Source organism: Undibacterium sp. FW305-107, assembly GCF_058788535.1.
This window is the reverse complement of sequence record NZ_JBYTAV010000005.1, coordinates 215,925-331,267: the sequence shown is the minus strand read 5'-3', so window position 1 is coordinate 331,267 and position 115,343 is coordinate 215,925. Positions and strand designations below refer to the sequence as shown.

Annotated in this window: 69 protein-coding genes (1 of these 69 only partly in view); 45 read left to right on the top strand and 24 right to left on the bottom strand. The window is 50.2% G+C overall.

Features of this window, described 5'->3' with window-relative positions; all coding sequences use genetic code 11:
- Both AC3WQT_RS13245 and AC3WQT_RS13240 read left to right on the top strand, forming a co-directional pair.
- Positions 1-1,921 carry the 3' portion of a 3-hydroxyacyl-CoA dehydrogenase NAD-binding domain-containing protein gene (locus tag AC3WQT_RS13245; protein WP_492704424.1) on the top strand. Its footprint begins 158 nt before the window's first position, so the window shows 1,921 of its 2,079 coding nt (coding positions 159-2,079); its start codon lies off the left edge, out of view; its stop codon occupies positions 1,919-1,921.
- Between the two features lie 227 nt (positions 1,922-2,148).
- A complete protein-coding gene (locus AC3WQT_RS13240; protein WP_492704423.1) occupies positions 2,149-3,750 on the top strand; it encodes an ABC-F family ATPase in 1,602 nt (533 codons plus the stop codon).
- A gap of 98 nt (positions 3,751-3,848) precedes the next feature.
- On the opposite strand, the gene AC3WQT_RS13235 is transcribed toward AC3WQT_RS13240, so the two are convergent.
- From AC3WQT_RS13235 to AC3WQT_RS13220, 4 genes are all read right to left on the bottom strand, one after another.
- The gene (locus AC3WQT_RS13235; RefSeq protein ID WP_492704422.1) at positions 3,849-4,400 is read right to left on the bottom strand and encodes a hypothetical protein; all 552 of its coding nucleotides are present in this window, start codon (positions 4,398-4,400) and stop codon (positions 3,849-3,851) included.
- Positions 4,401-4,510: 110 nt separating this feature from the next.
- The gene (locus AC3WQT_RS13230; protein ID WP_492704421.1) at positions 4,511-4,780 is read right to left on the bottom strand and encodes a hypothetical protein; all 270 of its coding nucleotides are present in this window, start codon (positions 4,778-4,780) and stop codon (positions 4,511-4,513) included.
- Positions 4,781-4,782: 2 nt separating this feature from the next.
- Positions 4,783-6,672 carry a ferrous iron transporter B gene (feoB, locus tag AC3WQT_RS13225; RefSeq protein ID WP_492704420.1) on the bottom strand — a complete coding sequence of 630 codons (1,890 nt, stop codon included), beginning with the start codon at positions 6,670-6,672 and terminating at the stop codon, positions 4,783-4,785.
- The gene (locus AC3WQT_RS13220; protein ID WP_492704419.1) at positions 6,672-6,983 is read right to left on the bottom strand and encodes a FeoA family protein; all 312 of its coding nucleotides are present in this window, start codon (positions 6,981-6,983) and stop codon (positions 6,672-6,674) included. Before AC3WQT_RS13220 ends, feoB begins: the two co-directional genes overlap by 1 nt.
- Positions 6,984-7,245: 262 nt before the next feature.
- Between AC3WQT_RS13220 and AC3WQT_RS13215 the strand changes: the two genes are divergently transcribed.
- The gene (locus tag AC3WQT_RS13215; RefSeq protein WP_492704418.1) at positions 7,246-8,211 is read left to right on the top strand and encodes a bifunctional helix-turn-helix transcriptional regulator/GNAT family N-acetyltransferase; all 966 of its coding nucleotides are present in this window, start codon (positions 7,246-7,248) and stop codon (positions 8,209-8,211) included.
- Positions 8,212-8,258: 47 nt separating this feature from the next.
- Here the strand turns inward: AC3WQT_RS13215 and AC3WQT_RS13210 are convergent, their stop codons facing one another.
- A complete protein-coding gene (locus tag AC3WQT_RS13210; RefSeq protein WP_492704417.1) occupies positions 8,259-8,756 on the bottom strand; it encodes a DUF1579 domain-containing protein in 498 nt (165 codons plus the stop codon).
- Between the two features lie 99 nt (positions 8,757-8,855).
- Between AC3WQT_RS13210 and AC3WQT_RS13205 the strand changes: the two genes are divergently transcribed.
- The 13 genes from AC3WQT_RS13205 (at position 8,856) to AC3WQT_RS13145 (ending at position 24,612) form a co-directional block, all read left to right on the top strand.
- Entirely contained in the window at positions 8,856-9,821 is a 966-nt protein-coding gene (locus tag AC3WQT_RS13205) for a helix-turn-helix transcriptional regulator (protein ID WP_492704416.1), read from the top strand.
- A 130-nt stretch (positions 9,822-9,951) separates the two neighbouring features.
- The gene (locus tag AC3WQT_RS13200; RefSeq protein ID WP_492704415.1) at positions 9,952-10,203 is read left to right on the top strand and encodes a hypothetical protein; all 252 of its coding nucleotides are present in this window, start codon (positions 9,952-9,954) and stop codon (positions 10,201-10,203) included.
- A 460-nt stretch (positions 10,204-10,663) separates the two neighbouring features.
- The gene (locus tag AC3WQT_RS13195) at positions 10,664-10,891 is read left to right on the top strand and encodes a hypothetical protein (protein ID WP_492704414.1); all 228 of its coding nucleotides are present in this window, start codon (positions 10,664-10,666) and stop codon (positions 10,889-10,891) included.
- Positions 10,892-11,070: 179 nt separating this feature from the next.
- Complete coding sequence (locus tag AC3WQT_RS13190) at positions 11,071-11,631, top strand: HNH endonuclease (protein WP_492704413.1); 561 nt, start codon at positions 11,071-11,073, stop codon at positions 11,629-11,631.
- 235 nt (positions 11,632-11,866) lie between these two features.
- Positions 11,867-13,084, top strand: coding sequence for an NO-inducible flavohemoprotein (hmpA, locus tag AC3WQT_RS13185; RefSeq protein ID WP_492704412.1), 1,218 nt, complete (start codon positions 11,867-11,869; stop codon positions 13,082-13,084).
- Positions 13,085-13,200: 116 nt separating this feature from the next.
- Complete coding sequence (locus tag AC3WQT_RS13180; RefSeq protein WP_492704411.1) at positions 13,201-13,668, top strand: RrF2 family transcriptional regulator; 468 nt, start codon at positions 13,201-13,203, stop codon at positions 13,666-13,668.
- Between the two features lie 262 nt (positions 13,669-13,930).
- Entirely contained in the window at positions 13,931-15,568 is a 1,638-nt protein-coding gene (locus AC3WQT_RS13175; protein WP_492704410.1) for a response regulator, read from the top strand.
- A gap of 64 nt (positions 15,569-15,632) precedes the next feature.
- A complete protein-coding gene (locus AC3WQT_RS13170) occupies positions 15,633-16,328 on the top strand; it encodes a methyltransferase (protein ID WP_492704409.1) in 696 nt (231 codons plus the stop codon).
- 59 nt (positions 16,329-16,387) lie between these two features.
- Positions 16,388-17,566 carry a sulfotransferase gene (locus AC3WQT_RS13165; protein ID WP_492704408.1) on the top strand — a complete coding sequence of 393 codons (1,179 nt, stop codon included), beginning with the start codon at positions 16,388-16,390 and terminating at the stop codon, positions 17,564-17,566.
- Entirely contained in the window at positions 17,563-18,378 is an 816-nt protein-coding gene (locus AC3WQT_RS13160; protein ID WP_492704407.1) for an arginase family protein, read from the top strand. Before AC3WQT_RS13165 ends, AC3WQT_RS13160 begins: the two co-directional genes overlap by 4 nt.
- A gap of 154 nt (positions 18,379-18,532) precedes the next feature.
- Positions 18,533-19,573 (top strand): ABC transporter substrate-binding protein, encoded by a 1,041-nt coding sequence (locus AC3WQT_RS13155; protein WP_492704406.1) that lies wholly within the window; start codon positions 18,533-18,535, stop codon positions 19,571-19,573.
- 9 nt (positions 19,574-19,582) lie between these two features.
- Positions 19,583-22,105, top strand: coding sequence for a response regulator (locus AC3WQT_RS13150; protein ID WP_492704405.1), 2,523 nt, complete (start codon positions 19,583-19,585; stop codon positions 22,103-22,105).
- A gap of 344 nt (positions 22,106-22,449) precedes the next feature.
- Entirely contained in the window at positions 22,450-24,612 is a 2,163-nt protein-coding gene (locus AC3WQT_RS13145) for a S46 family peptidase (protein WP_492704404.1), read from the top strand.
- A 71-nt stretch (positions 24,613-24,683) separates the two neighbouring features.
- Here AC3WQT_RS13145 and AC3WQT_RS13140 read toward each other — a convergent pair whose 3' ends face one another.
- From AC3WQT_RS13140 to AC3WQT_RS13130, 3 genes are read right to left on the bottom strand one after another with little or no spacing between them, the layout of a single operon-like run.
- Positions 24,684-25,073, bottom strand: a complete 390-nt coding sequence (locus tag AC3WQT_RS13140) for a nuclear transport factor 2-like protein (RefSeq protein WP_492704403.1) — start codon at positions 25,071-25,073, stop codon at positions 24,684-24,686.
- A gap of 27 nt (positions 25,074-25,100) precedes the next feature.
- On the bottom strand, positions 25,101-27,230 hold the full coding sequence (locus tag AC3WQT_RS13135) for an ATP-binding protein (RefSeq protein ID WP_492704402.1): 2,130 nt from the start codon (positions 27,228-27,230) through the stop codon (positions 25,101-25,103).
- A 35-nt stretch (positions 27,231-27,265) separates the two neighbouring features.
- The gene (locus tag AC3WQT_RS13130) at positions 27,266-28,183 is read right to left on the bottom strand and encodes a hypothetical protein (RefSeq protein WP_492704401.1); all 918 of its coding nucleotides are present in this window, start codon (positions 28,181-28,183) and stop codon (positions 27,266-27,268) included.
- A 925-nt stretch (positions 28,184-29,108) separates the two neighbouring features.
- Here AC3WQT_RS13130 and gspK point away from each other — a divergent pair.
- The 11 genes from gspK to AC3WQT_RS13075 all read left to right on the top strand — a co-directional run bounded on the left by gspK (position 29,109) and on the right by AC3WQT_RS13075 (position 47,653).
- A complete protein-coding gene (gene gspK, locus AC3WQT_RS13125) occupies positions 29,109-30,140 on the top strand; it encodes a type II secretion system minor pseudopilin GspK (protein ID WP_492704400.1) in 1,032 nt (343 codons plus the stop codon).
- Between the two features lie 131 nt (positions 30,141-30,271).
- Positions 30,272-31,120: a glycoside hydrolase family 12 protein gene (locus AC3WQT_RS13120; protein WP_492704399.1), complete on the top strand. Its 849-nt coding sequence runs from the start codon at positions 30,272-30,274 to the stop codon at positions 31,118-31,120.
- Between the two features lie 599 nt (positions 31,121-31,719).
- Positions 31,720-34,077 (top strand): GH92 family glycosyl hydrolase, encoded by a 2,358-nt coding sequence (locus tag AC3WQT_RS13115; RefSeq protein WP_492704398.1) that lies wholly within the window; start codon positions 31,720-31,722, stop codon positions 34,075-34,077.
- Between the two features lie 59 nt (positions 34,078-34,136).
- Positions 34,137-36,467 carry a GH92 family glycosyl hydrolase gene (locus AC3WQT_RS13110; RefSeq protein ID WP_492704397.1) on the top strand — a complete coding sequence of 777 codons (2,331 nt, stop codon included), beginning with the start codon at positions 34,137-34,139 and terminating at the stop codon, positions 36,465-36,467.
- A gap of 557 nt (positions 36,468-37,024) precedes the next feature.
- A complete protein-coding gene (locus AC3WQT_RS13105; RefSeq protein WP_492704396.1) occupies positions 37,025-37,489 on the top strand; it encodes a Fur family transcriptional regulator in 465 nt (154 codons plus the stop codon).
- A gap of 1,233 nt (positions 37,490-38,722) precedes the next feature.
- The gene (locus AC3WQT_RS13100; RefSeq protein WP_492704395.1) at positions 38,723-40,159 is read left to right on the top strand and encodes an MFS transporter; all 1,437 of its coding nucleotides are present in this window, start codon (positions 38,723-38,725) and stop codon (positions 40,157-40,159) included.
- A gap of 377 nt (positions 40,160-40,536) precedes the next feature.
- Positions 40,537-41,520 (top strand): LacI family DNA-binding transcriptional regulator, encoded by a 984-nt coding sequence (locus tag AC3WQT_RS13095; RefSeq protein WP_423004601.1) that lies wholly within the window; start codon positions 40,537-40,539, stop codon positions 41,518-41,520.
- Positions 41,521-41,589: 69 nt separating this feature from the next.
- Positions 41,590-42,819 carry an AGE family epimerase/isomerase gene (locus AC3WQT_RS13090; protein ID WP_492704394.1) on the top strand — a complete coding sequence of 410 codons (1,230 nt, stop codon included), beginning with the start codon at positions 41,590-41,592 and terminating at the stop codon, positions 42,817-42,819.
- Entirely contained in the window at positions 42,809-43,723 is a 915-nt protein-coding gene (locus AC3WQT_RS13085; protein WP_492704393.1) for a carbohydrate kinase family protein, read from the top strand. The genes AC3WQT_RS13090 and AC3WQT_RS13085 overlap by 11 nt, the downstream gene beginning before the upstream one ends.
- A gap of 59 nt (positions 43,724-43,782) precedes the next feature.
- Complete coding sequence (locus tag AC3WQT_RS13080) at positions 43,783-45,159, top strand: glycoside hydrolase family 47 protein (RefSeq protein ID WP_492704392.1); 1,377 nt, start codon at positions 43,783-43,785, stop codon at positions 45,157-45,159.
- Positions 45,160-45,220: 61 nt separating this feature from the next.
- The gene (locus AC3WQT_RS13075; protein ID WP_492704391.1) at positions 45,221-47,653 is read left to right on the top strand and encodes a GH92 family glycosyl hydrolase; all 2,433 of its coding nucleotides are present in this window, start codon (positions 45,221-45,223) and stop codon (positions 47,651-47,653) included.
- Positions 47,654-47,737: 84 nt separating this feature from the next.
- Here AC3WQT_RS13075 and AC3WQT_RS13070 read toward each other — a convergent pair whose 3' ends face one another.
- The 5 genes from AC3WQT_RS13070 to AC3WQT_RS13050 all read right to left on the bottom strand — a co-directional run bounded on the left by AC3WQT_RS13070 (position 47,738) and on the right by AC3WQT_RS13050 (position 56,594).
- On the bottom strand, positions 47,738-48,472 hold the full coding sequence (locus AC3WQT_RS13070; RefSeq protein WP_492704390.1) for a copper homeostasis protein CutC: 735 nt from the start codon (positions 48,470-48,472) through the stop codon (positions 47,738-47,740).
- A complete protein-coding gene (locus tag AC3WQT_RS13065) occupies positions 48,469-49,446 on the bottom strand; it encodes a glucokinase (protein ID WP_492704389.1) in 978 nt (325 codons plus the stop codon). Before AC3WQT_RS13065 ends, AC3WQT_RS13070 begins: the two co-directional genes overlap by 4 nt.
- Position 49,447: 1 nt before the next feature.
- Positions 49,448-51,892, bottom strand: coding sequence for a glycoside hydrolase family 31 protein (locus AC3WQT_RS13060; protein ID WP_492704388.1), 2,445 nt, complete (start codon positions 51,890-51,892; stop codon positions 49,448-49,450).
- Between the two features lie 11 nt (positions 51,893-51,903).
- Entirely contained in the window at positions 51,904-54,576 is a 2,673-nt protein-coding gene (locus tag AC3WQT_RS13055) for a beta-mannosidase (RefSeq protein ID WP_492704387.1), read from the bottom strand.
- 113 nt (positions 54,577-54,689) lie between these two features.
- Positions 54,690-56,594, bottom strand: a complete 1,905-nt coding sequence (locus AC3WQT_RS13050) for a beta-N-acetylhexosaminidase (RefSeq protein ID WP_492704386.1) — start codon at positions 56,592-56,594, stop codon at positions 54,690-54,692.
- Positions 56,595-57,467: 873 nt separating this feature from the next.
- Here AC3WQT_RS13050 and AC3WQT_RS13045 point away from each other — a divergent pair.
- Both AC3WQT_RS13045 and AC3WQT_RS13040 read left to right on the top strand, forming a co-directional pair.
- Positions 57,468-60,590 (top strand): TonB-dependent receptor, encoded by a 3,123-nt coding sequence (locus AC3WQT_RS13045; RefSeq protein WP_492704385.1) that lies wholly within the window; start codon positions 57,468-57,470, stop codon positions 60,588-60,590.
- Between the two features lie 107 nt (positions 60,591-60,697).
- On the top strand, positions 60,698-62,218 hold the full coding sequence (locus AC3WQT_RS13040) for a tryptophan halogenase family protein (RefSeq protein ID WP_492704384.1): 1,521 nt from the start codon (positions 60,698-60,700) through the stop codon (positions 62,216-62,218).
- A gap of 315 nt (positions 62,219-62,533) precedes the next feature.
- Here AC3WQT_RS13040 and AC3WQT_RS13035 read toward each other — a convergent pair whose 3' ends face one another.
- The 5 genes from AC3WQT_RS13035 to AC3WQT_RS13015 are packed head-to-tail and all read right to left on the bottom strand — an operon-like array spanning position 62,534 to position 85,843.
- Positions 62,534-63,241: a 4'-phosphopantetheinyl transferase family protein gene (locus AC3WQT_RS13035; protein WP_492704383.1), complete on the bottom strand. Its 708-nt coding sequence runs from the start codon at positions 63,239-63,241 to the stop codon at positions 62,534-62,536.
- On the bottom strand, positions 63,232-64,941 hold the full coding sequence (locus tag AC3WQT_RS13030) for a thioesterase domain-containing protein (RefSeq protein ID WP_492704382.1): 1,710 nt from the start codon (positions 64,939-64,941) through the stop codon (positions 63,232-63,234). Before AC3WQT_RS13030 ends, AC3WQT_RS13035 begins: the two co-directional genes overlap by 10 nt.
- The gene (locus AC3WQT_RS13025; protein ID WP_492704381.1) at positions 64,938-66,086 is read right to left on the bottom strand and encodes a Gfo/Idh/MocA family oxidoreductase; all 1,149 of its coding nucleotides are present in this window, start codon (positions 66,084-66,086) and stop codon (positions 64,938-64,940) included. The genes AC3WQT_RS13030 and AC3WQT_RS13025 overlap by 4 nt, the downstream gene beginning before the upstream one ends.
- Positions 66,079-73,062, bottom strand: a complete 6,984-nt coding sequence (locus AC3WQT_RS13020) for a beta-ketoacyl synthase N-terminal-like domain-containing protein (RefSeq protein ID WP_492704380.1) — start codon at positions 73,060-73,062, stop codon at positions 66,079-66,081. Before AC3WQT_RS13020 ends, AC3WQT_RS13025 begins: the two co-directional genes overlap by 8 nt.
- Before the next feature lie 52 nt (positions 73,063-73,114).
- Positions 73,115-85,843: an amino acid adenylation domain-containing protein gene (locus AC3WQT_RS13015; protein WP_492704379.1), complete on the bottom strand. Its 12,729-nt coding sequence runs from the start codon at positions 85,841-85,843 to the stop codon at positions 73,115-73,117.
- A gap of 208 nt (positions 85,844-86,051) precedes the next feature.
- Here AC3WQT_RS13015 and AC3WQT_RS13010 point away from each other — a divergent pair, with 208 nt between their 5' ends.
- Genes AC3WQT_RS13010 through AC3WQT_RS12985 form a run of 6 tightly spaced genes read left to right on the top strand, consistent with a single transcriptional unit; the run spans position 86,052 to position 95,874 of the window.
- A complete protein-coding gene (locus AC3WQT_RS13010) occupies positions 86,052-88,103 on the top strand; it encodes a TonB-dependent receptor (RefSeq protein WP_492704378.1) in 2,052 nt (683 codons plus the stop codon).
- Entirely contained in the window at positions 88,100-89,404 is a 1,305-nt protein-coding gene (locus tag AC3WQT_RS13005; RefSeq protein WP_492704377.1) for an MFS transporter, read from the top strand. The genes AC3WQT_RS13010 and AC3WQT_RS13005 overlap by 4 nt, the downstream gene beginning before the upstream one ends.
- Positions 89,401-91,059 carry a thioesterase domain-containing protein gene (locus AC3WQT_RS13000; RefSeq protein WP_492704376.1) on the top strand — a complete coding sequence of 553 codons (1,659 nt, stop codon included), beginning with the start codon at positions 89,401-89,403 and terminating at the stop codon, positions 91,057-91,059. The genes AC3WQT_RS13005 and AC3WQT_RS13000 overlap by 4 nt, the downstream gene beginning before the upstream one ends.
- Positions 91,056-92,249 carry an FAD-dependent monooxygenase gene (locus AC3WQT_RS12995; RefSeq protein WP_492704375.1) on the top strand — a complete coding sequence of 398 codons (1,194 nt, stop codon included), beginning with the start codon at positions 91,056-91,058 and terminating at the stop codon, positions 92,247-92,249. The genes AC3WQT_RS13000 and AC3WQT_RS12995 overlap by 4 nt, the downstream gene beginning before the upstream one ends.
- A complete protein-coding gene (locus tag AC3WQT_RS12990; protein WP_492704374.1) occupies positions 92,246-94,117 on the top strand; it encodes an ABC transporter ATP-binding protein in 1,872 nt (623 codons plus the stop codon). The genes AC3WQT_RS12995 and AC3WQT_RS12990 overlap by 4 nt, the downstream gene beginning before the upstream one ends.
- Entirely contained in the window at positions 94,117-95,874 is a 1,758-nt protein-coding gene (locus AC3WQT_RS12985) for an ABC transporter ATP-binding protein (protein ID WP_492704373.1), read from the top strand. Before AC3WQT_RS12990 ends, AC3WQT_RS12985 begins: the two co-directional genes overlap by 1 nt.
- A 16-nt stretch (positions 95,875-95,890) precedes the next feature.
- Here AC3WQT_RS12985 and AC3WQT_RS12980 read toward each other — a convergent pair whose 3' ends face one another.
- Positions 95,891-96,817, bottom strand: coding sequence for a helix-turn-helix domain-containing protein (locus AC3WQT_RS12980; protein WP_492704372.1), 927 nt, complete (start codon positions 96,815-96,817; stop codon positions 95,891-95,893).
- Between the two features lie 814 nt (positions 96,818-97,631).
- On the opposite strand from AC3WQT_RS12980, the gene AC3WQT_RS12975 reads away from it, so the two are divergent.
- Complete coding sequence (locus AC3WQT_RS12975) at positions 97,632-99,602, top strand: hybrid sensor histidine kinase/response regulator (RefSeq protein WP_492704371.1); 1,971 nt, start codon at positions 97,632-97,634, stop codon at positions 99,600-99,602.
- A 79-nt stretch (positions 99,603-99,681) separates the two neighbouring features.
- Here AC3WQT_RS12975 and AC3WQT_RS12970 read toward each other — a convergent pair whose 3' ends face one another.
- Together AC3WQT_RS12970 and AC3WQT_RS12965 are read right to left on the bottom strand one after the other, a co-directional pair.
- A complete protein-coding gene (locus tag AC3WQT_RS12970; protein WP_492704370.1) occupies positions 99,682-99,861 on the bottom strand; it encodes a hypothetical protein in 180 nt (59 codons plus the stop codon).
- Positions 99,862-100,020: 159 nt separating this feature from the next.
- Entirely contained in the window at positions 100,021-100,227 is a 207-nt protein-coding gene (locus AC3WQT_RS12965) for a hypothetical protein (protein WP_492704369.1), read from the bottom strand.
- 411 nt (positions 100,228-100,638) lie between these two features.
- Here AC3WQT_RS12965 and AC3WQT_RS12960 point away from each other — a divergent pair, with 411 nt between their 5' ends.
- The 3 genes from AC3WQT_RS12960 (at position 100,639) to AC3WQT_RS12950 (ending at position 104,029) form a co-directional block, all read left to right on the top strand.
- A complete protein-coding gene (locus AC3WQT_RS12960; RefSeq protein ID WP_492704368.1) occupies positions 100,639-101,055 on the top strand; it encodes a BON domain-containing protein in 417 nt (138 codons plus the stop codon).
- Positions 101,056-101,128: 73 nt separating this feature from the next.
- Entirely contained in the window at positions 101,129-101,647 is a 519-nt protein-coding gene (locus AC3WQT_RS12955) for a hypothetical protein (protein ID WP_492704367.1), read from the top strand.
- Positions 101,648-101,911: 264 nt separating this feature from the next.
- Positions 101,912-104,029 (top strand): catalase, encoded by a 2,118-nt coding sequence (locus AC3WQT_RS12950; protein ID WP_492704366.1) that lies wholly within the window; start codon positions 101,912-101,914, stop codon positions 104,027-104,029.
- 69 nt (positions 104,030-104,098) lie between these two features.
- Here the strand turns inward: AC3WQT_RS12950 and AC3WQT_RS12945 are convergent, their stop codons facing one another.
- Together AC3WQT_RS12945 and AC3WQT_RS12940 are read right to left on the bottom strand one after the other, a co-directional pair.
- Positions 104,099-105,364 (bottom strand): extracellular catalytic domain type 1 short-chain-length polyhydroxyalkanoate depolymerase, encoded by a 1,266-nt coding sequence (locus AC3WQT_RS12945; protein WP_492704365.1) that lies wholly within the window; start codon positions 105,362-105,364, stop codon positions 104,099-104,101.
- A gap of 42 nt (positions 105,365-105,406) precedes the next feature.
- Positions 105,407-105,820 carry a CopG family transcriptional regulator gene (locus AC3WQT_RS12940; RefSeq protein ID WP_186953755.1) on the bottom strand — a complete coding sequence of 138 codons (414 nt, stop codon included), beginning with the start codon at positions 105,818-105,820 and terminating at the stop codon, positions 105,407-105,409.
- Here AC3WQT_RS12940 and AC3WQT_RS12935 point away from each other — a divergent pair.
- The 5 genes from AC3WQT_RS12935 to AC3WQT_RS12915 all read left to right on the top strand — a co-directional run bounded on the left by AC3WQT_RS12935 (position 105,819) and on the right by AC3WQT_RS12915 (position 111,412).
- Positions 105,819-106,016: a hypothetical protein gene (locus AC3WQT_RS12935; protein WP_492704364.1), complete on the top strand. Its 198-nt coding sequence runs from the start codon at positions 105,819-105,821 to the stop codon at positions 106,014-106,016. The two genes, AC3WQT_RS12940 and AC3WQT_RS12935, sit on opposite strands and share 2 nt — an antisense overlap.
- 132 nt (positions 106,017-106,148) lie before the next feature.
- The gene (locus tag AC3WQT_RS12930; RefSeq protein ID WP_492704363.1) at positions 106,149-106,685 is read left to right on the top strand and encodes a hemerythrin domain-containing protein; all 537 of its coding nucleotides are present in this window, start codon (positions 106,149-106,151) and stop codon (positions 106,683-106,685) included.
- Between the two features lie 175 nt (positions 106,686-106,860).
- Positions 106,861-107,991 carry a mechanosensitive ion channel family protein gene (locus AC3WQT_RS12925; RefSeq protein ID WP_492704362.1) on the top strand — a complete coding sequence of 377 codons (1,131 nt, stop codon included), beginning with the start codon at positions 106,861-106,863 and terminating at the stop codon, positions 107,989-107,991.
- Positions 107,992-108,258: 267 nt separating this feature from the next.
- Complete coding sequence (locus AC3WQT_RS12920) at positions 108,259-110,625, top strand: hybrid sensor histidine kinase/response regulator (RefSeq protein WP_492704361.1); 2,367 nt, start codon at positions 108,259-108,261, stop codon at positions 110,623-110,625.
- A 367-nt stretch (positions 110,626-110,992) separates the two neighbouring features.
- Entirely contained in the window at positions 110,993-111,412 is a 420-nt protein-coding gene (locus AC3WQT_RS12915; protein WP_492704360.1) for a response regulator, read from the top strand.
- 189 nt (positions 111,413-111,601) lie between these two features.
- Here AC3WQT_RS12915 and AC3WQT_RS12910 read toward each other — a convergent pair whose 3' ends face one another.
- Positions 111,602-113,209: an ATP-binding response regulator gene (locus AC3WQT_RS12910; RefSeq protein WP_492704359.1), complete on the bottom strand. Its 1,608-nt coding sequence runs from the start codon at positions 113,207-113,209 to the stop codon at positions 111,602-111,604.
- Between the two features lie 320 nt (positions 113,210-113,529).
- Between AC3WQT_RS12910 and AC3WQT_RS12905 the strand changes: the two genes are divergently transcribed.
- On the top strand, positions 113,530-115,343 hold a 1,814-nt coding region (locus tag AC3WQT_RS12905), incomplete at its 3' end, for a HAMP domain-containing protein (RefSeq protein WP_492704358.1).

The following is a 115,343-nucleotide window of genomic DNA, read 5'->3' as shown; positions in this document are numbered from 1 at the left end:
TGGTAAAGCATTCTCCGGCGGTGCGGATATCAAAGAATTCAATTCTCCAAAAGCATCTGCAGAACCCAGCCTGCATACGCTGATCAATGTGGTCGAAGGGTCTGATAAGCCTGTCATCGCTGCTATTCATACTGTGTGCATGGGCGGTGGCCTGGAACTGGCTCTGGGTTGTAATTATCGCGTCGCGTCTAAAGGTGCGCAAATTGCCTTGCCTGAAGTTAAATTGGGCATCTTGCCTGGTGCTGGCGGCACACAACGCCTGCCGCGCGTGCTGGGCCTGGAAATGGCTTTGAATATGATTGTTTCCGGTACAGCAGTGCCATCAGAAAAACTGGCCAAGACAGCGATCTTCAATGAAGTGGTGGAAGGCGATGTGCTGGAAGCAGCACTCGCATTTGCAGCTAAAGTTGCTGATGTGCGCCCTTTGCCAAGAGTGCGTGATATCAAGATCGACTACCCGAACTATGAAGCTTATCTGCAATTCTCACGCAATACAGTGCGCGCCATGGCTGGCCCTTTCCCAGCGCCTTTGAAATGCGTGGAAGCAGTGGCAGCCGCAGTCACCAAGAAATTTGATGATGGCATCAAGTTTGAGCGTGAACTGTTTGTTGACCTGGTGCAAACTACAGAATCCAAAGCCTTGCGCCATGCCTTCTTTGGCGAGCGTGCGGCCAGCAAATTGCCGGATGTGCCTGAAGATACGCCAACTCGTCCTATCAAATCCGTTGCCGTTATCGGTGCCGGCACCATGGGTGGTGGTATTGCGATGAACTTTGCCAATGCTGGCATTGCTGTGCAAATACTGGAAATGAAGCAGGAAGCACTGGATAAAGGTCTGGCGACCATCCGCAAGAATTATGAAAACACGCTGAAAAAAGGCAAGCTGACTCAAGAGAAATTTGACCAGCGTGTAAGCCTGATTACAGGCACTTTGTCGTATGAAGAGATTGCCCAGGCAGATATTGTTATTGAAGCCGTGTTCGAAGATATGGGTGTCAAGGAACAAGTCTTCAAAAAACTCGATGAAGTCATGAAGAAGGGCGCAATCCTGGCGTCGAATACATCAACACTGGACGTCGACAAGATTGCTGACTTCACCAAGCGTCCTGAAGATGTTATTGGTACCCATTTCTTTAGCCCGGCAAATGTCATGAAATTGCTGGAAATCGTACGTGGTAAAAAAACTGCCAAAGACGTGCTGGCGACAGTGTTGGGCCTGTCCAAAAAAATCAAAAAAACTGGCGTGGTATCTGGCGTTTGCGATGGTTTCATCGGCAACCGCATGATAGAACAATATAGTCGTCAGGCAGGCTTCCTGCTGGAAGAGGGCTGCACACCGGAACAGGTTGATAAAGCCGTCGAAAAAATGGGCTTTGCCATGGGACCTTTCCGTATGGGTGATCTGGCCGGCAATGATATCGGCTGGTATATCCGCAAGCGCCGTTACGTAGAAAAACCACAGATCACGTATTCCAAAACAGCAGATTTGCTGTGCGAGCTGGGTCGTTTTGGACAAAAAACCGGTGCAGGCTGGTATGACTACAAACCGGGCGACCGCAAAGCTTATCCCTCAAGCATTGTGAATGACATGATCATCCAGCACTCTGCTGACCTGGGTATTACGCGCCGCAAGATTTCTGATCAGGAAATTGTCGAACGCCTGATATTTGCCCTGGTCAATGAAGCTGCCTACATCCTGGAAGAGGGCATAGCGACACGTGCGTCTGATATCGATATGGTGTATCTGACAGGCTATGGCTTCCCATTGCACACCGGTGGCCCTATGTTCTACGCAGATACCGTGGGCTTGCCGAATGTTGTCATGGCCATGGAGAAATATGCCAAAGGCCGCCATGGCGACGCCTGGAAACCAGCACCTTTGCTGGCAAAACTGGCTGCAGAAGGAAAAACTTTCAATTAAATAAACTTAATTGAAATTAATAAGTGGCTTGCCTGAGGAATTGATCTTCAGGTAAGCCATTTCCTATTGGTAAAGAAGTAATCTCATTAACAAAAACTGCCAGGACGCAGATTTCTGCCTTCCAAATCCCATAATTTCTCTATAAATCATGGGCTTGTCTGGAAGCCACCAAAAGCACAATGCTATAATGCACGGTTAATCCCCATCTTTATTGCAAAAGGTTTTCTGTGCTTTCTACCGCTAATATCACCATGCAGTTCGGCCCCAAGCCGCTGTTTGAAAATATCTCAGTCAAATTTGGCGAAGGTAACCGTTATGGCCTGATCGGTGCCAATGGCTGCGGCAAATCCACTTTCATGAAGATTCTTGGCGGTGACCTTGAGCAATCTTCAGGTACGGTCATGCTGGATCAGAATGAGCGTCTGGGTAAATTGCGCCAGGATCAGTTTGCTTTTGAGGACATGCGTGTGTTGGACGTGGTCATGATGGGCCACATAGAAATGTGGGCAGCAATGTCGGAGCGGGATGCGATTTATGCCAATCCTGAAGCAACTGACGACGACTACATGAAAGCGGCAGACCTGGAAGCCAAGTTTGCTGAATATGATGGTTACACTGCTGAGGCACGAGCCGGTGAATTATTGCTGGGTGTTGGCATACCAACTGATCAGCATCAGGGCGTCATGAGTGCGGTTGCACCAGGCTGGAAACTACGTGTCTTGCTGGCGCAGGCCTTGTTCTCCAACCCAGACATTTTGCTGCTTGATGAGCCGACGAATAATCTGGACATCAACACCATTCGCTGGCTGGAAGATATTCTGAACGAGCGCAATTCCACTATGATCATCATTTCGCATGATCGCCATTTCCTGAATCAGGTATGCACGCACATGGCCGATATGGATTACGGCACACTGAAAGTGTACCCAGGTAATTATGACGACTACATGCTGGCATCGTCACAGGCACGTGCGCAGCAAATGGCGAACAATGCCAAGGCCAAGGAAAAGGTCGCTGAGCTGCAAGACTTTGTCCGTCGCTTCTCTGCGAATAAATCCAAGGCGCGTCAGGCGACTTCACGTGCCAAGCAGATTGATAAAATCAAGATTGAAGATTTCAAGCCATCCAGTCGTCAAAATCCTTTCGTCCGTTTCGATGGCGAAAAGAAATTGCATCGCTTGGCTGTAGAGGTGCAATCCTTGAGCAAAGCTTATGACAAGCCATTGTTCAAGAATGTCGATTTGATGGTCGAAGCAGGTGAAAGAATTGCGATTATCGGTGCTAATGGTATCGGTAAAACCACCTTATTGCGCTGCATAGGTGGTGATGACATCACAGGTTTGCATGCTGATTACGGTACGGTCAAATGGGCAGAAAACGCCAATGTCGGTTATATGCCGCAAGATCCTACTGAAGAATTTGCATCTGATAAAAACCTGACTGACTGGATAGGTCAGTGGACACAAGAGGGTGATGATGATCAGGCGGTACGCTCCATCCTCGGTCGTCTGCTGTTTGGTGGTGATGACGTTAAAAAATCAGTCAAGGTTTTATCCGGCGGTGAAAAAGGTCGAATGATGTATGGCAAGCTGATGCTGGGTCGCCACAATGTCTTGTTGATGGATGAACCAACCAATCACATGGATATGGAATCCATTGAGTCGCTGAATATCGCGCTGGAAAAATATGCAGGCACTTTGATTTTCGTTTCGCATGACCGCGAATTCGTTTCGTCCTTGGCGACGCGTATATTGGAAATCAAGGAAAATAAAATCATCGACTTCCAGGGTACTTATGAAGAATACCTGAGCAGCCAAGGTATTGAATAAAAGAGTTGTGAGTAAAGAAAAAGCCAGGCTTGCCTGGCTTTTTTTACGTGCGCAAGCTGGGTGGCTGTTTAAATTTTACCTGGACAAGCGCTACTCAACTAAGCTTTACCGAGCAATAAATCAAGTCTGTCACTCAGGCTGCGAGCCATTTCTGGTCCCTTGGATTTTTGAACTGCTTCTACATATGCCTGTCGTAGTGCACGAAAATCGTCGATATTTGCGGCGCGTTCAACCTTGAGTTGCAGCCCATAACCACGCAAACCGATGGCGCTCTTGATGGTCTCATTATAAAAGTTGTACAGCGCCTGGAAACGCTCGGCATCTGTCATTGCAGGTGCAGGAGCTTCTGGCGATTTCGCTGCACCATTGGCAGCAGTTGCTGCTTCAGTTACTGGCGGAGGGGTAGATTCTGTCGGGGTGGGGGATGTGTCGACCTGAACAGCAATTTCAATAATGAATTCCTGTTCCAGCAGTTCTTGCAGATTTTGTTCTGTCAAACCCAGAGCTGCCACTTTTTTCATGATGTCAGCGGCGCTTTGCTTGCCGTCTATCATGACCAGTAAAGTACGCAATCTGGACGCCAGTTGATACTTTCTGGTGGTGATTTCTTCGCGGCCTTTTTCGGTCTTGTCGTAGATGCTTGCGTTCATATCCAGCTACGGCCTTTGCTTGTCTCAATATAGCAGAAATTGTTTCCACTTTATTCGAGGATACATCAATTCAGCCGGGCTGCCAATGAAATGCAGGCATAAGCCCGCTCTTATCTTTGATTGGATGCGTTACGGATTAGTTTCACAGTTTTTAATTCGGAGGACGTGGAGCAAGTGTTGTTTGATGAGGATGAGCAATTGCTGCAACCAGAACCACATCCTGTGGTTTGCCTGGCCACTTTGGCAAACAGGGGTGCCAGTACGGGGACGCGACTGGCACCAAATACGCTGATCTTTTCCTTGGTTGCGGCAGGCATCCATTTTAATAACAGATACCCGGATGCCAGTGCCAGAAGCAAAACTGCGATCAGGTTTTGCATGATTATCTCCCTAAGAAAAAGCTGGAAATATGATAGGTCAGGAAAGAGGCGCAATAGGCGAGGCCAAACAAATAAGCCGCCATGATGGCCGGGTAACGCAAGGTATTGGTCTCACGTTTGACAACGCTCAGGGTCGCCACGCATTGCGGGGCGAAAACATACCAGGCCAGCAGGGACAGGGCAGTTGGTATGCTCCATGAATGAGCGATCAGCGGCTCAAGTGAGCGGCTCAGTTCTTCACCAGATTGTGAGAGCGCATATACCGTACCTAGTGCGGCGACGGCAACTTCACGTGCTGCCAATCCAGGTACCAGGGCAATACAGATTTGCCAGTTGAAACCTATGGGGGCGAATATCACTTCAAGTGCACGGCCCAGATAACCGGCAATACTGTAATAAATCGGCGGCTGAGTCGCATTTTCTGGCGCACCAGGAAAGCTGCTGAGGAACCACAGCAAAATCATGAGAGACAGAATAATTGTGCCGACGCGGGTAGTGAAAATCTTGATTCTTTCCCATAAACCCAGTAGCAGGTTGCGTACATTGGGCCAGCGGTAGTCCGGCAATTCCAGCATCAATGCCTGTTGATGCACTTCGCTGCCCCATTTCTTTTTAAAGAAGTAGGCTACCAGCATGGCTGATACTATGCCACCCAGATACAGCAGGAACAATACCAGGCCCTGCAAATTCAGGATGCCTAATACGGCTTGATCGGGGATGAAGGCGGCAATGATCAGGGCATACACTGGCAGGCGCGCTGAGCAAGTCATCAAGGGGGCAATCATGATTGTCACCAGACGGTCACGCGGGTTTTGTATTGTCCTGGTTGCCATGATGCCGGGGATGGCGCAGGCAAAACTGGACAGCAGCGGAATAAAGGCGCGGCCAGACAAGCCGACTTTACCCATGACTCTGTCAAGTAAAAAGGCAGCGCGTGGCAAATAACCAGAGTCTTCCATGATCAGGATAAAGAAGAACAGGATCACGATCTGCGGCAAAAACACCAGCACACTGCCAGCGCCACCTATCACGCCCTTTACCAGCAGTCCTTGCAGTACGCCAGGTGCCAGCGCTGATTCGACTGCGCTTCCTGTTGCATCAATAGTCGACTTGATCAAGTCCATTGGTGCCTGCGCCCAGGCAAATACTGCCTGGAATACCAGAAACATCAGGGTGGCGAAAATGATGGGGCCAATAGCCGGGTGCAAAATCCAGCTATCCAGGCGATAACTCAAACTGGCGGCCCGCTCGCTGGCAGCGTCCGTATCCTGAGTAACACAGGCCTCGAGTACTGCATTGGCTTGTTGCTGCAAGCTCTCGGGGCTTTGTGCGGAAAGTGCATGAGGCGTTGTATTGCCATTTGGCTGCAGTGTTTGTGCCAGCGTCTCAAGTTCAGTCAGGAGGGCATCGATACCCTTGGGGTCGACTGCAACCGTCTCGACAACAGGAATATTCAGCGTACGGCTTAATGCGGCGATGTCGATATGGATATGACGCTTCTTGGCGATATCCATCATGTTCACTGCCAAGATCAATGGCTGACCAAGTGCAAGCAATTCAAACACCACGCGCAGGCCGCGTTTCAAATTGGTGGCATCGACTACGCACACCACGGCATCTGGCATGGTTTCATCAGTACGCTGGCCGGTGACGACTTCCTGGGTGATTTTTTCATCCGGTGTGATGGCATGCAGGCTGTAAGTACCTGGTAAATCCAGTACCTGCCATTGACGTCCTGCATCTGAGCGGAATTTGCCTTCTTTCCGTTCTATTGTGACACCTGCATAGTTTGCTACTTTTTGCCGTGCACCTGTCAATCGATTGAAAAGTGCAGTTTTTCCGCAGTTAGGGTTACCGACAAGAGCGATGAGCGGAGAAAACAATTCGTTCACTATGTTCCTACTTTTTCTGAATGAGTAACGCCGGGGACAACACCAATCAAGGCTGCTTCAAAATTTCGCAATGCAAAGGTCGACTGGCCTATCCTGACTGCCAGTGGTTCGCCACCAAAATACCCTTTGTGCAATACCTTTACCGCTTCGCCTTTGACAAAGCCTAGCTCTTTCAAGCGGCGGGTAATATTGAACAGGCTGTCGTCCTTCGCATCGCCTTGTTCTTGCACGTCTTCAACGACGCCAGAGTCACCGACTTTCATCAGATTCAATGTGGTAGAAATTGCTTGCTGTAATGGCAAACTGCTCATGGCGAAATTCCCGTGGCGAAGAAAAAATGTAACTCTAAATGATAATGAGAATATATATCAATACCGCTTATGTTTCAATCGCTATACAGTCAGAAATGACTGACTTTGCGATTCCTCAGGTCTTTGATGATTTTATTTTTCCTTTAGTAACAAATTTGCCGTTTTGTTAATTTTTGCATCATGCGGATGTTCAAAATAAACTCTTGCATAAAAGCTGTATTTTAAAATATAGTTGCATTATGCAACTATAAGTAAGCTGGCTATGAATACTGCTATCTCTCTACCCCACATCCAAGAAATCCGCGATGCATCGCGCAGGCTGGTACGTGAACTTGGCTTCATGAAGTCAACACTGGCTGGCACCAGTCTGCCTGCATCTGCTGTGCATGCCTTAATTGAGATTGGTGAGCATGGCGCACATAGTGCAACAGCACTTTGTGACGTGCTATGTCTGGAAAAGTCCAGTGTCAGTCGCATGGTGCGCAAGCTGATAGATGGTGGTGAACTGGTAGAAAACAGCAGTCAAAAAGATGGCAGGGAAAAGCAGCTTGCTCTGACATTAAAAGGTAAGCAGACCCTGGCTGCTATCAATCAGTTTGCGCAGATGCAGGTCAGCAGTGCGCTGGAAAATATTCCTGCGCCAGTTCATGACAAAATAGTACATGGCTTGACCATGTATGCAGATGCACTTGCGATTAGTCGCAAGGGGCCGTCGGTAGCTACCGTCCCTCACGCAAATATTCGATGCGGATATCACTCCGGTGTGCTTGGCCGTACCGTGGAAATGCATGCACGCTATTACGCGCGCGCTGCAGGATTCGGACAGTTCTTTGAAGCGAAAGTCGCCAGTGGCATGGCTGGTTTTGTCGGACGCCTGAATAATCCGGTGAATCAATTGTGGTTTGCAGTCAATGATGACAAAATCGTAGCTACCATTGCTATTGATGGTGAAGATCTGGGGAACAATATTGCTCATCTGCGTTGGTTCATTGTTGACGATGAATTGCGCGGTAGCGGTGTTGGCAGGCGTTTGCTCAGAGAAGCGATTTCATTCTGTGATCAACAGCAATTCAGCGAAATACAACTGTGGACCTTTAAAGGTCTGGATGCAGCACGCCGCCTGTATGAAGAAGCAGGTTTTGTGCTGCTTGAAGAGTTACCTGGCCGGCAATGGGGAGAAGAGGTCACAGAACAACGGTTTTCCCGCCCAACTCCAATAATGCTGTAAGCAACCATCAGCATGATCATGAGCGCATGGATGATCGGTAGGCAAGCCTAGTCTATTTTTTGAAAATTCATGATCCAATTGGTTTCCCAACTGATGCCTCCATCAACTGAGAATGCCTGTTCCCAGCGTGGTTGATTTGCGGCAGGCATGCTCCATAAAAAGCGCACGCGTATTTCTTGGCCAGCAAATGTATCGTCTGCATAAAATTCACCCACGCCATTCACAAACCGACCTTGCATAGGCACATCCAGGTGTGTGGGATAGCGGCCATCCAGCCACCAGATAGACCATATGCCTTTTTCTGCATCATATGAGCGCAAAGTCGTTGCACGATAGGCACCACCCGGCATTTCAAGCAAGTTGTCATCAATGTTGCCAGCGCCACCAAGAATTTTGCTGGCGGATGTACTGCCGTCAAATTCCAGCCACTCGTGACAACCGGCAAGTCTTTCCTTGAGACGGTGATGCTTTACCTGCCAATTGCCAATAAAAAAATCAAAGTCGTTGATACCTGCGGTTTGGGTAGTATTGATCGCTGAATTCATGTTCTCTCCTTGATAGGTTTGCTCCGGCTGAAGCAATAAACATGAGGATAAAGAATATATAGGGCATAATTTATCCTATTTTTTGACTAAACTTATTCCATGTCGCAGGCCTACCATCCCACCACTCGTGTCCTGGCTCTGCTGGAACTCTTGCAAAATCAAAGGCAGGTCAGCGGAGCTGATCTGGCGCAGATGCTGGAAATTGACCGGCGCAGTTTGCGTCGCTATATCGTCACGCTGGAAGAGATGGGAATACCTATCATGACTACGCGAGGGCGTTACGGTGGCTATTCCATCATGCCCGGTTTTAAATTGCCGCCGATGATGTTTAATGAGGAGGAGGGCTTCGCCATCTCCATTGCCCTGTCCGTCGCTCGTCAAATGAAGTTGTTGGATGCCGCGTCATCAATAGAAAGTGCACAGGCAAAATTACAAAGAATTTTGCCTGACAAGCTCAGGCAAAGATTGAAGGCAGCAGATGCAGCGATAGAACTCAATCTTCAATCGGCAATGGTACCGGCTGACAAGGAAATATTAGCCAGGCTAAGCCATGCAGTCGCCCACAAACAATCCATACACCTGCGATATCAAGGCGCAAATGATGCAGAGAGTGAACGGATGGTAGACGGCTATGGCCTGGCCTTTCATGCAGCATGTTGGTATTTCGTTGGTTTTTGTCATTTGCGGAAAGACATACGCAGTTTCAGGCTGGACAGGGTCGCTCAAGCAGATTTACAAACCCGGTATTTTGATAGTCCCGCCAATTTCAGTGTACTCAGTTATTTGCGTAGTGCCGTAGCGACTATTCCACGTGCCTATAGTGTGGAAGTGATGTTGAAAACAGATATGCAAAGAGCGCGCAGGCATCTGTCTGACACGATTGCCGTGTTGGAGCAGACTAAGGAGGGAGTGCTTCTGTATAACCAGTCCGAAGATTTAAACTGGTTTGCAAGGCAATTGGCCGCTTTGCCTTTTGATTTTGAAATCCGTAAGCCAGCACAATTGCAAACTGAGCTCAAGGAAGTGGCGAATCGTTTATTACGGGATTGCCTACCCAAAACCTGACGTAAACGTCACAGAAAATACAATTTCTTCTTTATATGAAGAAATTATTCTTTAAAAGGCTTGTTAATTAAAGAAAGCTATGACAAGATAATACGGTGAAAACTAAAAAAGCTTAGCAATTAACAAATCTATGAATACCCAAAACACTTATCAATCGCTGTATCAAACAATCTCAAGCCTCGCGGCGCGAGCTGGGCGGCTATTGGGCAAGTGGATGGAAGTACGTGGAGTTCATGATGTAGTTGTCGGCTTTGCTGCAAGGCCAGCTCCTGCACAGTTGACAGCCTGCGAAGCCACCACAGAATTTAGCGGTAAGGATGGCAGCTGGGAGTTGGTATTTCACAGAACCATCATGATGGACATTCGGGGTGTTAACCCTTGAAATCAGGAAGGCAGATGAAGCTGCTTCCTGATGAGAGCTGAAAAGCCCGGATGCCTGTAAAGCTCCGGGCTTTTTGCCTTTTATGGTTTTTAATTTGCGTTTTGATAGACGCGCTTTAGAAACCCAGTAGTAAAACCCGCCGTTTGGCGGTCGTGCCGGAAAACGCCGGATAACACGGGATTCTTTAACAATTCGGGAAGATGTATTGATAAATCCTTCTGCTATGCGTTCTGTACACATGGCGGGGAGGGGATATGCAGCGAATATCTTGAGATATTCGCTGCATGTTAAAAGTGACTTGAGACCAGGTCATTTTTAACATGCTGGCGCGCTTCATTTTGCGGTGAAGTCGATACTTTAAACATGGGTATATTTCTCAGGGATGAGACCAATATCCACGTCAGATTGCGGTATGTACTTTGTCATTTTATAAAAACAAGAAAAATAGAAAATTATGTTTATGATTTATTGGTCCATTCATATTGATGGACAAGAACTGGCATGCTCAAAAGAGTTTGCCAATGAATGTATGGCTGATGCCTTGCGATTCACTGAGTCTTTGCGTGTGGAACAGCGTCAGGGCGCAGCAATTCGCCATATCACCATGTCTTGTGAAAACCCGGATTCAGTTGGCCATGCAGGTGTTGCTGATGCCGGACCTGAATATTCATGGAAAAAACGTCGTTAGACGTGCATGGGGGTTAGTAATACGAATTAAATCAATCATGCCTTACAGCATCAGCAATTCGTGTCTACAATGAAAGAGCAGATTGTCGTTTTATTGGTGGCATGCTGGTGGTTTATGCAGCAAGTTTTATCAGTCCGTCTTCCCAAATTGGAAAAACATCCCATACAAACAGGTGATGTATGCAACAAATATTGGTTTTGGATATAGCTGGAGTGCCTTACGACTGGATAAGTCAGAACGATGCTGCGACTCAGTACGCCGCAAAAAAAGTGGCATGGGATATTGGTGATCAGGTCTTCATGCTGCGCGGTGGCTATAACAAGGATGGTGAACAATCCAGGATTTTCATCAAACCTATTATCTCCATACGCAATAGTGAACGCATGTCCAGGAACAGCCGTCACCAAATTCCTTTGGGTGATGGCAACAGGCTGCTATATGCAAGGGACAGGCATATCTGCGCATATTGTGGTGAGACCTTCCCTTATCAGGAACTGTCACGCGATCATATTTTGCCAACCTCACGTGGTGGAAAAGATGCTTGGGAAAACTGTGTGACTGCCTGTAAAGATTGTAATCATGCGAAAGGCAACAAGTTCGTGCATGACTTCAAACCTTTGATATATGTGCCGTATGCGCCTTGCCGTTTCGAACATTTCATTTTAAGTGGAAGAAATGTGATTGCTGATCAACTGGAGTATCTTTCAGCAAAATTGCCCAAGCATAGCCGCTTGTTATAGTGACGCAGGTATGAATCCCATGTGTATTAACGTGGATTCATACCTTTTTTAAATCCCGGATTTCATTTGATATTTTAATGATCTCATATTGCCAATATTAAGGTGTATTTACAATACATGTTAAATGGATTATGATGGCGCGGATCGTCGTTGAATTCCCTGGTTGTTTAAAGCTCTTCGTTGCTTCATTTGACTTTAAACATGTATTTATATTGCATCTATTGAATAAGTGTATATGTTAGACATTAATACGAGAAATCTAGTAAAAGCTACAGTCCCGGTATTGAAAGAACATGGAGTCACACTGACACGCCATTTTTATGCGCGCATGTTTTCTCATAATCCAGAATTGAAACCCATTTTCAATCAGGGTAACCAACAATCTGGTACCCAGCAACAAGCTTTGGCAATGGCAGTATTGGCTTATGCAGAGCACATAGATGACCCTATGGTATTGATGCCGGTATTGACACTGATCGCAAATAAGCATGTCAGTGTGGGTATCAGGGCAGAGCATTATCCTATCGTGGGTATGCATTTACTGGCTTCAATCAAAGAAGTCATGGGTGACGCTGCCAGTGATGAATTGATGGCAGCCTGGGCGGCTGCGTATGGACAACTGGCAGATGTATTGATTGCGCAAGAAGCAGCGATTTATACAAAAGCAGCCATGACGCCAGGTGGCTGGACAGGGTGGCGTAGTTTTATTGTCAGTAAAAAAGAAACTGAAAGTGAAGAGATAACATCGTTCTATTTGCGACCGGCAGATGGTGGTTCTGTACCTGATTACAAACCCGGCCAGTACATCTCTGTCAAAGTATTTGTACCTGAACTGGGTATGATGCAACCACGTCAGTACAGTCTGTCATGCGCCCCAGGGCAGGAGTATTTACGTATCTCAGTTAAGCGAGAAGCTGAACTGGCAGAAAAACCTGCAGGCCTGGTGTCTAATGTGTTGCATAGAGATTTTCACGAAGGTTCAATACTCGATGTGGCACCACCCATGGGCGATTATATCTTGCACGAAGACCGGGATACACCTGTAGTCTTGATCAGTGCAGGGGTTGGTGTCACACCAAAGTTGGCCATGCTTGAGCATTTACTCAAACAAAACACGACACGCAAAATTCGTTTCGTGCATGCTTGTCGCCATGGTGGGGTACATGCCTTCAAACAGCAAGTGCGTGCGTTGAGTGAGCAATATGCTCAAGTCAAATCGCTGACATACTATGAAGCGCCGCGCGCAGAAGACCGGCAGTCTGTAGATTACGATCAGCAAGGCAGGCTGGATCTGGAAACTGTCGCGAATGACTTCATACTTCCTGAAGCTGATTACTATGTTTGCGGGCCGCGTCCATTCATGCATGCACAAATCACCAGTTTGCAAAACCTGGGCATTGCATCCTCACGCATCCATAAAGAAGCTTTTGGCAGCGGTGGATTTGCGCACTGATTAGTTTGTCAATATGCCATAGCTCGGATTAATAAGAGCCTATGGCATTGCCTTGCTGCAGTTCTGTATTAATTGTATTAACATGCGCAGGCTATAGGGACATCAGAAAATCATTTATGCAATTAACACACTTTACCGATCTTGGCCTGCGCGTGCTCATGTATCTGAGTCACAAAGACAGGCAAGAGCCAGTGACCATTAGTGAAATTGCCACTAAATTTGCTATTTCCCGCAATCACCTTGTCAAAGTCGTGCATTTTCTGGCACAAAAAAACTGGATCATCACGACCAGAGGTAAAGGTGGCGGTATGGCACTGGCGCAAGATGTAAAAGCCTATCGCCTGGGCACCATTATTCGTGAACTGGAAGGCGGGGATGCATTGATAGACTGTGCGACTCCGCCTTGTGTGCTACGTGGCAATTGCCAGCTCAAATCAGTACTTGATCAGGCACTGACTGTATTTTATACAGCACTCGATCAATATACGCTACAAGATGCCATCGGCGGTAATACACAAGAAGCCATCATCATGTTGCATCGGTCTGGTTTTGTTGATCATGCAAAACTCAAACATCTTCTCTAATATATTCTCTGGCTCTCTAGCTGTACTGACTACTGGTGAGCGATTCTCCTGGATCGATATATCTGCTTTTCGTCTTTTAATCTTGCATTGCTTATTCCTCATTATTGTTTTTTAAAAAATGCTAATATGCTTACAAGGCTATGTAATAAGACCATGAAGCATGTTGGCATTGTGTTTTTGCAAGGACAATGATCTCCTAGCAAGAAATAGCATATTGCCGGGTCAGCGATAGATGAGCATTTAGCTAACGTCAGGAGTTCAGATGACAGCATCCCAAATGCAAGCACGCATTTTGATAGTTGATGATGAAACTGCACATTTGCAGGCATTGTGTGATTTGTTGCGCGACCACAACTATGAAACTACCGGTTTTGCAAATGGAATTGAAGCACTCGATTATCTGCGTAACAATACATTTGATTTATTGCTCACAGATTTGATGATGCCAGGTTTGGATGGCATTGCCATGGTGGAATCAGCCCGCAAAATTGACTCTGATCTGGCATGCATAGTCATGACAGGTGAAGGTAGTATTACATCAGCAGTCAAGGCCATGAAAGTCGGTGCACTCGACTACATCATTAAACCCTTCAAAATTTCAGCCATCTTGCCGGTACTTGTACGCGCCATGGAGACGCGTCAGTTACGCATGGCGAATGCCAAACTTGAACTGCAACTACGCGAACACACTGCTGAACTGTTGATCTTGAATCAAGACCTGGACCAGGCCAGGATGCAGGCAGAAATTGCCAACCGGGCAAAATCGACTTTCCTGTCGAATATGAGTCATGAGCTACGTACACCTCTGAATGCCATACTTGGTTTTGCCCAAATCCTGGCGTCGGATAGTTTGCAAACCAGCCTTGATGAGAAAAAAGAATTTGCCAAACACATAGAAGAAGCCGGGAGTCATTTGCTGACTTTGATCAACGAAATTCTCGATCTGGCAAAAGTAGAATCCGGGGCAATGAAGTTGTCTATTGAGGCCATCACTCTCGATGAGATATTTGCCGAATGCAAAACAATGATTGATCCGCTGGCTCAAAAACGTGGAATCAATGTCTGCTTTGCAGAAAATACTAATTTGCATGTCAGCGCAGACCGGATTCGACTTAAACAAGTGTTGATTAATCTGTTGTCGAACGCCATCAAATATAACCGGCAAAGCGGCACCGTCAGTGTTGCCGCACATGTGGCGGATGATAGTCATATCTGTATTCAGGTGATTGATACCGGAGTGGGCTTGAGCTCGGTTCAATTGGAAACCATTTTCCAACCTTTTAACCGCCTGGGGCGAGAGGTGTTTAATGAAGAGGGGACTGGTATAGGTCTGTCATTGGTCAAAAACCTGGTTGAAGCCATGGAGGGCAGTATAGGGATCAATAGTCAGGTTGGTGTTGGCAGCACGTTTTGGGTCAAATTTCCCGGAACTGTTGCAGGTATCCAGTACCAGCAGCCAGACACCAAAGCAATGGTCTACGAAGTTGCACCTGGCGAAAAATCAAGTACACAGAAATACCTGCTGTATGTCGAAGATAACCCCACCAATTTGAGGTTGGTGGCTGAATTGATACGTCTGCGTTCTGACCTGGTTTTGTTGACTGCAACCGATGGTTTGCTAGGGATAGAGCAAGCGCGACTGCATTTGCCAGATGTCATTTTGATGGATATTAATTTACCCGGTATAGATGGTATTGAAACAAGAAGATATTTGCTAAGTGATCCCAGGACTGCCCATATTCCAGTCATTGCGGTTACTGCGAATGCAATGCCTGCAGATCTTGAAAATGGAAAGGCAGCTGGTTTTTTCTCTTATATCACTAAGCCTATCGACATTGAGCAATTTGCATTGGCCGTAGACCTTGCTCTGGAGTTTGCCGCAAGTAAAAAACCGATTTAAAGCATCAGCATCATCGTGCTGATGAACACTTTCCCCTAGTGTTTTTATATCTGAAAGGATGGTCATGGAACAGACATCAGCAAATAGCCTTGCTCACATAGATCGGTGGCAAAAAAACAGGCAAAAGGCATTTAAGTCCATCAATCCCGAAGGGAAAGTGGTGAAATATCTGGGGAAGGAATTTTTAGTTTTCCCAGAAACTTTTTGGCCATTCACAGACAGTCAACCGCTAGTTAAGAGTTTTAAGATAAAACCCGGTGAAAGTGTATTGGATGTAGGTACAGGTTCAGGGGTCATCGCTATTTTTGCTTGCTACGGCGGTGCAAGCAAAGTCACGGCAGTTGACATTAATCCTGCTGCTATAAAAAGCGCGAAACACAATGCCAAACTGCATGGCTTTGACAAGATCATGAAAGTCAAAAAATCCAATCTCTTTCAGGCTCTTAAGGATGAGCAGTTTGATGTGATTACAGCCAATCTGCCATTTCGTGACAAACCAGCGCATGACGTGGTTGCCAGCTCACAATGGGATACTGATTTCAAGACAAATACGCAATTTTTTGCGGACGTTGGCAAGCATTTGAAGCCTGAAGGCCGTATCTATTTCGCCCAATCCAATTTTGGTGCGATTGACCAGATCAAGATATTGGCAAAAGCCGCTGGTTTTTCAGTCAGGACTCTGGCAAGCGCGGCCGCAGACAAGGCGGAGACAAAAAAATTCTATGCCTTTGTAATGAGGCGTGCAAAGAAATCGGTGTAGTGATGGACGTCATAGACGCCGTCAATAATTTGCGTCAGGTAGCTCATACTGAGCTTGCCTTGCGTGTCAAAAATGTGGCTGTAATTCTGACTTCGCCCAGGTCGGGCTCCAGCCTGCTCAAAAGTGTACTGTCGTCCCACCCCGATATAGCTTCACTTGATGGTGAAATGGAACCATTTCTTGCGCTGACAAGAAATGGTTTTTCCTTTAATGCAGATAGTGATGCTCTGAAAGTTTTGGACAATCAAGAGGCCTTGCTGGACAATATTTTTGATGACATGACTTTGCCTGTCGAGGGCAATACTGATTATTCTCTACTAAAAAGCAGATGGAAAAAACGCCTGCTTTTACAGTTTCCTGTTTTATTTACGGATGACCGGGCTTACCTTCAGCTCACACACGATCTGGATGCAGTCTTTCATGTGGCGCAAGAAAAGAAAATCCATGGCGAGGCAATGCTGCAAGACCTGATCCTGTCGCGCGTGTTTAATAGTGAAACCTGGCGACTGGACTATTACGATGGAAAAAAAAATCCTGCCGCAAGTCATTGTTTTAATGAGTCGTTTAAGCTGGAGGAGCCACCTTTCGTCATTCCCCGCCATCACCGGCGGCAATTAAGACCTGAAGATGTTGAAGACAAGATGTTGCTCTTCAAGACGCCGCCTGATGTTTATAGAATAGGTTTGTATGAGCAATTATTTCCAAATGCCCAAATCAAATATCTACATCTGACCAGGGGCTATGCACAATCAGTCAATGGCCTGATGGATGGCTGGTTATCACCAGTCGCTTTCTTTTCACGTGACGTTGAACGTATAGGCATGAGTTTGTCGATCAAGGGGTATTCAGATATTGTGGGTTTTGGCAAACGCTGGTGGAAATTTGACTTGCCGCCTAACTGGAAGGAATATATCAATGCCGACCTGGAAGATGTGTGTCTGAACCAGTGGCTATCTGCGCACCAGGCCATCATCGACAGTCAGGTGACATCTCTGCCCGTTTCATTTGAAGAATTTTTATCAGATCCCGTCGAAATCATAAAGAAAATTACCTCTTATTTAGGTTTGCAGGAAATGGGGAGTTTGCCAGTTTTTCCAGTAACGATGGCGACAGAGGCGCCTAAAATCAGACGCTGGCACAAACGGGAGAACAGTTTGCTGCGCATGGGGAAAAGAAAGGATGTGCAAATGATGATGGATGCTTTATCTTATCAAATGGATCCTGAAACTTGGCTATGAACAAGCATTTGCTCATACCGTTTTTAACGGGACAAAGAAGGGATGGCCTTGGGCGTGTCAACGATGTCAGCTCACACCCTTGGGAGATAGTGAATATCCCTGAATTCAAAGAAACATCAATTGCTGATGCGAATGAAAAATTGCGCAGGATGGGACAAATTTACGCAAGTCTTGCCGGCAAGGTTCAGCAAATTATTGAACACGGTGACAGGCCTGTTTGTATCGCCGGCGATTGTTTTTCTACATTGGCTGTGGTGACCGGCTTACAAAAAGCAGGCAAGCAACCTGACCGCATCTTGTGGCTGGATGCGCATGGCGATTTTCACACGTGGGAAACCACGCTGACCAAATATCTGGGGGGTATGCCTTTGGCCATGCTGGTCGGTAGGCGTGACAGGCGCAAAAATGAGCGTGATGCCATCGGTGCTTTTTTAAATGAAGTCGGCATCAAGGCTTACCCGGAAGAGCGAATCATACTGTCCGATGCACGTGATTTGGATCCAGGAGAGAAAGAATCGCTGGAAAGTTCAAAAATCCTCACCTGTAAAATCGATGAAATAAGTAAACATCTGTCTCCACATGAGAATATCTATCTGCATTTTGATACCGACGTGATCGATGACAGGGGTGAATTGCCTGCACTTAAATACCATGTGAAACAAGGTCCATCGCATGCGCAGATGAGGACGCTTTTTTCAGTATTGCGCCAATTCAAGTTAATTGCAGTGTCTGTTTCAGCGTGGCATGAGGAGGAGGATCTCGATAATAAAACCGCAATTGCTTGCTTAAATTTACTCGAGGAACTAGAATAAAAAACAATGTTTCATACTTGCATGATGAGAATTAACGTTGGATGATTGAGTTGTTTTGGATCTGCCTTATGTAAGTTCTGAAGCATTCGCCAAAGTTTTTACTGTTGTTGCCATGCAAAAGCGTGTGTTGGGATACTGGGAAGAGGAAATCGGCATGACAGGTATAAAGCTCAGGCAATTTTCTTACAAGTCAATTCTCATCTGGCTTGCCTGCCTGCTTTTCATCGTCCTGTTTTTGAGTTTGATCTATGTCTGGCTAATTCGTGCACCTGTTTCCAGAGCCCCACTGGAACAAGTCATTATTGCGACAAATACAGAGTATGTAGGTACCTGTTCTATCACCGCAGCCAGAGAAAAAGGATATTTCGCCAAAGAAGGGATTGTTGTACTCATCCAATCGCATTCGAGTGGCAAAGCCGCGATGGAGGCTGTAGTACAAGGGCAGGCCCATTTGGGAACAGTAGCCGATATTCCCGTCATGTTTGCTGGCCTTGATCAAAGGCCGGTAGCAGCAATTGCCACCATATTTAAAACCGATAAAGATCACGGCATTGTCGGTCGCAAAGACCGCGGCATACTTCAGCCTGCAGATCTTAAAGGCAAGCGTGTCGGTGTGACGCTTAGCAGCTCCAGTCATTTCACGCTCAGCGCTTTTTTGAACCGCCAGAAACTGTCGGTCAAAGATGTGACCATGATTAACTACAAACCAGAAGAATTTGCTGATGCGATAGAGCGCGGCGAGGTTGATGCCGTAGCGTCCTGGGAGCCATTTTTGAATACCATGATGACGCGGCTTGGGGATAATGGCGTGGTTTTTTATGGTAAAGATGTATATGAAAGTCTTTATAACGTAGTTGGTATGCGCAGTTATATTTCTGCCGAACCAGAAACGATCAACAAGGTGTTGCGTGCATTGGATCAAGGCAGCAATTACTGTAATGAGATGCCTGATGCTGCCCGCGTACTGCACGAGGCAGGTAAAAAGACCAATACCAAAGAGCAGAGGGCTGCCTGGGCGACATATCGTTTTGAAATTGGACTTGATCAGGGATTATTGCTGGCATTGGAAGACCAGGCCAGATGGGCAATTAAAAACAAGTTGACCAATAAAACTGAAGTACCCAATTACCTTGACTATATCTACCTGGACGGCATGGAAAAAGTCAAGCCATCGGCAGTGACCATCATACATTGAGATTCCAACGTGAAAATTTCAACTCGTCTGAAATTTGCGGAATTAATATCTTTAGCCATCGTGGCGATGATTGTGGTCATTTTATTGTCCACTACTTTACAAATGAAGCGGGAAATCGCCAAAAATGAGGCTGCTGGTGAATTATTGCAGGCGGTAACTTCATTGCGCTATCTGACGCTGGAATACGCATTACGTCATGATGAACGCACCAGGGCGCAGTGGCAATTGCGTAGCAATTCTTTCTCCAAACGCCTGGCCGGGGCCGAAGAGTTTACTGAGTTCGCTGACAAAGATGCCATCTCTGAATTGCGAAGTGGCAATGAAAATATAGCGCAATTATTTGCTCTACTGGTGAGTAATCACCGTGAATTGATGAAGGAGAGAGACAAAGCCGAGATACTCGAAGAATTAGAGTCGCGACTGTTGGGACAGATCACCAATAAAACGCAGGCCATGATTTCGGATGCCTTGAGTTTGTCTGAACAAAGCCGTATCGGTGCCTTGAATGCTCAGCAAAGGGCATTTAATGCTGTCATTCTGTTTGGCGGCATTGTTGTATTGGTTGTGACAGTCACTATCTATATCACGCTGCGCAGTGTCAGCCGACCCTTGGAAAAATTGCGCGAAGGAACAGCTATCGTTGGTGCCGGCAACCTGGATTTTTCCCTGCGATTTGATGCTCAGGATGAAATAGGGGACCTGGCCCGCGCCTTTGATGGCATGACAGAAAAACTCAAACTGACCACCGTTTCACGTGATGCGCTGGTTGATATCAACGAAGCCTTGCAAGCCGAGATCATAGAACGTCAGCAAATCGAGAAAAAGGCCCAGGCGCAGCTTGCACGTTTGAATTTGTTGCATCAAATTACACGTTCCATCGGTGAGCGTCAGGATTTACGCAGTATTTTTCAAGTCGTTATCCGCAGTCTGGAAGATCATCTTCCTGTCGATTTCAGTTGTGTTTGTCTTTATGATCAGGCAAAAAATCAGCTGCAGGTGACCAGCGTTGGTTTGCACAGCGAGTCTTTGGCACAAAAATTGTCCATGACCCAAAATACCCAGGTCTCTATTGATGAAAATGGCTTATCGCGTTGCGTGCGTGGTCAGTTGGTCTATGAAGCAGACATCAGTAAAGTCAACTTTCCTTTTCCGCAAAGACTGGCTGCAGGCGGTCTTAGTGCCGTGGTGATGGCACCATTAAGAGCAGAAAGTACGGTGTTTGGCGTGTTGGTCGTCGCCAAGCGCGAGGCCCACAGCTTTAATAGTGGTGAATGTGAATTTTTAAGGCAATTGAGCGAGCATGTGGCCCTGGCAGCCAATCAGGCCCAGCTCTATACTGCATTACAGCAAGCTTATGATGATTTGCGCCAGACCCAGCAGTCCATCATGCAGCAAGAACGTTTGCGTGCCCTGGGGCAGATGGCAAGTGGCATAGCACATGACATCAATAATGCAATTTCTCCCGTAGCGCTGTACACAGAATCCTTATTGGAAACAGAAAAAAATCTGAGTGTTAAAGGTAGAAATTATCTTGAGGTCATTTCACGTGCGATAGATGATGTTGCCGCCACCGTTGCCAGAATGCGGGAATTTTATCGTCAACGTGCGCCACAACTAGCTTTGTCACCTGTCGATGTGAATAGTCTGGTACAACAAGTCATCGATCTTACCCGCGCCAGGTGGAGTGATATGCCACAGCAACGTGGCATCGTAATCAGTGTACACACTGAGCTCGCCACTGATTTGCCAGACATCATGGGTGTGCATGGCGAAATCAGGGAAGCACTGACCAATTTAATTTTCAATGCGGTTGATGCCATGCCCGATGGCGGTGTACTTACTTTGCGTACCAGCGTCGAACAAGACCTGCTGGAGTCAACAAAAGAAGTCATCTTGAAACAAGTACATATTGATGTCTGTGATTCTGGTGTAGGTATGTCTGACGATACCAGGCGCCGTTGCCTGGAACCGTTCTTCACTACCAAAGGTGAGCGGGGGACAGGGCTGGGTCTGGCCATGGTGTATGGGATGATAGAACGGCATAGTGCCCATATCGACATTCTGACGGAGATTGGTAAAGGCACCACCATGCGCATGAGTTTCCTGGTGCCTACGGCAGTTAGTCCGATTGCCAGAACGCCTGCGCCTGAAGCCGTGCCCACGCACAGACGTATTCTGGTCGTTGATGATGATCCCATGGTTTTAAAGTCATTGCGTGACATACTGGAAATTGATGGTCACAGCGTACTCTCGGCTGATGGCGGGCAAGCTGGTATCAATGCATTTAATGACGCTCATGGAAAAGGTGATCCTTTCGCTGTCGTCATCACGGATCTTGGCATGCCATATATAGATGGCCGCAAGCTGGCCAGTTCAATCAAGCAAGTGTCGCCCTTGACCCCGATCATCATGTTGACTGGCTGGGGCCAGCGTCTGGTTGATGATGGCGATTCGCCTTCACATGTGGATTGTGTGCTGAGCAAACCCCCAAAATTGTCGGAGCTTCGCGAAGCACTGAGAAAAATTCTTTGACTTTGCAAAAGTGCATTAAACCTGCCTATCTTAAATTCCACATCCTCTTCATCGTATTGCGTTCGCATAAAATAAATGCATATTCAAATTGCATCTTGCAATTTTGACTGCAGACAAGCACAGCAAACTTCCACGAAAAGTAACAGGGCAGGTCAATTTGTGAGGGCAATATGCCTTTTTTTGAGTCCTTGCCTGGCGAAATTCACGCAATTGGCACTAGTTCGCACAAAATAGTGAACTTTCCCAAGGTTTTTAGGACTAAACTGTCCGCGCCTCAGGCTTACTCCAGAGGCATCATGAGGGAATAACTATTCTATATTTTCACATCTTTTTATAACAATATGATGAAAAAAACACTTACCACGCTGGCGGTCATGAGCCTATGCCAGATAGCTAGCGCAGATGAAGGCATGTGGATGCCGCAACAACTACCGCAAGTCGCCAGGCAACTGAAGGCCGATGGCTTGAAACTGGACCCGGCAACACTGACCAAATTGACGGAATTCCCTATGGGTGCCATCGTCAGCCTGGGTGGTTGCTCAGCCTCTTTCGTATCACCACAAGGTCTGGTTGCGACCAATCATCATTGCGTCTACAACAGTGTTGCTCATAATTCCAAACCAGAGCGTAACTTATTGGCCAATGGTTTTCTGGCGAACAGCCTGGAAGAAGAATTGCCAGCATCTCCTGGTTCACGCATTTTCGTGACCAAAGAAGTCAATAATGTCAGCAGCAAGATCATCGACAAAAACACTGCCAAGCTGAATGGCAAAGCCCGTGTTGATGCCATAGAAAAAAATTCAAAAGCCATCATCGCAGAATGCGAAAAAGATGCTGGTCATCGCTGCAACGTTTATCCTTACTATGGCGGCCTTGAGTATTACCTTATCAAACAACTGGAAATCAAAGACGTACGCCTGGTGCATGCTCCTCCTGAAGGTGTGGGCAAGTTTGGTGGCGATACCGATAACTGGATGTGGCCACGTCACACTGGTGACTATGGTTTTTACCGTGCCTATGTCAGCAAAGACGGCAAATCTGCCGACTACAGCAAAGACAATGTGCCTTACGTACCTAAACATTTCCTGAAGCTGGCCAAAGATAATTTGAAAGATGGCGATTTCATCATGGTGTTGGGTTATCCAGGCCGCACCAATCGTCACCGCCTGCCATCAGAAGTAGCCTACACATTTGACTGGAACTATCCAACATTTGTGAAAAGCTCAGGCGATATGCTGGCCATCATCGCTAAAGAAACCAATAGCAATCCGGATGCCAAACTTAAATATGCTGGTCAGGTTGCAGGCATCAACAACTACTACAAAAACCGTCAGGGCATGCTGGACAGTTATGCTGGCAGCGACATCCTTGCACGCAAAACCAAAGAGCATGATGATCTGAAAGCATGGATCAACAGCAATCCTGCACGCGCCAAAGAATTTGCCGGTGATATTGAGCAGGTAGAAAAACTGATTGCAGAGCGCGATACTCTGGGCAAGCGCGACTTTTATCTGGGTAGTTCTTACCCACGCTTCCTGACTACGGCACGAGCTTTGTACCGCCTGTCGAATGAATCGACCAAGGCAGATGCAGAACGTAAAGCTGGTTATCAGGTACGTGATGTGCCGCGCTTCAAGGCGACAGTCGATGCAATCGAACGCAATTATGATGAAAAAGTCGACAAGGCTTTGGTCTTGTACAACTTGAGTAAATATGCTGCACAAGCCAAGGCTGACCGTAGCGCCAATTTTGATGCCGCATTGGGCATTAAGGATGGTATGTCTGAAGCCGATCTAAAGTCCCTGCTGGACACTTTGTATGCCGGTAGCAAACTGGGTGACAAGACAGCACGCAGCGCATGGTTGACCGCAAAGCCAGAAGATTTTAAAGCCAGCAATGACAGTTTTGTCAAAGCAGCGGTGGCGATGTACGAAGGTGGCTTGAAGCGTGAAGCTGAAGATGAAGAATTAATGGGTAAAATACAGCAAGCCTATGGCAACTATATGAAGGCAAAAATCGCCTACATGAAGAGCAAAGGGCAGGCGGTATATCCTGACGCAAACAGCACCTTGCGCGTTACCTTCGGCAAAGTTACTGGCCGTGACCATGGTACTGCTGATGGCCTGGCATGGAATGCCTTCACTACAGTAAATGGTATCCCGCCAAAAGCAACAGGTACTGGCGAATTCAACGCACCGGCTGCACAATTGGCAGCAATCAAGGCCAAAGACTTCGGCAAATATGTTGATCCACAATTAAAAACAGTTCCCGTGAACTATCTGGCGACACTCGATATCACAGGGGGCAATTCGGGTTCCGCAGCATTGAATGCCAAAGGTGAATTCATCGGTCTGGCATTTGATGGCACATTGGATTCCATTATTTCTGACTGGGACTACAATAAGGCGAATTCCCGTTCCATACAAGTTGATCTGCGTTATATGCTGTGGCAGATGAAGCATGTGGATAAAGCTGACCGCCTGTTGAAGGAAATGGGTGCAGAGTAATAGAGCAGACTGCCTCAAAGTAAAAAAGCCCTGCAAATATCAATTGCAGGGCTTTTTCTTTACTGATGACATTAAAGCTCGTATTTATTACCAGCAGTAGAACGGATAGGATGCGTGTCATAGATTAAATCCAGATACTTGACTTTGTTGCTATCTGCGTCAAAAGTAAACAAGTCCATGACTTTGAATGTAATTAAAGTCCCGTCACGAACCGTCCAGTCATATTGAATATAGGCTGTCGCATGATGTTTCTTTGTGGTGCTGACAAAAATGTCGATAGGAGTGATGACATTGCGGCTGGATGCTTCAGCCAGCCTGTCAAAGAAAGGGCTCGCTGCCATTTCACCGAGGAATGGTGAAAGAACTTTGCCGTCTTCCGTGAACAAGTTTTTGATGGTGCCATAGTCAGCATCACCCAAGGCTTTCATGTAGGTTTGCAGGATGGAAATATATTCAGACACTTATGATCTCCTTTGAATTTGGGGCTGTCACAAATTTGCAGTATTCATTGACTTCAACTCCTGATCGAGTAAAAGCATGAGCTCACTTTGCTCAAATTGTTTTGCCAGTAATGGAACGGCAAACACGAACTCTGAACCATCACGCTTGACTACATAGGCTAATTGTAGACGGGAGAGTGCATGGCGCATGGTTTCAGGTTCAATGTTCAAGCCACTACTGGCAAAGAGTGTTGAAAGTGCTGATAAACTGGTTTTCTCCTTAAGCGCAGTGTGATAAACAATGATGCGATCAAGGCGACAGGAAGCTTCATCATGACTTAGCCGCCCCCAACCAGCCAAAGCGTCCTGCACAGCTTGTGAAGACAGGGCTTGCGCGACATGACGGGGCTCTATGGCACGTTCACTTGGCTGCAAGACTTCAAGACATTCCTGACACAGGATTGCAAGCAAGTTTGCTCTTTGACCGCTGGCCTCCACCAATTGATCCACCAGTTGATTGCTGGTGAAACCGAAACGCAGACGTGATAAAGGTACTGTGACCAAGTCTTTGCAAGCCTGTTGTTCTAGTCCGCCTATCGTCAATACTTCACCAAAATTACGTAGTGGCGATTGATAATCCAGTACAGCGGTAGCATATAAGTCCCAAAAACCGGCCAGCATGAACCAGCAGCGGCCTTCATCACTCAAGGCACGCAGGGCAGACAATTGCGGATAATTTTTATTGGACTCATCGCGAAAAAAAAGATCAGCCTCATCAATTAACAAGAACAGCCGTTTGCCAAGAAAATTGCTTTCAAGGTGAGAAATGATGCCCTCAATCGGGGTCGTAGCATCAAGTCCAAACTGCAATGCCATGCGTGGTGCCAGACGATGATCACGTAGGGAAATATAATGACAGACTATGTGCGGATGCCCTTGAAGACTGCGTTGAACCGCTTTTAATAGACTGCTTTTACCCAACTGGCGACCACCAACAACCAGATAATTGGATGGCTCACGGCCTATGACACGGGCAAGCAATTGTTCACGCCCAAAAAAAGCACCCGCACTGGTAATGGCTCCCCTGGTCTGATAGGGCGAAATGCGTGTTACACGCAATTGTGCCGCCAGCAGGCGCAACAATACTGTAGCCGGTTGCCTGCTGAGCAGACATTCTGTCTGGCTGGCACTATCTATCATGACGAACATATTGGCTTTATCATCGCAGTACGCTTGCAACGATGCTTGCTGAGTTTCTGTATCTGATCCTATGAGTATTAACATCACATCTGACCCGGTTTGTGCGGTCATCAGAGCGGGTATAAGAAGGTCCTCGCTAGCATCAACATAGGGAACGAAAACCAGGCATCTATCCAGTGAAACAGGTAGGTTGCTAGTGAATTGCCATTCAAAGACTTCACCAGGAAGCGTCCAGTCTTTGCTGGCTTTGCTTTGTGCCGATAAACGTGCAGCGAGGTATGCCTGCTGTTTATCTGCACCATCGTTGACGTAATTGACGGCGCGCTGCCAGGCCACAGTTGATATACCTGCTGCTTGCAATGTGGATTGCCGTCTGCCAACAAGCCGCAACAGACGATCCAGTTTGGGTAAGATGCGATAAGGTGTGCGACGTAATTTGTCTGGATGAAGTTGGGTCGGCCCCAGCAAGGGGTGGCGCAGCAATAAAAGAATAGCGACCACTGCAAATATGCATGCACAAATCAGTAGCAACATTCTGAGTGCACTGAAATTCACTTCTGCAGAAGTGATGCCATCACAATTCATAGGTAAAAATCTGGCTGGTACTGGTGGAGTGCCAGTCCTGCATTGCCAGGTATGGCTTGAAGGATTTAGTTCAAAAATCAGCTGAGTACCTGACAATGACCCCAACTCACCATGCCTGGCAATATCCACCTGCAATATATAAGGCCGTGGTGATGTGACATTGAGATGTGAGTTTGTCGTTTGTGGGGCATATTGCTGAATATCTTTTGGCCAGTCGTCGCTGGTGCTGTGCGCCTCCGATAAGGCGACACGCCATTGGATTACATCACTCCAGACTGAACCGATATTTTCTGCTGCAAGAATACCGCCACGTGTCAATGGATTCAGTTTTGGTGTGAGAAGAGCACTTGCAATAAACAATGTCAGTATAATGATGAATACGGTACGTGGCATTTTTCCTGACAAAAGCTGTAAAATTTTCTCCAGCATTATTCCAGTACCATCAGGCCAGCTTCGCGAATAATGTCGCAGCGCCAGTAAAGACGTGCCTGATCACCACTGCCGCGAACGTGGATCAGGTTCCCCCAAAACAGACGGCGTAAATCCTCGTCCTGAAGATAGGGGCGGGCTCGCCCCAAGTCATCAGAGGCTAATAGTGTGTGCAAGCGTGTCAGCGATGTCGGACTTTGCGTTAATGGCAAAAAGGTCTGCCACAGACGGGCACTGTGCGTCAGATAAATCCGTAAGGTCGAAAGATCATTTTCTTTAACGTCAGGATTGTCGATCAGCCATTGCATGCCCTCCTCAAACAGTGCAGGGTGACCGCCACACAAGGATGTCAATTCCGCTAGCCTGGATGGTGCAATGACATGCTCTGGCCAGCGTTGTTTGATGAGAATATGCAAATCTTCATTACTGGCATCAGGCCAATGGCTGACTTGTGCAATATTGAGCAAAGACAGATCGCCACTGCGGTATTTCAGGTCAGCCAGTGTTTCGCCTCCACATAGTAAAAGATGCAGGCGGCCACCATGCATTTCACTCAGGCTGCGCAGGATGCCTGCCAATGCCTCACGCAAGGCCGGTGTACCTTGCTCAAACCGGCTGACCAGGCAAAATACCCGCTCACCAGCATTCAATCTTTGTTCAAGAGCTGCTTCAAATTCATAGTCTGTACTAACATCCGAAAAACCACATTGGCGCCCAATCGCAGCAAAATACTCGCTGCTATCCGCACTGATGCTATAGGGTGGTTGTATATGCAGCGTAGCTTTTTCACCGTATTGAGCGCGCGCACGGGCAAGCAATTTTTCCCGGAATGGCGGTTGTCCCCAGTGGGCCTGTGATAGCAGTAAAGTGATGGGGTAGGGAGTAGACTGAGCCAGCCGCACAAACAGTTGATCCATGAATCCGGCAAACGGTGTTTCACTTTCCAATTCACTTTGCAGAGGAAATTCCGATTCAAGACCAGCCGTAATAAAAAAAAGATTGGTTTCAGTTTCTGTCAACCGAAGGTAACGTGCGCAAGCGTGCAGACTGTCACGTGATCTTGGACTGGGAAGCGACGTTCCATTTCTCCAGTTGTTGACTGATTCCCGGCTCAGGCCAATTTCTGCTGCAACTCCAGCTGCGCTGGCACGGATGCGGCGCATGTACTGCGATAGCAAATGAGAAAATGTGTCTGAGTGCATAGATGGTCTGTCGTAATTTGCCAATTGTGTTATTGGTCGTAGATCGTTTTTCGATGAAGCGCAATTTTAAGCTATGCAGATGCACGCCATCATTTTATCAGCGCTTTGTATGACCTGTGATACTGATACCGTCAGGTCGTGTCAACATCAACTTGACATACTGTCAGGTGACTTTCACAGGTGCGAACGGGGTAGACGATCAATATCTCGATGTAAAACAATTTTTCCCTGTCTGGCCCGCAGGTTGAGGTCGTCAAAACTGTCATCGAAATATTGCCACCTAGGATGATCGTATCCTGATATCGGTTTACGGCGCGAATGGATGCCATGGGTATTAGTGCGTCTTAATGCCCCGTCGTTCTTGCCTTTGACCCCACTTAAAGACCATCCCAGCTCTTTGGCTACCAAATAAAATCTTCTGCATGCAGGAGAAGCGTTACCGTTTCGGGAGTACCGCATAGTAGAACAGGCCAGTGATGACGCATGCACCAAAAGCTCTCACGTTCAAAGCCAAAAAAGAGTTGACATCTTTATTGGGTACCGCTACCATTTTATATAAATGGTAGCGGTACCAATCGGCTATTTAATGCATGTCCTTGAAAATAAAGAGAATTTCAGAGGTGGGGGATGAATGTCAGGCATGAGCGCTCATAAAAAAATGCCAAGCCGGGTTTGTCAAAGCATATGGGCTGCGCCGCGGCAATTGCTGCCTCAACGTGGGGTTGCCATTATTCTATCCTTGCTGCTGACAGCGCTTGCAGTGACGATAGTAAGCAGCTTGTTCTGGCCACAACAAGTTCAGTCACGGGCAGTTGAAAACCAGTTGCAGCATCATCAGGCAAATGTGGCGCTTAGAGAGTCAATTGACGACACACGCCAGATTTTGCGTCTGGATGCCATGGAGAATGGCAATGTGACCAGCCTGGTTGGGGTCTGGGCTAAACCTGTCCCTGCCATCAGGCTGGAGGAGTTGACTGGCTTTGGCGAAAACAGCGACGCTACTTTAACTGTAAGGATTGTGGATGCTCAGTCGCGTTATAACTTGACCAATCTCGCAACGGGTCGCCAGATTAATGACAGACACGTCAATAGTTACCGCCGTTTGCTGACGGCACTCAAGATGGATCCCGATCTGGCTGAGCAAACAGCAATTGCCATCGCACGCACCCAATCGCTATTGCCGGGTGCTGACGGACCATCACCAGAGATAAATATCTGGCCGGATAAGCAGCAGTTTGCCTTCATTCACATCGATGACTTGATCACAATCCCTGGATATACGCCACAAATACTAGCTGCCATCAGGGAGTTTGTGGTGCTCTTGCCCGAACCCACTTCTCTGAACGTCAATACAGCACCGCTAGTTCTGCTGTCCGCCATTACTGGAATATCACAACAAAAAGCTGCAACACTGATGATGGGGCGGCAACGACAAGCTTTACGTGATCGAACTGAAATTTCCTTACGCCTGGAAGAAGAACTGCCAGCCAAAGCCCCCATGCTTGACATCAAAAGTGACTATTTTTTGATTGAACAGCAAATCAAATTTGGTCGGATAGCATTGTCCTCACAGGCACTGGTTCATCGCAAGACAGGAGGGCGTATACCCGATGCAGAAGATAGAGACGAGGTATTGCCTACCTCTGTCCTCTGGATGCGTAAAGGCCGATAAGGACTTATGCCTCAATTCCAGGTCAATCAACGACGCTTTGGCACTATCCGTGCCCGAGGTCCCCCATATTTGCACTCACCACGAGAGACCTTGTTTATCAAATTAAAAAACTATCAAATAATGGAGACAAAATGATTAAGATGCAAAACTTCAATACAGGCAAAGTCAAGACGATCGCGGCGGGATTGGTATTCGGACTGTTGATGTGCAGTCAGGCACAAGCAGCATCCGCATCTGCCAGCCCTGCGGACGCAAGTAACAAACATATTTATGTTGGTCAGTATGATCTGTCCACAAACCTGTGGGGCGTCAGTGGCGCGGGAAGCAGTTGGTCTGAAACCATCTTTACCAATTCAACCACGACGATGGATGGGGCTGGTTATAAATGGACGGGGTTTGGTGGTGATACCAGCAGTGTTAAATCATATCCAAGCATACGGCGGGGTGCCAGCAATAGCCAAAACAACCCGGCAACCTCTGGTTTGCCTTACCTGTTTGGTAGCAATACAAAAAACGTCGATGTGCTATGGAACTTTACCACGGCCGGTTACGATGGCACGGGCAATATCACAGGTACCTATAACCATGCCATTGACGTTTTTTTTCATTCGTCCAATATCTGGAACATGAGTTATCTCAAAGGAGAAATCATGGTCATTCCCGACTCCTCAGCCAACTCGCAGACATCAGGTTGGGGCGTTAAAGACGCTACCAGTTTCGTACTGGATGGAGAAACATGGGATGTCTGGCAAGCGACCATGACTTCCAATGGCAATAGCTGGCCCGTCATGCAATTCCGAAAACGTGTTAATGCCAGGTACTTCAACAAAAACCTGAAATATTTTTTTGCAGAAGCAGCACGGAGGAGGGCGGACGTATTTAAGAGTACCTACTATGTAATGATGGTAGAGGCCGGAACGGAAGTGAAGTCTGGTTCCGGTCACTTCTACAATAAAAATTATCAGGTCAGTGTTTATTGATAAAAACAGAGCATTTCAATTTACGTGCGGGGTCTTGGGGAATTATCTATGGCACCGCACAGTACCATGTGTCTCAATTCACTGGGGCACACGTAGCATTGATCAGACATTATTCAATTCGGCCCTCTCAATAAATTGTTGTTGAAACCCATTAATTTGTTTAGTAATCAAACTAAACTAAAACATGGGGCCTGACATTGATTGACCGGCTTTTCCAGACAAAGTTACCATCAGATATCGTTTTTACAGCAATTTTCTGATTTTGTTTAGCAATTCACGACGACTTTGTTTTGCTTTTTTATGTGGTGGGCATATCCATGCGTACTTTAACCGAGGCCGCAGGCTTTTCAGTGAAAACAGTCTCGCGCACATTGAAAAACCAGACTGGCTTGACCGCAGTGACGTGTGCACTCGTACTTGATAAGAACTGGAAACAAACGCTTAGGGGGCTCAGTGCTACCCTCGCGCGTTCTGCAATGAGAAAAACTGGAGCCAATTCTTGAAGTGCAATTGGTTGTAAGGGGCAATGGTGTTCAAGCGGTTTAACAAAACCTGTCGTCAGATTAAGCCTTCACCTTAATATCATTTCTGGAAAAAACATGCGCCGTTCGATAATTTCGTTTGCTTCGATTGCTGTATTTTGCACCTCCCAATCGCATGCAAAGGCTGGGACTGATCTTGTAGCTGAAGTCAATCCAATGATAGGCACAACAAACCTGGGCAACACTTTTCCAGGGACAGTCATGCCTTTTGGGATGTTCAGTTTCAGTCCCGAGACCAGCAAAGGCGAAAAAAACAAGGCGGCAGCTCCAGGTGGATACTTGTACGAGGCCAGGAAAATACGAGGCTTCAGCCTGACGCATTTGTCAGGCACAGGTTGCCGTGGTGCCAGCGGTGATATACCTTTTATGCCAGTCACGACAGAGCTGAGCACCTCGCCTTCGCTAGACAGCAAGGATGAGCATTATGCCAGCCGCTATTCCCATTTAAATGAAACAGTACAAGCTGGTTATTACAAAGTACGCATGGAAAATGGAGTACAAACTGAATTAAGTGCCAGCCTGCGTGCAGGCATCGCACGCTTTGCTTATCCATCACAGGGTAAGGCAGCGATTTTGATACGCAATTCAGATTCACAGTTAGGCAGTTTTGCGGCTAATTTGAAAATTGATACTGAGACTAATACCGTCAGCGGTTCGGTCAGCAGCGGCAATTTTTGTGGATATCTGCATCCTGTGACGCGCCGGCCTTATTACACGGTTCATTTTGTAGCCCGCTTTAATCAAAAATTTTCCGCAACCGCAACTTGGCAAAACGAGAAAATCATTCCCAATGGTATAGCGGCAGAAGGTGCGACCGAGTTGGATGATAAAGGTTTTCCGCAACTCAACAAAGGCTCAGGTGCCTGGATAGATTTTGGTAATGCCAGAAATGTTGAAGCACGTATTGGTATTTCCTATGTCAGCGTAGCAAACGCTGCAGAAAATCTGAATGCAGAAATATCTGCAGAAAAATCTCTGGAGGCGGTTGTAAAAGATAACCGCAAGGCATGGAATCAGCAATTGGCTAAAATTGATGTGGCAGGTGGCGACAAAGATCAGCGCACGATTTTCTATACTGCCTTGTACCACTCCTTATTGCATCCGAATCTCTTTAGCGATGTAAATGGTGAATATGCAGGTTTTGATCAAAAGACGCATAAAGTAACGGCTCCCCAATTGGCGCAATATGCCAATTTTTCAGGCTGGGATATTTATCGTTCACAAGTGCAGTTGATAGCCTTGATCGAGCCAAAAATCGCCAGTGACATAGCACAGTCTTTATTGAACCAGGCTCAGCAAAACAATGGCGTGTGGGACCGTTGGACGCATAACAATGGTGCCACTGGCGTCATGAACGGTGATCCTGCTACTGCCTCGGTTGCCAGCATGTACGCATTTGGTGCGCGTGATTTTGATGTGGCTACGGCTTTTACTTCACTCGCTAAAACGGCGCGCACCCCAACCAGGCTGGATTTATCCAAGGATGGTTGTCCTGTCATGTGTGTAGGGCAAAGACCCGGTCTGGATCAGTGGATAAAGTATGGCTACATGCCACAATCAGCGCCAGGCTGGGGCATGGTATCTGATGCACTGGAATATGCAAGTGCCGACTTTGCGCTGGCCTCATTCGCTGAAAAATTGGGTGATCAGACTGCCAAGAAAGAATTCCTGGCACGCGCACAAAACTGGAAAAATCACTTCAATCCCGCCACTGGCTATCTGCAGGAACGCAAACAGGATGGTCAGTTTGTCACAGCGTTTGACCCGGCCTCAGACGAGGGTATGGTAGAGGGTAGTGGCGCACAGTATCTTTGGATGGTGCCATTCAATGCGGACGGCTTGATCAGGACTTTGGGCGGTGTTGAAAAATCCACGCAGCGACTGGATAAATTTTTCAAGAATGAGCAAGGCGCATGGACGCTGACTGTCTCTGGTCCACATCATTCAGAAATGGATAATGAACCCTCCATCGGAGCAGCCTGGCTATACTCTTATGCCTCACAACCCTGGAAAACCCAGGAAGTGGTACGCGAAGTACTAGGGCAGCTTTGGCACAATCGCCCGGATGGCATACCTGGCAACGATGATCTGGGTCAGATGTCTGCATGGTATGTATGGGCAGCGATGGGCTTGTATCCACAATACCCGGGCCGGGCGGAATTACTGATTGCCAGTCCAACTTTCAAGAAGATCGTGGTTCAACGAAAACAAGGGCTGCTGACCATCAATGCAGATCAGACTGGCATGCAATTTAAATACGTGCAAAGCCTGACATTGAACGGCAAATCATTGACGAAATCGTGGCTCGATGAAACTGCTTTGGACGGCAAGCTGAACCTGGATTTTAAACTTGGCAAGCAAGCCAATAAAAAGTGGGCCATCAAGCCGGGTGAATTGCCACCATCATTTGAGTAAATTTAATTCAGGCAGTTGCTGTATCCGTAGTTTTAAAAGAATCCACTGAAAAGGTATATATGATGTTTCGTATTTGCGGGCTAATTTTCCTGGGCGTGCTCATCGCCAGCAGCGTTGATGCCGCTCCAGCCAATAGTTCACGTCCGGTTGATGCAGTCAATGTATTCATAGGTACTGGTGGCGATGGTCATACCTTCCCGGGAGCGACACGTCCTTTTGGTATGGTGCAATTAAGCCCCGATACGCAGGTACGGCATTTTCGTCAAAGTTATCCCTGGGCGGCTGGCTATCGCTATGAAGATGATTCCATGCTTGGCTTCTCGCATACGCATTTTTCTGGCACCGGCCATTCTGATCTGGGTGACGTGTTGTTGATGCCCTATAGCGGCGACACCAAACTCGAGCCAGGCTATCCAGAGCGACCTTTCAGCGGTTATCGTTCACGTTTCAGTCACAAGGAAGAGCGTGCCGAGCCTGGTTATTATGCAGTCAAATTGCTGGACCATGAGATTGATGTCGAATTGACGGCGAGTGACAGGGTAGGCATGCATCGCTATCGCTTTGCCAAAGGTGAAGCCGCAAAGCTGATCGTCGATTTACGCAGTAGTATTTACGATTACAAAACAAAAAACTTGTGGTCCAGCATGCGTGTACGCAAAGACGGCATCATTACCGGTATGCGTGAAACCCGTGGCTGGGCGGCAGGCCGCCAGGTTTATTTTGCGATGCAATTTTCACGGCCATTATTGGCGCGTGAAATCCATAACCGCGAAGATGCAGTCGAATACCGTGGCTTTACCGGGCCAGGCAGTGGTCCTCAGGATAAAGCTAAAATTGAAGGCAAGGCGCTGGTTGCGGCGCTGGATTTTGGTGTTCCCAGCGACCAAACTCTGATGGTCAAAGTGGCGATTTCGGCTGTCAGTGAAGATGGTGCGATTGCAAACCTGTCTGAAATGCAGAACTGGGATTTTGCTGCGCAGCGCGCCAAATCGAAACAGGCCTGGGACGAGGCTTTGTCAGCAGTCAGCATTGAGGCAAAACCCGAGATGCGCACCAAGGCATACACCGCCTTGTACCACAGTATGATGGGCCCCAGTTTGTTTATGGATGTGGATGGCCGCTACCGTGGGCCGGATAATCAGGTCCATCAGGCTGATGGCTTCCGTTTCCATTCCACCTTTTCTTTATGGGACACCTACCGTGCGCTCCATCCCTTGCTAACCTTGATACAGCCCGCGCAGCGCAATGCTGATTTTGTGCGATCACTACTGGCATCGCAACAACATAGCCCTGAAGGGATACTGCCGGTATGGCAATTTCATGGTCTGGAAACCTGGTGCATGATAGGTTATCACGCTGTACCCGTGATAGCAGATGCTTATATGAAGGGCATTCCTGGTTTTGATGCAGATAGCGCATTGAATGCAATGATAGCCAGTGCTGAATATGGTCCTTATGGCGGCTTGAAGCATTATATGAAACTGGGCTATGTGCCAACCGACCTGGAACCAGAAGCAGCATCCAAAACCGTCGAATATGCTTTTGATGACTGGACCATTGCGCGTATGGCCGAGAAAATGGGCAAAGCTGATATCGCGAAAAAATATTATGCCCGTGCCCAGAATTTTCGTAATGTGTTTGACACCAAGACTGGTTTCATCCGTGCGCGTAAATCGAATGGTGAATTCCGTGTCCCTTTTGACCCAGCCGTGTCCAACTTTGGCAGTGATTATACCGAAGGCAGTGCATGGCAATATTCATGGTATATGCCGCATGATAATGCCGGCCTGATTAGCATGCTGGGAGGAGATGCTGCTGCCATCTCAAAAATCGACCAGGTATTCGATGCTAAAGTGGATCACAAAGTCTATGCCCATATGGAAGATATTTCTGGTTTGATAGGACATTATGCACATGGTAATGAGCCTTCGCATCATGTCGCTTATTTATATAATTACTTCGGCGCACCATGGAAGACGCAACAACGCTTGCAGCAAATCATGCAAAGCCAGTATCAGGCTAAGCCTGATGGACTGTCTGGTAACGATGATCTTGGTCAGATGTCTGCGTGGTTCGCTTTCACGAGCTTTGGTTTTTATCCAGTAGCACCAGGTAGTAATGAATACATACTTGGCCGCCCGTTCCTGGATAAAACGACGCTGCAATTACCGAATGGCAAACAGTTCACCATACGCGCCCAGAATTTGAGTGATGCCCATCCCTATGTGGCAAGCATCAGTTTGAATGGGAAAAAGCTGGATCAAAACTATCTGCGCCATGAGCAAATCATGGCTGGTGGCGAGCTGGTGTTTGTCATGCAGGCTGAGCCAAACAAGAAGTGGGGCAATTCTAAAGATGCTCGGCCCTATACACAAACACCGTACCAATGAAATCGATGATGAACAAATCAGCGTACACGGCCCTTGTTTTGCGATGCAGGTCACAAGGCCATGTGGAACATTAGTATAGGCAGCGTCAATAGTCATCTTGGTGATGAAGTGCATTGTGATTATTATGTGAGTACGCCAGTATGAAAACCGAGATTCATGCAGTCCGCGCTATGGTGCCTTTCATATCTTCATGTCTGGCATTATTCCCGCCTGTTTTCACCGAAACCCGCTTTGGAATTTTGTAAAGTAGTCTGTTATTCGCGTTGATGTTCCGTTTTTGATCAGGCACCTTGGTTGTATATATGCTTACAGCATTGTTTTATTGGATGCAAAGTTTTTTTGCATCCAATTTGCCGCTGTTTTTACCCCGAAAGTGATTGTATAAATTCATAGAATTCATTGCGATCAAAGAAGGGGTGTCATGAAATATAAAATTACAAACATTATCCTTGCAAGCGATAATGAGAATCATTATTATTTGTTTGTTGTTATGCTTACTGTCATAGCTGAAAAGCTTAGGCAATTGCATACTCTATAAACATGTTTAAATGATAAAAATGGAAAAGAAAATTAGACTCAACTCGATGACTTCGGGGGAGATACCGGGTCTGGCAGAACAGTTACAACGTGCAGGACTGCGCCCAACAGTTGGCAGAGTCGGGATGCTGGCTGCGATTATTCAGATTGGGGACGGCTATCATTACCCGGAAGATATTTTGCGGGAATTACTAAGGCAGGGCCGGTTAGGCAGCATTACAACCATTTATAGGGTGCTTGCAGATTTAACTTCCATCAATTTTCTGCAACGCTCTTTTGATGTCGATGGCAAAGCAAAGTATCGATTAACTCATGCAAATATTGCAACTGAAGAGATATGCCTGTTTTGTGAGCAGTCTGGCCGTAGCGTTACGGTCCATGAAAGTGAACTCCGGGCCAAATTAGATCAACTTGTGCGTCAACATGGCATGGAAACGTCATCGTCACCCTTATTGATACGGGTGAATGTAGCAGCAAAAGCTTGAGAGTTCCGGGCATAAATAAGGTGAAGTCATATACTTCTGCATTGCTATGCTGATTGTGCTTTGGATGCTGGTGGCGCGGCATTAACAAATTTCAATAATGTACTGCCTCAATTTCATCAGATCAGGGATAGTGCTATATCTGAAAGCAAGATGTACCGCAGCTATTAAACCAAAGCTGTTGATTTGTACTGAAATTTGCCCCACTTTTCTAAATACTATGCATTTCACTAGAACTCATTTCATAAATAGGATGAGTGCGAACAAGACGATTTGGGATGCAGTGCAAGGCCTAAGATGTGTACCCTGTGAAGCTAAGGCCGGTGTCTTAGCGAGGGCGAGGTAACAAACTGCACGCTGCAATGCGCCCAAATCGTCAATTCGCTAAGGGTTTGCCTCATAACGCGTGCTGGACTGCAGGTTTTGACAATTCGACTCGTGATCAATAGCACCGCTATTGACTGCCTCGTCCCCTTGCAGGGCACATGTGCGCTTGCAAGCGCACATCGTACGCAGGCGTGCATCATGCTGCACGAATTCCCTGCTTTACCCTTGCCAGCCCACGTTATGAGGCAAACGCATCTCAACATATTTATGAAATGAGTTCTAGTTTAGTGCGCAATTTGGCTGACCTTAAAGGGCAGGAAAAAGGAATGATCGCCGTGGCATTGCCAGAATTCATTCGATACTGGCACATTAGTGACCAGATTTCATTACAGACGATCGCCAGACGACCGGGCCCGCGCTCTGAAGTCACAGAACCAGCCTATGCGTGGTAACAACAAACATCATTGATAAATATGAGCCACAACTTTCAAGCTACCTTAAAACCAAACTGGTACAAATCGCAAGCAACGGCACAGCTTAAGACAAATCATCTGGATCTGAAAGCGCTGGGATTGGAAGGAATGTACGACTGGGTGGCAGCTTTCACTGGAAAGTTGGAAGGCGGATCAAGCTGATCGGATCAATTCAACAGACAAACGAACACTTTTATTGTCAGGAGTTTCTGGCAGGCGTTAGTTTAGTAAAAACCATAAACATCACCCAAATTTAAAACTGGAATTGCACGTCCGTCCATAGAGCGGTATATATACAAACTGCAGTTTCCTAATCAAAGTGCAGATAACAGCGATTGCTACCGTCGCATCCGGACAAAACTACCAAATCGAAAAGGGAAAAACAAAACCTGGCAAGTGCAACATGTGCAGTCAAACCTAAACTACTTATATCACTATGCATGCGACTAATACAAAAACACAATGGGGACAATTTTTACCACTGGTGACAGTGTTCTTCTTCTGGGGATTCGTTGCTGCCAGCAATGATATTCTCATCCCCGTCTTTAAAGAAGCCTTTCATCTCAGCCAGGAGCAAAGTCAGCTCGTGTCTCTGGCTTTCTATGTAGCATATACTGTGGGCTCGCTCATTTATCTGGCAGTTTCACGCGTCATCGGTGTGGATCTGGTCAATAAGCTGGGTTACAAGAACGGGTTGGCGCTCGGATTATTGATTTCTGCGGCAGGTACTCTGCTATTTTTGCCAGCAGCCAATACAGGTTCATTCCCCTTGATGTTGTCGGGATTGTTTACTGTGGGCTTGGGCTTTTCACTGCAACAGACCGCTGCCAACCCCCTGGCAATCGCCTTGGGATCAACTGAGACAGGTTCGCAAAGGCTGACTCTGGCGGGTGGGGTAAACAATTTTGGCACCACGATAGGCCCGCTCATCGTCAGTTTTGCAATATTTGGTGCGCCGACGAGTATGAACCGTCAGCTCAGCATAGAAAGTGTCAAGTTTCCGTATCTGATGCTGGGTGCGGCTTTTTTGTTGGTCGCCATCATGCTCAAGTTCTCGTCCCTGCCTGACCGTCCTGCCATGCAGGTCAATGAAGAAGCCGGGCATGCATCGGACAGGCAATCGGCACTGCAATTCCCGCAATTGGTCATGGGCATGCTGGCCATTTTTGTGTATGTCGGGGTGGAGGTGTCCACTGCCAGCAATTTGCCAGCCTACATGGAAAGCAAGCTGGGCTTGCAAACAAAGGATGTGGCGCCGTTTATTTCTCTTTACTGGGCCAGTCTGATGATAGGACGCTGGACAGGCGCAGTTGAAGCCTTTGATTTGCGGGCTGGGCTGGGAAAGCTGCTTAAATTCCTAGCTCCTTATCTGGCTTTCAGCGTATTTTTGCTGGTAAACGCGATAGCCCAGCATGAGCTCAGTCATTTCTATGTATATGCCGCCATCGTGCTGATATTGATCGCTGCTGACATGCTGAGTCAGGGTAATCCCGCCAAAATGCTGGGTATCTTTTCCCTGCTGGGAGTTGCCGGCCTGCTCGTCGGCATGAGTACCACAGGCATGGTCAGCGTCTACGCTTTCACCAGCATAGGTTTGTTTTGCAGTACCCTATGGCCCTGCATCTTTACCCTGGCTATCAGCGGCCTGGGCAAGCACACAGGGCAGGGTAGCAATTACCTGATCATGATGATCATGGGAGGCGGTATAGTCAGCTGGTTGCAGGGATTTGTGGCCGACAAAATAGGCATACAAATGAGTTACCTGGTGGGGGTAATCTGCTTTGCCTACCTGGCATTCTATGCCTGGAAAGTGCAAGGCATATTGCGTGCGCAAGGTATCAAGCTGGGTAAGACCAGTGTAGCCGCACACTAGAATTGCTGGTTTTGATTTGTATGGCGCGCCATGTCTGGTGCGCCATTTTTTTTTGAGCCAAGTGAGCAATGTGCGTTTTTGTCACCTTGTTTACTAAAATTAATAAACTAAGGCAATTTGCCCGCAGTTGATTGACCCTCGATTTTGCCGCCTGTATAAAAGAGTTACTCTGTAAAACACAGCATTTCCTGGCGATTTCTATTTTTTTTACGAACTGATCCGTTTATTAAACCTGCCTTTAATGACACATGTGCAGCAGGTAAGCGTGGCAGGCTTGATGATATTGATAAACGCAAAAACGAATTAAATGCAATAAACATGATGAATGCCCGCTTTCCAGATATTGAAACTGACATAACCAGTAAGGAGTTCACTTCATGAGTGTGACCATACGCGATATTGCACAGGCTACCGGACTGTCGATTGGTACGGTATCACGCGCATTGAAGAACCAGGGGGGCTTGACCGAAGCCACACGCGTGCGTATCAGCAAAGTGGCGCGTGAACTGGGCTATGACTTTAGCAATCTCAAGCAGGGGCGGATCAGGCGTATTGTTTTTCTCCTGCACCGCCAGCACAATACCCTGGCAAGCAGTCCCTTTTACTCTCCAGTATTGCATGGTGCAGAAGAAGCTTGCCGCAGGGAAGGGATCGTACTTTCATTTGTGGCGGTTGGACCCTCAGAACCAGTGATGGAGCAGATACGCCTGCACCAGCCTGACGCGATTTTGTGTGCCGGTTTTTTTGAACCCGAGTTGCTACAAGCCCTACTGCACACCAGCAAGCCTATCGTGCTGGTGGACATGCGTTTGCGCGGCTACACCTCAATCAATCCCGACAACCGGCTGGGCGGATTTCTCGCTACCCGTCATCTGATACAGTCAGGCCGAAAACGTATTGCCATGATATCAGGGCCGCTGGCACATTTCAGTATTCAAGAGCGTGCACGTGGTTTCCGCCAGGCTCTGTATGAATCCAAGACATTGGCAGATCCTAGCCTCGAAGTCAGCATCCCAGACCCCAGTAATATTGAAAATGGCGTGCGTGAAGCCATGCGGGAACTGCTGAGCCTGACCCGCCCTCCTGATGCCGTATTTTGCTACAACGATAGCGCCGCTCTGACAGCACTGCATTACTGTCTTGACCTTGGCATGAAAGTGCCCCATGACATTGCCATTGTTGGCTTTGATGACATCAGTGCCGCCGCCAAGTCGATTCCTCCATTGAGTAGTATCAGGGTGAACAAGGAAGCACTCGGTGCCTCCGGTGTGGATTTACTGATACGCAAACAAACTGACGAGATAGTAGAAAAGACCCTGGCAGTTGAACTGATCGTGCGCGAAAGCAGTTGCGATGATTAGATTTAACACTTGGCTGTAACGCCTGGCTGTAAAAATTTTTGGCCCTTATTGACCACTACCCATATTCGTATGCATCCTTTTCCTGACTTCAAATCAATTTCTGTCCTGACTGACCATATCAGTGACACACTGAATTTTTACTATCCGCGTAGTGTTGATGCCAGTGGCGGCTTCTATCATTACTTCAAAGATGATGGCAGTATTTATGATAGCCAGAGCCGCCATCTGGTCAGCAGTACCCGCTTTGTCTTTGTGTATGCCATGGCCTATCGTCATTTTGACAATCCGGCTTATCTGGAACAAGTCAGGCATGGCGTGGACTTTTTGCGACAAGTACACCGTGCCCCGGTGACTGGTGGTTACGCCTGGCAATTGCGCTGGGAGAACGCCGGCAAGACCATCATCGATGGCGACAATCACTGCTATGGCCTGGCCTTCGTCATGCTGGCTTATGCCCATGCCCTGATGGCTGGTGTAGCAGAGGCGCGCGGCTATCTGGATGAAACCATGGAGTTGATGGAACGCCGCTTCTGGGAGCCACAACATGGTCTGTATGCCGACCAGGCCAGTGCAGACTGGCAGGTTTTGGATAACTATCGCGGTCAGAATGCCAATATGCATGCCTGCGAAGCTCTGCTGGCAGCTTATGAGGCAACGGGTGAGCTGCACTTCTTGCACAGGGCGGAAACCGTGGCACACAATATCACTCAGCGCCAGGCAGCGCTGGCAGACGGCATGATCTGGGAGCACTACGATGCTAACTGGAACATAGACTGGAATTACAACCTGGATGACAAGGCTAATCTGTTCCGCCCTTGGGGATTCCAGCCGGGTCACTTTACCGAGTGGTCCAAGTTATTGCTGCAACTGGAAAACCACGCCCAACATCTGCAACATGATAAGGATTGGTTATTGCCTACTGCCGAAGCCTTGTTCCAGAAAGCGCTGCAATTTGCCTGGGATGAGCAATATGGCGGCATCTGTTATGGCTTTGCGCCCGACGGCAGCATATGTGATGGTGACAAATATTTCTGGGTGCAAGCTGAATCCATGGCTGCCGCAGCCCTGCTGGCAAAACGTACTGGCAAGCAAAGCTACTGGGACAGTTATGAGCATCTGTGGCAATACAGCTGGCAGCACATGATAGATCATGAATTTGGTGCCTGGTTCAGGATACTGTCGCGCGAAAATCACAAGCTCAGTGATGAAAAAAGTCCGGCTGGTAAAGTGGACTATCACACCATGGGTGCCTGCTATGAAATCTTGCGCGTCTTGAAGGAGGAGCAACATGGAAGCTGAATTCCCTGTAATGCTCAGCGCAGGCGAAGCCCTGACCGACATGATTGCTTGCGGCCCCGGCCAATGGCGCAGCGTGGTCGGCGGCTCAACCTGGAATGTGGCCCGCAGCATGGCCAAACTGGGTCTGGCAACTGGCTTTGCAGGCGCAGTCAGCCAGGATTTGTTTGGGCAGGAGCTGGTTCGCGCCAGTGCCGATGCCGGACTGGATTTGCGCTTATTACAGCAATATGATCGCCCGCCATTGTTGGCCATCGTCGGCGAAAGTACGCCACCCAGTTATTTCTTTGTCGGAAGTGATAGTGCAGATCTGCATTTTGACCCGGTACAGTTACCAGTTGGCTGGAGTGCACGTTTGAAATGGGCACACTTTGGCGGCATCAGCCTGGCCCGCCAGCCGCTGGCGGGCAAACTCCTGGGACTGGCGCGCCAGTTGAAGGCGCAAGGTGTACGGATTAGTTATGATCCCAATTTCCGTAACAATATGAACGCCGACTATGATCCCATCCTGCGTGAGATGGGGCAACTGGCAGACCTGATCAAGGTGTCCGATGATGACTTGCGTGGTTTGTTCCGTTGTCAGGATGCTGACCAGGCATTCACGCAACTACGCGCCATCAATCCTGCTGCCACAGTCTTGTACACCCGTGGTGAACTGGGGGCGTCGCTGCATGTCGCAGAAAGGGCATGGCAGGCAGATGCCGTGAAGATAGTCGTAGCCGACACCATAGGTGCGGGTGACGCCAGCATTGCAGGCTTGCTCTACAGCCTGACCATGCACCCAGAAAGAGAGCAGGCCAGCCACCTGCGATTTGCTCTCGCCGCTGGTGCAGCGGCCTGCCTGGCTTCGGGAGCGCAAGCGCCGAGCCTGGAACAAATAGAGACCTTGTATAGAGGTCACGAATAGTGGCCATATTCAGCGCCTTGAAAAAAATAATATCCATATCAGTGATTGAGGAGAACAACATGCGTATCAAACTATTGCCCGGCATATTGCTGGTGGCCGCCTTGGGCATGGCTAACCTGGGCCACGCCGCCAAACAGGAAAACCTGACGGAAAAAGAAGCTGCCCAACTGGCGCTGCAAGTAAAAAAAGAAACCCAACATGCCTGGCAATCCTATAAGCGCTATGCCTGGGGTCAGGATGCTTTGAAACCCGTGAGTAAGTCCGGCCATAACTGGTATGCCCAGTCTTTGTTGATGACTCCGGTAGATGCGCTTGATACCCTGTTGTTGATGGGCCTGAAGAAAGAGGCTGACGAAGCACGTGAGCTGATTGCCAGTAAACTCTCTTTCGACAAGGACATGGAAGTCCAGAATTTTGAAATTACCATACGTTTGCTGGGTGGCTTGTTATCCGCCTATCAGATGACCGAAGACCCAAGATTGCTGGCCCTGGCAACCGACCTGGGTCAGCGCCTGCTGCCTGTGTTTGAATCACCCACCGGCATGCCTTATACCCATGTGAATTTACGCACAGGCAAGGTACGTGGCAAGGTCAGTAATCCGGCTGAAACAGGCACCCTGTTGCTTGAGTTTGGCATGCTGAGCAAGCTGACTGGCAACCCTGTTTTTTATGATAAAGCCAAACGGGCGCTGGTAGCTACGTATGAGCTACGCTCCAAACTGGGCCTGGTCGGGTCAGCCATTGATGTTGAAGCTGGCGTATGGGTCAACAAAGATGCTCACATCGGCGGCGGTATCGATTCTTATTATGAGTACCTGTATAAATGCTGGAAGCTGTTTGCCGACCAGGATTGCAAAACCATGTGGAACAAAAGTATTCCCGGCGTCAACCAGTATCTGGGCGACGAAGTCCGCGGTGAACTCTGGTACGGCCATGCCGACATGGAGACAGGTAGCCGCAAGGCCACACAATATGGCGCACTGGATGCCTTCATGCCAGCTTTATTGGCCCTCGGTGGTGACATGGACAGGGCAAAACGTCTGCAGGATTCCAATTTGAAAATGTGGCGTTTGCATGGCGTAGAACCAGAGGCCCTGAACTACCAGACCATGCAAGTCACATCGCCGGAATATGCCTTGCGCCCTGAGATTATCGAGTCTGCCTATTACCTACACCACTATACAGGTGACAACAAGTACCGCGTCATGGGTAAAGAATTTTTCCTCGACTTTGTCAAGCGTTGCCGTAGCGAGGCAGGGTTTACCGCGCTTAAGGACGTACGCAATGGTAGCCGGGAAGATTCGATGGAAAGCTTTGTGTTTGCCGAAACCTTTAAATATTTTTATTTGCTGTTCGCATCAAAAAAGACCCTTGATTTTGATGCGATCACTTTTAATACAGAAGCCCATCCATTCAAGCTGAACCAAAAGAAATAAAGCAAAAAGATGAAGCTTGCCGCTACCGTAGTGGAGGCAAGACAAAAACACAGGAGACAAATTGAATACACTATCCACCTTCAGGCGTGTGGCCATCTTGGGCATGGTGGCGATACTGGCCAGCGCAAGCAGTATTGCTCACGCAGATACGGCAAAAGACAAAAACTTTCCTGTCAATACTTTTATTGGTACCCAGGATGACGGCAATACCTTCCCCGGTGCAGTCGCCCCCTTTGGCATGATACAACTGAGCCCCATCGGTGAGCACTATTCAGGCTGGCGCTACACCGATCAAAAAATTCGAGGCTTTGGCCATTCGTTTTTGTCTGGTGCAGGTTGTTGGGAGCAGGGTGGGCAACTCTCAGTCCTGCCAGTGACAGGCAGTATCAAGCCCGGCGGTAATTTTGATACAAGTAAGGCTGGTAGTTTTGACCATAAAGTCTATGGTTCTAACTTCACACACGATGGTGAAGTGGGCCATGCTGGTTACTTCAAGGTCAGGCTCACCGACTATGGTGGCATCATTGCAGAGACCACGGCACTCACCAGGGCCGGGGCCGAGCGTTATACTTTTCATGAAACGACTGACACAGGCCACATTCTGGTCAACCTTGGCCAGGCAAATGAGCGTCACTCTGTTGTTGGTAGTCATTTGCAAGTGGTAGACAGCCATACGCTGGAAGGCAAGATAGTCACACGCAGTTTCTGCGGTGGTGCGCAATACACGACCTGGTTCAGGATGGAATTTGACCAGGCTTTCCGTAGCCATGGCATCTGGGATGAAAGCGGCGGCACCGAAGCCAGCATGCAATTGAGCCAGCAAGGTGACAGCAAGCCGCATGGTGCCTGGCTAAGTTTTGACCTGAAAGCTAACAAGGCGGTTACGGCCATCAGCGCCATTTCACATGTCGATGCAGAAGGTGCAAGACGAAATTTGCGGGCAGAAGGCAAAGCCAATGGCAAGCTGCGCAGCTTTGACAATATGCGCAAGCAGGCGCAAGACGAGTGGAACAAGGAACTGTCAAGCATACGTATAGAAGGTGCCAACACCGATGACCGGACTGTCTTCTATACCGCACTTTACCATGCGTTGCTACAACCACTGACAGGCAATGACACTGATGGGCGTTACCGTGGCTATGACGATGTCATCCATAAAGTCGATAACGGTAACTACTACGAATTCTTTTCGCTGTGGGACACTTATCGCGCCCAGAATCAGCTTATCGCTTTGCTGCGCCCAGCCAGAGCACGTGATATTGCTGACTCCGTCTTGAAGATACAAGAGCAGGCTGGCTGGTTGCCACGTTGGGGCTATGCGAATTTTGAATCGAATGTCATGACGGGCGACCCGGTCACGCCTTTTATGGCCGACTTGTGGCGTTACGGTGCCCTGGCCGGCAAGGAAAAAGCTGCCTACGCGGCATTACGCCAGAATGCCTTTGAAGTGCCCAGCTTCAAACTGCGCTCAGAAGGTCGGGCAGGCAATCCGCAATATTTGCGCGATGGTTTCGTGCAATACGACAAGGGCTTCAGGGCCAAGGGTATGGATGTAGACCCGCATCATGGCGGCTCGGCGACCCTGGAATATGCTGCAGCCGATGGCGCACTGTCTTACATGGCAGAAGCATTGGGCGAAAAGGCAGACGCCGCCATATTGCGTCAGCGTGCGCAAAACTGGCGCAAGCTGTGGGACAAGGATGCTGCTGACAAGGAACTGGGCTTCAGGGGCTTTCCGCGTCCACGGCTGGAAAATGGCAACTGGTATACAGAACTGCAAGGCCATTACAACCCGCGCGCCGAGCATGGTTTTCATGAAGGCACGGCCTGGCAGTATCAATGGCTGGTGCCGCAGGATGCGCAAGCCCTTTTTGCTGCTATGGGCGGGCGTGAGGCGGCAGCCAGGCGCCTGGATGCCTTCTTTGCCTTTGATGAAATCGAGAAAAACGATTACCAGGCTGTGCGCAAGGACTGGGTCGTGGGGCCATATAGTTATTATAATCAGTATCGCTACAACCCCAATAACGAACCGGATTTGCATGTGCCATGGATGTATACCCTGGCAGGCCAGCCCTGGAAAACCACGACCGTCCTGCGCGCTGCCGAAACCCTGTTCAGCAATGCCCCGAATGGTGTAACTGGTAACGACGATCTTGGCACCATGTCAGCGTGGTATATTTTCAGCAGCCTGGGTATCTATCCCTGGATGCCGGGCAGTGGTCAGTTCTTGCTGCATGCGCCTAAATTTTCCAAAGCCGATATCGATCTCGGGAATGGCAAGACTCTCAGCATAGACAGCAAGGCTGCAGCGCGCACCCCCGTACGCTATATCCGCCAGGCGCAGTGGCAGGGCAAGCCTTTGTCGCAAGTGTGGCTATCCTGGGAGCAGATACAAGCTGGCGGCAAACTCAGCCTGGACTTGAGCAGTGACGACAAGGCCAAATCCTGGGGTAGCAGTTTGCAGGCATTGCCTCCAGGTGCGCTGGATAAATAATAAGGATAGCTAAAATTTCTTTGACGCAGCAAGCTTAAAAGCAGGACAGCCCCCGGTCCTGCTTTCTTTTTTCCTGCTTGTATATCAGCAATCCAGTTGATCCAGCACCTGGCGTAGCGTCCTGACGATATGGGTTTGTGTTTCCAGAAAATCCGGCGCAAGTCCGTGCAATTTTCTTTTGTGATGTACCGTTCCAAAATGCGGGCCACTGGCTGAGGCATGTACCTCCGTGACACCACTTGCTGCCAGTACGGCGGCGAGATTCTCCGGCCTGATGCCTGCACCAGCCATGATGCTTATTCGTTTGTTTGCCTGACGCACCAGGCTAGCGAGCTGTGCCTGCCCCAGGAGGGCAGAGTCCGCCATACCTGAGCTCAAGATGCGTTCAAAGCCAAGCGCGATAATCTCCTCCAGGCTTTGCTCAGGCGCGGCGCAAAGATCAAAGGCGCGATGAAAAGTCAGTGACATATTGCCAGCCGCTACGTGCATGGCATGGCAGAATTTACTATCTATACTCCCTTCAGCATCCAGTGCGCCGACCACCACGCCATCACAGCCCAACTGTAAACAGTTTTCTATATCGTAGAGCATGGCTTCACGCTCGGCTTCGGTATAGATAAAATCGCCTGAGCGTGGCCGTATTAATACATGGATGGGAATTTGCAAACGTTCACGTGTAATTGCGATAGTGCCATGGGAAGGTGTGGTACCGCCTTGCTCGAGATGAGCGCAAAGCTCTATGCGATCTGCACCACCGGCCTCGGCGGCCAAGGCAGACTCTATCGAATTCGCGGCAATTTCCAGCAGCACGCTTGTCATCCCTGACTCTCCTGCCTGTACCAGTGGGCCGCACCCAGCAAGGCTAGCTGCCCAGGTTCTATCAGATAGACCGGGATGTTTTCCACCACGGCCCGCATCACACCCTTGTTCAGGAAGCGATTCCTGAATTCACTTTTTTGTATCAGTTCACTGATTTGTGTGGGGATACCGCCCGCCAGATAGACTGTCTGCGCCCCATAATAAATCGCCAGGTCGCCCAGCAGGCTGCCCAGCATGCCGCAAAACATCTCTACGGCTTGCTGGGCTATGCTGTCTTGTTTGGCGATGGCAGCGGCGCTGACTTCAGCAGGGGTTGCCAGAGAACTGGTTTGACCCTGGATGAGCGCGAGTGTGCGATATAGACGCAACAAGCCAGGGCCAGACAAGAACATTTCATTATCGATGTAGGGCGTGGATTTCCAGCATTGCGCAAGCAGTAATGCCTCTTGTGGATTGCCAGCCGTCAGTGCTGCATGGCCAGCTTCCGTCGCCAGTACCAAAGGAGGTGGTCCAGGCAACCAGACCGCTGCGCCCAGCCCGGTTCCTGGCCCTACCACAAGCACAGGACCAGCCAGCGCTGGAGTATTGCCCTGATTGAGTATGACCGCGTTCGCTGGATTGATGAGTGGCACCGACCAGGCGAGTGCTGCAAAGTCATTCACGAAACGCAGTTGCGCAAGACCGCTCTCCCGCATGGTTTGCCTGCGAGAGACCGGCCAGGGCAAATTGCTGTTACGTACCCGGTCTTCTTCAATCACACCAGCAATAGCGATACTGGCATGGTTGAATTGCTGCCGCATCATTTCGCTATAGGCCCAAATAATGGCAGCCAGGCTGGAATAGTCTGCGCAGGCAAAGTGATGATAATCCCTGATCTCGGGCTCGCCATGCGGGTTTATCCCGGCAATGGCAAAACGGGCATGGGTGCCCCCTACATCAGCGACGATCAGTTTGCTCGATGACAGGCTGGCCATATCAATACCTGAGCGTGATTTTTCCGGTGCGGTTGGCGACCGTCACACCAGGCAAACTCAACTCTTTATCCTCCTTGCCGAGAAAGCCAACCCGGCGCATCTGCACAGGGAGAGTCTCGCCATCAAGCTCTACACTGGTGATGCCCTGGAAGCCGTGAAAGTAGATTTCCAGCTTGCGGAATTTGGAGGCATATTTTCCATCTGCCGCATCGAATTGTATTTCCTTGCGCTCAGGTATGAAGCTGATCTGGCGTTTGTAGTAATCCCCATTTTGATAGGCATAGGATTTGCCGTCATCTTCGTAATAACTGATGACGTTGCCTTGCTGTCCGTGATACACATGGATGAACAAAGTGTCTTCCGGTTGTTGCGCGGTGCTTTGTACCAGCGACTGCATGGGCACGATGCTGCCAGCCTTGACATAGACTGGCAAGCGGTCCAGTCGCAACTCTAGGGCTTTGGCTTGCTTGCCATGTTCCAGCTTGTCACTGTACAAGTCATACCAGTCACCCTGAGGTAGGTAGAGGCGGCCAAATTCCTTGTTGCTGGCGAAAGGTGCAACCAGGAAAGCATCGCCAAACATATACTGGTTTTGGTAATGCCTGCTATAGACTTGTTCATCGTGGGTGTAATCTATCGCCAGTGAGCGCATCAGGGGCAGGCCGGAGTTGCTAGCCTGGTAAAAGCTGGAGTACAGATAAGGCATGAGCCGGTAACGCAAATTAATATAATTGCGGCTGATGTTGAGCACGTCTTCGCCATAAGTCCATGGTTCAGACGAGCGGCTGTCACTGGCAGCATGGTTGCGGAAGTAGGGCGTGAAAGCACCTATCTGCATCCAGCGCGCATACAGGCCAGGTGTGGGTGTACCGGTGAAACCACCGATATCCATGCCGGTAAATGGCATGCCACTCAGGCCCAGGCTATTGAGCAGACGTACACCCAGCAACATATGATCTTCATCTGCCGTATTGTCGCCCGTCCAGATCGCCGCGTAGCGCTGCAAGCCAGCATAACCTGAGCGCGACAGGGTGAAGGGGCGCTCTCCCGTGGCCTGCTTCATCCCCTCATGGCTGGCCCTGGCCATTTCCAGCGCATAGACATTGCGGCCCTGCTTGTGGGTAGTGAGGTGACCATCATAATCGAAAAGGATATTATTGGGCATTTTCTGGCCCCAGGTGGATATCTCGTTCATGTCATTCCATAAACCTGCAACCCCCTGTTTTGCATAGCTGGCGACTTCAGCCTGCCACCAGGCTCGGGTCGCAGGGCGGGTAAAGTCAGGGAAATACACCCAGCCTGGCCACACTTCGCCAGCATAGGGCGCGCCATCGGCATAGCGTAGAAATACATCCTGCTGCATGCCACGTGCATAAGTGCCATAGCCTGGGTCTATCTTGATGCCGGGGTCAACAATCACGGTGGTTTTGAAACCCAGCGCGGCCAGCTTGTCTGTCATGGCCCTGGGGTCGGGGAATGCCTGCTTGTCCCAGCTGAATACCCGGTAGCCATCCATGTAGTGGATATCGAGGGTGATGCCGTCCGCCGGGATTTTCTTTTCGCGCAAGGTATTCGCTATCCGCATCACTTCTGCTTCGGGATAATAAGACCAGCGGTTTTGCTGATAACCCAGGCTCCATAAGGGTGGCAAGGGCATGCGCCCGGTCAGGTCTGTATAGGCGCGGATAATGTCTGCCACTCGGGACTGGAAAATGAAGTAATAATTAAGTTCACCACCTTGAGCCGAAAATGAAGAAAATCGCCGGTTGCTGGCCCCAAAATTGAAATCAGTCTGGTAGCTGTTGTCAAAGAAAATTCCATAACTCATACCATGATGTATGCCTATATAGAAAGGGATGCTGGCATACAGGGGGTCGGTTTCTCCGGTATAGCGAAAGGCATCGGTATTCCAGTTGGTATAGGCGCTGCCACGTCTGTCGAGGTTGCCGGTTTTTTCACCCAGTCCGATAAAACGCTCGCCTTCTTGCAGTGTTTTGTAGCTGCTAACTTCATCACCTATCCAGGCATTGGACAAGCCAGCTTCATCCTGGTTGATGAGCATGCCATCAGGTGTTTCAAATCGCACAGAAAATGGCCGCTTCTGTATCTGTACCTGCAATGCAGCTGTCTTCAGGGTCAGCTTGTCTTCATGCTCACTGAGCTGAAAATCCGTCTTGTCGGGCTTGCCGACGACGGCATAAGAGAAATCCGGCGCCAAGGCTTTCTTGTCCATGCGCAACCGTATGACACCGGGTGCGAATACCGTCAGCGCAACGTCTGCATGCTCGGTTTTTATCACTACGCCGTTGGCATTACGCGTGAATGATGTCAGCTTCCCTGCCTGTATGACGGTTTGGGCCGAGGCTTGATTTAACTCCAGCAACAGGCAGGCACTGCATAGCAGGATAGACACGGTAGTTTTTAGATTGAGCAATTTTCTTCGCATGTGATTTTTCTTTAAGGAGACGTAGTTTGAAGCTGGGCCAGATGACGTATGCGCAAGCTAGCGCGCAAAGTAACCAGGCTTTGCACACTGTCCAGCCGCAGGGAAATGCTTTCGCCAGGAAGTAATGTCAGGGCATTGTCCGACAAGTGTGCTTGATGCTCGCCAAAATCCAGCCAGACTGCACGCGCCAGCTTGTCCGCGCGCAAGTCCAGACGATAATGGTCAGCGTCGGCGACAATAGTTGCTTCTAGCCCCGGATCTGGTAATTGCATGTGTTTCGATGCCTGTAAATAGGCAATGCTGCGGGCGATGCTTTTGCCATCTTTCATCAATTCGACCACGACATAGGTGGTTTTGGTATCCGTTGTGGCTGGCAAATCTGTATCCTTGATTTGCGCCAGTTCCATGGCGCTGTTGGCAGGCAACTTGAATGGCTGGGTTTCGTCACGCAAGACCTTGCCATGCACGTCCATGATGCGCAGCCGCCATGCCAGGTTTAGCTCTTGCTGCAAATCGGAGATCACGCTCAGGCGGGTGGCCTCCTTGTCATGCAAGGCGGCGATGGTCAGTGGTGCGAAAAATCGCCTGGCGTGGAAATGCAAAGCCTTCCAGTGCCCAAAATAATCAACGCTGGACCATGAGGCACCTGGCCACACATCATTCAGTTGCCAGTACAGCGAGCCCATGGTGCGCGGCATGCTACTGCGGTGATGCAGGGACGCCATCTCTATGCCTTCTGCCTGCATCAACTGGCTAAGGTAAATAAAATCAGCAAAGCTTTTTGGCTCGTGATAATTGGCGCGTATGTAGAGCAGCAAACGCTGGTTGCCATCTCCCGCCAAGAACTTCTGGTGAGCACGGATCAGCGAGCCATCTATCTTTTGTTCATTACGTGGTACAAAAGCATCGACCGTGCTTTGTACCGGCCAGGCTTGCAAACCAAATTCCGACATGAAACGCGGCGTTTCGGATAAATAAGCTTCGACGGGCTGCGAACCGGCCCACACATCCCAATAATGCTTGTCACCGTTATTGCTGTCATTGGCTTTGTCAGCCAGATCGTTACTGGGTGAGCTGGACCAGTAGGGGACACCTGCACCATACAGCGCGACCTGTTCACGCAAGTCCTTGCCAAACAGGGCGACATAGCCTGCCCAGACATGCTCTGCAAAAATCGGGTTTTCTTCAGCGAGTTTTTTTCCTATGCCCCAGTCCTTCCAGGCAGTTTCTTCTTCATTATTGCCACACCAGAGTACGATGCTGGGGTGGGAACGCAAGCGCAATAACTGCTCCTTTGCCTCGGCAACGACATTTTCACGGAACTTCTTATCATAGCCAGGCACTACGCCACCGCCAAACATGAAATCTTGCCAGAGCATCAAACCCATTTCATCGGCCATATCGTAAAAGGCATCGCTTTCGTAGTAACCGCCGCCCCATAGCCGCAACATATTCATGTTGGCATCTTTGGCTGACTGCAAAATCGCGTGCATTTGTTCAGGCTTGACGCGGTTGGGAAACATATCGAAAGGAATCAGATTGGCACCCTTGGCAAATACCGGCACACCATTGATGACAAAGCCAAATGATTGTCCCCATTGATCATGGTCGCGACGCAGTTCAACCTGGCGCAAACCTGTGCGCTTTTTTATTTCGGCGATCAGTTGCTTGCCCTTTTTCAGATTGAGATTAAAACTGTACAAGGCTTGTTCACCCATACCATGCGGATACCAGCGGCGTGGATTCTCGATCCGTAGTGGCAGCGATAGCTGGTTCTGGCCTTTCCTGATTCTGGCATGCAAGCTCCTGGACATGAGTTGTTTGCCATCCGGGTCAGAGACGCGTAGCTCCAGATCAAGCTGGCCGTCTTTATCTGCTTGCACTTCAAACCTGGCTTGCAGCTCTGCGCTTTGTGCATTGAGCCTGTCTTGCTGTATATGGAAATCCTGAAGCAGGATATCGTCATAACTGACGATCTTTACAGCACGCCAAATACCGGCAGTGACATAGCGTGGCCCCCAGTCCCAGCCATAATGATAGCCTGGCTTGCGGGCGAAATTGCCGGTCATGGCATCACGTGGTTCATCACCAAACGGCGATGGGTAGTTGCCCGCCAGCTTGGTGGGCATGGCCTGCACTTGTGGCAGCAGTCTTTGTATGGGTGAATGAAGAATGACTTTTAATTCATTCTGGCGCTTTTTTAGTAGCGTTTTGGCAGGCAGGACCCAGCGCCGGAAGGCATTTTCTGTCGCTGCAATTTTCTTGCCATTCAAATAGATATCAGCAAATGTATCTATGCCCTCAAACACGAGGTCCTGGTGTTTTGATTTCAGGTGTTTTTCATTCAGGTCAAATTCAAGTTTGTATTCCCAGACGGCATTACCTATCCATTGCAAGCCAGTTTCGGCATCGCCAGCATATGGATCGGTAATCAACTGATGCGTCAGCAAATCCGTATGGACGTGGCCAGGTACTTGTGCCGCATGCCATTGTGTGGCTTTTGCATACTTGGCAGCAGCGGTGTCGTCGGGTAGCAAGCGAAAAGTCCAGTTGCCGGATAAATCCTGCTCACGGGTAGTGGCTGCCCCGGCAGGCGTGAGCATGAACAGGCTGGACGAGGCAGCAAGCAAGGCCAGGCAAGTGCTGTGTACAAATCGCCTGAAGGAATACCGGGAGGTGTTCATATTGAAATCCGATGATGAAAGGAATGAGGGGAGACAGGCTGGCACGGTGACTACCGACGTCCACCATGTGAAATGGCGGACGTTACCGAGATCCCATGCAGTACATAGTCAACTTATTTTTGCGCAATGCCTGGAGAGCGAATGACACTGCGCTGTATGGGACTGTGCCTGCCATCGGGGCTGACCGTCAGCACTTGTACGAGGCTATCCTGACCTGGCTTGACAACGACTATCAGCGGGCGGAGATATTGGGCCGAGCTGGTATCGGGTACAGTGCCGTCAACGGTGTAATACATCTTGCTGCCCGCCACAGGCGAGTGCAGGGTCAGCGTATGTGTTTTATTTGTCGCATTGACTTGTGCCGGCAGGCCAGTTGGCCGGGGAATGCGATATGCCAGTCTTGCTTGCTGCAATCTGGGATAGTGGGCCGCCAACCTTTTTTCAAAGCTGGCGTACTCTTTTCCTTGCTGCGCAGTCCATGCCACTTCTGCCATCGCCAGCAGACGGGGATAGACCATGTATTCAATCATCTCTGGTTTGCTCAGGTATTCAGTCCAGATATTGGCTTGCACACCCTTGATATGATGCTGTTCTTCGCCTTTGAGCGCGGCAGGCACGGGGTTGTAGGCATACACTTTTTCTATCGGCAATTCACCGCCCAGTTCCCATGACTCCTGTTCTTTCGGCCCTTGGCCTGCATCGAAATAGCAGTGACTGGTCGGACTCATGATTACATCATGGCCTTGCCTTGCTGCCGCGATGCCACCATCTTCGCCACGCCAGGACATGACGGTGGCATTGGGAGCCAGGCCACCTTCCAGAATTTCATCCCAGCCTATCAGGCGCTTGTTTTTGCTGTTAATGAATTTTTCTATGCGGCGGATAAACCAGCTTTGCAATTCTTCTTCATTCTTCAAGCCCTCCCTGCGCATGACTTCCTGTGCAAGCGGACTTTTCTTCCAGCGTGCTTTAGGGACTTCATCACCACCGATATGCAGGTACTGGCCAGGGAATAAAGCCATGACCTCGGTCAGCACGTTTTCCAGGAAATGGAAGGTGGCCTCGCTGGGACAAAAGATATCTTCAAATATACCCCAATTAGTCGCCACATCAAATGGCCCTGGAGTACAGGCCAACTCAGGGTAAGCTGCCAAGGCAGCCTGGGCATGACCTGGTAATTCTATTTCTGGCACCACCGTGATATGGCGGGCAGCAGCATAGGCAACGACTTCCTTTACCTGCTCCTGGGTATAAAAGCCACCATAGGGCTTACCATCGCCTATGTAAGGTTCTACATGGCGCTTTAGCGTACTTTCCTTGCGCCAGGCACCCACTTCTGTCAGTTTGGGATAGGCTTTGATTTCTATGCGCCATCCCTGGTCTTCTGTCAAATGCCAGTGAAAAGTGTTCATTTTGTAGAATGCCATCTGGTCGAGGAATTTTTTGATAAATTCTACCGATACCATATGTCGCCCCACATCCAGATGCATGCCGCGCCAGAGAAATCGGGGAGTGTCAGCAATGTTAACGGTGCGCAGATGGGCGACAGGACTTGTCTTGGCTGGCATCATTTGCAGCAAGGTTTGCATGCCATAGAACTGACCTGCTGCTGAGCCTTTCAACTCTATGGAATACGGATTTACCGTTAGCGTATAGGCTTCATCCTGATTTTGCTTATGAGCTACCGTGTTCAGCGCACCTGTTTCAGTTTTTAAGAGCAGATAGTTGCCATCGTCCTTGCCAGGCAGTCTTTGTAGCACGACCAGCCTGAAACCCAGCGTCTGCTCCAGTCTGTCATTCAATAGGTCCGCATTCAACAATGCTGCAGCATCGCTGACGAAGAGCCTGGTTTTGCCAGACAGGCTAAAACTGCCTTGTCCCAGTTGTTGATTAGCGGGCTTGGGAATAATTGCCAACTCGACGGGTTTTTGAATTGGCTTTTCTCCCTGCCCCGCAAATGCGTTTGCACAGAAGATACTGCTGCAAAGTGTCAGAACTGCCAAAACCTGGTAGGACATTGCGGGACTCCAATCAAGCTGAAATGAAAGCCAGGGCAGGGTGCCGGTTGGCTGAAATACCTAAACAACGTCAAGGAATGATGCTTAAATAAATGTAAGGGGACCGTGTACTTGCTCACGCCAACATGAAATGGGCTAGATTGTGTTGCTGCATTTTCATAGCCTCTTTACCGTGGTTTAATAAACGCAAAGACTCTGTTTTTTGCCGTTTTCGTGTTTGCATCAAGTTTTTTTCTTAATGATATTTATATCGCGTCGAATTATTTACTTCAAATGAATCAAGAAAATGCGTGTTTGTTTATAAAGTTCACTAAACAAAAGAACTGCTCTTTAGATAGAAGACTCACTCGCCGCATCTTTGGTGGCGCAGTGCAAACTCGTTTGGAGTGTGAATTTCGTATTCCTGTCATGCTCAACTTAAGCAGTTCGTGCAAGTAAAACACTTGTGACAGTATTGCTTGCCCATCTCACTCTCCAATTTTACGCGTCGCGTATATCTGCTTGATGCTCGCCAATGCGCTGAAGGTTGAGCTGAAGGATCGGGTCTTTCTGTAACTGGTAAATGTGGCAGAATCGCCACACCTGTTCCTCGGCCAGCGTTTACTAATCAAACTAAACTTCACCCTAATTTTGAAATTTTGTTTGAGCGCTGAGTTTTCTTTTGTATAAACATCTCAGGGTGTAATGCGATGCCCGACGACATGCAAATGGTTTTGTGTCGTTTAGTAAATCGTCGGGACTCTCACTAATTTGCGTTACCCGCAGATTGGGAAAGCGAACAAATGCGGAAGGTAACCGCTTGTTCCACGAATGAAGGGAACCCTGCCAGCGCCATATAACAAGCCCGTCGTTGGGCATAACCAGGAGACATACATGAGCTTCAGAACACATCTCGCTTCACACCAGCGCCGTTACCGCGCAACACCCATTGCATTGGCAGTGGGAGCCGCTCTGCTGGCCCTTTCCACTGCCCACGCACAAACTGCACCAACTGAAAAAACGGCAGAGAAGTCGGCAGAGACTCCGGCCGACACCAAACAGCCGGCCTCAGTGGTCGTGACCGGCTATCGTTATGCTATCGAGAAAAGCCTTGATCAAAAGCGTTCAGCCAACGCCATTGTTGAAGTTGTCACCGCTGAAGATGTAGGCAAATTTCCTGATAAAAACGTGGCTGATGCATTGCAACGCGTGCCGGGCGTCATCGTTAACCGCAGTGGAGGCGAGGGTAAAAATGTCAGCGTTCGTGGTTTGTCGTCTGAGTTGACGCTGACGCAGTTGAATGGCAATTACATCGCCACTGCAGAATCCAACGGCGACCCTACACGCTCATTCAACTATATGTTGATGCCCTCGAATATGCTTTCAAGTGCTGAATTGTACAAGACACCGGAAGCGCGTCTAGATGAAGGTGGCATAGGTGGCACGGTGATCCTGCGCACGCGCCGTCCGCTGGAAGTCAAGTCCAATAGTGGTTTTGTCTCAGCCGAAGGGACCTGGGCCGACACCAGTAAAAAGGTCGACGGCCAGTTCTCAGGTCAGTATGCATGGCATGATGAAGACAATCGCCTGGGCGTGCTGGTCGGCTATACCCAGCAAAAACGCACCACGCGCACCATGGGGGCCAGTACAGAAAACTGGCAATGGTATGCAGACAACTACAAGACCCATCCAGCAGTCGATGTCAATGGTGGGCCATCTGGCCTGAATTCCAAATGGTGGGGGCAGTCTGGTTTTTACGACCAGAGTGGCAAGTACTATACTAATTTCATGATGCCTACCTCGGTCAATCTTGATGTCAAGAACGAGGACCGCGAACGCAAAGGCGGGCAATTGACGCTGCAATTCAAACCGGTGCGTAACCTTAATCTGACGGCTAACTACTTCCGTTTCGATCTGTCGCAAAACTCGCAGACTAATACACTGAAGGTGCCGGAATGGAACCTGGCCCGCTATGACGGTGACGGCAACTGGCCCGGTGGCCGCATGCTTGACGGCCTGACTTTCGACCGTAGTGGTACCATCGTCACTGGCGCGCAATACAGTGCCCGCCCTGGCAAGACTTACTATTGCAGTGGCGATGCAGCGGCTGCAGGCGGCATCAAAAATACGGGCGGTTTCGGTCCGGACGACTGCACCATACCAACACCGCAAATCACCGGCAGCTACAACCGTGAACGCTCGTTGTCGCAGACTGCCGACTTTGAAGCCGAATGGCGCGGCACATCGGTCGACGCTACCTTCAAGGGCGGTCGCACCTGGGCTAGCGGTGGTCCAGAGATGCAATTTACCATGCCGATCAAACCGCGCATGCAAAACGCAGATAGCAGCTGGACACTGGGTAACTACGCCAGCGCCTGGAGTACGGTCGGTACGCCGACTATGGTGTTCTCGCCTCAACTGATGGCGAACATGCAAAAAGGCATAGGCGAAATCGACCTTGGCTCAACGTCGTCGTCGTGGACCAAGAACAGTACCGAGCAAAAGTACGCCCAGGCTGATTTCACCTGGCATACAGATGGCAACTGGCTTGATTCCTTGCAGTTTGGTGTCAAGTACCGTGACGGTGGCACCCACCGCAGCACCGGCAACAATTACTGGGCCTGCAAGGGCACTGATGGCAGCAACTACGACAACCGCTACCAGGCCGGCTGCGATTCCAGCGCCTCCAAGTTCCAGCCCGGTTTCCTGTACCCGACATCGCTGGACAATATTGCAGGCGGCTTTAACGCCAGTGCGTTCCCGGCGATCAATTTTCCTGCTTACATCGCTCACTTGAATCAGACTTACGGTGAGATGCGGATGCGAAACGAAGACAACTTCGTCTACAACGTCAATGAGAAGATTACGGCGGCTTATCTGCAGGCCAATATCAAGACCGATCGCTTGCGCGGAAATGCCGGTCTGCGATTGGTACAGACCAAACAGCATGCCGATTCAACTGACCAGGTTGACTACTACAACGATTACTTCTTTAATGGTGCCAATGGCACACCGGCACCATGCCGTCCGGGTGGCTTGCCAGCTGTCGGTGCTCCCGCTGGCTCTGGTTGCATCAGCGGTTATACCACGCTGCCGGAAAGCACTGGACGTAAATCCTCGTTCGTAGTCAGCTCGCTTGATCGTAGCTACACCGACGTACTGCCAAGCTTTAATCTTGCCTATGATCTTCGTGACGATTTGGTGTTGCGCGCAGCAGCTTCCAAGGTAGTGGCGCGGCCAGGCTATGGTGACATCGCATCTCCTGGCAGCTTGAATTACTACAGCCAGGAATATGTCAATGACCGCCGCCTGATCGGTGGTGCCGACCAGCAGGGCTGGTTTGGTCAGGGCAGCAACAAGGCCTTGGAACCGTACAAGGCTACTCAGTTCGATCTCGGTCTGGAATGGTACTTCCATCGTGGCTCTGTGCTGGGTGCAGGCGTGTTCCGCAAGAACGTCAGCAACTTCGCGGTGCCAGTCGTGCTGAGCATGCCCATGGTTGTTGGTGGCAATACTGTGACCGTGCAAAACTACTCGACCAGTGCTGGCGGCCGCGATGCCGTGTCCCAAGGTATTGAATTATATGCGCAGCATACGCTGAAATCTGGTTTGGGCTTCCAGTTCAACTACACCTACAACAATACCAACCAGGCTGCGATCACCCTTGCTGATGGCAAGGAAATCGGCAAGTCGCCGCTGGTTGGCAGCGCCAGGAACCAGACCAATCTCACCGTGTTTTACAGCAATGACAAATACCTGGTGCGCGCTTCGTACAATCGTCGTGGCGAAGTCGTGGGCGGCCTGGTAAATGGCTTGAATGTCTATCAGGACCCTTACAGCCAGCTGGATCTGAATGCAGCGTATAACTTTAATGCGCAGCTCAGTCTGACCGCCTCAGTGCTGAACCTGACCCAGGCAGAGTCGAGTTCCCATCTCGGCAATGACACCAAGGACCGCTTCTACTCCAACAGCTATGCTGGCCGCGTTATATACGTAGGATTGAATTACAAGTTCTGATTTACAAGTTTCAAAACCCGCAAACTCCCCGCGCCGCAAGGCAGGGGAGTGTCTTTAAAGGCAGTGACCGACCAAACGGTCACTGCCGTTTTTTTCTGGGAGACGCAATGACCACGAACAACCGGATCAGTAATATCACTATCGTCGGTGGCGGTAGCGCGGGCTGGATGGCTGCTGCAGCTCTTGCTACTTATCTTGGGAAGGGGGCCACGATACGCCTGATCGAGTCCGAAGAGATAGGCATCGTCGGCGTAGGTGAGGCCAGCGTCCCGCACATCAGGCTATTCAACGGACAATGGCTAGGCATAGACGAAGCCGAGTTCGTCAAGCGTACGCAGGGCACCATCAAGCTCGGCATTCAATTCAATGACTGGGGCCGCATCGGTGACAGCTATATCCACGGCTTCGGCGCAATCGGTCGTTCACTGGGGCCGCTGCCGTTTCATCAGTTCTGGCTCAAGCTGTTTCTCTCTGGCCGCGCTGCGCCGATCGGCGACTACTCCCCACAGACAGTGATGGCACCACGCGGCAAGTTCGCGCCCGGCGACCATAATGCACCGCCCAACTCGCCGCTGGCTGACATTGCCTATGCCTATCATTTCGACGCCACGCTATATGCACGCTATTTGCGTGAACTGGCAGAAAGCCGTGGCGTACAGCGCATAGAAGGCAAAATCGTCGGCGTGAAGCAGCGCGACAACGATGGCTTTATCGAGTCGCTGACGATGGAAAGCGGTGCAGTCGTCGGCGGCGAATTGTTTATCGATTGCTCAGGTTTTCGCGCGCTGCTGATCGAGCAAACACTAAAGACTGGCTACCTCGACTGGACACATTGGTTACCGTGCAACCGCGCACTGGCAGTGCCGAGCGAAAGTGTCGATCCGATTACCCCATACACGCGCGCCACTGCACGTGCAGCAGGCTGGCAGTGGCGCATTCCGCTGCAGCATCGGGTTGGTAATGGCTACGTGTATTCAAGTCAGCATATCAGCGATGACGAAGCTGCCGCAACCCTGCTGGCCAATCTGGATGGCAAGGCTCTGGCCGATCCGCGCCAGTTGCGCTTTACCGCTGGCATGCGCAAGAAGTTCTGGAACAAGAATGTAGTGGCATTGGGGCTGGCCAGCGGTTTCCTTGAACCACTCGAGTCAACCAGCATCTACCTGGCACAGTCCGGTATCACACGCTTGCTGAGCCTGTTTCCCAAGCGCGATTTCAATCCGTTGCTGGCCGAACGATACAATCGTGAATCCGTGACAGAATACGAACGCATTCGCGATTTCCTGATCCTGCACTACCATGCAACAGAACGAAAGGACACGCCGTTCTGGAATCATTGCCGCACGATGGAAATCCCGGACAGCTTGGGCGAGGCGATAGCACTGTTCCGCTACGATGGTCGCTACTTCCGTAATGGCGAAGATTTTTTCGCGCTACCGAGCTGGGTCCAGGTCATGCTGGGCCAGCGCATCATGCCGCAAAGCTACCACCCCATAGTCGATGACATGCCTGAAGACAAACTGCATGAATATGTCGAGGGGATGCGCACAATGCTCTTGCATGCTACAGCTGCGATGCCAACGCACCAGCAATGGATAGACCGGTACTGGAAGTCGACAGCGAAATGAAAATGAGCACACAGTTGAATGCATCAGCAGGTCTCGAAATTGGCTTGAGGAGTATTATTTATGAGCACCGACAACAATTTTTGGCAGTTTATTAAATAATCACATTCGCCGCGCTTGTAATGTTCGCCGTAATTTATTGACTGCTTGGCTAATGATCAGTTTGCTGATCTGGCTGACTATGAGTGGATATGGTTTGTATTATCTGATTACAGATGATAGATGATAGTCGCCACATCTGGTCGATGTACCACCGAATCAGCGGTGCTATTTTGCTAGTTTTGCTTATTTGGCACTTCAAGGCTGGCAGACGGCAGCCTATTGAATTTCTATGGTCCGGAACTGCCTGCCTGTTTTGACATCTGGAACCGCAATGGCAAAGTGCGTATCTCCATGTAGAAGATGCTGGACATGCCAGGAATCGCCGCTCAAGCTGCAAGTGTAGTTCGCATTCTCATGGTTATTTAGCCGTAGCGAAGTAAATGGCACGGACAAACCTGAACCCATGCATTTTGTCACGGCTTCCTTCATGCTCCAATTTGCCAGGAAATTCATTTCAGCCGATTGTCTGGAAAATAAAAGGTCATCTCGCGGATGAACGATAGCAGGGAGCAAACTCCGATAATCAATATCCCTTGTTTGCTCTACGTCGATACCAACAGGATGGGACTGACTGAAAGCCAAGGCTACCCAGTCGCCACTATGCGACATATTAAAATGTATTTCTTTATTCCCCTGACCGGACAGGTAAGGTTTGCCAGCTGGCCCGGTATCAAATTGCAGTGATGCAGACGCCAAGCCAGTCAGTTTGCTTAATATCTGACGCTTTAGACCATGTGCAAGCAAATGTCTTTGTTTATCGGCTTCAAAAACGTAGGCATGATACCGGGCTTGTTCTTTATCATTCAATAGTCTTAGCTCCATCCTGTCTGCCAGATGACGTCTGGCCAAAATGACGAGTATTTCATCTGAAAAAAAATGAATATTTTCCAGTATGTGCCTGGTCGCACATGCTGCTACTGACATGCTAAATCCTCATACAGTTTTGTATTTTCATCCGCTCTGAGTGCATCTGATAGCCAGCCCAGCAGCTCAATACGACGTTTGCGCAAGAAGAAATGCCCACCATCAACCATGCGCCAATCGAAACCTGCCCCAGCATGGCGCCCCCAGCGACGCGCTTCTTCTACCGTGACCAGATGATCATCGCTGGCTGCAACCATAAGCATGGGAGCATGGATTTTATCGTCGGCTGAGGCGACATATGCTTCAGCCAGAGCACTGTCATTGCGCAGGATAGGAATGATGGTGCGCATCATTTCTGCATCTGCCATGATCTCTGGCGGTGTACCACCCAGATGTCTTACTTCACCAGCAAAGTCATGATCGTTATAAGCTGATACACGGCGTCTTAATGGCAGGCTGGGGGCAGGACAGGCCATCAGGAACAGTAATGCCGGTTTATGCCCCATGTGTTCAAAGCGACGTGCTACTTCAAAAGCAATCTTGCAACCCAGGCTGCATCCCATCAACGCCCAGGGCAGATGTGTGTATGGGGTGATCGCCACGACAATCTGGTCCACCATGGTGTCCATATCGCTGATAACAGCTTCTGCCAACCGGCTTTCACGGCCAGGTAATTGCAAGGGGCATATGCGCCATGCACGTCTGCTATCACACTGTGGCAATTGCCATTGACGGTACACTGATGCACCGCCGCCTGCATACGGCAAGGCGAAAACATTGCATCCCTTATTTGCATCCGGTGTAGTAAATGGGAACCACTCTGAAGTAGAGATAGCAGTCACTGCTGTGTTTTCCAGTTGGTCCAGCCTTGCAGAGCGCCCGCTCAGTTTTGCTGCAATCTCTTGGCTGACTTTGCCAGCTGGTGCGTCGGCACGGCGCAAATGGAAGACGTGGTAGTCAGCCCGACCATCTTGCAATGCGTGGAACAGGCCGGATTCAGGCTGTGCCAGGTAGCGTTCGAGCTCTACGCGCAAGCCGGGTTTATCGAGAGTATCGAGAGCCTTATCCAGCCTTGTCCATAGACCTGCCGGGCTGGCAGTTCTGGCAGCGCATACTTGCTTGCTGACCGAGCGTTCACGCTCCAGCACGAAGCCGCTTTGCAGCAATGCCTGGCGTATGGGTTCAAGGGTGTCGGCGGCCAGCACGTCGGCATAACAAAAGCGGCCGCCGGGTTTGAGTACGCGATAAGCATGGAAAAAAAAGGCGGGCAGGTCGGGGTAAGCCCCCGATGATTCCAGATTCAATAAGACATCGACACTCTGGTCTGCGTAAGGCAGACGGCAGGCATCGGCTACCTGGAAACGTAAACGGGCATGCTGGTGGCGTTTGCGGCAGTAAGCAATATTGGCTGCGCTGAGGTCGGCGCCAGCCAGATTGGCGTCGGGATATAAGCGCGCAAGCAAGGCCAGTGCACCGCCACGGCCGCAACCTACGTCCAGCACGCGCTTGCCTGCCAATGCGGTATCACCAAGCACTTCCAGTATCAGACGTGCTTGTGCCATGCCGGTTTCTCCGGAGGGCAGGGTGTTTGATGCCCAATCCGGTAAGCCAGTTTGTGGTGCATAGCCCCAGTTCAAGTAAAGCGCATGTTCTGCCAGGCCGGCGTTCTCCAGCACTTCCGCCAGGCCTGCATAGGCCTGGCGATTGCGCTCCAATGTGGCACTTGCTGTTGATTGCGATTGCATTGCAGTCTGACTCATGACTGATACTCCTTTGCATAGCGAACAGGGTTGGGATAGGGCGGCTGTGGTGGTGAGCAATTGGTCGTCTGCGCCGGGCCGACTGCACGCATGATGCCCAACCATGCCTCACCATGAGCTTGCCACCACTGGTCTTGATGAACCGGGGCGTCATCCTGCACCAACTCATCAAGCGCGGCATGTATTGCCAGAGGGAAGTCATGTGCAGCAGCTTCAGTCAGGCTGGGGCCGTGTGGCTTGCCAAATATCGTTGCAGTGGGTTGGCGGTTGAAACGGCTTTCTGCAAACTGATCCTCTGCCAGCAGATAAGAGGACTGGGCATCATCGCGTTCATAGTCAGGCGCGTAGATAGGGTGGCTCCAGACTACCGGCCCATAGCTATTGGCCAGCAAGACATTACCTTCAGGGCCACCTATGGCAATTTTATGCATTACCAGACTATGATGATCGGGATCTTGCGGGTCAAGCCAGGTTTGCAGGTTCAGTGAAAACGGCACGCCACCTATCAAACCCTGTACAGCCCGGAAGGGCCATGGCGACGCGTAGTCTGCAAGCGCTCCCTGCAATAGCAGAGGTTCTGAACAAGCAAAAGGAGCGGCTTTACCCAGGGTGCGGCAGACAATATCCAAACTTGAATACAGCAGTTGCAAGCTCGTGGTTATTTCTATGAAAGCTGGTGGGCGCTCAGTAGCACTGCGCCTTGCATAGTCAATGAAACACTTGCCAGCAGGCAGATGTGGATAAAAAGTATTGACGTGATAACGCTTGCCATGCTGTGCAGCGAGTGCACGCAAGCGCAGGATGTCAGTCGGGTGCACGGGATGTTCCTGCAATACATGTATCCCCTTTGACAGCAGCGCACGTGCCAATAAGGAACCATCGCCACCGACGATGGCACTGCGCACCACGACGCAGGCTATGTCTATATTGCCGGGTAATTGCGCAACATCGGTATACAGCGGCACGGCCAGTTTGTCAGCCAGTGCACGTGATCTGGCGCTTCCCCTTGCCACGATGCCAGTCAGGCGATAACGAGATAGATGTGCGGGTCGGGCAGACCACAGATGTTCGGCACAATTAAGGGCGGCCAGGTAATGCTCGCCAAAGCGGGTGCCGCAGACAATCACGTTGAGGATATCAGCCATGCGACACCTCTTTACCAGACTGCAGCAAGCTTTGCGGACTGGAGTTCCATGCAGCAGGTGAGTTGGCCAGGGTCTGCAGGATAATGCCGAGATGGCGCATCAGCGTATCACCCAGTTCACTGGGTAGTACGCCCGTGTGCAAGTCTATGTTATACAGTAGCGCACTTTCTTCTTCCAATACCTGGAAGTGCAGTGCCGTGCCTGGCTGTGTTGCTATTTCATAAGCAGGCATGCCAAGCAAAGGGTCGGATGTTTCTGGGATCGCATAGGTAGTGCGCACACCCAGCAGGCTGGTCATGGCGATAGCAGGGATAGGCGGGCGACCAGAGCCCGCTGCCCGATAGGCAGTCAGCACGCTAGCAGCGTCCAGCAAATCAATTGCCAGCCTTTGCTGTATGGACTCAGCGCATGCATGCGCCAAGCTCATGAAACTGGCGACATTGGTATGACAGCCAATTACAGCGGTATCACTGGCATCGAGCATGACATTACCTATCTGTGCATGTAGAGGTTTTCGGTCAGGATAGTCGAGTCGCAGACTGAAGTCAGGGCGCTCTGAGCATGCGGCGATGGCCGTGGCATACGCCGCCAGCATGACAGCGGTGCCGGTCAGGCCTGCTTGCGCAGCAGTTGCCTTCAATGTCAGCCAACTGCTGCGGGGCAGGGCTTCACGCCAGACTTTGATTTCACCGCTTGATACCTCAATGGCACCAGTTTTTGCCAGCGCTGGCGCTGGTGGTAGTTGTGCAAGTTGTTTGCCGTATGTCGCCAATTGTTTTGCATGAATCGTAGTCGTAGCCAAGGCTTGTTCACATGCATAGTAGTCGCTGGCATTGAACTGCAGAGCAGGTAAGCGCCGTTGCGGATCAAGCACCCACAAATGCAGTTCTCGCAGCATGATGCGGAAGCTTTCTATGTCTGTCAACGTGGTATCTATGCGCAAATGTATGCGCAGGACATCCTGGTTTTCCAGCTTGATTTTGCTGGCACGCCAGTCAAAATGTGGCCAATTTTGAAGATCACTTGTTACGTGTGTCATTTCTTCGCGCAATGCAGCCAGTGCTATATCTCTTTGTTGAGCTGTCAGTTCGCGCAAGTCATTTGTCTGCAACAGGTAAGGCGGTGCTTTTGCCATGACATGCAAATTTGCCTGCGCGTCGACAGTCGTGCGTAGTACAGCGTGGCGTTCCAGCAGCAGCTGCCATGCGAGTTCAAAACCAGCCAGGTCAAAATTACCTGGCTTGTCGAACTCCACATACAACTGCTGCGGCAAGTCTTTGCTGCGTAATTGCCAGCGCAGTTTGCGCAAGCCTGTCAGTGCTTGTGCCTTGTTGTCTGGTCGTGGCAGTACATCACCATTGCTGGCCAGCCAGCCGCCTTCACGCTGTTCCAGTTCCAACAATGCCTGGCGTAATCCTGATATTGCCGGGGCTTTGCCTGCTGCATCCAGATTTGGGTGCAGTGCATTCACCAGTATTTTTGCCAGGGCTGCAATGCTGCCACCCTGGAATGCGACTTCAGCAGACAGTTTGAAACCCAGCTCCTGCTGTATGGTTTCACTCAACTCCAGAAATAGCAGGGAATCCAGTCCCATCTCGACCAGTTTGCTATCCTCACTCATATCTGCTTCAGCACATTGCAAGAGATTACTGAGGCGGCTACGCAAATAACGCTGTGCTGCAGACAAGACTGAGACAGTGTCTGCCTGTAGCAAGGCAGCTACAGGATCGGTTTGCCCAGTCATTTGCAGTTGTAATGCCGCAGCCAGAGTTTTTGGCGTATCAGCCTTGAACAGAGTTTCTGCTGACACGGTCAGACCATATTTTTGCTTCAATTGTTCGGCCAGATCCAGCATCAGCAATGAATCCAGGCCCATCTGTACCAGTTTGCTGTCTTCATTCACCTGATCAACAGGACAACCAAGCACACCAGCGATATGCTGACGCAATTGATGTAGCAGGGGTATGGTTGCATGTTCTGCCGATGCCGGTTTCTGCGTAATTGTGCCAAGTGATTCCTCATTCCAGCACCGGCTAAAGCGTACTTGCTGTGCTGGAGTCGCTTGAGCTGCAAAACGTTTCCAGTCCACATTGCAAGGCAGATAAACCGAGGCATTGCCGCCTATGGCACTGGCCAGCAAGGCCCAGCCCTGGGCGTTTGACATGCCCAGCATGCCGCGTTCGGCCAGATAAGCTGCCAGCCCCTGGCGCTTCTCGCTTTCTATCTCGCGCCAGAAGCCCCAGGCTAATGCCAAGGTGTCGTAGCCAGCGCGGCTACGGTGCTCTGCCAATGCTTCAAGGGTGGCATTCGCCAGAGCATGGGCACCTTGGCCTATAGGACCAAATGCACTGGCTGCTGAAGAGAAGTAGACTGTCAGAGCAGGCTGCAATTGCGCTTCCAGCGCATGCAGGCGCAAGGCAGCACGCAATTTTGTTGTCAGGCTGGCTTCCCAGTCTTGAGCTTTTATGGCGCTCAATGGAGCATCATTAAGCAGGCCTGCGAGATGGAAGACGATGCCCAGTGCTGGCCCGTCGGTCAGTCTTTGCAATGCTGCTGTGAACGCTTCTGTGTCGGTCACTTCGGCGTTGGCATCGACATGGATCGCGACACCCTGGCTGCGTAGCATGTCCAGCACCTGCTTTTCTTTGCTATCAGGTGAGCGTCGCGTCAGGCAGACCAGGTCACGTGCACCATTGGCAACCAGCCAATGTGCCAGTTCCAGGCCCAGTTCACATAAACCACCTATCAGCACATGACGGCCCTCGGGCAATGGTACCGCTGTTGGCAAGGTCGCTGGCGTCAATTGCTGGCGATATAAAAAACTATCCCGCATAGCGAGTACAGGCGCGTGTTTTAACTGGGTATCCCTTAGCAATTGCAAGATCACTTGCACTTGTTCTTGTGCATTGGCATTTGCAGTATCTAGCTGCATGCAATGCAGATTTGGCATTTCCTGACGTGCTACCGCCAATAATCCACTCGTACCAGCTGCTGGCCAGGAAGTGCAATGGTCCATCTCTGTGACTGCATAGGCATTTGGAGTGAGGATGAATAGAGGCGGCACGGTAGCTAGTGTCGCCAATGCCGACATCAGATTCACCAGTGGTGTTACACCCATGGTGTCAAAGAGCGAGATTGCATCATCGAGATTCTTGGTGGTCTCTGGTTTGTACACGACGGCATCAAACGTAGTATCTGAGCACAGTAGTGTCGTCAATGCCTGTTTATCCTGCATAAGTTCAGCTACAGATAGCATGCGGCAATCGACACCAGCATTGGTGAGTGCCTGGCTGAAATCGGTTTGATTATCATGACTGATATACAGCACACGTCGCGGCAATAGTTGTGGCAATAGAAGCGACTGGTTTGTCGCAGCTACTGGCTGCCATTGCCAGCCAAACAATTCTGCATCGCCTTTGTCAGACCACAAAGACGGCAAAGCGGCAGGACGGCATAACAAATCTATTCCCCGCAGGTCGAGCTGCACCTGGCCTGTGGCATCAGTCACCACAGCTCCGTGTTCAGTGAGATGCAGGCGCAGGCTTTGCACGTTGTCTGTAGATGTGACCAAATACAGGCTATCCATGCCAGCAAGCCGGGATGCATCGTCATTCAAAGCTCCGATCACACGGTCAAGCAATGTATGGTCAGACGGGTCCAGATGAATAGCTTCTGCGACCTGTCTGTTCTGCCTGCGCAATGTGCGGGGATGCGAGACAGTGGCGGTCAACAAAGTTTGCTGGATGTCTCGTGCGTCTGTTACCGTTGCATGCAAGCGGTCGCCGCTATAAGACAATGCCAATCGCAAGGGAGAGGGTGCATTGCTGATATCCAGATGCCAGCGCAGGTTTTCCAAATGACATCTGCCAGCCTGCGGCAGCCAGGCATAAACGGCTGCGATGACTTTACCGATAGTTGGCTCTGGTATTGTCAGCACATGGGCGTTATCGGGCTTGGCAACAACCGTATTTATTGACGCGCTGTCCTTGACCATGCCTGGCCAGCGGGCCAGTATTATCTGTTCACCCAGTGCGTGAGTAGGCAAGTTTGCTGCAGGCATGGCATCGGTCTGTACAAAACCGGCATCAGTCAGTGCCTGCTGCCAGTGCAGGCAGCTGGCAAACAATTCTCCATCACGCTGATCACTATCGCTTAATGCAGGTACCAAGGGGCCAAAGACAAAGTCGAACAGTTTTTTGGGCGTGGTGATTTCACGCATCATCAGCACACCGTCTGGAGCCAGCACCGTAGCCAGGTTGGCCAGCATGACGCGCAGGTCAGGCGCATTGTGCAGTACATTGGCGGCGACGATCAGGTCATAACTGCCTGCTTTCAAGCCTTGCGCAATAGCAGGGCCATTCATGTCAAAACTCTGGTATTGCATGAAGGGGTAAGCCGCGAATTTCTTGCGTGCTTTTTGCAGGAATAGTGTACCCAGGTCAGTAAAGGTATACAACTCACAAGCACCAGCAGGCAATTGCGCAAGTATGTCACGCGTCGTACCACCGGTGCCGCCGCCCACTTCCAGTATGCGCAGTGGTCGTCCATGTGCTTTCGCCAAGCCCGCTACAGTTGCGGCGGCGATACTATTCAGGTAGACAGAATACGGCTGGTCCTGATACATGTGCTCAACATCGTCGGTGGCGGCACCAGGAAAGACGATACTGACTGCATCCACTTTTTCAGCTAGCATCTCGGCCAGACGCGGGCCAGTACGTTCAACCAGGTCAGCCAGTTGCTGATAACCCAGTTCACGCATCAGCAGCAGCCAGGGATGTGGGTCCGGCAGGTCTTTGTGCAGGTTGCGATAACTGAGCTGCTCACCTGTATCACGTGTTTCCAGCAAACCAGCATCAGCATGGTCGCGCAACAGGCGGGCAAATAACTGATGGAAGCGGACAGGTGCACCAGCGGCTTGCAGGCAAGCTTTTACATCCATCCATTCATCATTATTATTAAATATTCCCAGCGTGGAAAATGCCTGCCCCACATAGGCAGCATGCAAAGCGTCAACACCTTCGTTTTCACGTGGAAGAGCTGACAAGTCGAGGTCGGCAGCCAATACTGCTGCGCTTTGATGACCTGCATTGCGCATCACTTGCCATGTGGGATGCTCGCCACTACTAATAATGGCTGGAACAATTATGGGTTTCGCATACCAACAACGTTCACCTTCGAAAGGGCAAGTTGGTAACAAGGCGCGTGCCACAGGGCGGACAGCACAAACAGGGTGCTGTTCCCAAGTAGGATGTTCAGCGCTGGCCTGTGCTATTACAAAATCAAGCAAGCTCTGCTTGCCAGCATCAGGAACTAGTGCATCAGCTATCCATGCATGAGTTTGCTGACTTTGGAGTTTTTTGCTTTTTTTATCATCGCCATCGATAAAGGCGTACAGTAAATTGATAAGGTTGTCGGCATCATTGGCCAGCAGTGCCAGACGATAAGGGTATATGCTGCGGTGATGGACACTGGTGGCGCAATAATCCGCCAGAGACTGATCGGCGGTCCATTCACACAAACGCCATGCATGGCGCTGCGCCAGCGTTTTCAAGGCGGCTTCGCTGCGCGCGCTGAGTAGCAAGAATACTGGTGCTCCGTTGGCAGGCGTCAATGTTGCACGTACCGGGGCTTGCTCCAGTATCGCATGACAATTGGTGCCACCTATGGCAAAGGCGCTGACAGCGGCCCGACGTGGCTCTTGATCCAGGGGCCACGGTAATAACATTTGTGGAACAAAGAAAGGGCTGTTTTCAAAATCTATGGCCGGATTGGCTTGTTCATAGTGGAGACTGGGTGGCACCTGGCCAAAGTGCAAGGCCATCGCAGCTTTGACGAAACTGGCGACACCCGCAGCAGTGTCCAGATGACCCAGATTGGATTTCACTGAACCAAGGGCGCAATACTGGCTGGCACTGGTGTGCTTGCGCCAGGCACGGGTCAGTGCTTCCACTTCTATAGGGTCACCCAGCGGGGTGGCTGTACCATGTGCTTCTACCAGGCCTATGCTGGCTGGATCTACTTCTGCCATCACTAGGGCTTCGCTGATGACGCGTGCCTGGCCTTCTGGCGATGGCGCGGTATAGCCTGCCTTGCCAGCACCATCATTGTTGACGGCAGAGCCACGGACGATGGCCAGTACCGGGTCGCCGTCAGCCAGGGCGCGTTCCAGTGATTTCAATAAGACCACGGCCACGCCATTGCCTATCGTGGTACCGCCTGCCTCTGCATCAAACGGGCGGCAATGGCCATCCCTGGAAAAAATCATGCCTTCGCGATGCACATAGCCAGATTCTTGCGGGAAACCTATGCCAGCACCACCCGCCAATACCATATCGCACTCACCGCTGGCAATCTGTTCGCAAGCCAGATGTATCGCCACCAAAGAACTGGAACAGGCGGTCTGTACTGTCATGCTGGGGCCGGTCAACCCCAGCTTGTAGGATACGCGGGTGGCAAGATAGTCCTTGTCGTTGCCTATCAGTCGGGCGAAGGTGGATGGTGAAGCGATCTCTTCCATTTTATCGAAAGAAGCGGCGGGATAGCTGCTCATCTTGCAGGCACCGATAACGCCTATCTTCAATTCGTCACCCTTGGCGGCCAGTTCGGCGGGAGCATGTCCAGCCATTTCCAGCGCTTCCCATGCGCACATCAGGAACAGTCTTTGCTGTGGGTCTATGGATTCTGCTTCATGGCGTGAATAGCCAAAGAAACCCCAGTCAAAGCGGTCTGCATTTGCCACAACCGCAGCGGCTGGCACATAGCCTGGGCGTTGCAACAGGGCGGAGTTGACACCAGCAGCAGCCAGTTGCTCTGCGTCGAAGAAGTTGATGAGTTCTTCACCGTCAGCCAGTCTGCGCCAATATTCAAAAATATCATCAGCGCGCGGCATGCGACAGCCGGCACCGATGATGGCGACAGGCATACTGTCACCATAGTCTGGTGTTGTCGCTGAATTGATTTGATTGCTTGTATTCATAAATATCCTTGTATATTTTATTTTTGTGATTTCTTATTGTGATTTTTAGTCATCAGGCTTTGGATTGCTGGCCACGTTTGCGGCGGCGGTCATTGTCCAGACGTTGGCGCTTGCGGGCTTGACCAGCTTCATCATTGGACATATCTTCAGTTACCATTGACTGATCAAGGCTGCGCAAATGGGCGGCCAGGGCGGCGATGCTGGTGTGCTGGAATACTTCAGTAATGCTGAGCAGCAAACCGGTATCTGACTGCAGTTGTTGGCGCAGCCGTATCAAATCCAGTGAGGTTGCACCCAATTCAAAGAAATTGGTCTGTGGCGCAAGTTCAGCATGACCAAGCAGCGCAGCAAGACGGCTGCTGACCATGCGCAACAATTTGTCGTCGATGACAGGGCTGGCATCTGGCAATGCGGCTGTTGAAATTTCACTCACGGATTTGAGCGTTGAGGCAGGCCAGCGATTCACTGGCATGATGACTTGACTTTGCCAGGCATCACTGTTCTGCGCCAGATTCAATAACAAGCCGTGGTATGCCTGGAACATTTCATCTAGCAAGCCTTCAGGGAACAGAGCATCGACAGAGTCCCAGTTGAATACCATGGCCCCATCACGTTCAACTACCTGCTGGTCTATCCATACCTGTGGTGTCTGGCTGATGCCATAGACAAACTCACCCAGCCAGTCAAGTTCTGCAGCGCCATCGCTGGCTACACCCAGACCACTGGTAAACACTACCGGCATGGCAACCTGGTTCAGGCGACGGTTGCGGCGCGCGGCTTCGCGTAATACACGGACTGCCGATACCTGCATGTGTTCCAGATCAGCCCAGATCTGACGCTGCATGGAAAATGCCCGTTCAGCAAAGCTGGCTGTTACACCTGCATCAAAACCCAGTAACACAAGTGAAGTGAAATCACCGACCAGGGCATCGATTTCTTCATGCACAGGCGGGCGGTTGAACAGGGTCAGGTTCAAGGTAAAGCGCGGTATTGCAGACCAGTTGGCAAGCACTTCACCATAAGCTGCCAGCAATACTGCATTGACAGTGACGCCATGTGCTGCCGCCTGTGCGTGCAAGGCTAGTGTATTTTGCGGTGTCAGACTGGCTTCGCGCCGGGTGAAGTGAGGTGGCGATACATCTTCCGGAGCATAGTGTGTCAGCGGTAGGGCTGGGGCAGGTGCCAGGGTACTCAGCTTGTCATGCCAATAAGCCAGCGAGCGCTGGTAAGATGGCAGCAATTCTATTTGCTGGGTCAGCATGACATAGTCGCGGAAACTTGCCGTCAGTGGCGGCAATTGCAAAGCCGGATCACGGACGAATTGCGACCATTCTGCCAGCAGGGTACGCATGGAGCGACCATCGCACACCAGGTTATCGAGGCTGACAAATAAACGTACACGGCTATCTGTCATCTGCGCGGCACGCACGGTAAACAAAGGCCAGCGTGCTGTGTCGAACACTTCGTGCGACAGTTCCAGTCGCGTGATTTCCAGCCACTCGGATACCTCGGAGGCACTGGCAGCGCGCAAATCATGGCTGGCAAGATGGTAGGCGGGCAAATCCTGCACTACCTGTTGCATGCCGTCAGCATTAATAACTGCACGTAGCATGTCATGGCGTGCCACGACCTGTTGCCAGCCTCGCTCCAGATCAGCAAGGGCAAGGTCTTCAACTTCAATCTCGGCATACAGATGTGTGGAGACGCCACCCAGCTCGAAACTTTCATCACGTCCTATCCAGTAGGCTTGCTGTACATCCGTCAACGGGAAGGGCGCATAGCGTTCCGCTGCATCAGGCAGCAATGGTGGCAGGCTGTCTTCATATGGGGCTGCCTTTGCTACTCTTTCTGCAAATGCAGACAGACTGGATGCATCGAACAGGTCTGACAAAGCGACATGTGCATTCATGCCGTGGCGTACTCTTTCTATCAGACGTACGGCGATCAAGCTATCACCACCGAGATCAAAGAAGTCATCGTCACCATGCAGGTCTTCAACACCCAGCAATTCTTGCCATATCCTGATCAGATCGTTTGCTGGTGGCATCGCATCATTGCCAGCTTGGCGACTAATGCGGCGGGAGCCTCTCATTTCAGGACATGGCAATTGCTGGCGCATGACTTTGCCCGTGGCAGACAATGGCAAGGCATCCAGTTCAAGAATAGTCTGCGGCACCATGTATGCTGGTAACAAGGTAGTCAGGTGCTCCACTAGGCGACGCGAGGCAAAACGCAACACCGTATCGGTTTGGCGTGCGGTCAGCAAATGCATGCCGCCATTGCTGCCTATACCAGATGCAGCACTGGCTGCAAAGCCTGCCTGCGCTAATTCATCCAGCCACGCATCTGCTGCCAAAAGCGCATTTCCATTTGACTTCCTGCGGTCTTCAAACTGGGTATAGCCACCTTCGAGCAAGGCGACGGTAGCGAGTTGGAAATCACTGTTACGCGTGATTTCCGGGGCCAGCAGCATGCCGCCTGCATTCAACAGGCGACGCAGACGATGCAGCAAGGCAGGTATATTGCGGCTGCGGTGCAGGGCATTGAATGCAATCAGTAAATCGAATTCGTATTCCGGCATTCCCTGTGTTGCTGCTGCCCGTTCATGCTCAAATACCCGGCAATGGATGGCGTGCAAGGGACTGCTGTCTTGTGCGGTAAACGCCTGTTCAGCCTGTTCGACCAGACTGCGTGCCGGATCGGTCATGGTATAGTCAATCGCGCAATCGCTTAACTGCGCCAGCAAATCACGTGTAGCTGCACCACTGCGCGCACCAATTTCCAGTATGCGCAAAGGTCGTCCCAGACGCTGCGCAATACTGTGTATGGTGGCGGCCAGCGCAGATGTGCAAAGACTGGACAGCGGATTCATGCGTGTCATTTGTTCTGGTGCCAGAGTGTCATCCGCGCCATAAAACACTTCCAGCGCGCTGGCCTGGCCGCGCAACACTTCCAGCCTTTGAGTCGCGCCTGAACGCAGACGTTGCAAGACCGCGCGTGATAAGCCGAAGTCCAGTGCTGCCGGCGTCAGGCTATTCCAGGCAGATTCGCTGTCATATTGCGTATTAAGATCCAGAGTGTTCAACCAGCGTTGTGCCAGCACTACCAGGTCCGGTGCGGGTGCCAGCATCTGTAGTATTTGTCCATGATCGCCGGAGACGACACCAGCAGCCAGCAAGGTATCGCGCATCATGCATTGACCAATGTGGTCCATCAAAGACCAGAACTGTTCCAGTTGCTGTGCTTGCTGCGTGCTGTATGTCTGGGCAAAAGTTTGACGGCCAGTCTGCTCAACAGCATCCCAACACTCGCTGTGCAAGACTGGGTTGCCTGCAAAAGCATCGTACAGACTGGTGTCGGCAGCATTTGGTACTACCCATGCCGCCAAACGCTTGTTGCCACGTGCCGGGCCAACAGCATCGGCAACCGCCTCACGTACGCCAGGATGGCTCAAGAGCGCGCTTTCAATTTCACCCAGCTCTATGCGGTTGCCAGCGATTTTGACCTGGAAGTCACGCCTTCCCAAGAATTCCAGCGTGCCATCACCCCAGTAACGGGCCAGGTCGCCAGTGCGGTACAGGCGTTCGCCATGTACTGGATGGGTAATAAAGCCGGTGGCAGTCTTGGCAGCATCATTTTCATACGCGACGGCCAGACCCGTGCCACCTATATACAAATCACCGCTGACATGGTCAGGGCAATCGCGCAGGCGCGTATCCAGCACACGGTAATGCTGGTTGGCAAGTGGATAACCATAGGGAATGGAACGCCATTGTGTTGGCAGTATTTCTGGCACGATAAGCCAGTTGGACCAGATCGATGCCTCGGTCGCACCACCCATGGCCACCAGCCTTGCCTGCGGAGCCTGCGTGCGCAGTCGTGCTGGTAAACCCAGTGCTATCCAGTCGCCGCTCAGGAATACCTGGCGCAGGCCAGCCAGTGATGCACCGGCAGCTTCTGCTTCGTCAAGTAAAAGCTCAAGCAGGGCTGGTACTGAATTCCAGACTGTGACACGATGGCGCAACAGCAAATCCAGCCAGTGTGCAGGGTCGCGAGTGCCACTTGCTGCTGGCAACACCAGTGCAGCACCAGCCGCAAAAATACCGAACAGGTCATATACAGATAAATCGAAATACAGCGAGGACAAACCCAGTACCCGGTCAGTGTGGCCGATATCAAAGCGACGGTTGATATCCAGCACCGTATTCACCGCACCACGGTGATCAATCAATACCCCTTTGGGGATGCCGGTTGAACCTGAGGTGTAGATGACATAAGCATGATCTGTCACTGTCCGTTCAACTTGTGGCAGATTGGCTGGCCAGATTTGTGTCGCAGCGTGGCTGGCATCCAGCACAGTCACGTCGCGACCGGCACACATTTCCTGCACGATGGGCAGGCAATCAGCCTGTGTCAACACCAGTTTTGTATGGCTGCCATCAAGTATTGCTTGCAGACGTGCTGCAGGTACATCGGCATCTACCGGCACATATACGCAACTGACCGCCAGGATACCAAGACAGGCAGCTACCTGTTCCGGCCCCTTACGCATGACCACAGCAACGCGGTCGCTGCGCTTTGCGCCATGCTGTAACAAGGCGTTTATCAGACGCAAGGACCAGTCTGCCAGTTCTGCATATGACCATTGTTGTTCATGGGCGATCATGGCGACAGCTTGCGGGTTGCGCTGCGCCTGTTCAAAGAACAACTGATCAAGACAACGATCAGACATAGGGGCAGCACTGGCATTGACCTGGGCGCGTACTGCCTGCTGGCTTGGTGGCAGCAATGCTGGTAATGCCTGCTGCCAGGCCTGTGGCTGTGTCGCCAACTTTTCCAGCAAGCCGTGATAGGCATTGAACATGGCATCCAGCGTGCCGGGCTGGAACAGGGCGTCGACAGCATCCCAGTTATAAATCAGTGCGCCATCGAGCTCACATGCCTGGTGATCCAGCCACACTTGTGGGGTCTGGCTGATGCCGTAGACGACATCGCCGAGTGCACTGTCCGGCGCTGCCCCCTTGGTTGGATCATTCATGCCTAACTGGCTGGTGAAAACGACAGGCATGGCTATCGCATCCTGACGTTCGCGGCCACGGTTCCATTCACGCATGACATCGACGGCGCTGAAAGCACGATGCTGCAAATGTTCAAGCACTGTGCCATTAACGGCCGCGGCACGCTGGCCAAATGGCAGTGCGTCGCTGCAATCGAGTGGCAGCAAGGTGACGGCAGTAAAGTCACCCAGCAGGCGCGGCACATCGGCATGCCAGGGCAAACGATCAAATATAGTGAGGTTCAGCGTGAATTGCGGTTCTGCACTCCAGGCTGCCAGCACTTCGGCGAACACAGTGATCAGCAATGACGCTGGTGTACAACCTGCCTGGGCCGCCTGGTCGCGCAAGCTTTGCCACAAGGGTGCTGCCAGTTGCTGTTGTCTGCGTGAGAATGTCGGACTGGTTTGGCGCAAGGCTTCAGCCCGCAAAGGCAGTTGTGGGGCCGGTGGCAGGACAGGGATGCGCTCCAGCCAGAATGCCTTGGCAGATTCGCGCTCAGTACGGCGCTGCTTGCTATGGACGTATTTGGTCAGCACATAATCACGGAAACTGATCTGGAATGGCAATAAACCGGCAAGCTGCATATCCGCCTTGGACTGGTATAGCGCAGCCAGTTCTTCCCAGATGATCTGGCCACTGGTAGCATCGTTGATCAGCATGTCTATACCGATGTGCAGCCTGACTGCTCCGCCAGGCAGGCGGCTGGCACGCAGGTCAAACAAGGGCCATTGTGCTGCATCCATCACCTGATGTGACATGATTTCACGCCATGCTGCGCAATGCGCATCAGCCGTGGTTTGGTCAGCATCAGTCAGGTCAGCCACACGTAAGGCATAGGCAGGCACGTCAGGCAGCACACGTTGCTGGCCATCTTCAGCTATTACCAGACGCAGCGCCCCGTGACGGGCTACCAGTATATTCCAGCAGCGTTCCAGCAAATCCAGGTCCAGGCCCTTGGGTGCATCCGCTTCCAGGTAGGCATGACAAGCTACGCCACCCAGGCCATAGTGGCTGTGACGACCTATCCAATACGCATGCTGGAGCTCAGTCAGCGGGAAGGGGGCGTTGGCATTGGCTGGATCAGCGATGATTTGCTCAGTCTCTTTATGAACATGACTATCCGACAGTTGTTTGCCCACTTGTTCCAGCAGGTAATCAGTCAGGCCTTGCGGAGTGTTGCGCTCAAAAATGGCTTTCAATTCACATTTGACGCCCAGACCAGTTTCACAACGGCGTGAGAAATCCATGACCAGGATGGAATCCATACCCAGCTTCAGTAACTGGATATCTGGTGTCAGTTGTGCAGGTGTGACGCGCAGGGTGCGGGCTAGTTCGGCAATCACGAAGGCATGTACTGCTACCTGGCGTGCCTGTTCATCCAGGGCATGCAGGGCGCTGGGAGTCTCTGTAGTGACCGATACGGCAATTGCATTTGCCTGGCTGGCACTCAGGCAACGCTCGAAAGTATTGGCTGGGTTGTACAAGGCGTATAGGGGAACGAATTGCTGCCAATCGACATCGACGGCGACGCAAGTGCCGTTGTCCGTGACGTATTCGCCACCCAGCAGTTTATCCAGCGTGGCAAGATAGCGTGCTGGTGCCAGCCGCCTTATACCCGCTGCCCGCAACAATTGCAGCAGGTCTTCATCTACTTCCGACATACCTGCACCGCCGCCCCAGGGACCCCAGGCAATTGCCAGTGCAGGCAAGCCCTGGTGATGACGCATGCGCGCCAGGGCATCCTGGTAGGCATTCGCTGCGCCATAAGGAATTTGCAAGCGTGAGCCCCAGATGCCGGAAATCGAAGTGAAGCAGACAAAGTAATCCAGTGCGCGACTGCGCGTATGCTCATGCAACAGCCATGCGCCCTGTATCTTGGCGCGGCTGACTAGCTGGTAATCTTCATTCGTGATCGTGGCCAGATCATTGAAACGGCTGGTGCCTGCACAATGGAAGACACCAGCCAAGCTGAGGCCGCTATCCTGCTCCATGTGGGTGATGTGCGTAAACACTCGGGCCATATCATTTGCATCTGCCACGTCGGCATCAATATGAATGATTTGTATGCCCTGAGCTTTTAATAAAGCCAGTCGTGCCTTCCAGCCTGCTGGCGCAGAGCGACGTGCCAGTAACAGCAGATGACGAGCGCCACGGCTTGCCAGCCAGTCAGTGGCATGGCGTCCAAGTGCACCATAGGCTCCGGCCACTAGGTAGATGCCGTCCCGTTTCAACATTGGCGGTGCTGCCATTTCATGAACTTGTGCACTGACATGCTCAAGCCGCGGACGCAACCACAGTCCCTTGCGCAAGGCGACGGCTTCTTCATTGCCAAACAAGGGGAGCAGGGCTGACAGGGCAGATGCGAACGGCAGCAGGCCAGCATCGCTGTCTGCCATCAGCCAGCGCGGGCCTGGATATTCGAGCGCCAATGCCCTTGCCGCACCCCATAACGATGCCTGCAAAGGATTTCCTGAATCACCTGCAATTGCCTGGCCCGCATTGGTAGGCAGCAGGATGCGTGGTTTCTTTTGCAAGTGTTGCAGCACCTTGACGAATTCAGTCAATTGCCAGCCTTGCTGATCTGCCAGTGTCGCGGGCTCAGCTTGCGCATGCCAGCCATCAAGATAAATGACGATATCGCTGTCTTCCAGTTGAGTTGCTGCCAGCGGCCATTCACCTGCCGTCAGTGAGTAGATATTGGCGCCAGTGGCTTTCAATCCGGCAGCAAACGTGGCTGTATGTGCAAGGTCACCACCCAGCAGGAAATAACGAGCCGCATGTGTGTCATTTTCTGCCAGCGTAAAGTGTTCCCACTGCATGGCGTAGAGATCAACCGGCTTCGCCGCTGCGCGTTCTGGCTGCGGTTGCAGTTGCAAAGGCAGGCGTGGTGCATCATCGTCATAGTCGAGCCAATAGCTTTGGCGTTCAAATGGGTAGCGCGGCAAGCTGCGTGGAGATGGCAGGCTCCCAGCGAATACATGATCCCAATCAAAATCTTGCCCGGCGATATATAGTGCTGCGCAGGCATCGCCTATGGCAACGAGATCATTGCTACCACGGCGCAGGCTTGCCAGGCAATTGACAGCATGTGGCCATTGCTGCACAACCTGGTTACGTTGGGCTACCGCACTCAAAATGGCGTTCGGACCTATTTCCAAAAGAATGTCGCAGGTGCTGGCAGCATTTTGCAAGGCCTGGTCAAAGCGTACTGGCTGGCGCGCGTGATTTTTCCAATAGACAGCATCGGGTGCCTGGATCAGCAATTCACCTGTCAGACTGGAGCAGACTGCAATGCGGGGGGCTTGCATCGTTTGTGCTGCACACTCGATTTCCCATGCAGCCAGCATGGGATCAAGCAAGGGAGAGTGGAAGGCATGGGATACCTGCAAAGCCCGTGCATGCAATTGTTGTTCAGTCAAAAGGGCTTGTACGGCTTCCATGGCGGCTGCAGAGCCAGAAAACGCCACATCCTGCGGGCCATTGAAGGCTGCAATGGCAATCTCGCTTGCATGGCCAGCATGCAATTGGGCCAATACGGCAATTGCCTGTTCCGGCGTTGCACGAGCCGCCAGCATGGCGCCACCAGCCGGTAGTGCCTGCATCAATGCGCCACGTTTGACGATCAGGCGCGCAGCCTGTTCTAGTGTCAGCGAGCCAGCAATGACCATCGCTGCGAATTCACCTATGGAGTGACCAAGCACGATACTTGGCTGCACACCAAAAGCCTGCCACATTTTTGCCAGCGCATAGCCAAGTGCAAATAGAGCTGGCTGGGCAAATGCGGTTTGTTGCAAGCGTTCATTTTGTGCATCGTCATGCATCAGGGTGATGACAGACATGCCCAGGTCAGCAGCGAGCGCAGCATCAACGGCATCCAGCGCCTGCCGGAAATCAGGCTGCTGTGCATACAGCTCACGTGCCATGCCACTATATTGTGAACCCTGTCCGGTAAACAAAAAGCCTATGCGTGGATTACGCATTGCTTCTGTCGCTGTATATCCGGGTGCTGCCAGTTGCTGCAAACCGCTAGCCAGTTCTTCACGGCTGGATGCGAGTACGGCGGCGCGCATGCTGTGGTGCTCACGCTGGCGTGCCATGCCGCGTGCCAGGGCAGGCAAGTCATCGCAGCCTGCTAAATTTTCTGCATGGCTGGATGCCAGCATGCGCAGTGATTCTGCTGAGCGTGCAGACAGCAGGAAAAGCTGGGATGCAGTGATTTTTTCTGATGGCTTGGCGCTAGCTACCACAGGTGCCTGCTCCAGCAAGACATGGGCTATGGTTCCAGCAAAGCCGTATGAGGTCACACCCGCGCGACGCAGAGCCTGACGCACGGGCCAGTTGATGGTTTGACCTGGCACCCGCGCAGGAATGATATCCAGATCGATCAACGGATTAACATTTTGCAATTCAACAGCAGGCGGCAACTTGCCATGTTCGATGGCGAGTATGGTCTTGACCAGACCGGCAGCTCCGGCGGCAGCTTCCAGATGACCGATATTGGTCTTGACTGAACCCAGCCATAAAGGATCATCCAGGTCGCGACCACGAAAAACATCAGCGACAGATTGATACTCAATCGGGTCGCCAAGGCGGGTGCCGGTGCCATGCAATTCGATATAGTCGATATCAGCGGGTGTCAGCCCCGCTTTTTTGAGCGCCAGGCTCAGCAGGCGTTGCTGGGCAGCGCCATTCGGTGCTGACAGGCTGCTACCTGCACCATCCTGGCGTACCGTCGTGTCGCGGATGACGGCACGTATGGCATCACCATCGGCCAAAGCATCGGACAAACGTTTCAGCACCAGCACCACACATCCTTCGCCACGTACATAACCGTCAGCGCGTGCATCCAGTGTCTTGCAACGACCATCAAGAGCCAGCATGCCGGCCTTGTGCAATACCAGATCAACTTCCGGCAATAACTGCAATTTGACCCCGGCAGCCAGTGACAAGCCAGATTCACGCGCACGCAGGCTTTGCACCGCCAGATGCAAGGCACTATGCGAAGCCGAGCATGCCGTATCCACTGCCATGGATGGGCCTTCCCAGCCAAAGCTGAAAGACAGGCGACCACAGGCGGCAGCAAATGAAGTGCCAGTACCCCAGTAGGCATCAAAATGTGAAGGTTCACCACTGATGAAGGGCAGGTGGCCATAATCGCCCGTACCTATGCCCACAAATACGCCGGTGTCGCCACCACGCAAGGTAGCAGGGCGCTGGCCTGCATCTTCCAGCGCATGCCATGCCACTTCCAGCAACAGGCGTTGCTGGGGATCTGTATTCATCGCTTCACGCGGTGACATGCCGAAAAAGGCAGCGTCAAACTGATCAACATGGTTCAGGTAAGCACCAAAACCGGGTATATCTTCACGGGTACGGAAACGTTCTGATGGCGCAGGGCGTATGGCGCAACCGCCTTGCTCCAGCATGGCCCAGAATGCTTCATCATTATTGGCATCTTGCCCATCCTGACCTGGCAAGCGGAATGCCATGCCGATGACGGCGATGGCTTCTTTGTCTGTGGAAGCGGGAACTGCTTTTCCTGTATCGCGGTCCGGAGTGGTCGAAACTGGCAACGAATTATCGGCAGCGAGTGGCAAGCGTGCCTGGGTCACCAAGACAGTTTGTAAGTGCACTGCAAGTTCAGTCAGACTGGAATGGTCGAATATCACGTTGTCCGGCAAGCCCATTCCCAGAGATTTGGCTACGCTTGTGGCCAGGCGTGCTGCCGACATGGAGTCCAGCCCATAATTAAACAGGCTGGCTTCGGGATGTATTGCTCTTGTTGTGACAGTACCCAGTATGGTGGCAGCTTCGTTTGCCAGCCAGTTGCGTAAATGTTGGTGGCGTTGTGCCAGTGACAGTGGGCGCAATGTATCCAGTAAAGCAGTATCCGCGGATACTTCCACGATTTGTTGTGTGTCCAGTACATGCCGGTGTAAGACAGGTAAGCTGCCATCAAGATAGGCCTGACGCACCGCGGCACGTCGCACCTTGCCACTGGTAGTACGCGGTAAAGTGCCTTTACGTATCAGTACGATGGCATGACTGCTCAGCTGATGCTCTTCGGCCACTGATGTGCGTATGGTGTTGACTATATGCTGGTAATCGACATCAGCCTGCTTAAGGACTTCCTGTACGATGACCAGATGCTCTGTTTGTTCATCATTCTGAGTGATCGAGAATGCAGCGCCACTTTCCGGCACTGCAGCCTCATGACTGCGGCCACTGGTGACTTCTATATCATTCGGGTAATGGCATTGTCCGCGGAACAGTAGCATGTCCTTCAGCCTGCCCGTGACAAACAAGTGTCCCTCATGCATGAAACCCATATCGCCAGTACGCAGATAGGGCTTGCAGTCTTCTTCATTGATATTGATGCTGGCTATGCAGGCACCAAAGATATCGCGGTTCAGTTCTGGCTTGTTCCAGTAACCGCCTGCAACGGCAGGGCCATTGATCCAGATTTCACCAACCTGGTCTTCCGCCAGGGCTGCATAGGTTTCAGGATTAACGATGCGTACATCCTGTCCACCAAAATCATTGCCATTGCTGGTGTAGCGGCGCCTGCCTGTGTCTGTGTTTTCATCAAGGGTTGGGCTAACGACAACATGCCCACGCTCCAGTTTCGTCTTGTCCACGTCAATGAAATAGGGATCATGGTCATCAACATGGGCGGTCACCAATAAAGTCGCTTCAGCCAGACCATAGGCTGGCTTGATTGCTGTTCGGCGCAAACCATATGCAGCAAACGTGGCATGGAAACTCTCTATCTGAGCGGGCAATACCGGTTCGGCCGCTGGCATCAGGCAAGTAACAGAGGTAAGGTCGATCTTGGACAGCCTTTGCGCGGCTGTTTTGGCTTCATCAGCGCACAGACGCAAGGCAAATGATGGACAGGGCAGGGCGGTTGCAAACTCGCGCGTTGCCACTTCCAGCCAGCGCAATGGGTCTGCAGCAAAAGCCATCGGTGCCATATAGACGGCGCGGCCACCATAAGCCAGCGGCAATAAGATGCCCATGATCAAGCCCAGATCATGGAATAACGGCAACCAACTGGCAATGACAGTGTCCGTGGCAGGGCGTGTGTCGACTGCAGTCAGCCGTCCAAGAAATTCGAGATTGTGCAACAAGGGACCATGGCGATTGATAACCCCTTTGGGCTGACCAGTTGATCCTGATGTGTATTGCAGGAAGGCCAGTGCAGCACCGTCCAGCGCTGGTCGTTGCCATATTTGTGGATCGCCTTCCTGCATTTGTTCCAGTTGCAGTAAATGCAGCTTATGTTCATCGGCAAATATTTGCAGATCGCTGCCACTGGCTTCTGCAACCTGCTTGTTACTGATAAGCAGGGTAGGACGACAGTCGCGCGTGATGTCGCCCAGTTTTGGCAGTACACGCTTTACTCTTGCTGCACCTGGCAAATTGACTGGTACGCCCGTTATGCCTGCATAAAAGCAAGCCAGCAGAGCCACGACATAATCTATTCCCGAAGGGAACAGAATCAGTGCACTCTCACCCGGCGTCGCATGTTTTTGCAAACTGGCGGCATAGCACTGCACGCGTTTCGATAGAGCGGCATAAGTCAGCCGTACATCATCACTGCCATCTCCACGCTGGCCGATAAAACACAGGGCTTCGGTGTCAGGTTGATGCTTTGCATGATGTTCTATCCAGTCAATCAGGGTGGCGTGCTGGCGCAAGGAAATGGTGGGTTTGGGGAGCATCTCTTACCTCGATATCAGTTGGCATTGGCGGAAACCTGCTTGTCTCGCTGGGGACTTATCGGTTTTCCGTATTAGCATATGAATATCTTATAAATGAGAATGATTATCAATTAAAAGTACTGATTACGATATTTTTGACACCGATCGCGGTAGTGCTCCAGGGAATTGACGTGGATACTGCCCCCACTGATAAAAGGGGAGTGAAATAATGAAGTTGAGTTATTTGCGAAGCGTTTTACTGGCTGGTGGAGCGCTAGGCGCAAGTGGTGTCATGACCGGAGTCGCGGCGCAGCAGCGTGAAGACTATGTATTGCCAGAACTGGTGGTGACTTCCACCAAACTTGATGCCACCGGCCTGACGCCTGATGTGGCAAGCTCTGTGGCGACAGCAGCGCGCTTGAATGCTGCAGGTGTGGTGCGTACCGATGAACTGGGAAAGATATTCCCCGAATTGACAGTCATGCCGCGCAGTACGCGCGTATATTCCTTGTTCAGCATGCGCGGTGCACCCGCGATCGATTTTTATAACCCTGCCGTGACGGTGTATGTTGATGGCATACCGCAGGATATGACCTATTTTGCGCAACCGCTGACTGGGGTTGCACAAATCGAATTATTGAAAGGGCCACAAGGCAGTTTGTATGGTCGGTCTGCTCAGGGTGGCGTTATCAATATCGTTACCAACAAACCAAATTACACCAGCAAGGCGCAATTGACTCTGGATGTCAGCAACATGACGCGTCGTCTTGATGTGATGGCAGGCGGTGCATTGGTTAAGGACAGTTTGTATGGCGATATCAATGTCCATGCTGACGAATATCCAGGTCGCTTACGCGCGAATGGCGCAGATGATCTGGGTTCAAGCCGCGAAGCATTGGGGCGTGCACGATTGCGCTGGGCGCCAACGGGCGGCAACCTGGACGCCATGCTGACTGTCAGCCGTGATCGCTATAGTGCGCATGACGAATACTTTCAATCTTTCCCATTGAAAGATCGTCGCGCCATAGCCAGCACGCCATTTGATTTTACTGAACCAGTGTTGACCCGCACGGTCAGTCAGGTCGGGCTTGGTGTTGATTACTTCGTCAATGGCTGGAAGCTGACATCCAGCAGTTCATATCAAGACAGAAAATTTGACAGGGTAATCACCACCGGGAATGCCGACCCGGAAAAACAGAAGACCTATTATCAGGAATTGCGCCTGGCAACCAGTGGCGGCAAGCGTGTAGTAGATGGTCTGTTTGGTCTGTATTATGAAAAACAGGACTTTGAACGTCTTCGTAGTGTCGCAGTACCAACGGTACCTGCCTTCCTGTTCCCTGGACCCAGCAAAAGTGCATCAACCATTACATCCACTGCGATTTTTGGTGAGGCAGTCTGGCATATTGACGAGCGTCTGGATTTGACGGGCGGCCTGCGCTATAGCGTAGACAAAGCGGATATTGATTTTAAACGCACAGGTCCGGCGGCCCTGTCTTTTGTTGCTGACAAGCGTTTCAGCCATGTCAGCCCCAAACTGGCAGTGGGTTATCAATTAAATCCAGAGTGGCGTTTGTATGGCTTGGTCAGCGAGGGTTACAAGGCAGGTGGCTATAACCGCGTTGCAGAAAATACGGCTGGTGGTATTCCGTATGAGGCAGAAACCATACGTAACCTGGAAGCTGGTTTCAAAGCTGATCTGATGGGTCATCGCTTGCAGCTGGATGGCACTATCTACCATAGTAAAACGCGGGGCTTGCAGGCACCTGTGCAATCAGGCCCATTTCAGATGTTGGCTAATGTTGGTGATGCCAAGGTGAATGGCCTGGAAATTAATGCTGCCTTTGCTGCTACACCAGACTTCAGCCTGCGCGGTGGTGCAAGCTGGACGCGCAGCGCTATAGAAAATTTTCATGCGCCGGCAGGCAATCTGGATCTGAACGGTAAACGCGTTCCCTATGTTGCGCCGTTAAGCCTGCGGGCTGGTACTGAACTGCGCTTCCAGTTGGCAGGTGCTGGTTTGCTGCGCTGGAGTACTGACCTTACTTATTCCGGTGATTTGTGGTTCGACACTGCCAATACATTACATCAGCCAACGTATACCCTGCTGGACACCTCAGTCCAGTGGGAAATCAACAAGCGTCTTAGCCTGACTGCGTATGTTGACAATGTCAGTGACCGTGTCGTGCCTAACTACGCATTCTCATTCGGACCACTGGGTGATTTCGGCCAATATAATCGTGGACGCACAGTCGGCTTACGCCTGCAAGCGCAATTATGATGAAAAAAATTGGTACACCATTAGCTGCTGGCAGCCTGCTTACGGTATTGGGTGGGTTGTATGCCACACAGGGCTTACTGAGTGGGTTGGTACATGAAGGCTTGCCCGTACTTTTGCGTGCACGTGGTATAGGGCTGGACAAAATAGGTTTGCTGTCACTGCTGTTCTTGCCGAGTGCCCTGAAATTTTTATGGGCATCCCGGATAGATCGCCTGACTGAGGGTCAGCCTGAACAAAGCCTGCGCTGGGCAGGTAATTTTCAGCTATTCCTGCTGCTTGGTGTGCTGATTTTGACTTTACTTCCGCTGGAATCAACGCTGTCAGCCATCATTTTTTTGCTGCTGATACTGATGGTGGCATCGGTGACGCAAGACATCGTCACCGATGGCATGGCGGTGCAGGCTTTACCCTTGGCGCAACGCAGTTTGGGTAACAGCATGCAGATAGGCGGCAGCTACCTGGGCTACATACTGGGTGGCGGTTTGCTGGTGACAGCGGTTGGCTATCTCGGATGGGAAACCGGCATACGTGCCCTGGCAGCATTGGTCGCTGTGTGTGGCTTACCTGCTTTATGGATGCGCAGACGGCGCATGGTGGCAATAGTGCCTGTCATTGCAACAACGCCCAGTCTCAAGGCAGCCTGGTGCAGGCCGTCCATACGCTGGGGTATGGCAACCATCATTAGTTGCCAGGCGTCGATGCGCTGGTTCAGCACCATCATGCTGACTTATCTGGTGGATCGTGGATTTGCCGTGGTTGAAGTTGGTATCCTGTCTGGTGCTGGCGTTGCCATTGCCGGGGTCGTCGGTGCCTTGTTGGGCGGCATATTGCTGAAGCCTTACTCGCGTGTAAGCATGCTGAAAGCCAGCCTGATTGCGTATCTGGTACTCCAACTCACTTATCTGCTATTGGAAAGCCAGGGGTGGCACGCCAAAGTTTTACTGGCGACTGTGTTTTTGCTATTTTGCACAACGATGTCACTCGGTTTCGTGGTCTTGTATACCATCATGATGGACTGGGCATCACCAGCACAGGCTGGCACTGACTATTCATTATTGCAATGCACCGACGCTTTTTGCGCCCTGGTATTTGGTCTGAGTGCTGGCTGGGTGACATCCAGACTTGGATATGGTGTCACTTTCATGATCACCAGTGGTCTGGCATTTGCAGGTTGCTTGCTGGCACCGCGTCTGTATGCCAAAGCCGTTGCGGGTGCTGTGACAGAAACTGTAACTGACGTCGTTGCGGACCAGTCAGATACAGCCAAACCATCTGTCATGCTGGCCGAGGCCAGTTCATGAGGGCTGCAAAATTGCAAGTACAGGAAGCTGCGATGCTGACACGCCTGGTGTATGCGCGTCTGAATGAGCTGATAAACACCCTGGATGGCGGACATCGTTTTGAATTCATGAATCGCGGTTATGCCGCTCCTGAAAGTAATCAAAGCGTACATGATACGCAAGAGCATCTGCTGTGGGAAATCATTGGAGATACTCCCTTGGAAGCTCGCCATATCCTTGACGCTGGTTGTGGGCGTGGTGGATCATTGGCAGCGATTGCGAACAGGCACAAGCCTGCCGGACTGACTGGCATAGACCTGTCACCAGAACAGATTGACGCTTGCCGTCGCAGCTTCGGTAGACTGAAAATACGCTGGCAAGTGGCTGATGCGATTAGCCTGCCACTCGCGAATGCCAGCCAGGATGTGATACTGGCGATAGAACTGCTCCAGGAATTGCAGGCAACATCTGCTTTTGTAAGTAGTGCGGCACAAGCTTTGCGTGCTGGTGGCTGCCTATTGGTTGCTGATCTGCTTGACGACACTGCCTGGACAATACTGGTCAGCCGTATTCAGGACTGTGGTTTCACTCTCGATTCCAGTCGTGACCTGAGCGCAGGCGTACTGGCTGCGGCCACATGCAGGCAAACCAAGTACCAGGAAAATGCTGTCGCTGTCAATGTGAGCAGTAGTGAAGAAAATTTCCTGAGAACGGTACTCAGCGATGAACTTGCTGCGCAACAAGTCGCATTGGCGACCACAAATTTGCGGTATCAGGCCATGCGCTTTACACGTGACAACAGGTCTGTGGATAACAATGCGCCAGACTGGTATTTGCCATTACCGACATTAGCAGGCAGGTCAACGGAAGTGCCGGTTTTTACGACACCGGAAGCTGTTGACGAAGTATTTCCATACAGTGCACCAACCAAGGATTCGCGTTTGCCGGTATTTGCCTTTCCATTCGCCGGTGGTGGTGCTTCAGTATTTCGAGGCTGGCATCAAACATTATCCAATGAAATGCAATTCTGCCCGGTGCAACTACCTGGTCGCGAAGGCTTTATGATGGACGCACCTTTGCAGACCATGGAGCAGTGGGTTGCATGGACCATGACACAGATCCGGCCACAACTGGATGCCCTCGGCCATGAGCAGCCGTTTGCACTGTTCGGCCATTGCCTTGGTGGTTTGCTGGCATATGAACTGGCGCTGGCACTGACAGCATCAGGCAGGCCGCCGGCAGCGTTGTGGCTGACTGCGACCAATCCCCCCCATCTGCCACTCCCATCCATGTTGATGAACCTATTGCAAACCATCCCTTTCGATAGTGCCGATCTGGCTATGTTGCTCAGAGTGTTGGGCGGCACTCCGCCGGACGTGCTGGCAGCACCGGCCATGATGCGCGCAGTGCAAAAGACCATGCAGGCGGACTTTGCCGTCGGTGCGCGTTACCAGCGTTTTGACCAGTGCCGCTTGCCATGCCCGATATATACCCTGGCAGGCACGCGCGACAAACTGGTGACGCCAGCCCATATGCGCGGCTGGCAGGCTTATAGTGCGATACCAACAGCTGGAAAAACCGTGGATGCCGAGCATTTTTTTCTGCGTGAATCCCGTCTGGAAGTACAAGCCATGTTGCGTGATCACGCAGTTGCAATTAGTGAAGGTGTCGCATGAGTGGCAAACGCATATTGGTGTCCGGTGCTGGCATAGGTGGCTTGTGCGCTGCGTGGTGGTTGAGCCGCAGTGGATATGAAGTCACTGTTATTGAACAGACTGCGACCCTGCGCGATGAAGGTTATATGCTCAGTGTGTCCGGTGCGGGGCGGCGTGTCATTGAAGAAATGGGCTTGTTACCGTGCTTGCGTCAGATTGCCTTGCCAATCAACCGCAATTTATATCTGGATGCACGTGGGCGTACCATCATGCAACTCAATCACGGCAAGCTGCTGACACAACTTAACCATCAAATGGTATTGCGTAGCGATCTTGCAGATATCCTGCACCAGAGTCTGAGCGATGCAGTTACATTACAGTTTGGCACCAGGATTTCATCATTGCAGCAAGATGCATACGGTGTCGACGTGCAGTTGAATCATGGCGGCACCCAACGCTTTGACTATGTAATTGGTGCCGACGGCTTTCGCTCTGCCACCCGGCGTCTCGCATTTGGGCCAGATGCCGACTTTTGCCAGCACCTGGGCATGCAGGCTGCTGCCTATTGGATGGATGGTGATACGCAGCTGGAAGAAGACATGGTTGCCATCGCCGAGCCACGCCGCATGAGTATGTATTACCAGCTTGGCACAAAAGGTGTCACCGCATTACATATCTGGAAATCGGATCAGAACGCCGCACCTGCGCAAGTTACACGCAAGGACTATCTGCTCAAACAGTTTGTCGGCAGCCATCCGCGCGTGATTGATTCGATTGCAGATTTGTCGGCCAGCAGCTCAGTTTACATGGACGCCCTGATGCAGGTACACCTGCCTGACTGGAGTCGCGGCAGAGTGGTACTTCTGGGCGATGCGGCCCATTGCCTGACTCTGGCAAACGGGCAGGGGGCCAGTATGGCACTGGCTGGTGCCTGCTGTCTGGCACAGGAAATGGCGGCAGATTCCACCCCGGCAGCACTATTGCGTTATCAACAGCGTATGCGTCCTGGCATAGAGGCACTTCAACAGCGTGGACGTAAAGCCGCCAAGCTATATTTGCCAGATGGTGTCTGGTCTTTCCGCTTGCGTAATTGGATCATGAGTGCCATGCCCAAGGCCATGCTGCTTAATTATTTTATCAAAAGTGCGCAAGAAGAACTTCATATCACCGAGCATATTCAAGTACAGCAGGCGAGTAGGCGGGCTGCATGATGACAGATCAAACAACTGGTGCAGCAGATGCTTCAAATACATCACTCACGTCAAATCCGACAGCCTCACCAAAAACGCCAACTCGTCAACGTGGGATGGGTGCACTGCTGGCACTGGCTGGCGAACGCAAATCCAGCCTGGTCTGGGCCACTTTCCTGAGTGCGTTGAGCAGTGTGCTGTCACTGGTACCATTGCTGGTGACCTATCTGGTGCTATTGCAATTGGCCCATCCTGAGCAAAAAAACACGCTCACAGGCCTCTGGCCCATCATCGGCTGGGGTGCTTTGGCAATGGGCTTGCGCTGGCTATTGCAGATCAGCGGCGGGGTACTGGCGCACCTGGCAGCGTTTAATATCCTGTTCGATCTGCGGCTGGCAGTGGCCGATAAACTCAGGCGCGTGCCCATGGGCTGGATCACGGCACGCAGTGCAGAATCCACCAACAAAGTATTGCGTGACGACATAGACCGGCTAGAACTGTTCATTGCCCATCATCTGAACGACAGCGCCGCTGGACTTGCATTGCCACTGGCCAGCGCCATTATCCTGTTTTACCTGGACTGGCGTATGGCTACGGTCACTCTGATTACTGTGCCCTTAGCCATAATGGTTCAACTGCTGCTATGGAAAAAAGTACCGGAAGTCATGCGTGAATATAATGAAGTCAATGCCAGTCTGGCCAGCCAGGTCGTACAGTATGTACAAGGCATTGCAGTCATCAAGACTTATCATCATGGTGCAGCAAGCACGGTCAGCGCAATACGTTTACCCCAAGTAGTTACCGCTTATTTCGATGTTATCGTGCGCATGGTGAAGCTGACGGTACCGGCCTGGTCTGCTTTTACCGTGGTCATTGGTGCCAACATGCTTTGTATATTGCCGTTTGGCGGTTACTGGTATTTGCAGGGGAGCCTGCCGCTGGAATTGTTTATCCTGTGCCTGTTATTGGGACTGGGTATTACGCGGCCATTGTTTCAACTGGCATTTTTTGGCAGCCTGATGCGACTGATACAGGATGGTTATGGACGCGTACAGGATTTGATGGAGGCACCTGAGCTACCAGACACTGCTAGCGCGCTGATACCAGCTGATAATAGCGTTGAATTTGATGGTGCAGGCTTTGCTTATGGTGAGGTGAGTGTTTTACATGACATCAGTTTCAAAATTGCTGCGGGCAGTTTGACAGCCATTGTTGGCCCTAGTGGCGCTGGTAAATCGACGTTGGCACAATTGCTGGTGCGCTTTTGGGATGTGCAGCAAGGCGCTGTCAAGATTGGCGGTATGGATGTCCGTGAGCTACCTCTGGCAAACATGCATGCCCAGGTCGCTTATGTGATGCAGGACGTCTTCCTGTTTCATGACACAGTGCTGGAAAATATCCGCCTTGGTCGGCAGGACATCAGTGAAGAACAGGTGATTGCAGCAGCAACTGCGGCCCAGGCACACGATTTCATCAGCCGTTTGCCGCAAGGCTATCAAACTGTCCTGGGTGAGCGTGGTGCGCGCCTGTCCGGAGGGGAAAAACAGCGTCTGTCAATCGCCAGAGCATTGGTCAAGGATGCACCGGTTATTGTTCTGGATGAAGCCACGGCATTTTCCGATCCTCTCAACGAAGCGCAGTTACTGCAAGCCCTGGGCGTGCTGACCCGCGACAAAACTGTCATGGTCATCGCCCATCGCTTATCAAGCATAGTAGATGCTGACCAGATTGTCGTACTGGATGCTGGCCGTGTTATAGCCTGCGCTAAACACGCAGAATTGTTGGAAGACTGCGCTTTATATCGTCATCTGTGGCAATTACAAAGCGATAGCGCCACCTGGAAAATAAAAAGTGCCTCAGCCGATGAACACGTCAAGGGAGTTGCCTGATGCAAATGATATTTGGATTAATGCGCCTGGTGCGTAACGACGCAGCGATGAATAATACAGGCCGGTTCCGCCGTAGCATAGCGTGGCGGATTGCTGAATCGCTATTTGCCACCATTCCCTATGTCGTACTGTTTGCAGCATTGAATGCCATGTTTGAAGGCTCTTTTGATATGAGTCTTTTAATTCGTCTCACGCTTATCCTGTCAGTCAGTCTTCTGTTGCAATTGCTGTGCAGTGTTGCCGCCAATGTGGATGGCTTTGTCGGTGGCACAGGCATGATGTGTGATTTACGCCTGCAAATTGCCGAGCATTTACGTCGTCTGCCACTGGGGTTCTATGCACGTCGCCAGACCGGTGAACTGACTTCAGTCATGACAGAAAACCTGTTGCATGTAGAAGAAGCCTTTACCCATCTTGCAGGTGAATTATGTGGCAGGCTGGCCACTGCAGGCTTGACAGTGGCATTGCTGCTTTACATAGACTGGCAACTGGGCTTGCTTGCCGTGACCAGCGTGGCAGCCGGATTGGTATTATTTCGTCTTATCAAGGAAAACGCCAGCAAGATCAGTCGCGCCAAAGTAAACCAGAAAGCCTCAACCAATAGCCGACTGCTGGAATTTGTGCAAGGTATCAAGGTCATACGTGCTTTTGGCCTGTCGACACGCGGTTATGACAAGGTATTGATTGCCTTGCAAAACCTGCGTGCTTTGTCCATACGGGTGGAAATCATTGCCGGGATTGCTGCCATCGGCTTTTCTGTCTTGCTGGAAATTGGTTTTTTACTTGTACTCGCACGCGCCTTCCAGTTGAATATCAGTGGTTATCTGGTGCATGCTACGTTAGTCATGTTTCTGGTTATGAGCCATCGCTTCTACACCATGATGAACGAATCAGCGCTTTTGATGGCACAACTGGCCTTTTATGGAAAAAGCTTTGAAAGAATCGCCGCATTGCTAGGTGAAAAATCTCTCCCCGAACCCGCCCTGGCCTTGGTGCCAGACAGGCATGATGTCGAATTTTGCAATGTCAGTTACAGTGCTGAAGCCGGTGCACAAACGCTGAAAAATATCTCATTTAGCGCACAACCTGGCACTGTGACTGCGCTGGTAGGGCCAAGTGGGGCAGGCAAAACTACTATAGTACATTTGCTGGCGCGTTTTCATGATGTCGCAAGCGGCAAAATACTCATAGGTGGGATCGACATACGTAACCTGCATCAGGACGATCTGCTCGACCTGTTCGCCATCGTCCTGCAGGAAAGCTATCTGTTCAACGACACCATAGAAAGCAATCTGCTGATCGCCAGACCGAACGCGAACCATGATGAACTGGTTGCCGCCGCACGTGCAGCCTGCTGTCACGACTTCATCGAAGCCTTGCCGCAGGGTTACATGACCGTGATAGGTGAGGGGGGCGGTACCTTGTCTGGTGGTGAGCGTCAACGTTTATCTATTGCTCGTGCCATTTTGAAGGATGCGCCCATCATCTTGCTTGATGAAGCGACTGCATCCATAGACGCAGGCAATGAGCATGCAATCCGGCAAGCCATGACGGCACTGGTGCGCGACAAGACAGTGTTAATGATCGCCCATCGCTTGCATACCATCGCCGATGCTGATCAGATACTCGTGCTCGACCATGGCACGCTGGTCGAACAAGGCAATCACATGGATCTGATACAGCATGGAGGCTTGTACGCACATTTCTGGCAACAACAGGAAAACAGCCGCCATTGGCGTTTTCGCCAGGCGGCCTGAGAAACAAAAAATGGCGTCAGGCTGAAGTTTTTAGCTGGGCAAATTCACGCGGTGACATGCCAAAATGACGTCGAAACAATTTGGAAAAGTGGCTGGGATTGGCATAACCGGTTTGCATCACCACTTCGGTGATGCTGAGTTCTGTGCAGCTAAGCAAATGTGCCGCAGCCTGCATGCGTTTTTCTTGTAAATAGGCATGTACTGAATTACCGAACAAAGCCTTGAAACCTTCTTTCAGCTTGCGTTCATTCAAGTTGGAGGCATGCGCGAGCTCTGCCAGTGACCAGTTATGATCCAGCCGGGCCAGCAGGCATTCGCGCGCGCGGTCCAGTTTTTTATGATCCCGTTTTTGTATAGCCGGTTTGTCCAAGCTTTGTGGTGTTTCCACTAGAGATAACAAAGCATCGATCATCAAGGACAGCAATTCGAGTGCCTTGCTATGCAAGAAAAGTTGCTGGACTCCCTCAGGTGTACGCTGACGGAAAATCTGCTCTGCAATGGCGCGAATCGCAGCAGAAGCAGGGAACTGATACAGAAAACTCTCGGCCCCACCCGGGCGCAGCTTTGAATTTGCTGCCAGACGCTCCAGCATAGGTTGTATCTGCATCCCCTGTATCTGCTCCAGCGTCTGTGCGGTGAAGTGAATTTCGATGGCACGCAAGCGCTGATGTGCAGGCAGATTTGTTTCGGAACAACTGCTGGCAGGTGACGCGAATAACAGTGCCTGATCCGGGGCAAAATTAATTCTTGAACGGTCAGCGAGTATGGACTCTCCGCTACCTTCCAAAAATACACACAAGGCCAGACAGGGCGGTGACTCCGATTTCACACTACGATATTGCTGTGGCGTATAGTCGATATGGGAGATTCTGATACCCGGGCCAGTGCAAATTTGATGGCGGGTATCTTCAAACTGATTAGGCATTGATCTCAGGCTGCTCATAAGCGCTCATTACAAAATACGATTAACAAATGAGCCTGCATGGCATTGCAAGCAAAATTGCATGTCAGGCAAACAACGTAGTTAGTGTAAATGAGAATCAATCTTATTTCCAGCTATTTTGAAAATATTCAGTCCGGATCAGCATATTGCTTATTCCCACATCATCCTATTGCGCTAGTGTATTGGGTTGCGCTGAGAATTGCCCCACTTTGCGGGATCATGTGCATTTATTGTGACCCACGTTTGGCACACAATCCTGCTTGTCTTGATGAGTAAGAGACGACAGCGACAGCCCTGGCATTACCAGATATTATTCGACGCAGGCACATGCGTGACCAGATTCCATTACGCGAGATCGCCAGATGGCTGGGATCTCTCGCAACATTGTCAGGCGCTTTCTGCGCTCTTAAATCACAGAGCCGGCCTATGCAGAGCCACAAACGATCAGAGCCATCGACAAATATGCATTACAACTTTCAAGCTGGCTCAAAATCGAAGCAGGTAAAAATAACAAGCAACGACGCAGCTTAAAAAAACTTCACATGGATCTGAAAGAACTGGGATGTGAGAGGGCGTATGACAGGGTTTTATGAAATCAATTTTAGTATTTTCAGTACGTTAGCGCACAATCAAGCTTGGTTCTCAAGTTTATAGTTGTTTTTAATTATAGAATATGATGCGGATGACAATGCCAAAATCATGTATCGTCCGGTTTGACGCGTCATGGAAGTACTACGCACGATGTCTTATCCGTCATAGACAGATACGGTTGATGCGCGCTAGCTAACAAAGTTTGTAACTGTGGAAATAGCCGATGCTCAGCCGAAATTTACTCGAAGATCAAAAATTGATTGACCTCCAGCGCTTCCATTTGCTGGTTAATGCAATTACTGACTATGCAATCTATATGCTGGACATTGATGGTCGCGTGGTTAGCTGGAATGCCGGTGCGCAAAAATTCAAGGGTTACACCTCCGAAGAAATTATTGGCCAGCATTTTTCCCGATTTCATACACCTGAGGACCAGGCAACTGGTCTTCCTGGACTGTCGCTTCAGATTGCGGAAGCTGAAGGGCGTTACGAGACTGAGGGCTGGCGCGTGCGTAAAGATGGATCTTATTTCTGGGCGAGTGTCATCATAGATGCCATCCGGGAAAATGGTCGATTACTTGGCTTTGCAAAAATTACCCGTGACATCACTGATCGCAGAAAAGCGGAAGAAGCGTTGCGCCAGAGCGAACAGCAATTTCGTTTGCTGGTGCAAGGCGTAACTGATTATGCGATCTATATGCTGGACAAAGATGGCTATGTCAGTAACTGGAATGCTGGCGCGCAACGTATCAAGGGGTATCGGCAAGAAGATGTTATTGGTACGCACTTTTCCCGTTTCTATACGCAAGAAGATCAGCATAGCGGAGTGCCGCAGCGTGCTCTATTGACTGCCAGGAGCGAAGGTCGTTTTGAGCAGGAAGGCTGGCGCGTGAGGAAGGACGGAAGTCAATTCCGTGCCCATGTTGTGATTGACCCTATTTACAATACCTTCAATGAATTCCTTGGTTATGCCAAAATTACCAGGGACATTACCGAAAAATATGAAGCTGCCATCGCGCTAAAAAAAACCGAACAAGCATTACAGCATGCGCAAAAGATGGAAACAATAGGTAAATTGACTGGTGGCATAGCCCATGATTTCAATAACCTGTTACAGATCATTTCAGGAAATCTTCAACTACTGTCAGCTGAGATTGCAGGTAATCAACATGCAGAGAGGCGAGTTACCAATGCACTCGCCGGTGTCCGGCGCGGTGCCAAGCTGGCCAGTTATTTATTGTCTTTTGGACGACGTCAGGCACTCGATCCCAAAGTCGTCAATATCGGTCGTTTTGTGATTGATATGGAAGATATGCTGCAACGCAGCCTGGGGGAGACTATCGAAGTCGAAACTATTCTGGCTGATGATTTGTGGAATACCTTTGTCGATGTCGCTCAAGTCGAAAATGCTTTGCTTAATCTTGCAGTCAATGCTCGCGATGCCATGGACTCCGTCGGCAAACTCACCATAGAAATCAGTAATGTTGTTCTGGACGAAAATTATGCGCGTACTCATGTAGAAGTCAGCGCTGGTGAATATGTGATGTTGGCAGTGTCCGACGTTGGCTCAGGTATGGCGCCAGAAGTTGTGACCCAGGCATTTGAACCCTTTTTCTCTACCAAAGCCGAGGGCAAGGGGACAGGGTTGGGTTTGTCCATGGTCTACGGTTTCGTCAAACAGTCGGGGGGACACATCAATATATACAGTGAACTTGGCTATGGCACTACGGTTAAAGTCTATCTTCCCCGTTCGAAAGAGCAAGAAGGCCGGTTGGCGCTGCAGGCAACGGAAGAAATTGTCGGGGGGAGTGAAACTATTCTGGTCGCAGAAGATGACGAGCAAGTCCGTACTACGGCAATCGAGATACTGGTCGCTTTGGGGTATACCGTATTACATGCTGCTGATGCAGAGAGTGCACTGTCTATAATCGAGGGTGGTGCCAAAGTTGATTTGCTGTTTACGGATGTCGTTATGCCCGGATCATTGCGCAGTCCTGAGTTGGCGCGCAAAGCACGCGAGCGTTTGCCTGATCTTGCGGTATTGTTTACTTCGGGCTATACACAAAATGCCATCGTGCACGGAGGACGGCTTGATGTTGGTGTGGAATTGCTGAGCAAACCGTATAGTCGTGAAGCACTTGCGCGCAAGGTCAGGTCTGTGATTGCTAGTGCTTATCAGCATAAAAGCGTCTGAGCGTCTGCAGTAGCACTGATAGAACCATCCAATTTGTATAGTGCAAATTGATAAGGGAGAAGATGGCTCTGATTTGGTGCTATGAAGATTGACTAGCGATGGCGATTTCTATTTTTCGCAAAAACTGATCCTTGGCGGCACTTATTTCAATATCAGACATAGAGGGTAGCCGGTTGATCAATTTATCCAGTTCATCTTTAAAATCTGAACTTGATATACGGTGCGGATTGTTTGAATTTTCTGTGACTTTTTTTGTCATGATCATTCCTGTCTATTAATTGAAGCCTGGCACTAACTAACTGCTTGATAATTACTTGAGTATAAGCAAGCAAAGCAAAACACATTTTTAACTTATCGTTTGGATTCTCATTTCAAATGCTCCGGTAAAAATTGCCAGGCTCTATTGGCGAGCATTCGTTTAGCTCGAGAAATACATGGTTCTCAAATGCCGGCTACGCTCTTCCATTTTCTTCAAATGCATATGCTGTTTTGCAGGAGTCATATTTTTCGGTTTTTCAGCGCTGTTAATGTCTGTTGCAGTAATGCCAGGAGCAATTTGTTGATTGTTGAGTGCTGAAAGGTTTTGATTTTTAGTTAAAAAATGGAAACCGAAAAAATTCCTCATGATAATTCCTCTGGAAAAATAGGTTGGCTGTGTACTTTCTCTACTGCATTAGCATAAGCCGTACCATAGATTGATAAGGGATGGTTACTCTGCGATAGAGTTGTCATGATAACGAGAATCCCGCATATTAAGTACAGGACAACAGCGACCTGATTTGTAGGAAAAATCTTACTGTTGAGCGATCTGCAATCAGCGTGAAATCTTCTCTGATCTGACGACACACCTGGGTGCAACCTTGAATCAACTCCTTCAGATGTTTTTCCTATGAAATAACATCACTCTTTTTGATCACACAGGCGGGAGAATCTTCCTGCCTGATTTTCTTGCATGTGACTTACCGCACAGATGTCGTTGATTAATTTTCCTAATCTGTCGCTACTTGTCCGCAATGGACTTAATCAGGAGAGATGAATGGGACGAATATTAAATCAGATTGGCCTTGCCTCGCTGCTGTGCTTTGCCGCATTGCCAGGAACAGGATTCGCTGCGGATCCTGTTCCCCCCGTGGTCACGGAAGGGAAGAGCGCATCGAATGTCGATAATACGGCGATCAATAACCGCGACAAGTATGCCGGGAATAAAACGCCAGAAGATCAATTCAATACACCAGAAGACCGCAATCTTCTCGCCACAGTCAGGCGCGCAGTCGTACAGGACAAATCGCTCTCAATGATGGCGCATAACATCAAAATTATGGTGGATACGGGTAAAGTTACTTTACGCGGTCCGGTAAAAACTGCAGATGAAAAATTGAAAGTCGAAAAAATCGTACAGGCTGTCACAGGTGTGAGTTCCATTAATAATTCACTGGATGTAAAAACCAATTGAAGCTGGGCAAGTGTGACAAGCCAGTAACGCAGCAAAATAAGGCGCGCAATTTAATTCACCAAGGGGTATGCATATGAAAACCGCAATCTACTGTATCGCAACAAATCGTGTTCAGGCAGAAAACATCGTCGACAATTTGAAACTTGCCGGATTCCCAAGCGGCGATATTTCAGTCTTGTTTCCTGACCAGACTGGTACACGGGATTTTGCGCACGAGCAAAATACCAAATTACCTGAAGGAGCTGCCACTGGTGGCGCTGCTGGCATGGGGGTGGGTGCCATACTGGGGTGGCTGACAGGTATAGGCACGCTGGCAATTCCTGGCGTTGGGCCTTTCATTGCCGCCGGACCTATCATGGCCGCATTGAGTGGTGCTGCATTGGTGGGCGCGGCTGGCGGCATCATTGGTGCGCTGGTCGGATTGGGCATTCCAGAATATGAAGCAAAATTGTATGACGGAAAAATTCGCGGAGGCAATGTTCTTATCTCAGTTCATACCGATAATTCTGATCAGGCTTCCAATGCAAAAGAAATCTACAAAAAAGCTGGCGCAGAAGACATCAACTCAACTTCCGAAGCAAGTGTCTCTTAAGCTTGTGTCTGAGTGACAGGTTATTTGTAGCGCAAGAACGGACTGCATAAAGCAGTCCGTTTTTCTTTGAACTTGGAATGCGAAATTCCAAAAATTATAGAAAAAATAAAAAGTAATTTCTATTCCAGCTTTGACCTTAATGTTCGTTTCCGTACAAATGATTACCGCATTTTGGTCTATCTTCAAACGAGCAAAATTTAAGCGTCAATTTGCATAGTGCTTGATTTTCATCGCGTCAAAATCTTACTTTTTAGAGTGCCCACCATGCCTAAAACCAATGCGATCACAGCCACAGCCGAAAGCAAAAAAACAAAAAACCTTACTACTACCCCTACTGCCACCTCGATCGGTAATGGGGGAGAGCTACATCAGATCGCAGGGAAAACTCATCCGGAATTGACGACGAATCAAGGTGTCGTCATTGCAGATGATCAAAATTCCCTGAAAGCCAGTGTCAGAGGGCCGACCTTGCTGGAGGATTTTATCTTAAGAGAGAAAATTACTCATTTCGATCATGAACGCATACCTGAACGTATCGTGCATGCGCGTGGAACTGGTGCGCATGGGTATTTTGAACTGACACATTCGCTTGAAAAATACACGACGGCCAAAGTCCTGACTGATGTGGGTCTGCAAACACCGGTATTTACCCGCATTTCGACGGTTGCGGGTGGTTCTGGCTCTGTAGATACACCACGGGATGTGCGCGGTTTTGCAGTCAAATTTTATACCCCTGAAGGCAATTGGGACCTGGTGGGCAATAATGTTCCAGTGTTCTTTATTCAGGATGCCATTAAATTTCCTGATCTTGTCCACGCAGTAAAAATGGAGCCTGATCGCGGCTTCCCGCAAGCCGCGACAGCACATGACACGTTCTGGGATTTTATTTCACTGACACCAGAAACCATGCATATGGTGATGTGGATCATGTCTGACCGCACACTGCCAAGATCACTGCGCATGATAGAAGGCTTTGGTGTACATTCTTTCCGACTCATTAACAAGGATGGCGAAGCCACTTTCGTGAAGTTTCACTGGCGTCCAAAAGCAGGCTTGCAATCCACAATTTGGGATGAGACAGTCAAAATTGCGGGAACTGACCCTGACTTTCACAGGCGTGATTTTTTTGAAGCCATCACTGCTGGCGACTACACTGAATGGGAACTGGCGGTGCAGCTTTTTACGCAGGAAGAAGCAGATGAATTTCCGTTTGATCATCTTGATGCCACCAAGCTCATCCCCGAAGAACTGGTGCCACTGATTGTCATAGGGCGCATGGTGCTGGACAGGTGGCCTGATAATTTCTTTGCCGAGACTGAGCAAGTGGCGTTTTGCCCATCGCATATAGTCCCCGGCATTGACTTCTCCAATGACCCTTTGTTGCAGGGGCGTTTATTTTCTTATCTGGATACACAGTTGTCCAGACTGGGTTCGCCTAATTTTCACCAAATTCCCGTCAATGCGCCAAAGTGCCCATTTGCCAATCACCAGCGTGATGGCCATATGCAAATGACGCGCCCCGTTGGCAGGGTTGCATATGAGCCAAATACTCTGGCAAAGGATGCGCCGCGCGAGCAGCCAGCAACAGGTTTTAACAGTATGGCAGAGCCAGTTGCTGGTGACAAAGGCAGGATACGCCCTGAAAGTTTTGCTGATCATTACAGCCAGGCGCGTCAATTTTTTGCTAGCCAGAACGAAACCGAGCAAGCGCATATAGTTGCGGCGCTGGTCTTTGAACTGTCAAAAGTTGAGCATCCACATATACGCTTAGCGATGGTCGGCCATATGTTGCATATCAACGAAGAATTGGCGCAACGCGTCGCCGCTGGCCTGGGCGTAAAAGACTTGCCTGCAGCACCCGCCATTCACGCAGAGATACAGGATTTACCAGTATCACCAGCCCTTGGTTTGATTGACAAGATGAAAGATACTCTTGCAGGCCGTGTGGTTGGCATTCTCATCGCCGACGGTTCAGATGCCAAGCTTCTGGAAAAAGTCAAAGCGGTTGTTGGAGCCGCAGAGGGCAAGTGTAAGCTCATTGCTCCGCGTATCAATGGCATACTCTTGTCTGACGGTAAGGAAGCCAAGGTAGATGGTCAATTGGCAGGCAGCCCTTCTGTGATATTTGATGCAGTCGTTCTTGTTCTTTCAGATGAAGCTGCAAAAAAACTGGAACGGGATACGACAGCGAAAGGCTTTGTTAGCGATGCATTCAGTCACTTGAAAGCGATAGCCTATGATGCTGGCAGTGAAATGCTGTTGACTGCGGCAGGTGTCGATAAAGATGATGCTGTGATTTCGACAGATAAATTGAAAGACTTCATCGCTGCGGCAAAAACACGGCTGTGGGCCCGCGAAAAATTTGTGCGACCACCTTTGTAAAGACGGCACTATTGAGGAAAGCCTGGTGCATCGTTATGCATCAGGCTTTCCTCATTGGATTTTATCGCGTTATACCTGATTCTGATTTACTTGCGACAAAAAGAAACGCAGCATTTCACTGCTGGCATCTGGCCCTGATGCATCTGTGAAACTGCCTTGACTATTGCCGCCTGACCACGCGTGACCAGCACCGTGAATGACCCATTGTTCGGCACGGGCAGGTTGAGTTGCGGCATTTTCAGCAAAGCGAGTGCGGGTATAGCGGCGGCCCAGCTTTCCGCTACCGTTTTCTTTTTGTGCCTTCAGTGCCTTTGACTGGCTATGGTCGAGATAACGCGTCATGATGCGGTCGGCATTCTTGCTATTGACGGTGTGATCCTGATCGCCGTGGAAGACGATGATCGGTATCGCAGTACCAGTAGATGGGGTTTTAATCTGGTTTGATGCCCCACGCATGGCCGACAGTGCGGAAGGCAAATCGTTTGCTGCGCCAAACGGCAAGCCAGAATGTATACCAACTGCTGCATACAGCTCAGGGTAGGTATCTGCCATGATGGCGGCCATTGCACCACCAGCAGACATGCCAGCGATAAACACGCGGCTATCGTCGATATGATAGTCAGCCATGATTTCTCGGGTAATGCCAGCAATCAGGGCAGGCTCTCCCTGATCACGTTTTTGATCCACGGCCTTGAACCAGTTCCAGCATTTGGACGTGTTTGCACCTTGCTCCTGAGCCGGATAGACCACAATGCAATGTTGTTGCTCGGCTATCAGATTCATACCTGTACCTGTGGCAAAATCATCTGGCCCTTGCGTGCAGCCATGCAGCATGACGATCAGCGGCAAGGCTTGCCCGGTATTGCCAGTATAGCTGGAGGGGATATACAGCTTATAAGCACGCTTGCCATGTGCGTTGGCATAGTTGCCGCTAATGAAGCGACCAATATTACTTTCATCTGCTTTCCTGGTCTGTGAAGTTTCAGGAACAGTTTCAGCCGCAGTTTCAGCATCAATGACATCTGTCTGGTGTAGTGCCTGGCCTCGTACCTCACTATCGTGCTTCTTTTCAGGCCGTGGGTTGATGTCATGCAGAGAGTTGTTCCCATTTGCATCGTCTTGTCCCGCATGGGCGGAGCCTGTGCCACGATAAGCTGGAGCCAGCCCTGGTAAATTATCGTTGAGGGTACGTTGTATCAATTCTGTGACGGCTGTCAATTTCTGCAATTGATCTGGATGAATGGCGCCTTGGGTAGGCACGGCAAACGCCTGAGCATCGCGCCAGGATTTACCTGCCATGCGCATACGGGCTAGCAGGTTTTGATTAAAATTCATGTTGTACTTTCAATGTTGCTGCATGTGAGATTGAATGTGCATTCAAAGGATGCGGTCTGCCAGCGCGGCTTTTACCGCGCTACTGGCCTGGAATGCACCCAGGACAGAAATGGATTCGATACTCGCCACAGCAAGCTCGGGGCTGACATCTGCTGCAATGCTGGCCAGACCCAGGACCTGTATCTGCAAACGCTGCCCTGCATCCCGCACGGCTTCAAGATCGGCACGAGTGTAATGCTGCAGGCCCAGCACCAGACTCTTGCGTATTACCGTCTGGCGTATGACTTCAGCATGGGTCAGCAACTGATTGCGTATCGCTGTGCGTATCAGGTCGGTACGGTTCGAATAAAAGCCTTCCTGCACCAGCAAGTCAACCTGGCCAAGATCGACCAGGCCAAGATTGATGGTGATTTTTTCTGTATCGCTGGCCTTGGCCCGTATATCGGTGACAGTCATGGTACGCCTTTACTTTAAATTAACCATCCATATGGATGGTAATTGGATGTTTATTGGAGTATATCAACGAATTTATCAAAGTAAAGCATTAATTGCTGCCACAAGAATCTTTGGTTTTTGTCCTACATGGCGTCAGCGCGGCGGCTTACCGGCATTTGCGGGTGCAGGTTTTAAGATGAACTTACTGCTCGCCTGAGTTGGTAGCTTATGTTTTTGAATAGATGAATAAGGCAAAGCTGCACGGGGAATGCCATTCGCGGGATGCGATGGTGACAGGCAGGTAATTATTGAAATTAACTTCTCTCATTAATGACTTAAAGGAACCATCATGCGCACTGCGACCCCTACGGCAAAAGCCAAACCTACGAACATTTCTGCTGTAGCTCTCCCCAAAAAAAACAAAGGTGCTGAAGCGCAAGATGCGGTCAGTCTGCTTAAGCAAGATCATAAAAATGTGAAAGCACTGTTCAGTAAATTCGAGAGCCTGGGTGATAACGCTTTTGCCAGTAAGAAAAAAGTCGCTCATCAGATTTGCCTGGAATTGACCAAACACACCATCGCCGAGGAAGAGATTTTTTATACTGCCATGCGCGAGGCTGGTGAAGATGTCAAGGATTTGATGGATGAGGCCACTGTCGAACACGCTGCCGCCAAAGACTTGATTACACAGATTCTGGCTATGGAGCCTGATGACGATCTGTATGACGCCAAGGTCAAAGTCTTATCCGAACAAATTGAGCATCATGTAAAGGAAGAGGAAGGTGAGATGTTTCCCAAGGCAAAAAAAGCAAAGCTTGACCTGGTATCTCTGGGAGAGGCAATACAAGAACGCAAGGATGAAATCAGCCTCCCATCTATGCAATAAGCCAAAATAAGCCACACCGCAAAATGGGTGCCGGGCTGCGTGAAATTTTTCTGCAATCCGGCATCAGTAACTGTGTTGCGTGTGCAAGCGTACATCATACCAACTGTCCAAGCACAATCGCCTGAGCGCACAGGGCAACACGCAACACTCATGACATAAAAAATTCAGGGGAATTATGGATTTTCAATCGGCCATCAATAGTAACTTTCTGGATATTCCACTCATCAGCTGGATCACGGCATGTGGCGTTGCTGTAATTGCTTACTTTGTGATGCATGCCTTAATCGGGGTCTTTAAACGCAAGCTGGTCGCAGAGAATGAACCTGGTACAGTCGCCACCTCACAATTGGTCCCTCAAATTTTGGGCGGTACCAGCAATATCACTCTCATTATTACTTCAGTGCTGATCGGTGTGGCCGTGCTGGATTTGCCAGCGCGCTGGAGTGACCGTGTCAATCATTTGTGGTTCCTGGCGTTTGGCTTGCAATTGGCGTTGTGGATCAACAAAACCATCAAGGTATTGAGTAAGCGTTACTTTACGTCGATGGCGACTGATGGCGCGCCGGTCAGCCGGGTTTCACATACCATTATTGTTTGGGCATTGCAGTTTGTATTGTGGGTGGTTTTTCTCCTGGCGATGTTGTCGAACGTAGGTATCAATGTATCGGCTTTCATCGCCAGTCTTGGCATAGGCGGGATTGCGATTGCACTGGCAGTGCAGAATGTGTTGGGCGACTTGTTTGCCTCGCTGGCGATTGCCGTAGACAAACCTTTTGAAGTAGGAGACGCCATTAATATCAATGGCATAACAGGTACGGTCGAACATGTGGGCTTGAAGACCACGCGCCTTCGCGCTGATAGCGGTGAACAGATCGTTATCGCTAATGCTGACTTATTAAAGAACACCATACGCAATTACAAGCGCATGAAAGACAGGCGCGTGCAATTGTCGGTCAAAGTCGCTTCGGACACCCCGCCCGATGTCGTGGAGCAGGTTCCACCCATGTTGCAAAAAATTGTAGAAGATCAGGCAGAAGTACGTTTTGATCGTGCCCATCTCAAATTATTCGACCGCAACTCTATAGAGTTTGAAGTAATTTACTTTGTATTGAAACCGGATTATGGCTTGTATATGGATACACAGCAGGCGGTTAATTTAAAGATTATGAAAGAATTACTGCAGAGGGATATATCATTTTCTGATCCTGTACAAAAAGTGAAACACCTGAATGCAAGCAGCATTGAAAACAGCGAGATGCGTAAGCCGCAGCATGCCAGTCAGATAAAGTTGTCGCGGCAACTTTGATTTTTCCTGATAGCTGGATTTTGACGTATTACCGATTCCAGAGCTTTTAGTTTTCCCCAATATTAAGTTCTCTATCCGCCAAGTCAGTACAGACGAATAAATTCATTCACCCTGAATTATTGCCAATACTGCAAAATGGCGTTAACCTTGCATTCAAAATATGCTGGGCGTATGCGTTTGCCTGCTATTGCCATTTGGGTGAGGCATTATTCGGTATATTGACCCATGCAGCACCGTGATGTTGCTTACCCATTTTCAGGACCGAGTATGTCCCCGATACAAAACGATAATGCCGGCACATCAGCCGTTCCGGCTCCCGCGCCGGGATGGGCATTCATAGGCAGCGGGACACCTATGCGTGAGGCAGTCAGGAATTTTGACTGGTCTGCAACAGAACTTGGCCCCATCAGCAACTGGCCGCCAGCCTTGAGGGCGACCGTGGGCATTGTCCTGAATTCTGCACACCCCATGTTTCTCTGGTGGGGACCAAAGCTGATCCAGATATACAACGACGCCTATGTACCCAGTTTTGGCGCTGGTAAACATCCTGCAGCACTAGGTCAAGAGGGGGCTGAATGCTGGCAAGAAATCTGGCCTGTCATCGGGCCGCAGATAGCCCATGTCATGACTGGTGGTGCAGCACTATGGTATGAAGATAACCTGGTTCCCATCTGGCGAAATTCACGTATCGAAGATGTGTACTGGACTTATACCTATACACCTGTCTTTGGTGACGACGACCGCATCGCAGGCACACTGGTAGTGTGTACCGAAACAACATCGCATATCCTGGCGGAGCGCAGGCAAGCCACCTTGTCTTCCCTGACGCAGCGATTGATGCTTTGTAAAAGCCGGGAAGAAATTTTTATGACCGTCAGTGCTGTCGCTGCTGACAATGCGGCAGATATTGTGGCTGTATCCGTCAATCATGAAGATGCCGCCAGTTTGAACAAAGATACTCATTTTAGTATCCATGCAATTGAACTCCATTTTCATCATGATTGTTCACTGACATTCGAAATCTCGCAACGTTTGCCGTTTGATACTGCTTACAGGGAATTCCTGCATGAATTTACCGCAGTTGTCTGTCGCGCACTCACTCATCTGGAAAGTGTATTGGCGCGCGATTTTGCTGCGGCAGAAAGAGACCGTCTGCTGTTCGATGCCCCGGTAGGAACCGCGATCATGGTAGGGGAGGATCTGGTTTATCAGTTAGCCAATCCCATCTATTGCAAAATGATTGGCCGACTGGAAAGTCAGGTGCTGGGGCGTAGCTTTGACGAAGTTTTCCCGGAATTGCTGGATTCATCAGTACGTGCGACTTTCAGGCAGGTTTTCCGGGAAGGCACGCCCTTTGTTTCTGATGAAACCATGATACGTCTTAGTCTGCATGGCGGCGAGCCTGAGGATCGCTATTATATTTACAACCTTGCCCCGATAAGGCGTGTAGATGGCCAGGTATATGGTTTGATGGCCATAGGCATTGATATCACAACGCAGGTGTTGGCACGAACCGAGATTGAACGCCTGAATGACAACCTGAATGTCACTTCCCGTGCAAAAGACGACTTTCTGGCCATGCTGGGTCATGAATTGCGCAATCCTCTGGCACCCATAGTGACTGCCCTGGAGTTGATGAAAATGCGTAACCCCGTTATCAGCAGGGAGCAGGCAGTTATCCAGCGCCAGGTTGATCATCTGGTACGTCTGGTTGACGACCTCATGGATGTTTCAAGGATAACCAGTGGCAAGGTTCAACTGAGGATAGTCGCTGCCAATTTGCGTGACGTGATGAATAAGGCCGTGGAAATGGCCAGTCATCTGCTGGAGAAAAAAAATCATCACCTGACCGTGGATGTTGCACCGATCACCTGGGTGGGAGATCCCGCACGTCTTGCACAGGTGGTAGCAAACCTGTTAACGAACGCCGCAAAATATACGCCTGATGGCGGAGAAATTTCGCTGGTGAGCTATCACGAAGACGATCAGGTCAAGATATGTGTCAGCGACAACGGTGTCGGTATTTCCGACAGTCTGATGCCAAATATCTTTGATCTTTTCGTACAAGGTGGGCGAAGTGTGGACAGGTCGGATGGGGGTATGGGCATAGGCCTTGCGCTGGTGGCAAATCTGGTTCAATTGCATCAAGGTAGTGTGCACGCAGAGAGCCCCGGCGAAGGCTTGGGAAGTCGCTTTACCATTACCTTGCCACATAAATTGACTGTTGTGGAGGCGGAAAAACAAAAAGAACAAGTACATATGTCACTCAGTGTAAAAAGACGTATCCTTATCGTGGATGATAATCGCGATGCTGCCGATTCACTCTTTGAATTGCTCTCAAGCCTGGGACATGATGTCAAAGCAGTCTACGATCCTGTAGATGCATTGAAAGAAGTACAGCGATCGATACCTGAGCTTGCCATTCTTGATATAGGCTTGCCAGGCATGGACGGTTATGAACTCGCGAACGCCATACGGGATTTGCCAGGTGGTACCAATATTCGGCTGATAGCCTTGACCGGTTACGGACAGCAACATGATAAGGAACGTAGCCAGAATGCTGGATTTAACGCGCATATGATCAAGCCTGTCGAACTGGACTATTTGCAGAAACTTATTATTGAAGGAAGATAACCAGGCTTGCAGACACAGTGGAGTAGTAAAAATCACCTTGAATAATACCGGACACGAAAGACGTGCAAGCCTGTTTGTAGGAATTGCCTTACGTGATTTTGGGATTAAATTGCTAGGGTTTAAGACTGTTTGGACTTAGGATTCAAAGTATATTCTTTTGATATATGTTTTGATCAATTTTGCAAAGTATGGAAGCAAAGAAAAGCATTTGAACATGTCAACTACAAATGATTGCAAATTTGAAGGTGAGCACGTTTTTTAGCTGATCAAAATAATGAAAAAACTTTGTTCGCTTCAGACAAATGAAATGCATCTGATCCTGCCTGCGCTGCCCAGACAGGGAAGTCCTTAGTCCAGATAGGTAACTATGATAAATACTATCCCCGAGAATGGGAACGAGGCCTCCCTCGTTAATGAGTCTGATGGTCAGCGAGGTGCAGGCTTGCGTATTCTGGTTGTTGAAGATAATCAGGATTTGCTGGAGATGTTATGTGAAATGCTGGATATGATAGGTCATATTCCCACCCCTGCCGGAAGTGGGGAGAGCGCTTTGGAGCTACTTCAACAAGGACGTTTTGATGTGCTGCTGACGGACATCAACCTGCCAAAAATGTCCGGCATCGCTTTGGGAAAGCAAGCGGTACTTGATGCGCCTGATATGCATATTGTTTTTTCATCCGGTCATGGTGCGCATATGCATTCTTATGTGAATTTCCCCTGTCATATGTTAACCAAGCCCTATGAGCTGAGCCAGATACAACAACTCCTTGATGGATTTGCTGCGTAATAATAATGAGGGAGTTTTGATTTTAACAATGCACATTGACCATTGACGACAACGAATTATTTGCCACCAATTGATCTTGAAGTTCAGGCTGGGTTTTGTTTCTTGATTGCAGGTACTGCTTTATGTAGCACTGTTTTATGAATCTATATCAATCAACCGAGGACTTCAGATAAAGGTACTAAGCAGGTTTCATGCAACTTGCAGAGACTCTATCGTAAGTATGAGTTGCTGGAGTTTCAAAGGCTTTACAAAGTGAGAATCAAAGCCAGCTTCTGATGTCAGCCTCTGATCTTCTCTGAGGCCATAACCGGTTAATGCGATCAAGTACATGTCACGGGTGTCCTTGTCGGTGCGCAAGCGTCGTGCCACTTCATAACCATCCATACCCGGCAGGCCGATATCGATAAGGGCAATACAGGGTTTCTCACTCTTCGCCAGAACGATCCCTTCGGTACCAGTTGCCGCTTCAATAACCTGGAATCCATGAGCTTTGAGCAACTGTGTAGTCATTTCTCGGGCATCTTCATTGTCTTCAATAAGCAGCAACTTTCTGCTTGTTTCCAGTTTGCGAACCTCGTGATGCTCAGGTGAGGGTTTACCCTGCCTGGCCTGGGGTAATACGATAGAAAAGGTACTACCAAGATTTTCACCTTCACTATGGGCGATAATGTCGCCCCCATGCAATTCGACTAATTGTTTAACCAGAGCGAGGCCTATACCCAGACCACCTTTAGCCCGATCCAGCGAATGTTCACCCTGGACAAAAATATTAAAAATACGTGGTAATAAGTCTTTTGTAATGCCTATTCCAGAGTCGGTAATCATCAGGCTTACTTTGCCGTCAGAATGATTGTTTCTGATGGCAATGGTGCCACCAGCGGGGGTATATTTGATGGCATTATCCAGCAAGTTGGTAACGATTTGCTCTACGCGAGTGGGATCTGCGTCTATCCATGCGTCGATAGGATCAATACTCCATTGGTAACTATCAACAGGGCGGCTGGCTCTGAGGCTATCCAGGCAAGACGTGACCACGTCTGCAAGACTGACCGCAGTTTTGTCGAGCACAATTTTTCCTGATATCACTCGCCCCAAATCCAGTAAATCATCGACTATGCGTGTCAGATGTTGTGATTGTCTGGAAAGAATTTTCTTTGCGCGCTCTACACTATCTGCTTTTGCGCCTGGAAACCCTATGATGGATGCTGCGCTGGTGATGGCACTTAAAGGGTTGCGCAACTCATGACCCAGCATGGCCAGGAATTTATCTTTCGCTTCATTTTGTTCGACGGCTATTTTTCTTTCTTTTATTTCCCGCTGAAGCTTGTCATTGACCGCCTGTAAATCCTGTGTACGCAGACCAAGAGCATCTGTTTGCGCTTTCAATTCCAGGTTTTTTTTCGCCAGTGAAACAAACACCGACACCTTGGCTTGCAATACCTGGGGAATGATGGGGGTGAAAAGATAATCGACCGCGCCTTGCTGGTAAGCCCGTAATTTATTCAGGTCATCAGCCAGAAAAGCTGTAATGAAAATAATCGGTATGGAAGAGGAGCGGGCGCGCTTATGTATCGCTTCTGCAGTTTCGAATCCATCCATGCCCGGCATGTTGACATCGAGCAGTATTACGGCAAAGTCATCTTGCAGTACATGACGTAGCGCATCTTCGCCAGATTTGGCAGTGACCACCGAACATTGGTTTTCGTCTGCCCAGGTTGTGAGCAGTCCGCTTAGGGCAAACAAACTCGCCGCATCGTCATTGACTACAAGGATCTTGGGTTTATATTTTGCTTGCACGGGTTTCCTCACCTGCACCGTTTCCAGTTGGCGACACTTTTATCATTATACAAATATTGAATTGTCACAAATCCTTAAATTTGAAGTAAATTATGTCACCGTATCTCATTTCACGGAAAGAAAAATACTCGGATACCGCTGAATAGTTGTTTGCAGGTTTTTAATATCACCTGCGTGCATATTGCACTGCAAAATACATAGTTTATTTGGGTGCTGCCTGGCGGGCACCATATCAGTCTCAGTCAGGCTCTTGTGAAGAAAGTGAGCGAGACGGTGTTTTTGCAACATTTGCTATCAATTTCATCGCTTAAAAGGCCAGAATGAACACGCTCACTGACATCTCGGAAACACTCGATCCCAAGCTCCTGCTTGCTGCACTGACAGCGCTCAAGAAGGGTGATTTCTCAGTAAAAATGCCATCTGACCTGACTGGCCTCAATGGCAAGATCGCTGACACCTTAAACGAGATCATAGAAAATAGCTCGCATATGACGCAGGGTATCCTGAATGTCAGCCAACTGGTGGGCCAGGAAGGGCGTTTGCTGCAGCGCGCTTCTTCCGTACGGGCGGAGGGAGACTGGGGAACCATCGTCAATTCTGTCAATTCCCTGATCGACGATCTGGTACGTCCCACGACTGAGATGGCCAGGGTAATTGGTGCTGTGGCAAAAGGCGATCTTTCTCAAAGCATGGCGCTGGAAGTGGATGGCCGCGCCTTGCAAGGACAATTTCTGAGTGCGGCGACTACAGCAAATACGATGGTGAGCCAGCTCAGCTCTTTTGCGTCAGAAGTAACCCGGGTGGCGCGTGAAGTCGGTACCGAGGGCAAACTCGGTGGTCAGGCAAATGTGCCCAGCGTGGCAGGTATCTGGAAAGATCTGACCGACTCAGTCAACTCCATGGCCGGTAATTTGACTTCACAGGTGCGCAATATCGCCGAAGTGACCACGGCCGTGGCAAACGGTGACTTATCCAAGAAAATCACGGTCGACGTCCGTGGCGAGATTTTGCAACTGAAAGACACTATCAACACCATGGTCGATCAGTTACGGTCGTTTGCATCCGAGGTAACCCGGGTAGCGCGTGAAGTGGGTACCGAAGGCAAACTGGGTGGGCAGGCTTATGTGCCAGGTGTGGGTGGTACCTGGAAGGATTTGACGGATAACGTCAATTTCATGGCATCCAACCTGACCGGGCAGGTACGTAATATCGCTGAAGTGACAACGGCGGTGGCAAACGGTGACCTGTCGAAGAAAATCGCGGCGGATGCCAAGGGCGAAATTCTGCAGTTAAAAGACACTATCAATGTCATGGTGGATCAGCTCAGCTCGTTTGCATCAGAGGTGACTCGGGTGGCAAGGGAGGTTGGTACCGAAGGTAAACTGGGTGGTCAGGCGCAGGTCAAGGGTGTAGGTGGCACCTGGAAAGACTTGACTGATTCAGTGAACTCGATGGCGGGCAACCTGACAGGGCAGGTGCGTAATATCGCCGAAGTGACAACGGCGGTGGCGAATGGTGACTTGTCCAAGAAAATCACGGTGGACGTTAAAGGCGAAATTCTGGAATTGAAAAACACGATCAACGTGATGGTGGATCAATTGAACTCATTTGCATCTGAAGTAACCCGTGTCGCCCGCGAAGTAGGTACAGAGGGCAAGCTGGGCGGGCAGGCAAATGTACCAGGTGTAGCCGGTACCTGGAAGGATCTGACCGACTCGGTCAACTCCATGGCAGGTAACCTGACGGGACAGGTGAGAAATATTGCTGATGTGACAACAGCCGTAGCGAATGGTGACTTATCGAAGAAGATTACGGCTGACGCCAAAGGCGAGATTCTGGAACTCAAAAACACCATCAACGTTATGGTGGATCAGCTCAGCTCGTTTGCATCAGAAGTTACCCGGGTGGCGCGTGAGGTCGGCACCGAGGGAGAACTAGGCGGGCAGGCGAATGTACCAGGTGTAGCAGGTACCTGGAAAGATCTGACCGACTCGGTCAATTCCATGGCCGGTAACCTGACGGGGCAGGTGAGAAATATTGCTGATGTGACAACAGCTGTAGCGAATGGTGACTTATCGAAGAAGATTACGGCTGACGCCAAAGGCGAGATTCTGGAACTCAAAAACACCATCAA

Excerpts from the sequence above, each read along its gene's own strand:
- AC3WQT_RS13235 (WP_492704422.1), bottom strand. The coding sequence starts at position 4,400 with ATGAACGCAAGCATCTACGACAAGACCGAAAAAGGCCGCGAAGAAATC.
- AC3WQT_RS13230 (WP_492704421.1), bottom strand. The coding sequence starts at position 4,780 with ATGCAAAACCTGATCGCAGTTTTGCTTCTGGCACTGGCATCCGGGTAT.
- AC3WQT_RS13220 (WP_492704419.1), bottom strand. The coding sequence starts at position 6,983 with ATGAGCAGTTTGCCATTACAGCAAGCAATTTCTACCACATTGAATCTG.
- AC3WQT_RS13215 (WP_492704418.1), top strand. The coding sequence starts at position 7,246 with ATGAATACTGCTATCTCTCTACCCCACATCCAAGAAATCCGCGATGCA.
- AC3WQT_RS13210 (WP_492704417.1), bottom strand. The coding sequence starts at position 8,756 with ATGAATTCAGCGATCAATACTACCCAAACCGCAGGTATCAACGACTTT.
- AC3WQT_RS13205 (WP_492704416.1), top strand. The coding sequence starts at position 8,856 with ATGTCGCAGGCCTACCATCCCACCACTCGTGTCCTGGCTCTGCTGGAA.
- AC3WQT_RS13200 (WP_492704415.1), top strand. The coding sequence starts at position 9,952 with ATGAATACCCAAAACACTTATCAATCGCTGTATCAAACAATCTCAAGC.
- AC3WQT_RS13195 (WP_492704414.1), top strand. The coding sequence starts at position 10,664 with ATGATTTATTGGTCCATTCATATTGATGGACAAGAACTGGCATGCTCA.
- AC3WQT_RS13190 (WP_492704413.1), top strand. The coding sequence starts at position 11,071 with ATGCAACAAATATTGGTTTTGGATATAGCTGGAGTGCCTTACGACTGG.
- hmpA (WP_492704412.1), top strand. The coding sequence starts at position 11,867 with ATGTTAGACATTAATACGAGAAATCTAGTAAAAGCTACAGTCCCGGTA.
- AC3WQT_RS13180 (WP_492704411.1), top strand. The coding sequence starts at position 13,201 with ATGCAATTAACACACTTTACCGATCTTGGCCTGCGCGTGCTCATGTAT.
- AC3WQT_RS13175 (WP_492704410.1), top strand. The coding sequence starts at position 13,931 with ATGACAGCATCCCAAATGCAAGCACGCATTTTGATAGTTGATGATGAA.
- AC3WQT_RS13170 (WP_492704409.1), top strand. The coding sequence starts at position 15,633 with ATGGAACAGACATCAGCAAATAGCCTTGCTCACATAGATCGGTGGCAA.
- AC3WQT_RS13160 (WP_492704407.1), top strand. The coding sequence starts at position 17,563 with ATGAACAAGCATTTGCTCATACCGTTTTTAACGGGACAAAGAAGGGAT.
- AC3WQT_RS13155 (WP_492704406.1), top strand. The coding sequence starts at position 18,533 with ATGACAGGTATAAAGCTCAGGCAATTTTCTTACAAGTCAATTCTCATC.
- AC3WQT_RS13145 (WP_492704404.1), top strand. The coding sequence starts at position 22,450 with ATGAAAAAAACACTTACCACGCTGGCGGTCATGAGCCTATGCCAGATA.
- AC3WQT_RS13135 (WP_492704402.1), bottom strand. The coding sequence starts at position 27,230 with ATGCCACGTACCGTATTCATCATTATACTGACATTGTTTATTGCAAGT.
- AC3WQT_RS13130 (WP_492704401.1), bottom strand. The coding sequence starts at position 28,183 with ATGGATCAACTGTTTGTGCGGCTGGCTCAGTCTACTCCCTACCCCATC.
- gspK (WP_492704400.1), top strand. The coding sequence starts at position 29,109 with ATGAGCGCTCATAAAAAAATGCCAAGCCGGGTTTGTCAAAGCATATGG.
- AC3WQT_RS13120 (WP_492704399.1), top strand. The coding sequence starts at position 30,272 with ATGATTAAGATGCAAAACTTCAATACAGGCAAAGTCAAGACGATCGCG.
- AC3WQT_RS13115 (WP_492704398.1), top strand. The coding sequence starts at position 31,720 with ATGCGCCGTTCGATAATTTCGTTTGCTTCGATTGCTGTATTTTGCACC.
- AC3WQT_RS13110 (WP_492704397.1), top strand. The coding sequence starts at position 34,137 with ATGATGTTTCGTATTTGCGGGCTAATTTTCCTGGGCGTGCTCATCGCC.
- AC3WQT_RS13105 (WP_492704396.1), top strand. The coding sequence starts at position 37,025 with ATGGAAAAGAAAATTAGACTCAACTCGATGACTTCGGGGGAGATACCG.
- AC3WQT_RS13100 (WP_492704395.1), top strand. The coding sequence starts at position 38,723 with ATGCATGCGACTAATACAAAAACACAATGGGGACAATTTTTACCACTG.
- AC3WQT_RS13095 (WP_423004601.1), top strand. The coding sequence starts at position 40,537 with ATGAGTGTGACCATACGCGATATTGCACAGGCTACCGGACTGTCGATT.
- AC3WQT_RS13090 (WP_492704394.1), top strand. The coding sequence starts at position 41,590 with ATGCATCCTTTTCCTGACTTCAAATCAATTTCTGTCCTGACTGACCAT.
- AC3WQT_RS13085 (WP_492704393.1), top strand. The coding sequence starts at position 42,809 with ATGGAAGCTGAATTCCCTGTAATGCTCAGCGCAGGCGAAGCCCTGACC.
- AC3WQT_RS13080 (WP_492704392.1), top strand. The coding sequence starts at position 43,783 with ATGCGTATCAAACTATTGCCCGGCATATTGCTGGTGGCCGCCTTGGGC.
- AC3WQT_RS13070 (WP_492704390.1), bottom strand. The coding sequence starts at position 48,472 with ATGACAAGCGTGCTGCTGGAAATTGCCGCGAATTCGATAGAGTCTGCC.
- AC3WQT_RS13065 (WP_492704389.1), bottom strand. The coding sequence starts at position 49,446 with ATGGCCAGCCTGTCATCGAGCAAACTGATCGTCGCTGATGTAGGGGGC.
- AC3WQT_RS13060 (WP_492704388.1), bottom strand. The coding sequence starts at position 51,892 with ATGCGAAGAAAATTGCTCAATCTAAAAACTACCGTGTCTATCCTGCTA.
- AC3WQT_RS13055 (WP_492704387.1), bottom strand. The coding sequence starts at position 54,576 with ATGAACACCTCCCGGTATTCCTTCAGGCGATTTGTACACAGCACTTGC.
- AC3WQT_RS13050 (WP_492704386.1), bottom strand. The coding sequence starts at position 56,594 with ATGTCCTACCAGGTTTTGGCAGTTCTGACACTTTGCAGCAGTATCTTC.
- AC3WQT_RS13045 (WP_492704385.1), top strand. The coding sequence starts at position 57,468 with ATGAGCTTCAGAACACATCTCGCTTCACACCAGCGCCGTTACCGCGCA.
- AC3WQT_RS13040 (WP_492704384.1), top strand. The coding sequence starts at position 60,698 with ATGACCACGAACAACCGGATCAGTAATATCACTATCGTCGGTGGCGGT.
- AC3WQT_RS13035 (WP_492704383.1), bottom strand. The coding sequence starts at position 63,241 with ATGTCAGTAGCAGCATGTGCGACCAGGCACATACTGGAAAATATTCAT.
- AC3WQT_RS13030 (WP_492704382.1), bottom strand. The coding sequence starts at position 64,941 with ATGAGTCAGACTGCAATGCAATCGCAATCAACAGCAAGTGCCACATTG.
- AC3WQT_RS13025 (WP_492704381.1), bottom strand. The coding sequence starts at position 66,086 with ATGGCTGATATCCTCAACGTGATTGTCTGCGGCACCCGCTTTGGCGAG.
- AC3WQT_RS13020 (WP_492704380.1), bottom strand. The coding sequence starts at position 73,062 with ATGAATACAAGCAATCAAATCAATTCAGCGACAACACCAGACTATGGT.
- AC3WQT_RS13015 (WP_492704379.1), bottom strand. The coding sequence starts at position 85,843 with ATGCTCCCCAAACCCACCATTTCCTTGCGCCAGCACGCCACCCTGATT.
- AC3WQT_RS13010 (WP_492704378.1), top strand. The coding sequence starts at position 86,052 with ATGAAGTTGAGTTATTTGCGAAGCGTTTTACTGGCTGGTGGAGCGCTA.
- AC3WQT_RS13005 (WP_492704377.1), top strand. The coding sequence starts at position 88,100 with ATGATGAAAAAAATTGGTACACCATTAGCTGCTGGCAGCCTGCTTACG.
- AC3WQT_RS13000 (WP_492704376.1), top strand. The coding sequence starts at position 89,401 with ATGAGGGCTGCAAAATTGCAAGTACAGGAAGCTGCGATGCTGACACGC.
- AC3WQT_RS12995 (WP_492704375.1), top strand. The coding sequence starts at position 91,056 with ATGAGTGGCAAACGCATATTGGTGTCCGGTGCTGGCATAGGTGGCTTG.
- AC3WQT_RS12990 (WP_492704374.1), top strand. The coding sequence starts at position 92,246 with ATGATGACAGATCAAACAACTGGTGCAGCAGATGCTTCAAATACATCA.
- AC3WQT_RS12985 (WP_492704373.1), top strand. The coding sequence starts at position 94,117 with ATGCAAATGATATTTGGATTAATGCGCCTGGTGCGTAACGACGCAGCG.
- AC3WQT_RS12980 (WP_492704372.1), bottom strand. The coding sequence starts at position 96,817 with ATGAGCAGCCTGAGATCAATGCCTAATCAGTTTGAAGATACCCGCCAT.
- AC3WQT_RS12975 (WP_492704371.1), top strand. The coding sequence starts at position 97,632 with ATGCTCAGCCGAAATTTACTCGAAGATCAAAAATTGATTGACCTCCAG.
- AC3WQT_RS12970 (WP_492704370.1), bottom strand. The coding sequence starts at position 99,861 with ATGACAAAAAAAGTCACAGAAAATTCAAACAATCCGCACCGTATATCA.
- AC3WQT_RS12965 (WP_492704369.1), bottom strand. The coding sequence starts at position 100,227 with ATGAGGAATTTTTTCGGTTTCCATTTTTTAACTAAAAATCAAAACCTT.
- AC3WQT_RS12960 (WP_492704368.1), top strand. The coding sequence starts at position 100,639 with ATGGGACGAATATTAAATCAGATTGGCCTTGCCTCGCTGCTGTGCTTT.
- AC3WQT_RS12955 (WP_492704367.1), top strand. The coding sequence starts at position 101,129 with ATGAAAACCGCAATCTACTGTATCGCAACAAATCGTGTTCAGGCAGAA.
- AC3WQT_RS12950 (WP_492704366.1), top strand. The coding sequence starts at position 101,912 with ATGCCTAAAACCAATGCGATCACAGCCACAGCCGAAAGCAAAAAAACA.
- AC3WQT_RS12945 (WP_492704365.1), bottom strand. The coding sequence starts at position 105,364 with ATGAATTTTAATCAAAACCTGCTAGCCCGTATGCGCATGGCAGGTAAA.
- AC3WQT_RS12935 (WP_492704364.1), top strand. The coding sequence starts at position 105,819 with ATGGTACGCCTTTACTTTAAATTAACCATCCATATGGATGGTAATTGG.
- AC3WQT_RS12940 (WP_186953755.1), bottom strand. The coding sequence starts at position 105,820 with ATGACTGTCACCGATATACGGGCCAAGGCCAGCGATACAGAAAAAATC.
- AC3WQT_RS12930 (WP_492704363.1), top strand. The coding sequence starts at position 106,149 with ATGCGCACTGCGACCCCTACGGCAAAAGCCAAACCTACGAACATTTCT.
- AC3WQT_RS12925 (WP_492704362.1), top strand. The coding sequence starts at position 106,861 with ATGGATTTTCAATCGGCCATCAATAGTAACTTTCTGGATATTCCACTC.
- AC3WQT_RS12920 (WP_492704361.1), top strand. The coding sequence starts at position 108,259 with ATGTCCCCGATACAAAACGATAATGCCGGCACATCAGCCGTTCCGGCT.
- AC3WQT_RS12915 (WP_492704360.1), top strand. The coding sequence starts at position 110,993 with ATGATAAATACTATCCCCGAGAATGGGAACGAGGCCTCCCTCGTTAAT.